Genomic DNA, 115,343 nt, shown 5'->3' on the forward strand with positions numbered 1-115,343 from the left:
GCTGGCGCAACGAAGGCGGCCCTCGGAACGCGCAGCTCGCGGTGGCGTCGAACGCCGATGGCAGGCTGGAGCTGTTCGCGTTGTCCGACAGCACGTTCGACCACATGTGGCAGACGGCACCGAACGCCGGGTGGTCCGGCTGGGAGAACTTCGGCGGCGGCGGATACCGAGTCGCGGCAGGCACCAACGCCGACGGCCGCATCGAAGTGATGGCGTCCAACAGCACCGGCGTGTTCCATCGCTGGCAGACCGCACCCAGCGGCGGCTGGGGCAACTGGGAGGGAACGTTCGGCGGACCGCCCAACTCGCGGCTGGCCATGGAGAACGCGCCCGACGGCCGGTTGGAGGTGTTCGCGTTGTCGGACACGACGTTCGAGCACCTGTGGCAGACCGGGGTGAACGGCGGCTGGTCGTCGTGGGAGAACTTCGGCGGCGGTGGGCACGACGTGGCCGCCAGCCACAACCAGGACGGCAGGCTGGAAGTGTTCGCGTCGAGTTCGAGCGGGGTGTTCCACAGGTACCAGACCAGCCCGACCACGTGGTCCGGCTGGGAGGGCACGGACGGGATCACCGACGCCGAACTGGCCACATCCCGGTCGGTCGACGGCCGGGTGGAGGTGTTCGCCATCAACGGCAGCACCGCGAGCCACATCTGGCAGACGCGGCCGAACGCGCCGTACTCGGCGTGGGAGACCTTCGGCACAGGCGGTTCGGAGATCGGCGCGAGCAACAACGCCGACGGCCGGATCGAGGTGTTCGGCACGAGCAGTGCGGGCGTCTACCACAAGTGGCAGACCGGGTTCTCCACTTGGTCGGAGTGGGCGTGGCTGAACGGTTCCGGCCCGGCGGTGACCTGATGCGTCTACTCACGACAGTCGCCCTCGCGGCGGCGACGTTGTGTGCCGTGGCCGTCCCGAGCCATGCCGCGCCGTCTGGGCAGGTCGGGGCGACGCCGTTCGTCCAGATCTACGACCCGAGCGTGGGGGAGACGAAACCGTGGTACATCAACGACCACACGTTCGTACAGGACGCGCAGGGGACATGGCACCTGTTCGGCATCACCCACACTGAACCCGCCGACGCGGAGGACGAGGACTCCTTCGCACACGCCACCGCGCCCAGCCTGACCGGGCCGTGGACGAAACGCCCGCCCGCGCTGACGGTCTCACCCGCGTACGGCGAGACTTACCTGTGGGCGCCGCACGTGATCCGGGACGGGTCGACGTACTACATGTTCTACGCCGGTGGCGGCGCGGACCCGGCCAAGAACGCGATCAACCTGGCCACGTCCACGGACCTGTACACGTGGACCCGGCTCCCCAGCGGGCCGCTGTTCCGTGACGGCGCCGTCGCCCGTGATCCGTACGTGGTACGCATCGGGGACAAGTGGGTCATGTACTACACCGCGACCAGCGACCCCAACGGCGGCAACCACGTGGTGGCCTACCGCACGAGTACGGACCTGGTGCACTGGAGTGACCGGTCGATCGCCTTCACCGACCCGACATCCGGGTTCGGCGCGGGCAACACCGAGTCGCCGTTCGTGGTGTACACCAATGGCGCGTGGCACCTGTTCATCGGACCACGCAGCGGATACGCCGGTACGGACGTGTTCCGCAGCGCCGATCCGTTCCGCTTCGCCACCGACCAGCTCGCCGGGCACGTGTTCAGCCACGCCGCCGAGGTGGTCCACACCGGCGGCCGGTGGTGGGTCAGCCATGCGGGATGGGGACAGCGCGGAGTGTGGCTGGCGACCTTGGACTTCGGCAGCGGCAGCCAGCAGTACGCGCCGGAGGCGAGCTCGGATCCGGGCGGCCGGGTGGTCGTCGTGTCCGGTGTGGACGGACGACAGGAGGTCTTCGCCGGTGGGAAGGACCAGGTGTGGGGGCGTTACCAGACCGTCCGCAACGGCACTTGGTCCGACTGGTACCCGTTGGGCGGGCCGAAATCGGCGTCCCTGACCGCCGCACGCAACGTGGACGGGCGATTGGAGCTGTTCGCGTCCGGTGACGGCCGGGTGGACCGCAGGGCGCAGTCGGCGCCGAACGTGTGGCAGGGCTGGGAGAACTTCGGCACTGCCGCGCACGATCTGACAGTGGCGCAGAACGCCGACGGGCGGCTGGAGGTCTTCGCCAGTGGCCCAGTGGGTGTCCACCACCGATGGCAGACCTCTCCAGGCGGATCGTGGGCCGGGTGGGAGGCCTTCGGTGGACCGGCCGACTCGGTGCTCGCCACCGGGCGGGAGGCGGACGGCCGCCTCGACGTGGTCGCCGCGGCCAACGGCACCGTGCACCGGCGCAGGCAGGGAGTGCCCAGCGGCGGGTGGTCCGGGTTCGAGACGTTCGGCACCGTCCCCGGCGTCACGCACGTGGCGCTCAACCGCCGGGAGAACGGCGCGCTCGAACTGGTCGCGGGCGGGGTGGCGGCAACGTCGAAGCGGGTCCAGGACGGCCCGTCGGGAACGTGGTCGCAGTGGACCGGGTTCGGCGGCCCACCGCGCTCCCGCGTCCACATCGGACGCAACGCCGACGGCCGGATGGAGGTGTTCGCCACCAACGGCACCACCACCGAGCACCGCTGGGAGAACGGCTCCGGCTGGTCCGCGTGGGAGACCTTCGGCGCGGGGACGTCCGGGGCCGGGTTCGGCGTGAACGCCGACGGCCGGATGGAGATCGTGGCGGGCGCGCCGAACGGCTCACTGGTCGGCCGCTACCAGCTGGCACCGAGCGGCGGGTGGTCACAGTGGACACCTGTGGGCGGCCCCGCACTGGGATAGGAGCACAGCACCGGCGTGGTCGCCTCGAAGGCGGGGCGACCACGCCGGTGCCGGTTCACGAAGCCATAACTCCTCCTCATAAATCTCGAACCACAAGGACATTTACTGTCCAACAAGGTGACGGTTATGCCCCGTCTGGCGGTGTCGACGTAGTGGTTGCGGTGCGTAACTTCGGGGTCTGTGCGAGTCATCCTGCCTGCCCCCAGTATCCGCTTCCGGCGGTTGCGGGCATTGCTTCTCGCCTTGAGCGCATTCGCCTCCCTGTATCTCACGGTATGCACCGGGGAACACGGAGCACATATCCTATATCCGGGATCGCACGCCACTTCTGCGAACACAACCCTCGATTCGGATTCGATCGGCGTCACCGCGGACAACGGCGGGTCGGGTGAATCGCTGGTACACAGCCCGGATGGCGTGGATGTCCTGCCCCGGGCCGAGAGCGGTTCCGGCATCGCCCTCCTCGCACTCCTGGGCCTGTTCCTGCTCCCGCACGGCGATCGCCTGCTCGGGGGCTGTCAGCGGCCGGCCTGGCGAAGGCGTCGCCCGCCGATGAGAGCGGAGCACGGACGCGCGTTCCTGTTGACGGTCTGCGTCGCGCGGACCTGAAAGCACCCCCACCCGCGGCCTTTCGAGCCGCTCCGGTGACGACGGCGCGTTTTCCTGCGTGATTCCCGCACGGCTTCCGTACGCACTGCCCATCCGGTTTCCAAGGGTGCCCGCGTTCGCGCGCACCCGGTACAGGCATGCCCACTCCACTGTGGAGTGGACGGGATTTCGTGGGCGCCAAGGCGAATTCCCGAGACTAGAAAGGTTGACAATCCCGTGAATTCCGGCCCTGCACTGCACATCCTCACCCGCAAAGACCTGCACGACCTCGAACTCGCACCGCAGGAGGCCATCACGATGGTCGAGGACGGCTACCTGGCTTTCGCGGCCGGGCGGTCTCAGAATCCCGCCAAACTGATGGTGCCGATGCCCGACCCCGCGCGCGACTCGGTCGCGTACTCCATGCTCGGCTACGACGGCTCGCTCGAGCAGGCGGCGTTCAAGACGAGCTACCGGCAAGGCAGCACCACCGCCGAGAAGTACTACACGACCATCACCCTGTACGACGACACCACCGGCGCGCCGTTCGCGCTCCTGGACTGCCATCGCGTCGGCGCCACGCGCACACCCGCCAGCACCGCGCTGCTGGCCCGGACTTGCGCCAGGCCGGGCGCACGCTCGGTGTTGATGGTCGGCACTGGCGCACAGGGGATCCGCACGTTGCCCTACTTGCTCACCGCGCTGCCGGGGCTGGAGCGTCTCCGGCTGTTCGGCACGCATCCCGACGGCATCCGCGACAGCATCGCGGCGCTGACCGACCAGTTCCCGGACCGTGAGGTGGAACTGGTCGACGACGTCGAGGCCGCGGCCGCCGAGTCGGACATCGTGGTCGCGGCGTCCGGCCGCGCGGCGCACCCGAAGATCCGCCTCGGCTGGCTGCCGCCGGGTGGGCTGCTGATCTCCGTGGCCAGCAAGGGTGTCCAGGAAGGAACCCTCGCACAGGCCGACTACACCGTGGCCACCAGCGCGGCGCAGGTCGAAGTCACCGGACGGCGGATGGCGGGCACGGACGGCGTGTTCCGCATCGACGCCGAACTGCCCGACATCCTCGCGGGCCGTGTCCCCGGCCGCCGCACGGCCGAGGACCGGGTGTTCGCCTTCAGCAGCGGTATGATCATCACCGACATCCCGGTGGCACACGCCCTCGCCACCCGCGCCATCGCGGCGGGCCGTGGACGCGAGGTGACCCTGTGGTCGTGACCACAACGCTGTCGACGCCGCTGCCCGCGCTCGAGCGTCCCTGGGCACCTCGGCTGCGTGGCACACCGATGCTGTGGGAGATCGCTCGCGCCGTCGGCGGTGGACCGTTCCATGTGATCCACCCGGCGACCTTCGCGGAGAACCTGGTCGGTATGGCCGACGCACTGGCCGCGGCGAACACCCCTGGTGTCGTGTACTACGGCAAGAAGGCCAACAAGGCGTCGGCGTGGCTGCGCGAGTGCACCCATCCCGGGACCGGGGTCGATGTGGCGAGTGTGCCCGAGTTGGTGCACGCCCTCGGCAACGGCGTACGGGGTGAGGCGATCGGGGTGACCGGCGCCGCGAAGTCCGACGGCCTGCTGTGGCTGGCGCTGCGACACCGCTCCCTGTTGGCGGTGGACGCGGCCGACGAACTGGAACGCGTGGTGGGCCAAGCCCGCCGCCTCGGTGTCGGGGCCGACGTGCTGTTGCGCGTCCGGCCGCCGACAGCGCCGACGAGCCGGTTCGGCTTCTCCCCCGACGAGTTGACCGCGGCGGTCAGCCGATGTGCCGAACTCCGCGACGCGATCGCGCTGCGCGGTTTTTCGTTCCACCTCGACGGATACGACCCGGTACCCCGTGCCGAGCTCGCCGCGCACCTGATCGAGCTGTGCCAGCAGGCCCGCGCTCTGGGCCACCCCGCGTCGAAGATCAACATCGGCGGTGGGATCGCCGTGTCCTATGTGGCCGACGAGGACTGGCGGCGCTTCAAGGACAATAAGGACGACACCTGGTTCCACAGTGGTCGCCATCCACAGCGGACGTATCCGTATCACCAGTCCCCTACCGGCGCCGCGATGGTGACCGCGATCCTGCGGCATGATGTCGGCGGCGCGCCATTGGCCAGCCGACTGCGCGACACCGGGATCGAGTTGTTGCTCGAACCAGGCAGGGCGCTGCTGGACGGCGCCGGGTTCTCGGTGTTCCCGGTCCAGGGCTGCAAGGACAGCGGGGACCACTTGATCACCACTGTCGCCGGGCTGAGCATGAGCCTGTCCGAACAGTGGAAGGGCAGCGAGTTCCTGCCCGACCCGGTTCTGGTGCGGCCGGGCGGACCGCGGGACGGCGACGGGCCGGTCCGGACCGCCGTCGCGGGGTCCAGTTGCCTGGAGTACGACGTGTTGACCTGGCGCACCGTGGAGCTGCCCGCCCGCCCCAGGCCGGGGGATCTGCTCGTCTACCCCAACACGGCGGGCTACCAGATGGACAAGAACGAGAGTGGTTTCCACCAGCTGCCGTTGCCGCCCAAAGTGGTGGTCGACGGCGATCGCTGGCACCTCGACGCCGACTACCTGATCCAGGAGATCCCATGACCATCGTCCAGCGCGCCTCGGACCTGATCGGGGACACTCCGCTGCTCGAACTCGCGCACACCGGGACCGGTACCCGCCTGTTGCTCAAGCTCGAGCAGATGAACCCGACCGGCTCATGCAAAGTGCGGATGGCCCGGCAGATGATCATCGAGGCTGAGCGCGACGGCAGGCTGAAGCCGGGTGGGCACATCGTGGAGCCCACGTCCGGCAACACCGGATGTGGCCTGGCGTTGGTCGCGTTGGAGCGCGGCTACCGGTTCACCGCCGTCGTCGACCGGCACGCGGCCCGTGAGAAGCTGCGCATGCTGTCGGCCATGGGCGTGCAACTCGTGTTCGTCGACTGCCCTTCCGACGGCGGCCCCAGTTCCGTGCGCAGACGCGAAGTCGCGGCCCGGCTCGCGGCCGAACTGGGCGCCTATCACCCCGACCAGCACAACAACCCCGGCAACGCGAACGGATACGACGACCTGGCGGCGGAACTGCTGCGGCAGTTGGACTCCGTCGACGTCCTCGTCGCGGCGATCGGCACGGGCGGCTCGCTCTGCGGCACGGTCCGCGGGTTGCGGGCGGCGGGCGCACGGACGCGCTCGGTGGCGGTCGAGCCGGTCGGGTCGATCATCTTCGGCGGACCGCCCGGCGTCTACCACCAGACCGGCGCGGGCAGCCCGGCCGGGTTCCCCATTGGCTCCAATGTGGACCGTGCGCTGGTCGACGACGCCCACCTGGTCTCGGACGCCGACGCGTTCGCGGGCGCCCGTGTCGTGGCGCGCCGGACCGGAATGCTGGTCGGCGGGACGACCGGCGGCGCGATCCACGTCGCGCTGCGCCGGTTGTTCGCGTACCCACCTGGAAGCACTGTCGTGGTGCTGTGCAACGACGCCGGGGAGAAATACCTGGACTCGGTGTACGACGACAGCTGGTTGCGCGACCGCGAAGTGCTCGACGAACTGGCCCAACGCCGGGTGGAGCGGTGGTTCAACACGTACGCCGCTTCGGTTCGGATCGCGGCCGACGCGAGGCGACCCGCGGCGGTGGGTGCGTGAGCCGGTCGACCGGTGGATACCCCGCGATCGTCGCGCTGGCCGCGCCGATCGCGGGGATCCAGCTCGCCCAGGTGGCACTGACCAGCGTCGACCTGGCCATGCTCGGGCTGCTGGGGGTGGCGGCGGTGGCGGCGGGAGGACTGGCGCTCCTGCTGTACAACCAGGTTCGCACCATGTGCGTCGGCATGGTCACCGGCGTCGGAAACCTGGTGGCCACAGCGGCGGGAGCAGGCGAACAGCGAACCGGCACAGACCAGCCCGACGACCAGGCGAGAGACGAGATCCGGGCGCTGGTGCGCTCGGCGCTCCTCGTGGCGACAGCGGCGGCGGCCGTGGGCGCGGCGGTCCTGTGTGGACTGGCGCTGGCCCTGCCGCTGCTGGGTCAACGGCCGCAGATAGCCGCGCTGTCGCGTGGGATGATGTTCGCGCTGGCGGGTGGGCTGTTCCCGATGGTGTGGCTCAACGTGCTCCGGCAGTTCGCGGTCGGGATGCGCCGCCCCGGCTCGCTGCTCGCGGTGACGTTGGTGTCGATCGCCGTGAACGCGGCCTGCAACGCCGCGTTCATCTACGGCTGGGCGGGTTTGCCGCAACTGGGTGTCGCAGGGGTGGGCTTGTCCACGACAGTGGTCCAGTTCTTCACGCTGGCGGCGTTCGCCTCCACCATCCGCCGGGATCCCCACTTGCGGCCCATGGTGTCGCTCGCCGCGTGGCGAGCCGACCCCGTGATAGTCCGGCGCATCGTGCGGCACGGCACACCGATCTGCTTCACCTACGGATCGGAGGCCGCGATCACGTCGATCGCGACCCTGCTGATGGGCGCGTTCGGACCGGCGATGCTCGCGGCCTCCAACGTGGCCAACCAGCTCGCGTACATCGTGTACCAGTGCAACATCGGCCTGTCACAGGGTTCGTCGATCCTGGTCAGCCGTGCGGTCGGCCGGTCGGAGCCCGAGTTGGCCTCGACCATCGCGCGACGGGCCCTGACGTTGTCGTGGACGTTCATGGCCGTGGTGAGCCTGGGCTACGTGTTCGCGCCCCTGGCGATGTTGTGGCCGTTCCTGCATGGCGAGACGGACGCGGTGGTGCTGGGGACCGCGTCGACGTTGCTGTTGTTCGCTGTCGCGCAGCAGTACAGCAAGGGTACTCAGAACATCCTGGTCGGGTTGTTGCGTGGACTCGGCGACACCGCCTCGGGCTTGCGGTGCACGCTGATCGGGTATTGGGCTGTTGGCGTTCCGACCATGGCGGTGTGCGCTTACGTGTTCGGTTGGGGTGGGTGGGGTGTGTGGACGGGGTTGTGCATGGGGTTCGCGTCAACCGCGGTCCTGCTCGCTCGCCGATTCCGGTCCAGACTGCGGATCCCGGCACCGTTGTCGGGACTCACCTTCGACCGAAAGGGTTGGGAATAACAATCTTTCCGCTACGAGATTCTTTCCATGCGAGCTGAGTATCTTCCGGCAAGCTGTAGGCGGCAGTGTTCCGAAGAACAGAAGCGAAACGACGAGGCTGCGAGCTATCGACAATGATACGTTCGAGCCGAGGAAGATCCCACAGCGGCGACAGATCCCTGATCTGGGTGAACGAAATGTCAACTTCCCGCAGGTTCGCAAGCCGGGCCAGCGCCGAGATATCGATCAGAGCAGTCCTGGACACGTTCAACATGACAAGCTTGGACAAACTCGCCAGGCCGTCAACACGTGTGACAGTCGTTCCTGAGAGATTGAGGCTGACCAGCCGCTTGAGGTCCGCCAGCGGCGCAGGATCGGAAACCGCGCAGTCGACCACGGCGACGTCGTACAACGTCCTCGCCCAAAGGCCGATGTGGTCGATGTTACGAAGGGAGGTGGTTTCGGCGATGTGCAGCGCTCGCAGCGACGGGGCAAAGGCTAGGGGAGCAAGCGACTCCAGTCCGTCCAATCGAGCGACTACCACTCGCTCAAGTGAGGCGCACGCTTGAATCGAGTAAATGTCGGCGGCCGTCACACCACGCCCTATGTTGAGCATTGTCAGATTGGGCAGACGATCGATCACGTTGAGATTTTCGGCGTTGGCCACGGACACATACAGTTGCGCAAGGTTTGCCAAGTGGCCAATGTGCCCGAAATCCACCGTACCCGGGGGCGCCGCATAGTCGTGCACCACGGACAACAGGCGGATAGAGTCGGGGAGGCCCCTCAGGTCGACGTCCGACTCCAGACTCCAGTTGACATACACAGATTTCAGACCGTCGAAACGACGGAGAGAGCTTATCCTTTCCTGGTCGTTCTCGATACTGACCGCATCGAGGCCAGACCCGTTCAGCACCTGCACTACATATTCTTCCTGATCGAACCCACGCCAGTTCCTGATCAGCTCCTTCCGCACCGCGCTCCGCGTATCCGTGCGGTACTTCGCGAGCAATGCAAGCGCCTCGGGCAAACCGGTCTCGGCGATGGCACGCAGCGTCGCGACTGTTTCCTTGGCCGTCCGGGGTTTGGCGTCCGCCAGGAGATCGAGGACGAACGGCCCGGCGGAAGCGAACTGCTTGGCAGCGGTCAGCGACTTCGGCGGAAGCAGCTTTCGTGCTCGCTCCTGGATGTCGGCGCGGAGCTCCACGTCGAGCTCCGGAGCTGTTTCCAGACTGGCCAGAGCAAGCAGCTCCAGCACGCTCTGATACTCGGGCTGGACGTCCGCACGCGCGAGGAGCCCCGAGAGCAACTCCTTGCGCTGCGGGCGGGAAGCACACCCCACCGACATCACGACGACTTCCTGCCACTGGTCCAGATGCGCGTTGGCAACAACAGTCCCCACGTCATCGGCGTCAGTCATGGCCGCCAGAGCGGCCAAGTACTCCTGGAATGTCCGGTGGATGAAGTCGACACGACCCTCGACCGGTTCCCGCAGAAGACCCGACCGTTCGAGCAAGTGGCTGTAGACCTCCGTCCTCGCCTGGACCTGGGGCATGTTCTCGAGACGTTTGGCGAGCAGGTCCTTGGCACGGGTCACCCCGACGTCACTCTTCCCGTTGCGGATCAGCCAGTACGCGAGGTCCCCGAGCAGCAGCGTCTTCTCCCGGCGGTTGAGACCGTCGTGCAGGTGCACCTTCCGCTCCGCGTCACGGCGGTCGAGAAGCATCTGCAGTGCCACGTCGTACAGCTCGATGCGGTTGCTGGGCATCGCCGAGCGGCGATCCTTGTACAGCGCGCAGAGCAGGGCGCAGAGAAGCGGGTAACCAGCCAGTTTCCGAAGGTGGTTGCGGGTGTTGAGCTGGTCTGTCAGGCCTTCCTGGTACGCGTCGATCTCGGCTTTGGCCTGGGTGTCCGCTGCGAGCGAGCGCATGGCGTCGTGCCAGCGTTCGATGAACACCCTGACGTCGCGCGGCGTCATGGGCTGCAGTTCCATCACCTTGAAGGCGTCCTCTTGCAGCCATGACGGCGGCGCGCCGCCAGGACGTGAGGTGATGACGAACTTCGCCCGGGGAAAGGAGCCGGTCAGATCGCGGAGCCACGATCGGACCGCGTCACGCTGAATCGCGTACACCTCGTCGACGCCGTCGATCAGGACGACCGCGGTACCGTCGCGCAGGCACGAGTGGACCCAGCCCTTGGGCATCTCGTCGGCGATGTGGCGGCCGATCTCGTCGAGGAACTGTTCGGGCGCGGGCAGGTTGCCGTGTGTATAACGGCGCAGGGGCAGGAAGAAGGGGACGGTTCCGTTCCACGCCGACAGCCGCTCGGGGAAGTCACAGAGCGCGCTGCGGACGGCGATCCAGTGCAGCAACGTCGTTTTGCCCAGACCGGCTTCACCACGGATGAACAACCGGTTGCTCATCGCGAGGAGGTCCTCGACGCGAAACTCCTCGAAGATCGAGTCCGTGCCTTCGGTGGCCGCCGTCAAACCGATGTAGGCCACCGACAGCGGGTACTTGCGGCTCGCGTCGGACAACGTGACCCCGTACATCTCGACCTGGTCGAGCTTCCGGGCCACCAGCTGGCGGTAGTCGTAGTCGAAGCCCGTCGAGCGGTCACGTTGTGGGAGACGAGCGAGGACTTCCTTGATGCCGTCGAGGATCTCCCTTTCACGGCGCAGGATCTCAGTCAAGGCGTCCGGTGAGAACCGCGGCAGGCTGCGGGCGATCTCGATGACGTAGCCGCAACATTCGCGCAGCAGGAGGTCGTAGAGATCACGGCCTTCCCGGGACAGGTGACGGGAGTCGCCGCTCAACGAACGAGCGAGGTGCCGGGCGTCCAGGTCCGCGGCGAAGAGATCGTCGCCCTTCAGTGGCGAATTCTCGAAAGCGGCCCGGACGGCGTCAAGCGCGGCCTCCTGCTCGTTCGACGGCAAACCGCGAAACTCGGTCGTCAGGATGGGTTCGACGCGGCTCGCGACCTCGTCGGCGAAGTTCGCCATCAGCCGTTCGAGTTTGCGCTTGTCGCGGTGGCTGACCAGGCGGTCGGAGATGACGTCGACCGCGCTCGCACTCACCTCCGCAGCGATCTTCTGATCACCGAGCCACAGTTTCGCCGCCGCACGAACCGCCGCCGTTCCCAGCCGGATGAGCGCAATTTCCACCCAGCTATCTAACCCTGGTGGTCAACGCAAGATGGGCGCGCACAACTCCACCAGGCTCACCAGCGGCCGTGATCCGAGGTGGGACAGGACCTCGGACGCCACGACCGACCCGAGCCTGCCGCAGGTCGGCAGGTCATGGCCTTGTGTGTGGCCGTACAGGAAACCCGCCGCGTACGCGTCGCCCGCGCCTGTGCTGTCCACGACCTGCGCCACCGGCTCCGCCGGGATTTCGTACTGGTCGTCACCGCGAGCGATGACCGAGCCCTTCTCCGAACGGGTCGCCACGACAACACCTTTGTGGCCTGAGATCGCCCTCAGCGCGTCCTCGAACGTGGTCATCCCTGTCAGCGCCGTCAGCTCGGCCTCGTTCGCGAACAGAATGTCAGCGTTGGCCACTGTTTCCCGGAACGCGGCAAGATGCCGACCGACACACTCCGAGTCGGACAGGGCGACCGCCACGCTCCTGCCCGCGGCGTGCGCGATGGACATCGCCTGGCGCACCGCGTCGAAGGCCGACGGGGAATCCCACAGGTATCCCTCGAAGAACACGACTTTGGCCCGTGAGACGAGTTCCTCGTCGACATCCACCGGACTCAGCCCGACACAGGCGCCCAGATAGGTGTTCATGGTGCGTTCGCCGTCCGGGGTCACCACGATCAGCGACCGGGCGGTACCCGGCCCGTCGACGGCAGGCACGGAACGGAACTCCACACCGGTGGAACGGATGTCGTCCATGAAGACCGTGCCGAGTTCGTCATCGCCGACCTTCCCGATGTAGGCGACGTTCCCACCCAACGAGGCCGCGCAGGCCACTGTGTTGGCGCACGAACCACCCGACACCGCGGTCGGCGCGGTCATGTTGGTGTGCAGGAAATGTGCGCGCTCGTGGTCGATCAGGGTCATGCCGCCCTTGGTCAGACTGTGCGCGGCGATGAAGGATTCGTCTTCCTTGGACAGTACGTCGACGATCGCGTTGCCGATTCCGAGAATGTCCAGTTCAACGGTCACACTGTTTTCCTTTTCCAGGCAACAAGATGACCTGCGCCATGCTAACAGGTCGGCGGTGTGCGGGCAGTTCGCGCGTTACTCAGGCGTATGCGAGTTTCTCGCTGCGGAAGTCGAAGGTGGTGATCGCCACTACCCCGATGGCAACGGTGATACCGGTGATGATTCCGGCGCACCGCAGCGTGACTGACCAGCTACCAGCGCCCACCGTGCTGTTCGTGAACGCCTCGATCGCCCAGTGGTGCGGTGTGAACGGCCCGAGCGCGCGGCTGACCGCGGGCAGGCGGTCCGGTGTGACGATGGTGCCACCCAGGCCACCCAATCCCAGCATCAGCAGGTACGTGATGCTTTGGAAAGCGGACACCGACGAGGTCACGGTGTACAGCAGGATCCCGATCATCGGACCGCAGCAGGCCAACGGGACCGCCACGACCAGCAGTTGGAACACGTCACCGTGCAACGGCAGCGGGTAGACCAGGAAGGTCAGCGCGGCGAAAACCACGAGCTGGACGATGCCCATGGCCAGGACGGGCACGAGTTTCCCGACCAGGAAGGCACTCCTGGGTGGTTTGTACACCGCTTGACGCAGCCACGTGTTGCCGAAGAACTCCCGGAACAGGGCAAGCCCCTGGTAGTTGATGGTCATGAAGCTGAACAGGACGGCGAACCCGATCACCGAACGCCCGGGGAACGCCGCCGGATCACCGGAAACGGCGGTGCCGAGCAGCAGGCTGAGCAAGGCGGGCACCGCGAACATGAAGATCACCGGTGTCCGCATGCGCCACAGCGTCCTGGCTTCGGTGGCCGCGAACGCCCGCACGACTGTCCGCCACTCGATCCGCTCACGCATCGTCGACCAATCCGGCCAACTCCGGATCCTCGGTCAGCAACCCGCGCAACGTCGCGGCGGTCACGCGTAAACCGGTGAGCTTCGCGGCGCCGTCGACACGAACGGCATCCGCGACGGCGCCGGACAACTCTTCCGCGTACTCCGGTAACGGGATCCGTACCTCCCGCGCGCCGCGCTCGTCGGACACGTCGACCACCAACTGCCGGGACAGCCCGGCGAGCAGTCGGGACAGCGTGGCGGAGCGGATCACTTCACCGCCCTTGATGATCAGCAGCCGCGAGCACATCTCCTCCAGGTCTTCGGGGTAGTGCGAGGTGACGACGCTGGCCACGCCTCGCCCCGACCAGGCACGAACCAGCTCGACCAACCGGCCCCTGGTTTCGAAGTCCAACGCGTTGGTCGGCTCGTCGAGGAAACGCAGCGGCGGGTCGTGCACGAAGCTCGCGGCGATGTGCACCAACCGCTGCCAGCCGCCTGACAACTCACCGACGACGCGGTTGACCACCAGCCCCAGACCGAACTCGTCGGCAGCGGCGTCCACCGCGGCCCGCACCCGCTTGCCCGGCAACGCCAGCCGGGCGGCGTGTGTCAGGTTTTCTTTGGTGGTGAGCAGTTGATAGAGCGCGGTCTGCTGCGTGGCATAACCGACCAGGTCGCCGACGGCGCCGGTGACCGGCGCCGACCGGTAGCTGACGACGCCTGTCCGATGTCCTCTGCGCGCGTCGAAAACCGCACTCAGCAACGTGCTTTTGCCGGAGCCGTTGGGCCCGAGGATTCCCAGTACCTCACCGGGTTCGACGGCGAAGCTGATCCCCCGGACCGTGGGCTCGGCCTGGCCGGGGTACCGGAACCGCAGATCGCGAACCGCCAGCAGCGGATTGTCCGACGCCGCCTCGGTCATCACACGATCCTAGTGGTCATCTGGTCGGTGCTCGTAGGAAATCGGCCGGTTCGACCGGCTGGAAACGCTACCTGCCGAGCCTTGCGCGGGCCGCGTCGGTGACCGGCGTGAAGAAGTTGACCAGGTTGCCGTCCGGGTCTCGCAGCAGCATCGACCGGTTCCCCCACGGCATCGTGGTCGGTTCCTGCACGATCTCGAGCGCCTCGGGCAGGGCGGTCAGGCGAACGTGCTCCTTGTCGACGTCGTCGACGAGGAACTCCAGGATCGCGGTCCGGTTCGACTCGGGCACGGCCGCGCCCACGCTGAACAGCGCCATCGTCTCGACGCTGCCGATGGCCAACGTGCAGGACGCGCCGACGAGCTCGGCGAACTGCGGGGCGGGCCGCCTCGCCTCGATACCGGTCGCCTGCTCGTAGAAACTCGCCAGGCGGGCGACGTCGTTGCTGATGATGCGGACGGACAGAAACTGCATGACGGATCCTTCTGCTGCGGAGGAACGAACACCGACCACGCTATTCGCGATACTGGACAGGATCCGCCCGGTATTGGGACGATCTTTCCCATGACCCGGCCGATCGCCCGCGTGCTGGCCCTGCTGGAGATCCTGCAGAGCGGCGGCACGCGGACGCTCACCGAGCTCGCCGGGCGGCTCGATGTGGACGAACGAACGGTCCGCCGGTACGTCGAACACCTCGTCGACCTGGACATCCCGGTCCGTTCGGTGCGTGGGCGGTATGGCGGGTACCGGCTGGAGCCCGGCTACCGGATGCCCCCGTTGATGCTCACCGACGAGGAAGCCCTCGCGGTCCTGCTCGGCCTGGTCGCGGGTCGCCGCGCCGGACTGGTGACCACATCGGTGGCCGCCGCCGAGAGCGCGGTGGCGAAAGTCCGGCGCGTGCTGCCCGCGCAACTCGCCCAACGGCTCGACGCACTGCTGGACGTCGCCGACTTCACCGCGCCCCCACGACCAGCGCTCACAGCGGAGGCCGACGTGCTGCTGACCGTCGCGGAGGCGGCGCGCGATCGTCGCCCGGTCAAGCTGGCGTACACGGCGAGCCACGGCGGCGTGAGTGAACGCGTCGTCGACCCGTACGGGGTCGTGGCGCACTCAGGGCGGTGGTACCTGACCGGTTTCGACTCCACCAGCGAGCAGGTGCGCACGTTCCGCGCCGACCGGATCACCGATGTCGCGGTCCAGCCGGGAACCTTCGACGTACCACCGGGTTTCGATCCCGCGCAACAAGTACTCGCCGCCATCGCCGAGGCTCCGCACCGGCACGAGGTGTCCGTGCGGATCCGGTCGTCGCACGACCGGATCCGCTCGGTCTTCCCGCCCGCGATCGCCACCCTCGACGAGGATCCCGGCTCTCCCTGGGTCCGGATGCGGATCCGCGCACAGCGGCTCGACTGGATCCCGCCCCTGCTGGCGGCGCTGGACAGCCCGTTCGTCGTCGAGCAGCCGGACAGTCTCCGCGAACTGGTGAAGGCACTGGCCGCCAGGCTGGCCGAGTACTCTGCCGACCATGGCTGAGATCGCGGACTTCGCACGGCTTGTGGCCGGTGAGCACGGCCTGGCGGTCGTGTCGACGCAGCGCGCGGACGGGACTGTGCAGTCGACGGTGGTCAACGCGGGAGTTCTCGATCACCCTGTGACGGGCGAGCCCCGAGTGGGGTTCGTGGTGCGCGGGTCAACTCGCAAGCTCGTGAACCTCCGCGCGCGGCCACGTACGACGGTTGTCGTGCGGGTCGGCTGGGAATGGGCCGCCGCTGAGGGGGCCACAGAGCTGATCGGACCGGATGATCCCGCTGACGGTGTGGACGTACGGCTGCTGCTGCGTGCGGTGTTCACGGCCGCCGGGGGCACTCATGACGATTGGGAAACCTACGACAAGGTGATGGCCGACGAGCGCCGGACAGCTGTCCTGGTGACTCCGGAACGCGTCTACTCGAACGCACCCCGGTAACGGGGCGTCACGAGTCCGATTCGGTCAGCCGGTCGGTGGTGAACTCGAACAGGCCGTCGAGATCGCGGCACTGGGCCACGGCGTGACGGCGCCCGGCTGGATCCGCGCGACGGCGATGACCGGCGCAAGATCGCGTACGCCAACGCCGAAGCGCTCTACCGGCTACCCAGTTCTCACGGCGAACTCGCTGAACCAGGAATGATTGCCCCGGCTCGCCGTGGCCGAGCCGAACTGTGAGGATTCGACCATGCAGGCAATCACTGTCCGGGACCAGAAGGCGGGCGTCGGCGGGCTCACGCTGACCGACATGCCTTACCCCCATGCCGCGGAGAACGACGTCATCGTGCGTGTGCACGCAGCGGGATTCACCCCCGGCGAGCTCGACTGGCCGGGAACGTGGACAGACCGCGCGGGCCGTGACCGCACGCCCAGCATCCCCGGTCACGAGCTGTCCGGTGTCGTGGCCGAACTCGGCTACGGAACCACCGGCCTCACCGTGGGGCAGCGGGTGTTCGGGCTGGCCGACTGGACCCGCGACGGATCACTGGCCGAGTACACCGCTGTCGAGGCACGCAACCTCGCACCACTCGCGGCCGACATCGACCACACCGTGGCCGCCGCGCTGCCCATCTCCGGCCTGACCGCGTGGCAGGGGCTGTTCGACCACGCCCGCCTCACGACCGGCCAGACCGTCCTGATCCACGGCGCCGCAGGCGGTGTCGGGTCGATCGCCGTCCAACTCGCCCGGGAGGCGGGCGCACGCGTGATCGGTACCGGCCGGGCCAGCGACCGGGAGGTCGTACTCGGCCTCGGCGCGCACACGTTCCTCAACCTGGACGCCGACGACTGGCTGCGGGCAGGCGAGGTGGACGTGGTGTTCGACGTCATCGGCGGTGACATCCTGCGGCAGTCGGCCGAAATGGTGCGCGCGGGCGGCACCCTCGTCACCATCGCCATGCCGCCGACGGTGCGGCCCAAGGATGGTCAGGCCATCTTCTTCGTCGTCGAACCCGACCGCGCCCAACTGGCCGACCTCGCCGAACGCGTCCGGTCCGGACGACTCAAGCCCATCGTCGGCGACGTGCGGCCGTTGGCCGAAACGGCGGCCGCGTTCGCCCGCCACCGCCGCACGCCCGGAAAGACGATCATCCGGGTCACCGCGGGCTGACTCGACCGTGCCGATCCAGGGCGAACCTGGTCAAGGGTCGCCCGCGTTGTCCAGCATGACGAGCATCCGCCGTGACGCGATCTCCGTGCGGAACCGGGCCGCGCGAAGCGGGATTTCGTGCCGGTAGGCAACAACGCGGTCAACAGCACGGCAAGCGCGTCAATGGACGGCATGGCTCGCCCGGTTTGTAGCCGCACAGATCCAGGTACAGCTTCCCGTCCGAGAACTGGTCCCTGACCCGATGGCCCCAGTGCACGGCGGTGCCGCACCGGCTCGTCATGAGCCGGTGCGGCACTGGACGAGGTCGAGGATCCGGCTGGTGATGATGTGGGGCATGCGCATGCTGAACGAGTGGGTGCCCTTCGGCACGATTTCCGTGCGGATGTTGGGGTTGAGCGCTGTGACGCGATGGGCGACCTCGTCGGAGCGGTGGGCGACGCTGCGTTCGCCGAGGATCAGGTAGGTGGGCACGTCGATCGCGCGTAGTTCTTCGTCGGTGAACACGTGCTGCGGGGGTACGTGCTGCTTGTACTTGAGGCTACTGAACAACAGCGGCCGAAAGGCATGGCGCACAGTGGGATCGCCGGTCGCGACCCGGCGCAGGATCGGCATCGGCAGCAGCCACTGGAACATCTCGCGCAGGCTCCAGAGGATGAACCGCGCGCCGAGGATCGAGAATCCCGCCGGTTCGAAGGCGATCACACTCGCGAGCCGGTCGGAGGAGCGGCATGCGAGGTTCATGCCGGATCCCGGCACACCTCGACCCGCGACTGGAGGCCGACGCGCTCGTGACCATGGCCTCCGGTCTGTTGAACGGCATACTGGTCGACGTCTACACCGCGCAAAGCGCGACCGAGCTCGTCGACTACCGGCTGAACCAGCTGTTCACCGACATCTGAGCGTGCGATCTCAGCCGGTGTGCAGGACGCGGAAGCGATCGAGTTGCACCGGATCCCTGTCGACGACCTGGATCGGCGGCCACGCCCACTGCCACACGCTGATGTCGGCGGTGCGGGAGAACCGGATCTGACCGCGGGTGCCTTCGACCGCGACACGCGGCCAGTATTCGGCGATGCGCGCCCGGTCCGTGCCCTGTGACCGCAGAACCGCGGCGAGGGTCGTGATCGTGTCGTAGCCCTCGAACGCGACGAACGACGGCGCCTCGCCGAGCCGCTCGCGCAGGGTCGTCTCGACTCGTGCGCCGAGCGGGCTGAAGTGCTCGGGCAGGTAGCGCAGGAACGGGATCACGGCGCCGTCGTCGCCCAGCAACGCCGCCCATTCGGCGAACTCCGGCTGCCCGGCCGGAGCACCCATCAGGATCCCGGCAAGACGCTGGTCGCCACGCACGGCCTTGACGATCGGGACCGCCGGATCCGGTTGGCTGACAAGGAGAAGCAGAGCTGTCGCCTTGTTCTCGACGAGTTCGTCGCACACGGCCGTGGGGTCGAGGGTGCTCATGTCGAGTTCGATGACGCGACCGCCGTGTGCCGCGAGGTGTTCCCGCAGAATCCGGGTTCCCGACGTCCAGTAGACACTCGGCTGAGCCGCGACCGCGATTCGGGTGTGGCCCGCGTTGAGGAGGAAGTCCGCGTAGATCCGCCAGCCTCGGGACTGCGCCGGTGCGATCCGCGCGACCCAATTCGTCGGCTGGTCGGTGAGTGCGTCGAGAACCGCCGACGAGCACAGGAACGGCACGCCAAGGGCGTCGGCCGTGGCAGCGGCAGCACGCGCGACGACACTGTGGTACTCCCCCACCACCGCGGCCACGCCCAGGTCTGCCAGTTCGCTGACGGCCGCCTCGGCGTTCCGCGGATCGGCCGCGGTGTCCCTGACCAGCAGCTCAAGCGGCCGACCGCCGATCCCGCCGATGTCGTTGACCTCGCGAACGGCCAGTTCAAGCCCGGCGAGCAGGTGCCTGCCCGCCCCGACCCAGCCCGGCCGCGTCAGCGGGACGAGAGCACCGATCGGGACTGCGGACATCGGGACTGCGGATGGCGTACTCATGCGTTGCTGTCTCCCGACGATCCGATTGCCGTACACCCGGATCGTAGATCGACATGGCGAACGGGTGAAGGGCGCCAGGAGCAGCCCCCGAAGCCGCTCCTGACGCCCAGGTCCTCACTTCGTCGGCGTCGGCCTCGACGGCGACGACGGTGATGATGGTGGTGGTGCCGAAGATGTGACCGAAGGCGTGGGCGAAGGCGCTGAAGGCGTGGTGGACACCGGCGGGGAGGACGACGTGGTCGACTTGGGGATCGCCGCGCTGAACGGCACCCCTGCGGTCTCGCGGCACACCGTCTCGTACGTGGTGTAGGCGCCCGGCGCGTCGGATGACGGCTGCTGGGTCATCTCGATCCTGGGACGCGGGAACCGGTTGTCCTCACCGGACTTGGTCTCGCCGCCGTTCGGAGTGCGACAGCCGTAGCGGGGCAGCGTGATCGGCTCGCCCTTCTCGTCGTAGAGGTAGATGTCCGTCAGCGGTTTGCCTTCCGCGTCGAACGCGTAGATGTTCTCCACCCCGCTGCCGCGGTATCGCAACTCGCCGTTGCCGTACTGACCCGACGTCGGGGAGTTGGACGACGCGGTCGCGTACGGCGTCCTGTCGCCGATCAGGTCGACCGTGGCACCGAAACCGCCGAACAACCCGCCGACCACGAAGGCCGACACCGGCGCGACCATCCACACCAGACGCCGGTCACCGCGCACCCGCTGCCCGGCCCACACGGCTGCGAGACCGATGGCGATCAGGAACGGGAGCAGCAGCACGGCTTGGCGGTGCCGTGCCATCAGCAGCAATCCGAAGGCGGCGAGCGCCACCGCGCACACGACCCACCACGCGGGTTTGAGCGTCCCGAGGAACCGCATCGTCTTCGCCGCGCTTTCCTGCTCCCGCGCCCGGTCCAGAGTCGCCACCAGCCACTTCACCTCGGGCAGGGCCCTGACCCGCGCCACACCGACGTGCAACACCAGCACGATGCTGACCAGAAACACCGGAGCGGCGAACAACAGAATCAGCAGCACGTCCGGGTTCAGCATGTGCCCGGCGACGAAGGCCACTCCCCCGGCCCAGATCGTGCAGAGCACCAGTCCCCACAACGCGATCCGTGGTTGCGCGCGACCCGGCGCCGACTTCGTCACCGTTGTCGAGGCCGCCACGACAGTCTCCGCGACCGGCGGGTAGCCACCGGACGCGCGGAGTTCCGCGGCGTAGCTCTCCGGCGTGCCCAGCCGCTCGATCAGGGCATCCACGCGGGCACCCGGCCCCATCTCGGCCTCGATCTCGGCCAGGTGCGGCCGAACGTCGTCGAGGATCTCCTCGACCTCGGTCGGCGGCAGGTCGGCGAGCGAGGTCCGGACACGCGCCAGATATACCCGCACCGCGGTCGGCTTGTCACTCATGCTGCCTCTCCCAGAAGCGAATTCATCGTCGAAGCGAAGCTCAGCCACGTCTTGCCGGACTCCGCCAGCCGCAGCCTGCCCGGCTCGTTGAGGCTGTAGTACTTGCGATGCGGCCCCTCTTCGCTGGGCACCACGTACGACGTGAGCAAGCCGGCTTTGTACAACCGCCGCAGCGTCCCGTACACCGAGGCGTCCCCCACCTCGTCCAGGCCCGCCGTCCTGAGTCTCCGCAGGACGTCGTAGCCGTAGCCGTCCTCTTCCCGCAGCACCGCGAGCACGGCGAGATCGAGCACGCCCTTGAGCAGTTGACTGATCTCCACTCCACCCTCCAGTCGTACGCCATGAACACTACCACGCATAGCGCAGTAGTGCGCACAGCGGAGGGTGCCGTCGTGGACAGTCGTCGTCATCCCTGCACGATGTACCGCAGGTACGCGGCCGGGTTGTTCATGTACCGGCGCCAGTGATCGACCAGAGCCAGGTCGTCCCAGGTGGTACGCCGGAAGCCGTGGTCACCGACCTCGATGATGTCGGCGTCCGGCGTCGCGGCGAGGATCGGCGAGTGGGTCGCGCAGACGACCTGCGCACCCGACTTGCCGAGCCGGTACATCAGGTCCACCAGTTGCAGGCACGACTGGAAGGACAGCGCGGCCTCGGGCTCGTCCATCACGTAGAACCCGGGCTCACGGAACATCGCGGCGAACACCGTGAGGAAGCCTTCCCCGTGGCTCATCTCACTGATGTCCTCGTCCCAGTACCCGGCTTTGCCGTTCACCGCCTCCATGAAGCCGAAAGCCGTTTCGGCGCGCAGGAAGTAGCCCTTGCGCCGCTGCCTCGATCCCCCGCGCTGCCAGGCGCCCGCGGACGTGGACTCCAACCGCAGCACCTCACCGAGTGGCGTCTTCGGCCGATCGTTGCCGTACTTGCGGCCCGCTCGTCCGCCGCGGGCGTCCAGGCCCCACGCCTCTGCGAACGCCTCGACAAGAGTCGACTTGCCGGACCCGTTCTCGCCGACGAGCATGGTCACCGGCCGCTCGAACGTCATGTCCTCAGTGGCCAGTTGAGCCACGCAGGGGACGTTGAGCGGCCATGGCCAGTCCTCCGGCGGGCCGTCCGGCAGCAGTTCGTCGTGGATGCGCGCGCGACGGACGAGCATGCGGCTCAGTGCTCGCGGCCGAGCAGCATCTGCGGGTAGCCGCGGTCGACCTGGTCGCCGAGCCCGACGTCCAGTCCCGCGATGAACTCGTCGAGCCGGGCGGTGGCGTCCTCGACCGTGTCGGCCTCGCCCTTGAACTCGAACTGGACGAAGTCCCCGGCGTGCAGCACCTGGTCGACCACGACCGCTACCTCGACGGTCGGCAGCGTCCAGACCTCCCGCGTCTTGTCGACCGTGACCAGCGGGAGGAAGTCGAGCATCTGCAACAGCCGCCGGATGGCCTCGACGTCGTCGACCACCGATTCGAACTCGTCGGCGTGGGTCTTGTCGATCGCGTCGACCGGCAGCCACCGCTTGTAGTTGATCGAGCTGCCGTGTTCGTCGGTACGGACCCGCAGCCACTCGGAGATGGCCTCGGGGGCGAGGAAGTCACGGTGCGGGGCGTTGAAGTACGCGTCGACCTGGTGCGTCGGCTCGCCCTGTGTGCCGCCGAGCTTGCGCAGCCTGGCTTTCAGCGCCTCGACGTCAGGCACGGCGTACTTCTTCTCGACCTCGATGTGCTGCACGATCAGACCTCCGGGGGGTGTGTGCTGTCTCCATCATCCCGTCAACCGTTCCTGATCAGTGTCCAGGAGTGACATCCGCTGCCAGCTCCCGGGACTGGTGAATCGAGTCGACAAGTCGAGCCGGATGTGACGAGACTGCGTTCGTGATCCCCGTTCTGTGGCTGTACGGACCACCTGGTGTCGGCAAGACGTCCGTTGCCTGGCAGATCCGCGCCCAGTTGCGCGCCAGCGGTGTCGCAGCCGCCTATGTGGACATCGACCAGCTCGGCATGTGTTACCCGGAACGGGACCACGATCCGGGACGGCACCGCCTGCAGCTGCGCAACCTCGCGTCCGTGGTGGCGAACTTCGCCGCCCACGGCGCGGAATGTGTTGTGGTGTCCGGGGTTCTGGATCCTGCCTACCGTGCCGCGTTGCCCGGCGTGGCTTTGACGTTGTGCAGGCTGCGGGCCAACCGCGACGAGTTGGCCCAGCGGTTCGTGGGGCGTTCGGGCGACGAGGCGTCTGTCGCGGCTGTGCTGGCCGAGGCCGACAAGCTGGACGCCAGTACGATCGCGGACCTGTGCGTGGACACCAGCGGCCTGACTGTGCCTGAGGTGGTAGCGGCCGTGACGGCTGCCGCGGGCGACTGGCACACGGCGGCAGGCGAGCCGCCGCCGTTGCCTGATCTCGCGCCGGCGGACGGACCGGTCTTGTGGGTGAGCGGTGTTCCGGGGGTCGGTACGTCGATGGTCGGTTTCACGATCTACCAGCGTGTCCTGAGCGCTGGTCACACAGCGGGTTACCTGGATCTGCGGCAGGTCGGGTTCGGTGCCGACGGTGAGGTGGATCATCGGCTTCGGGCGGCGAACGTGGCCGCGGTGTGGCGGGCGTACCGGGACATGGAAGCGGACGGGTTGGTGATCGTCGGTGAGATCGGCGCCGATGACGGGGACGTGCCGTACGTGAAGGCGTTGCCCGCCGCGACGTTGGCCGTCTACCGGCTGCACGCCGAGCAGGCAGATCTGGCTGAACGCATGCTGCCGCGCGGCGGACAGAGCAGTTGGCCGCAGCCCGGGGACCCGTATCTGGGGCAAACGGCTGACCAGTTGCGGCAGGCCGTGGCACGGTCGGTCGCGGACAGCCTCGCGCTGGAACGCGCCGAGATCGGTGTGCGGGTGGACAGCAGCGGTCGCGGTGTCGCCGAGACAGCCGATGCCATCCTGTGGCCGCTTCTGAAGGGGTGACCGAGCGCATTGCCGCCGTGCGGCGTGCTTTTCGTACACCGGCACCGCGCCGTGTTCGCCAGCTAGCAGCTGTAGCTGCGCAGGAATGCCCGGACGCCGGACACGACGATCTCGGTGATCTCGTCCTGGGCCATGGGGACGGCGCCGTAGAACGTCTGGTGGTTGACGGCGGTGACGGTCAGCAGCGTCAGGTGTGCGGCTGCCCGCTCCGCGTCGTCGATCCGCAGGAGGCCGCGGTCGGCGATCCGGCGCAGGTAGGGCGCCAGCCGCACGTGCCCGGTTTGCGGGCCTGAGTCGATCCACGCCTTCAGGATCTGCGGCGGGATGCGCACCACTTCGGCCTCGATCGTCCTGACCAGCGCGAAGTGGTCGGGGAAGGTGGTGACCGCGGCGACGCGGTCCATCGAGAAGTCGATCAGGTCCTGCTCCAGGTCGACGATCTTGCGCAGGTGCCGGTCCATGGTGTGCGCGATGACGGCGGTGACCTCGTCGGCGCCTTCCAGTGTCACGGTCAGGAACAGCTGTTCCTTGTCGGCGAAGTGGTTGTAGATCGTCCTCTTGGAGACGCCTGCCTCGGCCGCGATCATGTCGACGCCCGCGCGGCTGTAGCCCTCGCGGCCGAACACCTTGCGCGCGGCCTGCGTGATCGCCCGGCGCTTCTCCGGCCTGCCCTCGGCCATCGACGTCCCTCCCCTGCCGGAAACTGGTCGGTGCAGTTTACGGCCGTGTCTTCAACGCGAGCGCGATGAGCAGGTCGCGGAGCAGGTCAGCGGAATGGGCGTCGGTCAGGACGCCGTCGCCGGTGATCCGAGTGTCGCACTGGAACACCGTGACCTCGGCAAGGCCGCGACCGGGGCGGGCGGCGTCTCGGTGTCCAGGTCCTGGTCGTACAGGGGCAGCCGGGCGAGGTCCGGCTCGATCTCGATGGCGAGCCCGCCGGGATTCAGCTTGCGGGCGGCGTCATCCCCGCACTGGCGCACGACCTCGGCATCACCGCCGCCGACGCGACCTGGGCCGCCACGGCGTTCGGGTGGGGTTCGCGCCGCACCTGCTCGTGTTGCTCGCCGGGCGCGTGGCTCAGGCCGTCGGCGGCAGCGGCCTGGTCATCGTGGCCATCAGCGTCGCGGGCACCACGCGGCGAACCGGCGCTGTCACCGCCGGGGTCGGTCTGGTCGGCGCGTTCGGACCGCAGGCGTCCAGACGGATTCGTCCCGCGGCCGGTGGTGCGGTCACGGGCGTTCGTCGTGCTGGCGGTCGCGATCTGCGCTCTGTCGACGTCCTACGCTGGAATCCCAGCTGATCACCTCGTCACTCAACGCCTACGCGGCCGCCACCGGGCTCGCAGTGTTCGCGGCAACGGCCGGAATGGCCTGGTACGCGACGAAAGTCGGCAACGAGGTGCCCAGCACGCATCGCGGAGCCGCGGTCAACCTGTTCACCCTGTCCTACCAACTCGGCGGCGCGTTCGGACCGGCGCTTGTCACAGTCATGATGTGACGACCATGGCACGATTTGTGGGGTACGCGTCGTTGACGCCACGTGGCAGGCGCGGGACGGTGGTCGTATGCGCCGCGTCGTGTTCGTGCTCTTCGATGGCTTCGAGTTGCTTGACCTCGCCGGGCCCAGTTCCGTGATCGCGCACACCGGCCGGTACGTCTCGCACGTGGTGGCCTCGGCCGCCGGTCCGGTCCGGTCGTCCAGTGGTGTGAGCGTCAACGCCGATTTCGGGGTCGGTGACCTGGCGCCAGGGGGAATCGACACCATGGTGGTCGTCGGTGGCGGCGGGGTCGACGCGGCATGTCACGACACCGGGTTGATCGCGTGGATCGCGGCGGCCGGGGCGTCCGCGCGGCGGATCACGTCGGTGTGCAGCGGGGTTTTTCTCTTGGCAGCGGCTGGTTTGCTGACCGGGCGGCGCGTGACCACGCATTGGGGACGGGAGCAGCAGCTGCGGCGGCAACACCCGGATCTGGCGGTGGACTGCGACCCGATCTTCATCCGCGACGGTCGCGTGTGGACATCGGCGGGTGTCACGGCGGGGATGGACTTGGCGCTCGCGTTGGTGGAGGCCGACCACGGCAGGGCGATCGCGCACGCGGTCGCCCGCGAGTTGGTGCTCTTCTTGCGGCGACCGGGCAGCCAGTCCCAGTTCAGCGTCCCGCTGTGGTCGGCTCAGCCGTCGAGCGACTCGATCCGCGCGGTGGTGGACGGCGTGCACGCCGATCCCGGGGCACCGCACAGCATCGCCGACCTCGCCGCCCGCGGTGGCGTGAGCCCACGGCACTTGCACCGCCTGTTCATGGCCGAACTCGGTGTGCCGCCCGCGACCTACGTCGAACGAGTGCGGATCGAAGCGGCACGGCGAGCGTTGGCCGAGGGCGACGAGCCTGTCGAGACGGTGGCACGCCGGTGCGGGTTCGGCTCGGCGGAGACCTTGCGGCGCGGCTTCCACCGCCGCGTCGGAGTGTCCCCATCGGACTATCGGGACCGCTTCCGTACGACCAAGGAGTACACATGACAACGTATGGCCTGCTGATCTTCGACGACGCCGAGGAACTCGACTTCGTCGGACCATGGGAGGTGTTCACCGCGTCCGGGATGGTGCGGGACGGCGCCGACACCGCCGTCCTGATCGCTGAGCGGAGCGAACCGGTGCGGTGCAACAAGGGGATGCGAGTGCTGCCCGACCACACGTTCGACGACCACCCGCCGCTGGATGTGCTGCTGGTGCCCGGTGGGCGTGGGGCACGGGTGACCGAGATCGAGAATCCGGTCCTGCTCGGCTGGATCGCCAAGACCGCGGCACAGGCCCGCTGGGTCACCAGCGTCTGCACGGGGTCGTTCCTGCTGCACGAGGCGGGTCCAGCCAAGGGACGCCGCGTGGCCACCCACTGGTCGTCCGAACAGAACCTCGCCGACCGGGGCGACGTCACGGTCGTCCGCGATGCGCGGTATGTGGCAGACGGGAACCTGGTCACCAGCCAGGGCGTGTCCGCCGGGATCGACATGGCGTTGTGGCTGGTCGGCCAGTTGCACGGCCGTGAGCACGCTCGTGCTGTGCGGCAGTACATCCAGTACGAGCCCGCGCCGCCGTACCTCGCCGACGTCCCAGGCTGAGCGTGCGACCACCCTCCTGCACCTAGCAGCACAACCGTTGCGTGACCCAGGATCGGCGTATGGCTACTGGTTACGTGTACCACGAGATGTACGAGTGGCACGACACCGGAACACATGCGAGCCTCCTGCCCGCCGACCCGCGCAAGGGGCTGCAACCTTTCCGGCACTTCGAGAACGCCGATCCCAAACGCCGGGCGCACGCCTTGGTCGTGGCCAGCGGTCTGATCAACCGGCTGACCCGTCTCGCCCCGCGCCCGGCCACCGACGAGGAAATCTTGCTCGTGCACACGCCCGAGCACCTCCAGCGGCTGACCAAGGCCAACGACACGGGCGGGGACGGCGGCGACGGCGGCACCCCGTTCGGTCGGGGGTCCTTCGACATCGCACGGCTCGCGCTCGGCGGTGTGATCGACGCCGTGAAAGCCGTGATGGACCGGTACGTGGACAACGCGTACGCACTGGTTCGCCCGCCGGGCCACCACGCGGTGCCCAATTCCGGCATGGGGTTCTGCATGCTGGCCAACATCGCCGTCGCGGTGCGGGCCATCCGGCGGTCGCACGGTGTCGGGCGCATCGCGGTCGTCGACTTCGACGTGCACCACGGCAACGGCACCCAGACGGTGTTCTGGGAAGACCCCGCGGTGCTGGCCCTGTCACTCCACCAGGACCAGGCGTTCCCGAAGAACTCCGGGTTCCACACCGAACGCGGCGGCGGCAAGGGCTTCGGCTACACGCTGAACCTGCCGCTGCCGCCCGGCACCGGCAACGGCGGGTACTTGGAAGCCATGCGGCAGGTCGTGCTCCCGGCGCTGCGCCGGTTCCACCCCGACCTGATCATGGTCGCCGCCGGGTTCGACGGGAGCGCCCTCGATCCCTTGGGCCGCATGATGCTCACTCCCACGGGTTTCCGTCAGATCGCCACCATGCTCGTCGAGGCGGCGGACGAGTTGAGCGGCGGGCGGATCGTGTGCTCCCACGAAGGCGGCTACGACGAGGCGTACGCGCCGTTCTGCACGCACGCCGTGATCGAGGCGCTCGCCCGTGTCGAGACACCCTTCCCGGATCCGTTCCGGTTCGACACCCTGGGCCAGCAGGATCTCCAACCGCACCAGAAGAGCGCCATCCTGGCCGCGGCGAAGCTCGTCGGCGACATCCACTGATCCCGCGTTCCACTGTGGATGAAATCGCCGCGAGTTTCCCCGTCTGGCGCCCGGGGTATCTGGTCGTGTCGACACCGGGAGGGATGAGTCATGGGTCGCAGAAGCGGCAGCCGCTAGATGGCGGAGGACCAAGCCAGGCAAGGCCATCACGACCTGATCGGCCGGCCCCACGACGACCAGCGGGAGGGGCCGGTGGCCGAAGCCGAGGCCACCGCCGCGCGGATCAGCGAACCGGGCAAACCGCTTGGCCCCACCGGCAGGCGGTTCGACCGGCGGTCACCCTTCCTGATCGGGATGGCCGCCGCCGCGGGCGTGGCGGTGACCTACGGCCTGGTCATGGTGATCGCCGGGCTCGGTGAGATCCTGATCCTCATCGGACTGGCGTTGTTCATCGCCATCGGGCTCGAGCCAGTGGTGTCGTGGCTGGTGAACCACCGCTTTCCCCGCTGGCTCGCGGTGACCGCGGTGTTCGTGGCGGCGCTGGCCGCAGTGGGCGGGTTCCTCGCCGCGGCGATCCCGGTCCTGGTCGACCAGGCCGGGCAACTGGTCGCGAACGCGCCGGAATACCTGCGCCAGGCCCAGGACGGCAACTCGTGGATCGGCTGGCTCAACGAGAAGTTCCACATCCAGCAGGGCATCCTGGACGCCATCGGGGGCGGCGGCGGCCTGCTGGACGCGGGCGTCGTGGTCTTCGGCGCGGTCACCGACCTGCTGATCCTCATCGTGCTCACGGTCTACTTCGTCGCCGACCTGCCGCGTGTCCGGGCCGCGCTCTACCGGCTGGTCCCGCACTCACGGCGGCCACGCGCGATCCTGATCGGCGACGAGATCTCCGCGAAGGTCGGCGGGTACGTGCTGGGCAACGTGGTGATCTCGGTGATCGCCGGTGTGCTGACACTGGTCTGGCTGCTGATCTTCGGCGTGCCCTACGCCGTGCTGCTGGCGATCACCGTCGCCGTGCTCGACCTGATCCCCGTCCTGGGGTGGATCGTCGCCGGGACCCTGGTCGGCGCGGTCTCGTTCACCGTGTCGGTGCCGGTCGGCATCGCCACGGTCGGTTTCGTGCTGGTCTACCGGTTCGTGGAGGACTACCTGCTCGTCCCGCGCATCATCGGCTCCGCGGTGAAAGTGCCCGGGATCGTGACGGTCGTCGCCGTCCTGCTCGGCGGCGCACTGCTCGGCGTCGTCGGCGCGTTGGTCGCGATCCCGATCGCGGCGGCGCTTCTCCTGCTGGCGGAAGAGGTGCTGTACCCGCGCCTCGACCGGGCTTGATGCTGTCGGCTGCGCAGCCGCAGTGAGTGTCGCGCGCCCGGCGGTCTCGCAGCACCTGACCAAGCTCCGGCTGACGGGACTGGTGACTACCCATCGTGATGACCGTCGGGCGCCCTACCGGGCTCGCGGCGGACACGTCCGGCGACTGCTCACCGAAGCGCTCGCTGCGGCCCCGCACCACGTCACCGGCCTACCTGACCACGACTAATCGCCTCACCAAGGCCAGAGCGACCTGCTGGCAACTGCCCACGTGGTGCTGTTGCAACGTCGTCGCGTGCGTACTTGAGCACGTATAGTGGCGCCGCAACCGTTACAGGGGGTAATCAGATGGATGTTCTGGCCAACCGGGGCTACCGCCACCTGTTCCTGGCGCAACTGGTCGCGTTGCTGGGAACGGGACTGGCCACAATCGCGCTGGGCCTGCTGGCGTACGACCTCGCAGGAGCGGACGCCGGGTTCGTGCTCGGTGCCGCTCTCGCGCTGAAGATGGTGGCGTACGTACTGGTCGCGCCCCTCGTGACAGCGTTGGCGGACCGGCTGCCACGACGCGAGTTCCTCGTGGGCATGGACGTGCTCCGCTGCGGAGTCGCGCTCATGCTGCCGTTCGTCACCGAGGTGTGGCAGGTGTACGTGCTGATTCTGGTGCTACAGGCCGCGTCAGCAGCTTTCACTCCCACCTACCAGGCCACGATCCCGACGCTGCTGCCCCAGGAGGAGGACTACACACGGGCTCTGTCGTTGTCCCGCCTGACCTACGACCTGGAAAGCCTCATCAGCCCCGTTCTCGCAGCGGCGTTGCTGACGCTGGTCGACTACCACTGGCTGTTCACCGGGACCTCCGTGGGTTTCGCGGCGTCGGCATTCCTCGTACTCACGGTTGTTCTGCCCAAGCCGCAAGCAATCGAGAGACACGGCGGCGCCACCCGAGGCATCCGGATCTATCTCGCCACGCCACGCCTGCGGGCGCTGCTCTGGCTGAACCTCGCCGCGGCGGCAGCGGGTTCCATGGTCCTGGTCAACACAGTGGTGCTGGTCCGTGACGTGTTCGGCCGGGCAGACATCGCGGTGGCGATCACGTTCGGCGTCTTCGGGTTGGGGTCCATGGCCGCCGCCCTGACGCTGCCCCGGTTGCTGGCGAACGTACCCGACCGCAAGGTCATGCTCACCGCGTGCGGCGCGTTGGCAGGAATGCTCGTGCTCACCGCGGCGCTGCTGTCGCTGGGCTGGCTCATGGTCCTCGTGTCGTGGCTGCTGTTGGGCTTCGGCTATTCGCTGGCGCTGACGCCGGTCGGGCGGCTGATCCGGCGTTCGGCAGGCCCCGCCGATCTGCCCACCCTCTTCGCCGCGCAGTTCGCGATCTCCCACGCGGGCTGGCTGATCACGTACCTGGTGGCGGGGTCTCTCGGATCGGTCGCGGGAATGCCGGTGACCATGTTGATCCTCGGCGCGATCACGCTCGGCGGCGTACTCCAGGCGCGACGGGCGTGGCCCGCGGACGACCGCGAAACGCTTGAGCACGTCCACGACGACCTGGACGACGAGCACCCGCACCTGCACGATGCCATCCCCCACCAGCAAGGCTGGCGCCACGAACACGCCTACGTCATCGACCGCATTCACCCGCGTTGGCCCGCGAACCACGGATAGCCCTGTATACGCTGACGCCTCGTGTCGATCCTTTACGGCCTGTTGACGATCCTCGCGCTGACCGCCGCGACGGGGTACTTCGTCGCCCAGGAGTTCGCCTACCTCGCCGTGGACCGCGGCAGACTGCGTGCCAAAGCCGACGAAGGCGACACAACCGCCGCACGCGCCTACCGCGTCACCGAACGCCTGTCGTTCATGCTGTCCGGCGCGCAGTTCGGCATCACCGTCACCGCGCTGCTCGCCGGGTACGTCGCCGAACCGCTGCTCGGGTCCGGCCTCGCGGAGCTCATCGGTCTTGCCGGGGTGCCCGCGGCCGTCTCACTGTCGATCTCCGTGGCGGTGGCGCTGCTGATCGCCACGATCGTGCAGATGGTCTTCGGCGAGCTGTTCCCCAAGAACCTGGCGATCGCCAAGCCGGAGGCGCTGGCCAAGGCGCTGAGCCGGTCGACCCTGGTGTACCTCAAGGTCGCCGGGCCGGTGATCAGGTTCTTCGACGCCACCGCGAACCGGCTGCTGCGGGCGGTCAGCATCGAACCCGTCGAGGAGCTCCCGCAGGGCGCGACCGCCGATGACCTGCAGCGGATCATCGACGACTCCGAAGCGGGCGGGCACCTGGACCCCGAGCTGTCACTGCTGCTCGACCGCGGTCTGGACTTCCGGGGGCTCACCGCGGGGCAGGCCATGACCCCGCGCGTCGACGTCCACACGCTCAACGCGACCGACCCCGTGTCGGCCGTGGTCGAACGCCTGGACACCGGCCGATCCCGCTTCCCCGTTCTCGGCGACGGCGTCGACGACCTGAAAGGCGTCGTGGGGCTCGCCGAGGTGCTGACCGTGCCGATCGACCGACGCACGAGCACACCGGCCGCGACCGTGGTCTCCCCGCCGGTGCTCGTCCCCGAGTCGCTGCCCCTCCCGGCCGTGCTGGAACGCCTGCGCACCGAACGCCGCCAGCTCGCCTGCGTCCTCGACGAGTTCGGCGGCTTCGCGGGCGTGATCACCCTGGAGGACCTCGCCGAGGAACTGGTCGGCGACATCCTCGACGAGGACGACCTGGCCGAGACCACGCCGGAGCGGCAGACCGAGGGCGTCTGGGTCGTGCCCGCCCGGCTGCGGATCGACGAGCTGGCCGACCAGACCGGCATCCAACTGCCCGAGGACGACGCCTACGAGACGGTCTCGGGCTTGATCCTGCAACGACTCGGCCGCATTCCCCGCGCGGGCGACCAGGTCACCGTCGAGCTCGCACAGGAGTCGATCGAGGACGACCCGCCACCGCCGCTGACCGCGCGTCTGGACGTGCTGGACGTGTCCCGGCACGTGCCGCAGACCGTGCGGGTCACGACCGAGGAGCAGAACCGATGAACCCGGCGTGGGCCCTGATCATCTCCGTGCTGCTGCTGGTCGGCAACGCGTTCTTCGTCGCGGCGGAGTTCGCCCTCACCGCGGCGAAGCGCTACCGCCTCGAAGAGGCCGCGGCATCCGGGAGCCGCGCCGCACGCGCGGCCGTCAAAGGCATCGACGAGCTGTCGCTGATGCTCGCCGGTGCGCAACTCGGCATCACCCTCTGCACGCTCGGTCTCGGCGCGCTGGCCGAACCGGCCGTGGCGCACCTGATCGACCCGCTGCTGCACGCCACCGGCATGCCGAGCCAACTCAGCTACGCCATCGCGTTCGTGATCAGCCTGGTGCTGGTCGTGTTCCTGCACATGGTCATCGGCGAGATGGCGCCGAAGTCCTGGGCGCTGGTGCACCCCGAACGCTCCGCGCTGCTGCTCGCCCTGCCGTTCCGATGGTTCACCACGATGGTCCGCTGGGTGCTGTCTGTCCTCAACGGCTTCACCAACTGGCTGCTCCGACTGGTCGGAGTGGACCCGAAGGACACCGCCGACAAGATCTACCTCGCGGAGGACCTCAAGATCCTCGTGCACGAATCCGGCAGGCACGGCACCCTGCCGCAAGGGCAGCAACGCCTGCTGACCAGGATGCTCGCCCTGCAGAACACGACGCTGGGCAAGGTGATGATCCCCCGCGACCAGACGGTCACCGTACCCGACAGCGCCACCGCGGCCGACATCGAGGACCGCAGCCGCTCCTGCGGGCGTTCCCGCTTCCCCGTGCTCGACGCCAAGGACGACGTCGTCGGCCTGGTCCACATCCGCGAAGCCGTCCGCGCCACCGCAGCCGGGCGTGACACCACCGCACACGACCTGATGACCGTCCCCTTGCGACTCCCGGTCGACCAACCCATCGCCACCACCGTCACCACTATGCGCCAGGCCCGCGCCCAACTCGCCCTCGTTGTCGACGGCACGGGCGCGTACCTCGGTATCGCGACGATGGAGGACGTGCTGGAGGAACTCATCGACGAGTTCGACGACGAGACCGATCCGGTGAGTCCGTAGCGGCCTTCGTGGCACGGCCGGGGCGATCACCGCACTGATGTCCGGCACCAACACGTCACACCTGGTATAGTTCCGACCGTTGCGCCGCTACCAGCGGTCGTCATGGTCGCGCATCGCGCGATCGATTCTGCCAGCCCGTCCCTTATGCCGCTTCCGCGCTTGAGCGAAACGGTTGTGACGGTGGTCACGGCAGATCCTCATTCGTCCTGAAGGGACACCTATCACTACCTCGACCACGTCAGGACCTGCCCCCGTGCAGGGACTGTTCAGCCACCCCTACACCTACGAGCCCCACGAGACGGGCACCGTCGTGGTCGGCGCCGACCACCGCCTCTCGCGGGAAGGCCTGTTCCGCGATCCGTTCGACGAGACCACGGCGCACGTGATCGCCCAGCCGCGAAGGGGCCGCTGAACACAGCGGTTTCCGCTCCGAGCGGCGGCGACACTGTACCGTCGTGTGCATGTCGGAGGATTCCGCCGGTCCCGTCCTGGCTCCCACCCTGGCCGAGTGGCTCAAGGCCCGCGAGGAGACCAGGCAGCACCTCGCCGGAAAGCCGCCGTTCGACGTGGCGTGGGTGCAGCGACTGGCCGACCTGCTGGCGACCGAACGGTCTTGGCAGGACCAGTACACCAATCTCATCGCGTTGGGCAGCCGCGGCGGCCAGTTCCCCTCGTCCAACCGCTGACTCCCGCTCGAGCCACCGGCAGGATCACCCAAAAGGTGCACGGGAGTCGCAGGCGTACAGTCGGTACACCGAGGGCACGTCGAGCACGGCATTCGAGTCGGGCCGCCTTGGGATCACCATGACCCGGCCGACGAGACTCGGCCAGAGGCCGGAGCGCCGAGATGAACTCGGACCTGCCCACCATCGACCAGTACCCGGCCCCGCGGCGCGCGGAACGTGAACTGCGGTTGAAGATAAAACCGATCACCGCCGCTCGCAGCGGTGTGGACGGGGCCTGGTGGCCGTGGTCGACCGCCCCCGCGGCAGAGTTCCCCGCACTGATCATGGCGTTGAGCTCGTGGGTCGGCCCGGTCCGCCGTCTGGCCTACCGGCCCGGCGACTGGCAGCCCACCGAGCCGACAATGACCGTGGAGGGCTGGCTGGTGCGGCTGGAAGCCCCGCACACCGTGGCGGCCAACACCGTCGTGCTCGTCGGCCAGGATCTCAGGGAACTCTGCTTGGTGGTCGTCCCATCGAGCACACCTGGCGGCGCGGCCCGTGCCGCACTGCACTCGGCGTCCAGTTCGGACACGGTCGCCACGGCCACGGACATCCTTTTCAGCAACGGGGTCGTGCTTGACGGCCAGTCGGACACCGCGTGTCGCCGATGACAGATCAGTCCACAAGGACGAAATGCCCTGCTCCGCGTGCCCACATCCCTGGCACAGTCACGACCGCATCGGCGTCCGCTACTGCAACGTCACCAAAGCCGGTGGCCACGACCGAGGTTGTGTCCGCACCCGGCGAACAGCGCGCCACACCACGATGACCGGCACGTTGGGGTCAGGTGATGTAGCGTGCCAGTCCCCTGGCCAGGAACGCACGGTTCGACGGGGCGGAAGCGGTCGACGACCGGGCTCCGGCAAGGCGGTGGTCGATGGCGTCGGCGACGAACCGCGCCACGGTTTCGGGCCGGGGCAGCGGGTCATCGCCGAGGCGTGCGATGGTGATCGGCGCCTCGTCCGGATCGGTTTCCACCGACACAGCCCACCCTGCCCGTTCGCTCCACACAAGCATCAGATCCCGGCCCGGCCGGGCGGGCCAGCGGCGGGCCAGTGCGAGATATGCGGTCGCCGTGTCACTGATCTCGAAGGTGGTGCCCTCATCGGGGACGCCGACCGCCACGGCTACCGCGCGCAGGTAACCCGCGAGTCCCAAGGACATCTCCCAGGTGCGGTCTTCGACTGGCCAGAGGTCCGTCATGTTGCCGTCCGTTCATCACCGCGAATGGGATTGCCCACGTCATCACCGCGCGTGGACAACCCCATCGACAGGTGTCTTGGGCACGTGTGCCGAGCCGATCGACTATTCATCCGTTTCGCACCAACGGTTTCGCCCGCAAGGGACGGAAACCGCGACTGCTCGGCGGCTGATGCGGCCGACGGGGTGGGTAGTGCCTGCGAGCGGGCCGACGTCGTCATGCCTGCGCTCCTGCCACCGGCCCACACGTCCGGCCGGATGTCCGAGGCCCGCCGGTCCCAACACCGGGTGGAGAGCACCGTGACGCCGCCGACTGTACCGCACATTGTCCGTCCTGCGGATTCGATCATCCGCAGTCGGGCGTGTCCCGCCCTCGATGCCGTATCGTCGGCGTCACGATGACCACTTCGCAGTACGACCGCAAACGCCTGTCCGAAGTACGCGCTGCCCAGGCGCACAAGGAAGAGATCCAACAGGCCATGGCAATCCGCACCGTCGACGACCATGCCACGGACTCGAAGGACCGGGCGACGCTGATCGCGATGCTCGGACTGGACACCCAGGGACCGCTCGTCCAGGCATCGCACGTGGGAACGCTCGACTGAGCGCAGCCGCTTGGATCCCCAGAGGGTGTTCACGCTCACGTCGCTCAGGAGTTCTTCGGTTCGGGCAGTACGACGGTCTGCGCACCGTCCACTGTGATCGTCGCGCCGGACACGAACCCGGCCTGCTCGCTGAGCAGGAACGTGATCATCGCGGCGATCTCGTCCGGCTGGGCCAGCCTGCCGAGCGGCTGGGCGTCGATCAGCGCGTCACGCCTTTCGGCATTCTGCCAACGATGCGCGTTACGCGGAACCGCGACGAAACCAGGCCGCACCACGTTGCACCGCAACCTGCGCGGGCCGAGTTCCACCGCGGCAGCGCGTCCTAGCGCCTCCAGTGCGGCCTTGGCCATCGCGTACGGCGCCTGCCCCGCCCACGCGAATGCCGCATGCACCGAGCTGACCAGCACGGCGGCGCAGGGGCGTCCATCGGCTCGAGCAAGCAGTTGCTGCAATGGTTCCACAGCGGACACCGCGCCGACGTCCAGCACCTTGCGCACCGCGTCCGGACTCTGCTCGGCCAGTGCCGCCCGGTGCTCGCTCAGCAGGCAGTGCACCAGTCCGGTCACGGGCCCTTCGCCGGCCAGCCGGTCGAACGCGGCACCGACCACGGCCGGGTCGGTCGCGTCGCCGGTGATCCACATCGGACTGTCGGCCGGGTCGGACGGCGCCGCGGTGTCCACCACGGCGACCCGGCGCCCCTGTTCCCGCAGCGCACGCACCACCGCTGAGCCGATGCCTCCCGCGCCACCGAGCACCACCACACCGCTCACGACCACGTCCTTGTCCCGAGTTCGGAATCCCACGCCGCGCCAGCCAGTGTCAGACCGATCCCGGTCGCCCCGGGCGCACGCCAATATCCGCCATGCACGGACTCCCTGGGGACGACACTGCCCTCGCGGTCGCCGGCCTCACCGACCATGATCTCCAGCACCCCCGTGCCCAGCGCGCCGAGCACCTGTCCGCTGGTCGCGGTGGCCACCGGCCCGGTCGGGTTGTGCAGCGCCACCGCGCAGCCCATGTCCCACACCCTTCTGGCCAGGTCGAGGGTGCGTCGCGCGCCGCCCGCGTGCTTCACATCGGGCATCACCACGTCGAGCGCGCCCGCGACGACCGCGGCCCGCACGTCGGCGAGGTCGCCGATGTGCTCACCGCCCGCCAGCGGGCAGTCGAGCGCGGATTTGATCGCCAGCAGGTCCCCGACCTCGTCGAGCGGGGCGACGTCCTCCACCCAGGTCGGTGCCAGGTCACGCAGCTCCGGCGCGATCCGCAGCAGTTCATCGCGGCGCAGCACGTGGTGCACGTCGACCATGACGCCCACATCGGCGCCGACCGCCGCGCGCACCGCCTGCACGCGAACCAGGCCTTGCTCAGCGCGATCGCTGCCTTCGAGTCCGTCGAACGGGGCGAGTTTCACCGCGCGATAACCAGCGGCCACCGCAGACCGCGCGTGGGTGGCGAACCCGTCCGAGGTGCGCACGGTGGTGCCGCGGTTGATGTTGGCGTACGTCGGAACGTCCGGCACCGCGCCGCCGCCCAGCCACGTCGACAGTGACTGGCCCGCGCGTCTCGCGTTCAGGTCCTCCCATGCCGCGGCCAGACCGCTGGCGATGGTGCGTGACGGCAGATCACCACCGGCAGCGACCGCCCAGCGCCAGGCTTGGTCGGGACTGGGCACGCCACCGGCGACCAGGCGGCCCAGGAGCGTCGCGGCGGTTTCCGCGTCACAGGCGTCCGAGCATTCGCCGTAGCCCGCCAGCCCATCGCCGCCGGTGAGTTCGACGACCAGCCACTCCGACCTCCTGTTGAGCCGCAGGCGGTGCAGCGTCGCTGTCGGCGTCACGACGCCCCCAACTGCCCTGTGCTGAAGAAGCTGCGCACGACGATCCCGGCGGCCGCGGTGATCAACGCGTTGCCTGCCGGTCTTGGCCGGACGAGCGCATGCGGGGGCGTGGCCTCGACGCGATCACGCACCACATCCAGCCACCGGTCCGACGGCGCACCGCTGCCGCCGATGATGATCATGTCCGGCCGCATCAGATCGTGCAGCGTGTCGACCACCCGCGCGACCTGGGTGCTGCGGGCTTGCAACAGCTCGATCGCGGTCGGGTCCTCGTGGTGGTCGGCGAGCCGGATCAGGCCGGTCAGCGAGGTTGCCGCGAGACCGGCGGACCGCGCCGCGGCGAGCAGCGCCAGATCTGTCCCGCACTCGCCGAAGGGGGCGTGGCCGCCGGTCAGATCCGGAACCACGAGACGTCCGATGCTGCCCTGGACGATGCCGTGCGGGTCCGTCACCGCGGGGCGGCTGACAAACCCCATCTCCGCGACGTTGCCGATGAACAGGTACAGCACGCTCTGGGCACGCAGCCCGGACCCGAAGGCCAGTTCGGCGCCCAGTTGGGCACGCACGTTGCTGTCCACGACGACGTCGAAACCCGTCTGCTCGCGCAGGCGGTCGGCGACGTCGACACCGGCCCAACCGAGCGCGTCGTTGCGCACGATCCGTCCGGTCACGTGGTCCACCTCGCCTCCCGCGGCCACCCCGATCCCCAGCACCGGGCTGGTGGCGAAGGACGCCGTCTCGGCTGCCATCTCCCCGGCCCGCCGCAAGGTCGTGGTGACGTCGGACGGGTCGCGCTCCTCGGCGTACGCGGTGAGGCAGTGACCGGCCAGGTCGGTCAGCCCGACCGTGGTGCGCGCCACGCCGAGGTGCACGCCGACCGCGTACCGGCTGGACGGGTCGAGCTCCACCGGCACCCGCGGCCTGCCGATCCGGCTGTACTGGCCGGTGAGCTCCCTGACCAGCCCGGCGGCCAGCAGCGGCTCGACGATCCGGCTGACGCTGCCGTGGTTGAGCGACAGGGCTTCGGCGATGTCACCACGTGCCAACGGGCCGCTTTGGGCCAGCAGGTACAGCACGGTGGCCGTGTTGGTCTGCCGGGCCTGGCGTGGCTGGGTTCCGCTGAGGCGGGAGCTGTTCGATGCTGTCATGCTTTCGCGGGCTTTCCGGACTCGACGCTGTTGGCTTCCTCGAGTTCTACACCGGTGGTGGCCAGGAACGGCGACGCCGCCACGATCACCGCGCACACCACGAACACACTGGCGTACCACGCGATGACCACGATGCCGTGATCTTGCGCCAGCGTGGGCACGAGGAACACGTTGAGCGCGATCGCCAGCCGGGTCGCGCACTGGGCGATGCCGGAACCTATGCCGCGCAACGCGGTCGGGAACGCCTCGATGCTCCACACCCAGGACAGCACACCCGGGCCGAGCCACGTCAGCGTGGCGTACACCGCCCAGAAGATCACCAGAGCGACACCGGACTCCTTGCCCGTCAACGCGATCCCCACCCCGGCGGCGAACACGCCGAGGCACGTCCACACGCCAAGCCAGCGGCGGTTGACCCGGTCGATGATCAACGCGCCGATCGACACGGCGATCAGCCCCATCACGAACCCCAGCAGCGAGAAGTACAGCGTGTTGGACACGCCGATGCCGATGCTGTTGATGATCAACGGCCCCGCGACGGTGGCCACCGCGCCGCCGAAGGCCTGCAACGCGAAGAACGCCGTCACCACCAGCAACCGCCGCCAGGACCCGCCCGACAGCAGTGCCCTGTAGTCCCGTTTCTCGACGATCTCCTGCTTCGGCGGTTCGAGGCCGAGCGCGTCGTAGACCTTCTGCGCCTCCTCCACACGCCCCTGCGCGCGCAGCCAGCGCGGCGATTCCGGGAGGAACTGCCTGGCCACCAGGACGGCGGCGGCGGGCAGTGCGGCCAGGCCGAACAGCCACCGCCACGCCTCGTCGCCGAACACCGGCTTGAGCGCGAGGGCGAGCAGCACGGAGACGATGGCACCGCTCAGCCACATCAAGTTGGGCAGGCTGCCCGCGACACGGCCCCGGCGGGTCCTTGGCGAGATCTCGGCGAGGAACGCGTGCGACGTCGGGATGTCCATGCCCACCGCGACACCGAGGACGAACCGGGCAGCCACCAGCTGCCACACGTCCTGGACGAACGCCGCCGCGATCGACGCCACCACGAAGAACGCCAGGTTGAACATGAAGATCACCCGGCGGCCGAACCGGTCGGACAGATCGCCGAAGACCAGCAGGCCGATGGCGGTCCCCACGAACGCCGCCGCGGTGACCAGCCCCACCTGGACCGCGGTGAGGTGGAAGGACGGCTTGAGGAACAACATCGCGGCACCGATGACCAGCAGGTCGTAGCCGTCGATGAACTCGCCGAACGCGACGAGCCTGCTGGTCCAGGTGCGGACGAACCTCACCCGCCCCGGTGAGAGCGAGTGGTCCACGGCCACCTGCGCCATCGGCGATCCCTTCCTCGTGTCCCGAGTGAACGCTTTTATGTGCGACGAACACCAAATTACTCACGCGTGCCCCTCTCACAACGGGCGCGGCAAATTCTCGCCTGTCATCGGCGATTGCCGTGCCGCGCAGGGGGCACGCGCTGCCGCCGCGCGACGAGTGAACGATGATCCAGCTGTGGAGATAGCAGCGGAACTGGTGGGGCTGGTCGTCACCGTTCTCATCGTGATGACGGTCGCCCGGCGACTCGACTGGTCGGCGCCTCTGTGCCTGGTCGTGGTAGGCGTCGCGGCATCGTACATTCCGGGCATCCCGGACTACGATCTCGACCCCGAGGTGGTGCTCGTCGGTCTGCTGCCGCCGCTGCTGTACTCGGCCTCGGTGCAGACGTCGCTGGTCGCGTTCCGCAAGCTGCGCGGGCCGATCATGCTCCTCTCGGTGGGGTTGGTCGTGTTCACGGCGTTCGGTGTCGGCGTGGTGGCGTGGGCCGTCATCCCGGGGCTGCCGTTGGCGGCCGGGATCGCGCTCGGTGCCGTGGTCGCCCCGCCGGACGCCGTGGCCGCGAGCGCCGTCGCACGGCGTGTGGGGATGCCGCGCAAGCTCGTGCGGCTGTTGGAAGGCGAGAGCCTGTTCAACGACGCCGCCGCGCTGGTCGCGTTGCGCACTGCCATCGCCGCGATCGCCGGGTCGATCAGCCTGTGGCAGGTGGGGCTGGACTTCCTGCAGGCCGCCGTGGTCGGGGTGCTCGCCGGGTTCGTCATCGGAACCGTCGTCTCGTTCGTACGCAACAAGTTCGACGAACCGGTCATCGACACCGCCCTGTCGTTCACCGTGCCGTTCGCGGCCTACATCCTGGCCGAGGCCGCGCACGGGTCGGGTGTCCTGGCGGTGGTGGTGGCCGGGTTGATCCTCGGCCACACGGCGCCGCGCGTGCAGTCCGGATCAGCGCGCCTCGCCAGCCGCCTCAACTGGCACACAGTGCAGTTCCTGCTGGAGAACATCGTCTTCCTGCTGATCGGCCTGCAGTTGCGGCGGATCATCGCCGAGGTCGCCCAGACCGGGCTGTCGTTCTGGGAGCTCACCGGGATCTGTGCCGCCGTGCTGGCCGCGACGATCGGCACGCGCGGCGTGTGGCTGGTCGGAATCGGCACGATGAAGCGCGTGGCGCACATCCTCCACATCGACCGCCGGACGAAGGTGTGGCCATGGCGCTACTCCGCCGTGATCGCGTGGGCGGGGATGCGCGGCGTGGTCACGCTCGCCGCCGCTTTCGTCCTGCCTCCCGAAACTCCCCAGCGTTCCGTGCTGGTCCTGGCGGCGTTCGTCGTGGTGGCGGGCACTCTCGCACTGCACGGCACGACACTGCCCTTGCTGATCCGGCGGCTGCGGCTGCCCCGGCCCGACCCAGCCGAGGACGCGCTGCAAGAGGCGGCCGTGCTCAACGACATGACCCGGGTGGCGCTGGCGAAACTCGAGGAGGTGCGGACCGACGACGACCCACCGGAGGTCATCCAACGGCTGCGTGACCGCCTACAGGAACGCTCCGACTCCGCGTGGGAGCAACTGGGCAGGCAGGGCACGCTCGCCGAAACCCCCAGCGACGCCTACCGCAGGCTGCGCCTGCGACTGCTGGACGCCGAACGCGAGGAGTTCCTCAAAGCACGCGACAACAGCACCGCCGACGACGACGTCCTCCGGCGGGTGCTCGCACGCCTGGACATGGAGGAGTCGATGCTCGACCGCGACGAGGAGATCGACAGCTCCGAGGCGCGCGAACTCAGCACTCCCGCCGCCACATCCGGGTCGTGCAAGCACCTCAAGCACGAGTGGAAGGAACCGGAGGCCAGCTCGGGCGACGTGTGCCAGGCGTGTGTCGACGAGGGCTCGACGTGGGTGCACCTGCGCTTGTGCCTCAAGTGCGGCAACGTCGCCTGCTGTGACTCCTCACCGCGCAAGCACGCCACACAGCACTTCCACGACTCGCGCCACCCGGTGATGCGCAGCTTCGAACCGGGAGAGTCGTGGCGGTGGTGCTTCGTGGATCACCAGCTCGGCTGACCCGTCCCCACCGGTCAGGCTGCCAGCTCCGCCACAGCGGTGGGCACGGAGTCACGCAGTTCGAACAACGCGGCCAACCCGCTGATCTCCAGCACGTGCAACACCGCCGGGCTGGTGGCCACCACTCGGAGCCCCATCTGGCGCGAGTTGGCCTGCTCCCGCGTCTGGAGCAGCACACGCAACCCGGAGGACCCGCAGAACCGGACCTCGCGCATGTCGATCACCACACCACGGGGCCGCGCGGCCAGCTCCGCGCCCACGGCCGCGTCGAGAGCCTCGATCGACGACATGTCCAGCTCCCCTGCCACGTGCACCACCGTGATGTCCTCGGTGTGGCTGGTGGACACGGAAACCAGTGCGGAATCGGTGCTCATCGGGTGCTCCTCACACGGGATGCGACCACGAAGGTCATGCGCCCAGGGCAACACCGGCCCAGATCACACAAAGTCCGCAGAAGCGGGAAGCTCGGTACAGCTGTCGACTCAACAGTACCGGCCAGAATCACTGCCCACGCCAACCGTACGGCGGTTCGGCGAATCACACAACGCGAAACACGAGCAGAGCGATGTCGTCCTCCTTGTTCCGGCCGTACGTGTGCAGCAACCTGTCGCAGAGAGCCTCGATGTCCTCGTCGTGGGTCATCGACGCGCGCAGTCGCTCCATGTCGTCACCCAGTGGCACGCCTCGGCGTTCGACGAGCCCGTCGGTCATCAGCATCACGGTGGTGCCCGCGGGCAAGGACATCTCGACGGCGGCAGGCCGGTCGACCCCGATCCCGAGCAGCGGCCCGTGGGATTCGACGTACCGCGCTCCGTCCTGGTCGATCAGCATCGGCGGGATGTGACCGGCGTTGGCCATCGTCACCGTTCGCGCCACCGGGTCGACCAGCAGCAGGCACAACGTCGTGTAACCGGCGGGGTGGAAACGGCGCAGCATCGCGTCGAGCCGTTCGATGATCTCGGCGGGTCCGTGGCCTTCGATCGCGTAGGCGCGCAGGGCGTGGCGCACCTCCCCCATGATCGCCGCCGCTTCGATCGAGTGCCCGTTGACGTCGCCGATCGCGACCAGCAGCTTTCCGTCGAGGTTCGTGACCTCGTAGAAGTCGCCGCCGATCTCCGCGGTCATCGAGGCGGGCAGGTAGCGGACCGCGACCGGCAACCGCGGGTGGTGCGGGACATCCCCGGGCAGCAGGCTGCGTTGCAGGGTGAGCGCCAGGCTGTGTTCCTCTGTGTACGCCCGCAGGCCGTCCGCGGCGAGGGCGCTGGCCTGGCCGAGTTGCAGCAGCAGGTTGCGATCTTCCTTGGAGGCGACGGCTGTCGTCGGCACCGCGACGCAGATGGGCGGGTTGTCGGGTTTGGTCCGCGTCATGATCACGGTCATGTCGTCGGGCCAGTCCTCGGACCGCGTCATGGTGGTGATCGACGAGCCCACCCGGTTGCCGAGGCGCGCGGCGGCGAGGTGGTCGAGCAGCGCGGCCGGCTCGGTCCGGATGGCGACCGGCTGGCCGGGCTCGGTGATGACCGCTCGGCGTATCTCCCGTTCCGACGCGGCGATCAGGACCGTGGCCGCGCTGTCGAACATCGTCGACGCGCCGCCTGCGACCGCCTTGATCAGCATCGGGAAGCTCTGAGCCTGGTAGATGGTCAGGCTGGCCTCGGTCAACTGGTTGAGCCGGTGGGCCAGCCGCTCGGCCGCGACGCGGGCCCGGTAGTAGCGCAACGCCGATTCGACGGTGGCCAGCAACACGTTCGGGTCGACCGGCTCGGTCAGGTAGCCGTCGGCGCCCTGAGTGAGCCCGTGTGCGCGGTCGTCGGGCTCGACGAACGTCGCGGAGATGTGGATGACCGGCAGCGCGGCCGTGGCCGGGTCCGCCTTGATCCGCCCGCAGACCTCGAAGCCGCTGATGTCCGGCAGCCGCACGTCGAGCAGGACGAGGTCGAACGGCTGGTGGCGCAGGACCGACAGGGCACGCGCGCCGGTGTCGACCTCCGTCACCTCGTGACCGCTGCGGCGCAGCCACCTGGCGGTGATGTAACGGCTGGCCTCGCTGTCGTCGACCACCAGGATGCGTGCGGGCACGGCAGGCTCGTGCACGAACTCCAGTCCGCTCATGCTCCTCCTCGTCCCCGGGCATGTCGCAGACCGTCGAGGACAGCGTCGACGGACAGCCGTGATTTGTGCAGCAACGCAACACCCGTGCCCAGCGCGGCGTGGTCGATTTCCTCGGAGTCGAGCGAGGTCACCACGATGACCGGGACACGGCCAAGCACGGGGTCGGGGCGCATCGCGGCGAGGCAGTCGTACCCGTTGAGCTTGGGCATGGTCAGGTCGAGGAAGATCACGTCCGGCGGGTCCGACGCCGCGACGAGCAACGCCGTCTCGCCATCCGTCACCTCACGGACATCGGTCGCCACGTCGGCGATCATGCGCCGGAACACCGCGCGGAACGCGTCGTCGTCGTCGACCAGCAGCACTCGGCCCAGGTGCGCGGGTTTGTCGTGGACCGGCAGCACGAGCACGACTTCGGTGCCCTCGCCCGGTGCGCTGTGCAGCCGCAGGTCGCCGCCGAGCAGTTCGGCGAGTCTCCGCGCGTAGGGCAGCCCGAGACCCGTACCGCTGACCCTGGTCTGCATCGGGTTGGGAACCTGGTGGAACTCCTCGAACACGAGCTTGTGTTCCTCGGGCGGGATGCCGATCCCGGTGTCGGTCACGCGGAACTCCCACTGCCCGTCCTCGCCGACGTGCGCGGCGAGTCGCACTTCACCGTGCTGGGTGAACTTCACGCCGTTGGACAAGAGGTTGCGCAGGATGCGGATGAGCATGGTCTCGTCGGTGACCAGTACCGAGTCCGCGGGTGGGTCCTCGATCACGAGTTCGACGTCACCGGCGGGCACGATCGGCCTGAGCGTGCCGCGCAGCTGCGCGAACACCGCGCGGACGTCCACGGTTCCCAGCTGTGGGCGCAGTCTGCCGGATTCCGCCTTCGCCGAGTCCAGCAGCTCGTTGACCAGGGCAAGCAGGGTCTCGCCCGAATCACTGACCATCCTGGTCTGCTGGCGCTGCTCCGGCGTCAACGGGTCGGCGGCCGGGTCCAGCAGGAGACGGGCGAGCCCGATCACCGAGTTGATCGGGGTCCGCAGCTCGTGACTGACGTTGGCCCAGAACCGCGTTCGCGCCTCGATGGCGTCCTTGAGCTGCCTGCTCTTGTCGTCCAGTTCGGCGTACAGGGCGACCACACCTCGGTTGGTCTCCTCCAGCTCCTCGGTGATCTCGCCGTACAGGGCCATCACGCCGTGGTTGGTCTCCTCGAGCTCCTCGTTGAGCCGGACGAGTTCGTTCTGCTTGGCCTCAAGGCTTTCCAGCGCCGAGAGGAGTTCCTCGTTCTGCGCGCGCAGCTCGTCCAGCGCGCTGGACGGGGTCGATTCGGCGAGTGTGGTGCGCGCCAGCGCGAGCGTGGAACGGCTGGGCACCCTGACCGCCGACGGCAGGCGCTTCACCAGCACGATGACCCGATCCGCCTCAGTGTGCTCGGCTTTCACCTCGGTCATCAGACGAGTCGCCGACGCCCAACCGACCTGTCCACGGGGGACGTCACGACCGCCGTGCCAGGCGAACTGGATCCGCAGCACCGGGGACGGCCGGGTGATCACGTCGAACGACACCGACACCCAGTTCTCACCGTCGAGGACGTCACGCGCCAAGTCGCTCAACGCGGTGGCGACCCGGGTCTGGTCCTGGGTCTCCATGCCGATCACCCGAGCGACTTCCCTGCCCCGTTGACGCAGCAGGAACACGTCCGACTCGCTGCGCACGCTCACCTTGAGCAGGTTCTCGATCGACATGTCAGCCGCCGGGCAGTTTCGCGACCAGCACCGAGGCGTCGTCCCTCCGTGTGCCCGCGTCGCGCAGCAGCGTCATCGCGATAGGCAGCGGACGGCCGGCGAACAGGCGTTCCCTGCCCTGTGCCGTCCACCGCTCGGTCAGTCCGTCGGAGTGCATGACGACCGCCGCGTCGGCGGGCACGGGGTAGTCGAACGACCGGATTTTGCGGGCCTGGTGCCCGGCGATCCCCGGCAGGCAGACCATGCCGCGTTTCTGCCCCGCGGCCACCACGGCGCCGGAGATGTTGCCGATCCCGGTGAACCGGACCTGGCCGGCTCCCTCGTCCAGCTGCGCCACCGCGACCGCGCCTCCTCGGGTACCCGCGAGCGCACGGTGGATCTGCCCGACGAGGACTTCCGAATCGCTCGACTCGGATTCGCAGAACACCCTCACCGCGAGCTGCGACGCCGATGCTGCCAGCGGCCCATGCCCGGCGCCATCGCAGAGCATCAGCAACGTGCGGCCGTCGACACGGCGTACGGCATAGGAGTCGCCGCAGATCTCCTCACCGTTGATCGGCCGTGTCACACCGGCGGAGACGTCACCAGTGGTGTCGATGCGCGTGCGACGCGGGTGGAAACGCACGGCGAGCACGGTCCCGGCGGACAGTTCGGAGTACACCTCGTGCGAATCGGCCAGCCGCAACACGGCGCCCAGCCCGATGCCGAGCGTCCCGCTCGTGGAGTGACCGTCGCGGAACACCTTGTCCATGTCACCGATGCCAGGGCCGCGATCGACCGCGACGACCTCCACCACCGCTTCGTCGACGGTGCGGACCGAGCGCACCACCATGACGCCCTCGGTGGCGTGTTTGACCAGGTTGGTGCCCAGTTCGGTGACCGCGACCTCGATCTCGGCGACCCGTGTCGGCGAGCAGCCCAGCTTGTCGGCCAACACGCCCGCGACTCGTCTGGCGGCGCCGACCGACGACGTCTCCTCGACCCGGATCCACGCCACGTCCTGGGTCGCTGCCCGGCAGAGGGCGGCTTGGCTCACCGCGTCCATCTACTCACCGGCCCCACTTCGTCACGGTCACCGTGGTGCCCCGGCCGACTTCCGTGGTCAGGTTGAACTCGTCCACCAGGCGGCGAGCACCGCTGAGGCCGAGACCCAGTCCTTTGCCGCTCGTCCAGCCGTCGGTGAACGCCAGCTCGACATCGGCGATACCCGGCCCCTCGTCGATGAAACTCGCCCGCACGCCTCGCCTGCGCGTGTCGGCGACAATCTCGACGTCCGCGACGCCACCACCGCCGTAGGTGAGGGTGTTGCGGGCCAGTTCGCTCGTAGCGGTGACCAGTTTCGTCTGGTCGACCAACGACAACTTGGCCTGCTGGGCGTAGGACCGCACGAGCTGCCGGACACGCACGACGTCGTCGTCACGCCGGATCGGTAGTTCCTTGCGCTCTCCGGCCGGTGACGTCACGAGAAAGCCTGGACGGGTTCGTCGTCTTCGTCGACCTCGATCCGCACTTCCCGGTCGGCGCCGAGCCGCCGCAGAACGGCGAGGCCCTTCTCCAGGTCGAGCGCGGTGCGGACCTCGCCGAGCGTCAGCCCCAGCTCGACGAGCGTGATCGCGACCGCGGGGCGCATCCCGACCACGACCGTGTCGGCGTCGAACAGCCGCGAGATCGACGCGATGGTGGCGAACATCCGGCCGATGAACGAGTCGACGATCTCGACCGCCGAGATGTCGATGACCACGCCGTGCGCACCGGTCGAGCTGATCCGCTCGGCCAGGTCCTCCTGCAACGCCACCACCGACTGGTCCTCGAGGTCGACCTGGATCGACACCAGCAGGACGTCCCCGATCTTGAGAATCGGTACGCGCTCCATCAGACAGCCTGGTTTCTGCGCCGCACGACGTCGACACCGGCTCGTCGCAACGCGTGCAACAACGCGTCGGCCAGAGACGCCTTCGTGGTGATGTCACCGAACTCGATGCCCAGCCCCACGATGGTCTGCGCGATCTGCGGCCGGATGCCGGAGATGGTGCACTCCGCGCCCATCAACCGGGCAGCCATGACCGTTTTGAGCAGGTGCTGGGCCACCTGGGTGTCCACCGCGAGCACGCCGGTGATGTCGATGATCGCCTGCTCCGCGCCGGACTCGACCAGCGCTTCCAGCAGCTTCTCCATCACGACCTGGGTGCGCGCGGAGTCCAAGGTGCCCACCAGCGGCACCGCGAGCACGCCGTCCCACAGCTTGACCACCGGGGTCGTCAGTTCGAGCAGTTGCTCGGACTGCTCGGTGATGATTTCTTCCCTCGTGCGGGAGTAGAACTCGAACGTCCACAGCCCCAAGTCGTCGAGCAACGACGACAGGGCGATGACCTCACGGAAGCCGTCGTTGCCGCGCCGCTCGATCAGCTCGAACACCGCGCGCTTGAGCGCGAAGACGCCGACTGCGGTCTCCGACGGCGAGAAACCCAGCCTCGCGCGGGTCCGGGACAGCTCTTCCAGCAGGACTCGCGCGTCGGCGTACGCGTCGTCCTTGATGTCCCGGCTGCCGGTGCTCAGCGCGTCGACCAGGACCGCGAAGAACTCGCGCAGCTCGCGGTCCAGCTCGGCCTCGGTCATCCGGCCACGCAGCGACGACGCCGCCAGACCGACCCACCGGCGGATGAGCTCGTCGGCGTCGCCGCGCAACAAGTCCGCCAGCTGATCGCCTTGTGTCGGGTTCGTCACCCGTGCCTCCTCGCCACTACCTCTGTCAAACCTCGCGGTAGCTTAATGGTTGCGATCGGAACCACTTAGCCGCCACCCGAATGGCCGTTGCCCGCGTCCACTTCACTGCCGCCGCACGTCCCAACCCAACAGCACTGTCGTCCCGTTCTCGGTGTGACGCAGCTCGAAGTGGTCGGCCAGTACCCGCATCATGGCCACCCCGCGACCCCGCAGCCCGGCGTCCGCCGGTGGCGGACGCCACGTCCCCTCGTCGGCGACCACGACGTAAACCCTCGATCCCGCTCGGCCAGCGAACACAGTCACCGTGTCCGATCCTGCGGCCGACACCTGGTACGCGTGTTCGACCGCGTTCGCCATGGCCTCGTCGACTGCCAGCACCATGTCGTCGGCCAGCCGCGACTCGAGCTGGACAGCTCGTGACCAGCGACGCAGCGCGGTACGTACGGTCGGCAACTGCTGGGCCGACGCGGGCGGGGTGAGGAAGACAGCGGGAGCGGTCGAGTCGACTTCGGCCATCGCCGCGCCGACGACGTCGGGTAACGTCCGCGCCCAGTCGCTCCAAGGAAGCCGGGCACCCGAAGTGGCACTGTCGATCTCGTCGCGCATCAAGTCACTCGCCCTCTCCGCGCACCGGCACCTTCCATGCGCACCCGACCTGCCGAAGGTGTACCCGGCATTCGCGCGAGCAACTCCCGGACCTCACCTGAATCGCACCGGCCAGCCGTCGCGCCCGCGAGCGCCCGAACGAGTGGAGCCGATCAGCCGACCCAGGGTGATCACACCCGACGGGGCAGGGGGCCAGCCAACTCGTCCACTGTGTACAGGGATCCGTTCTCGGCAGGCTGTTCGACGCCTCCGTGCCGGTAGGACATGCGCCTGCTCATCAGGCGATATAACGCGACAACGCCCAAGTGAGGCGCGCTCGGCTCGTCTTGATGACAGTGGGTGGCCGCGCGCCGAATCGGCGTTCGGTCAGGGCGTGCGTGACGAACCGCGCCACGGTGTCCGGGGTGGGTAGCGGGTCGTCGCCGATGCGGGCGATGGTGATCGGCGCTTCGTCGGGGTCGGTCTCCACGGAAACGGCCCACCCGGTCCGTTCGCTCCACACGAGCATCAGGTCGCGTCCCGGCCGGGCGGGCCACCGCCTGGCCAGCGCGACGTAGGCGGTGGCCGTGTCGCTGATCTCGAAGGTCGTGCCCTCGTCGGGAACGCCGACTGCCTCGGCGACGGCGTGCAGGTAACCGGCCAGCCCCAGTGACATCTCCCAGTTGCGGTCCTGCCCCGGCCAGTGGTCCGTCATGTCGCCTTCCGTTCATCACCGCGGATGGGGTTGTTCACGCCGCACCGGTCCGCGCATGTGTTCGTTGGCGCCCACAGCTTTCGTCCACAAGGGAGATACGGTCGGGACCGCCCGGCGACGTCACGCCTGCCGCCGATGACTGTACCCCACATCTTTCACCGAACGGTGGTTCGATCGTTCGCCGTCACCCATGCCCCGCCCTGATGCCGTATGGTCGGTGTCACGAGGGCGCTGCCGGTCGCTGGCGGTACCGCCCGAATCCTTCCACGGCGCGTCGCGCTGACCTGGCGGAGGCCCAGCCAGGGACTTTCCCGCAGCGGTCGACCATGCCCACAGCCGTGGCCATCGATCCATCGAGACGAGTATTGTTTGTGACCACAACCGCCCCTCCCCGCACACCTCCGAAACCGTTGCTGTCCGACCGTGCGTCCCGCACGGAACTCATCACCATCAGGGCATTCCTGATCATCCCGTTCGCGGTGCTGCTCGCAACGGTGCCGTTGGTCTGGGGCTGGGGAATCACGTGGGTGGACCTCACTGTAGCCGCTGTCTTCTACGTGGTGTCCGCGTTGGGCATCACGGTCGGATACCACCGTTACTTCACGCATGGATCATTCAAGGCGAACCGTCCACTGAGGATCGCACTGGCCATCGCGGGCAGCTTCGCCGCACAGGGCCCGGTGATCACCTGGGTCGCCGACCACCGCCGTCACCACGCCTTCTCCGACCGGGAAGGCGACCCGCACTCGCCATGGCTGTTCGGCACGTCGCCGCGCGCACTGGCCAAGGGCTTCTGGCACGCACACATGGGCTGGCTGTTCGGCCGTGACCGCACGAACATCGACAGGTTCGCGCCCGACCTGGCCGCGGATCCGTGGATCCGGTTCGTCGACCGGCTTTTCCCCCTGTGGGTGACGCTGAGCGTGGTGCTCCCCGCGGTACTCGGCGGCGTGATGACGATGTCCTGGTGGGGTGCGCTGACCGGCTTCCTCTGGGCCGGTCTGGCCCGGGTCGCGTTCCTGCACCATGTCACGTGGTCGGTCAACTCCGTCTGCCACATGATCGGCGACCGCCCGTTCAGCAGCCGGGACAAGTCGGCCAACTTCTGGCCGCTGGCCATCCTGTCGATGGGCGAGTCATGGCACAACACCCACCACGCCGACCCGACGTCCGCACGGCACGGCGTCCTGCGTGGACAGATCGACATCTCGGCGCGGCTGATCTGGCTCTTCGAGAAGCTGGACTGGGCCCACAGCGTCCGCTGGCCCACGCCGCAGCGACTGGCCAGGCTGGCCCGGCCGACGACGCAGCAGGCCGGAGGGATTCGATGACCCGCCCATTGACCGACCGCGATCGTGAGCGCTTCGCGGAAGAACGCGCCGACCAGCAAGTGAGGGCGCTGCACGTGGTCGACGGCCACGCCACCGACGACCAGGACCGGGCGATGCTGGTCGACATGCTCGGGCTGGACACGCGTGCACCACGCAGCCGCGCCCCGCACCTCGGGCCGCTGAACTGACGACGCACCACCAGTTGCCTATACCCGGTGCACGTTCGCCGCGTCCTACGCCTGGGTTCTGCGGCACCTGCACGCGGTCGGCGCGCCGTTGCGCTCCCCCGCCCGCTGGTCAGCCAGTCGTTTCATGACGGCCTGACCAAATACTGGTTGCGACCCCCGTAGTAGTGCGTTGTACCTAAGTGTGGGCAGGCACCGAACGGGGTACTTGGCTACTGTCCGTGCTGGTCCTCGGGCCCAGCGGCAGAAGAGGACAGGAATCCACCACAACCAGGAGACCTCGAAGTGACCGACGTACAGCCGCAACCGACCACAACCGACAGTGGTATCCCGGTCGAGAGCGACGAGCATTCGCTCACGATCGGCGCTGACGGTCCGATCGTGCTGCAGGACCACTACCTCATCGAGCAGATGGCCCAGTTCAACCGGGAGCGGATCCCGGAACGGCAGCCGCACGCGAAGGGCAGTGGCGCGTTCGGCCGGTTCAAGGTCACCGCCGACGTCAGCCGGTACACGAAAGCCGCGGTGTTCCAGCCGGGAACCGACACGGAACTGGTCGCCCGGTTCTCCACCGTCGCCGGGGAGCGGGGCAGCCCCGACACGTGGCGCGACCCGCGTGGGTTCGCGGTGAAGTTCTACACCACAGAGGGTGTGTACGACATGGTCGGCAACAACACCCCTGTGTTCTTCGTGAAGGACCCGATGAAGTTCCAGCACTTCATCCGGTCGCAGAAACGACGCGCGGACAACAACCTGCGCGACCACGACATGCAGTGGGACTTCTGGACGCTGTCACCCGAATCGGCCCACCAGGTGACGTGGCTGATGGGTGACCGCGGCATTCCCCGCACGTGGCGGCACATGAACGGCTACAGCTCGCACACGTACATGTGGGTCAACGCCTCCGGTGAACGCTTCTGGGTGAATACCACTTCAAGACCGACCAGGGCATCGAGTTCTTCACCCAGGACGAAGCCGACCAGATGGCCGCTGTGGACACCGACTACCACACCAGGGACCTGTTCGAGGCGATCGACCGCGGCGACCATCCCAGTTGGACGCTGCACGTCCAGGTGATGCCGTTCGACGACGCCAAGACGTACCGGTTCAACCCGTTCGACCTGACCAAGGTCTGGCCGCACGGCGACTACCCGCTGATCGAGGTCGGCCGGATGACGCTGGACCGCAACCCGACCGACCACCACACCGAGATCGAGCAGGCCGCGTTCGAGCCGAACAACCTCGTCCCCGGCATCGGGCCGAGCCCGGACCGGATGCTGCTCGGCAGGCTGTTCGCGTACGCCGACGCCCACCGCTACAGGATCGGCGCGAACTACAAGCAGTTGCCCGTCAACGCGTCGACGTCACCGGTGCACAGCTACAGCAAAGACGGTGCCATGCGGTACACCAAGGTGTCCGACCCGGTGTACGCACCGAACTCCAAGGGCGGTCCCCGCGCCGACACCGAACGCTACGGCTCACCGGCGGGCTGGCACACCGACGGCGAGATCACCCGTACCGCGTACACCCAGCGAGCGGACGACGACGACTGGGGCCAGCCGGGCACCATGGTCCGCGAGGTCCTCGACGACGAGGCCCGTGAGCGCTTGGTGCAGAACATCGTGGGCCACCTGCTCAACGCGGTGTCCGAACCGGTGCTGCGGCGCGCGTTCGAGTACTGGCGCAACGTGGACAAGGACCTCGGCGACGCCATCGAATCCGGCGTGCGCGCCAAGCAGGACGAGAAGGACCCCAAAGCCGAACAGCAGAGCAACCCGGCCCGGACGAGCATGCAGCGCAAGGCCTGACCACCCGCCCGGCGCACAACACCACACCTGACTATCGGCGGGTCAACGCACGGCGCCGGTTCCGCTAACGTGGGAACCGGCGCGACCGTGTTCCGTTCCCGTCTGGAGTCACGCATGCGCCGTTTCCTGCTCGCAGCCCTGCTCGTCCTGCCGTTCGTGGCGGCCCCGGCGACCGCCGACCCCGCACCGCTGATCGTGGGCGGCCGCAACGCCACCGAGACCTACTCGTGGATGGTGTCGCTGCAGAGTTCGCCGGGAAGGCACTTCTGCACCGGCACTCTGGTCAGCCCGCGCTGGGTGGTCACCGCGAACCACTGCCTGCGCGGCCACTTCCAGGTGCGGGTCGGCAGCAACAGCCTCACCACCGGCGGGCAGACCGCCGGGATGACGACGGTGGCCGTCGGCCCGGACGACGTGGGCCTGGTGCAACTCGACCGCGCGATCACGCTGGCGCCTGCGAAGATCCCGACGACGCCGGTGGCCGTGGGAACTCCGTTGCGGATTCTCGGCTGGGGAGTGACCTGCGACCCGGGATGCCAGCCGCCGCAGACCAATCAGGAACTGGACACATCCCTGGTCGCCGACAGCTCGTGCAGCGGGATCACAGCCGCTGGCGAGCTGTGCATGAACAACCCGAACAAAACCGGTCCCTGCTATGGCGACTCGGGCGGCCCGGCCGTGCAGAAGATCAACGGTGAGTGGATGGTTGTCGGCGCCACCAGCCGTGCCGGTGGGCCGGGCCGGTGCGGCCAAAGCCCGTCCGTGTACGGAGATCTGGTCGCACACCGCACGTTCATCACCACTTACGCCAACAACTGAGCACGGTGTGCCGTGGAGCCCATGACCGTCGGGGGGGTCATGGGCTCCACGGCTTTCACCTCCCTGCGTGGGTCATTGGACGGTGAGCGTGTATTCGGTGGTTCCGGTCTTGCCCGCGCTGTCCGTGGCGGTGACAGTGATCTTGTGTGTGCCGCGCTGGAACGGCGCCGCCATCGACATCCGCGAGGTTCCTCCTGGGTTCACGGTCGACGGCATGAACATCGGCGTGAACGCGAGTCCGTCGGCGCGGAGGTTGATCGTGCCCGTTCCGCCGGTGACGGTGATCGTGGTGTTGGCGAAACCACCCGGTGCCACGGTGCCTGAGTTCGGTGTGGCTGACGGCTTCGGGCCTTCGGTGGATCCGCCGTCGCCGACTGTCAGTGTGTAGTCGGCGGTCTTGGCGCCGGACGCGCCCTTGGCGGTGACAGTGACCTTGTAGGTCCCTTTCGGCGTGCTCGACGCGGTCTCGACGGTCAGTTTGGCGACGTCCCCGGACGTGATCGAGGTGGGCTGGAACGTCGCGGTCGCATCGCTGGGCAGGCCTGACGCGGCGAGGTCCAGCTTCTCCTGGCCCTGCTCGCCTGCCTTCGTGGTCACGCTCGTCGAGATGTACTTGCCAGGCTCCACTTTGCCGGACGACGGCGAGAGGGCCACCGTGAACTTGCCGTCGCCGGGTTGCCCGCCGCCGATCTCGCCGCGTGCCCAGTCGCCCATCTCGTTGGTCAGCCGACCCATGATGCTGTAGCGGTCACACCCGCTGGCGCCCCACGACACGACGCCGACCACCGTTCCGTCCACGATGTACGGGCCGCCGCTGTCGCCGCTGCAGGTGGCGACGCGGCCGTTGTCGTACCCGATGCACACCATCACGTCCGGGTTCACGCGGACGTTGAACACCTGGCAGTTGTTGGCGTCGTTCACCGGCATCGTGGCCTTGTAGAGCACGCCTGACCCGCCGCTCGCGGATGTCCGGCCGTAGCCGAAAGCGGTACCGGACTTGCCCGGCTGGGTGAGCGCGCTGTCGCCGGAGCCAGCCACCTTCGCCCACTGGTTCTCCGGCACGGGCAGGTCGTCCGCGGTGGTGATCACCGCGACGTCGTAACCGTTCTGCCAGGAATTCGGGCCTGTGTAGCGCGGGTGGACCTTGTAGGAGGCGACGTTGGTACGGAAGGTCTCGTCGCCTGCGGTGTTGAGGTCGTCGTCACCGTAGATGTAGCTCTTGGCGCCGCCGACGTCGATCATGCAGTGCGCCGCGGTGAGGATCTTGCGCTTGCCGACGACCGCGGCGGTGCAGGACTGCCCCTGCGGCCCGCCGCCACCCGCGCGCAAACCCGCGATGACGAACGGGTTCTCCTTGACCGTCGTGCGCTGGCCGTTGACGACACGGGTTCCGGCGCCGCCGGGCTGGAGTTGGTCGGTCGGAGTGGCCGCGGTGCTGACCTTGCCGGGCGGTTCGGCGGCCGCGGCAGGCAGCGCCAGCGCCGACAGCGCCACGCACAGCGCTGTGATCAGTCGTGCTGTTCTCATCTTGCTCCTTCAACGCAGGGTAATGTCCACATCAGAACGTGATCGACCAACCGGTCAGGGTGCCGGTGTCGAACCGGTAGACATCGCGGACCGCCAGCCGCCACGTGCCGTTGGCGTCCTCGCGTGACGCGTCGACCGTGAAGGTCTGGTGGATGCCGCCGGGCTCGCCGACGCCGCCCGCCCGCTTGAGCGGGTAGGCCGTGCCGCTCGGGCCGACCAGGTCGACGGCGAGGTCACCGGTGTAGCTGTGGTCGATGTCCACCTTCACCGGGAGCGCTGCGGATGCCTTGCCGTCACAGGAATCCTGCGTGACGCTCGTACCGACGGCCGACCCGGCGTCCGGGATGGACGCGTCCTCGTCGTTGGCCTTGGTCCCGCAGCGGGACGGGACGCCGCCGATGAAGCCGGTGTAGAGCAGCTTGTTCGGCGAACCCGCCCCGGGGCTGGTCACCAGGTTCGGGGTCGCGTTGTCCACCAACGCGTCCCGCACCTGCTGCGGCGTCGCACCCGGGTTCGCACCCAGGTACAGCGCCGACGCGCCCGCGCCGTGCGGGGAGGCCATGGACGTGCCGCTGCCGGTGCGGTAGCCGCCGGTGTGATCGGTCGAGTAGATGTTGCCGCCGGGCGCGAACAGGTCCACGCAGGTGCCGTAGTTGCCGCTGCGACTGCCGCCCTGGTTGATCCAGCCGACGGTGAGTGCCTCCGGCGTACGGCCCGGACTGGCCGTGCACGCGTCCTGGCCGTTGTTCCCCGCGGCGACGGCCACAACGAAGCCCTTGGCGACCAGGGCTTTGACCTGTTCGTCGCCGACGCCGACGGTGTCCATCACCAGGCTGAGGTTCACCACGCCCGGTTTGGCGCCGTTCTTGGCCACCCACTCCAGTCCGCTGACCGTGGCCGAGTCGGGCCCGGATCCGCCGCAGCCCAGCGACCGGACGGCGACGACCTTGGCCTTCTTCGCGACGCCGACGGTCTTGCCCGCGATGGTGCCTGCCACGTGCGTGCCGTGCCAGAAACAGTCACTCGCGTCGCTGTCGTTGTCGATGAAGTCGTACCCGTGCCGCGCGCGGCCCTCGAACTCGGAGTGCTGGATGTGCACACCGGAGTCGACGACGTAGGCGGTCACGTTGTCCGCCGTGTTCGGGTAGGTGTACTTCTTGTCGAGGCTGGTGGTGCGCTGGTCGATCTGGTCGAGCCCCCATGACGGCGGGTTCGGCTGCTCGTCGGCGACCGCCCTGGAGGTTCCGTCCTCGTGGACGGACTTGACCGACGGGTCGGCGGCCAGCCGACCCGCTTGCCGCTCGGACATCTCCCGGACCGTGAAGCCGTTCAGCGTCGCCGAGTAGGTGTCGGCCACCGCGCCGCCGTAACGCTGAGTCAGCGTGGTCGCTTGTCCGTCGGCCGCTGCGCGGGCACCGTCCTCGAGAACCACGATGTAGCGCCCGGCGACGTGTTCGCGGGCCTGTACGACGGCTGCCTCGGGCTGTGCCGTCGCGATGCCCGCGGCCGTGGTCACCAAGACCGCTGCCGCGACCGACAGGCCCGCTATCCCTCGCGTCCTGTGCATCGTTTCCTCCGTCTCACGCTGGGCGGCCGTCGGGCAGGGTGGAGACAACGGCCGCTGAGGCACCACCTTTCGGCGTCCGGCGAGGGGGAACAACCGTGGTAAATACCCGTAGCGCTACGGGTTTCGAACTCACGGGCGCGCATCGCCCGGATTCGGGGCTACGCTCTCGACCTGTGACGATGGGTGATGCCTCCGCCCACATCGGTCCGCCGCCGCTGATCGGCCGGGACGCGGAGCTGGCGGCCTTGCGCGCCGCGGTGGCCCGTCCGCCGATGGTGGCCTTTGTGGAGGGTGAAGCGGGGATCGGCAAGACCCGGCTCGTGACCGAACTCGATCACGTGGTCCTGGCCACCTGCCAGCCGCTGCCCGATCCGTTCCCCTACGGCGCGTTGCTGGACTGCCTGAGCCAGTGCGGCAACCGGCTGCGCGACCCGGGGCCGGTGACCGGCGCGCTGCGCGATCACCTCCCCGAACTCGCCGACCACCTGCCCGCGGCGCCACGGCCGCTGGGCGATCCCGAAGCCGAACGGCACCGGATGTTCCGTGCCATCCGGGAACTGCTCGGTTCGCTGGGACCGGCGGTGCTGGTGGTCGACGACCTGCACTGGGCGGACGCGCAGACCTGTCAGGTGCTTCGCTTCGTCATCGCCAATCCCCTCCCCGAGCTGTCGATCGTGGCCACGTACCGACCCGAGGAGCTGGCCGAGCAGGGCCCGCTCGGTCGTACCGTCCGCGTCCCACCCGGCGTGACGAGGATGGACCTCGCCCTGCGCCCGTTCGACAGCGACGGCGTGCGTTCGATGGTCAACGCGATGGTGGGCACCACCCTGACGTCCGACGAGTTCGCCGGGGCCCTGCTTCACGAGACGGCCGGGATCCCGTACCTGGTCGAGGAAACGGTGCGCGCGTTGCGCGATCCGAAGCGGGAGGTCCGCGCGGGCACCGCGACCGCGCGGCGTGTCCTGGCCGAGGTCGGCATCCCCGTTCTGGTCCGGGAGACGGCCCAGGAACGGATGCGGAGCCTGCCCGCCGCCGCGCGGTCGATCGCCGAGGCGGCGGCGGTGCTCGGTGTGGCGGAGTCGATCGACACCCTGGGCGCGGTCGCCGGCGGCGCGGACCTGGACCAGATGATCACGCTCGTCAGGTCGTCGGTCCTGGTCGAGCACGCGGCGAACCACTACGCGTTCCGCCATCCCCTGGCGGCCCGCGCGGTGCGTGAGTCGCTGCCCGGTCCGTGGCGGAACGAACTGCACGTCCGCGCCATCCGGGTGTTGTCCGAACTCGACCGCACACCCCATGCCCGGGTGGCTGCCCACGCCAAAGCGGTCGGCATGACGGACGAATGGCTGCGGTACAGCGAAATGACGGCTGACGCCGCGGCCGAGGCCCACGACGTCCCCACCGCGATCGACCTGCTGTGCGAGCTGATCGCCGACCGGAACGTGCGCCCCCGGGATGTGAACCGGCTGGCGTCCAAGCTGTGCGGCAACGCACTGACCGGGCTGCACAACCCGGCGGTGCTGAGCCGCGTCGAGGACCTGCTCTCCGACCCGCGACTGGCATCGGACGTCCGGGGTGACGTGCACCTGTGGTTCGGGCTGTTGCTCCTGCGTGAGACCGGCGAGTCCGACCGTGCCAGAGCGGAGATCACGCACGCCATGGACCTGTTGGGCGACCAGCCGGAGCGGATCGCGCGCGGGATGGCGGTTCTCGCCGTGCCGTACCTCTGCACCGCGCCCATCGCCGAGCACCAGGCGTGGCTCGACCGGGTGGAGGACCTCCTGGATCACCTGCCCACCCGTGCCCTTCGCACCGCCGTGCTGGCGACCACGCTCGGCGGCAGGTTGGTCATAGGCGACCCGAGCACGTGGCAACGCACCACGCGGTTGCCGTCCCCGGCTGAGACGACCGAACCGGACGAGATCTGCCACCTGGCCCGCGCGCACTGCAACCTGGCGGACGCCTGCGCGTGGATCGGCCACTACCAGCGCGCCCGGACCTATCTGCGCACCGGGCTGACGCTCGCCGCCAGGGTCGGCGCGCCGTACGTCATCGGGACCGCCGAAGCCACCGCGGTCCGGCTCGACTGGCTCACCGGGGACTGGCCGGGACTCGACGAACGGATCGCCGAACTGGTCAAGACCTACGCGCACCTGCCGCCGCTGATCACCGAGTTGAACCTGGCGGCGGCGTGGCTCGCGACCGCGCGAGGCGACTGGGCACAGGCCGAGCGGGGTTTCCGAACAGCATTGGACTCGCACGCGACCATCCCCGTGCAGGTCGCCGCGGCCGGTGGCATGGCGGGCCTGTTGCTCGGCCGGGGCGAGACGGCCGCTGCCGAGCGGCACGCCGAGCGCGGGGTGGCGATGATCCGCAGCAAGGAGGCCTGGGTGTGGGCGGGCGATGTCGTGCCCCAGGCGGTCGATTGCCACCTGGCTCGTGGCCGGGTCGACGCCGCTGATGACCTTGTCGCCGAAATGGCTGACGGGCTGTCAGGCACCGACGCCCCTCACGCCCAGGCAGCGCTGGCGGCCTGCCACGCTCGCCTGGCCCCCGCAGACGACGGAACGCTCTACCGGACGGCGATCGACCTGCATCGAGGGCTCGGGCTGACGTACCGCGCCACCCAGCTCACCGAACAGGCGGCACACACGGCATCGCCCGACACAGCAGTGCTCGCGTCCCTCGCCGAGGCCTACGACGGTCTCGGCGCCACTGTCGACGCTGCCCGCTGCCGTCACATCATCCGCAGCGTCGGCGTACCGACACCCTCACACAGGGGACGACGCGGCTACGGCGACCAACTGTCCCCACGGGAACAGGACATCGCTCGCCTCGTGGTCAGCGGTCACACCAATCGCGAGATAGCCCAAGCCCTTTTCATCTCACGGCGAACGGTGGAGGAGTACGTCGCCAAGGTGTGCCGCAAGCTCAACGCCGCCAGCCGCAACGACATCCGCATCCCCTGACGCCGCGTTTCACGACCAGGCCGCGCATGTCGTGACCTCGAACCCCCGGCTGGGGAAGACGGCGTCCATGAAGAAGTCGTGTATCGCGGGATCGCTGTCGGCGCAACCGTCTCGCAGCACGGTCACGTGATAGCCACGGTCCGACGCGTCGTAGCACGTCGCGGCCACCATCGCACTGGTCGCGACCCCGGCGATCGCCAGGCTGCCGATGCCACGGGCACGCAGCACGAGGTCGAGATCCGTGCCCGCGAACGCACTCGCGCGGCGCTTGAGCACCACGACATCCTCGTCGGCGACCGGCAGATCGATCTCGGTTCCCGCCGATCCCTCGTGGAACGCCTCCCCCACGTCGTAGAACGACTTGTACAGCTCGTTGCCCGGCGGCAAGTCGGCCCCGTTGCCACGGAACGCGAAATGCACGAAGACAACGAGCGCACCCGCCGCCCGCGCCCGCGGCAGCAAGTCGGTGACCGGCGGGATGACCTGCTTGACGAACGGATAGCCGCCCGTGATCCCCCGTTGGAGATCACCGATGATCAGTGCGGTTGTCAAGACAAGCTCCCATCGACGAGATCAGCACCGCGCTCAGCGGCGTCATGCACGTGGTTTCGCGGACCCTAATGTGACCTTAACCGGTGTGCCGAGCACGGGATCACGCGAAGAAGCACCACGAAAAAGTCACCATGGCACGAACGAACCGGGTCACGGCCGCAGTGCTCGGCGCGGCCGCGGTCGTACTGGGCATCTTCACCGCACCGTCCTCGGGGGCGGCTGACGAGGACAACTGCACGGTCTCCGTCGACTGGGAAGACCCGACGGTCACCTGTTTCGCCACGTTCACCGAGGCCGTCCGGGTCGCCACCGGCGGCTCCATCACCGACGCCCCGGCGACCGTCGCCGAAGCCGTCCGGGACGACGCGTTGATGCGCCGGATGGGCGTCAACCTCGAGAAGACCGCGACACTACCCGTGCTGATACCCGCAGCGACCTGCCGGTGATGCCGGTCGTCAGCGGCGTCAGCATGAACAACCGCACCAGGTCGATCAGGTGGAGCTGACACTTTAAGACGGCCTTAACCGTGGTGAGCACCCTGCCGGACGACATCACAGGCAGGTGGAAATCCACGAAAGGGATCCGAAGATGACGCGACCACTACGGGGAGGGTGGCCGGTGCGCGCCGGGCTGGCGGCGGTGCTGGTGACCGCGCTCGCCTGCCCGGCGAACGCGGACCCGCTGCAGCCCCTCACCCGCGCCGAGGCCACCAGTCCGGCTCCACTGGCACAGATCAGCCACACGGCTTCGTGCCCGGCAGGCACCCGCCTGACCGGCATCGGTGGCGTGATCAACCAGTCGACCGGCAAGGAGGCGCTGACCGCACTCGAACCCGACTCCGGTTTGACGAAGGGCACGGTCAGCGCCACTGGCCCCGCGGGCAACTGGACGGTGACTGCGAACGTGGTGTGTTCCGAAGTGGCCGGACTCAAACTGGTCCGGCAACCAGGGCCAGTCGGGTTCCCCGTCGTAACTGCCGACTGCGGCCCGGGACACCAGGTGCTCGGTGCGGGCGGGCGGGTCCCCGGCGCGCAAGGCAACAAGCTACTCGCGATCGAACCGAACGATGCGTTGACATCCGTCACCGTCATCGGTCAGCTCGGTGCGGGCAGATGGGCGGTGACCGCCTACGCGATCTGCGTGCCCACCGCCTGACTGGGGGTCGTGGAGCCGGAGAACGGCGCCGGCTCCACGTCTATCTCCCGCATCCGAACCACATAGGTGCGATAACGGCGCCGGGCCTCACCGTGGTTGCCCGCCGCGACCAAGGCCCGGATCAGCGCGAGGTGCGCGGTTTCGTCATAGCAGTCACGTTCCAGGATCCGCAGGCAGTAACGGCTCGCCGCGAGCAGGTCACCGGTCTGGCCCGCGTACTCGGCCAGCACGGCGGCCACCTGCAGATAGGTCAACCGGGCGTCCTCACGCAGCTCCGTCGCCCAGTCCGCGTACGGGTCTTCTTCCAGGAAGTCCCCTGCGAACGCCGCCTCCGCCGTGGCCAGCAGGCTGACCGCGGCTGAACGTTGCTGTTGCCACGCCGCTAGACCGGCTTTCGCGTCGGCCAGAAACACCAGCACGTCGACTGAAGCCAGGGTGGGATCCAGCCGCACAGCACCATTTGTCACGACGATGCCGTGCTCGTCGCCGCCGTCGGGGGCGAGAACCTGGCGCGCCGTGGACAACGCGACCGACAGCCGGTTGGTCAGCCGCTCCGGCGCCTCGTCCGGCCACAGGTGCGCCATCAGCGCTTCCCTGGTCATCGAACGCCCACGCCGGGCCACCAGGATCTTGACCAGATCACGGGCCTTCCTGGACTGCCAGGCCGTGACCGGGACCGGCACACCGTGCCGCAGCACACGAAAACCGCCGAGCGTCTGGATCTCCACCGGGGGCCGCGCCGACGACTGACACGCCTCGGCCACCGCGGCCGCCCGGGTGGCCAGTTCCCGTGCGCCCAGGCGTTTGGCCAACTGCGCGGCGCCGTCGGCCATCACCGCGCCGTCCGCACCGCCGGTGATCTTCGCCGTGACGACCGTGACGCCGATTTCGCCGAGCGGGTTGCCGATCTCACTCCACAGCACCGCTGCCTGGTCCAACAAGGACAGTGCGTTGTCCCGGTCGGGTTGCGCTTGGGCCGTGAGCTCAAGGGCTTCCGCGACGGCGGCACGGTCGCCACGGGCAGCGGCCACCCGCTGGGCTTCGGCGCACCGGTCGGCCACCTCGTCGACCCGGCCACGCACCAGGGCCAGCCTGGCCGCGGCCAGCAACGCGTGGGGATAGCCGAACCCGGTGCCGCACGCCAACGCCCGGCGTACCAGGCCTTCAGCCGTCGCCGGTTCGTCCTCGACGAGCAACCGCGCAAGACCGATCAGCGCTGGCACGAGTTGCGGCAGCGCGTTGTTGTCCTCGGCCAGCCGGATCGCGTCGCTGAACGCGGCACGAGCCAACACGCGGTCACCGCGCAGCCGGTAGATCTCGCCGAGCGACTCCAGCGACAGCGCCGCCAACCGAGACCCGGCCTTGTCGTAGACAGCCCGCGCCGCGTGCACGTCGGCCGCGGCCTCGTCGAGCTGACCAAGCCCGAGCCGGGCGGCACCACGGTTGTTCAGTGCCAGCGCACGGTAGGTGGTGAAGCCCGTCAGGTCGGCCAGCCGCAGCGCGACTTCCAGTTCGGCGAGGGCAGCGCGGTGATCGCCTTCGTGCACATGGTGTGCGGCCCGGTTGACCCTGATCCGGATCTCGCCGAGCACGTCACCGGCGACTTGCGCGTGCCCCAACGCCCGTTGGTAGTGGCCGGCGATCTCGCCGCGGTCCCCCTCGGCGTTCGCGATCATGGCCAGCGTGGTGTACGCGGCGGCCAGTGCCGCGTCGTCGCCGCACTGCTGGGCGGAGGCGAGTGCCTTGGCCGCGGTGGCGCGGCTGGCTTCGAGGTCACCGTGCGCCCAGTGCGCACTGGCCGCGACACTCAGCAGTCTCGACTCGGCGGCCGGGTCCTCCCCTGTCAGCCGGCATTGGTCGAACACCGCGAGGGCTTCGCCCGGTGAGCTGCTGAAGTAGTGCATGGACGCGATCCGCATCGCCAGCACCGGCGGCGTCTGCCCGTCGACCTGCCTGACGGCGCGTTGCAGGCAGGCCATCGACGCGCCCCACTCGCCGCGGATCTCGTGGGCGAAACCGATGATCTGCCATGTGGCCGACGTGCGCCGCGCGGCCGGGATCCGGCTGACGACGTCGATGACCGTCTCCGCGTCCCCCTCCTGGAACAAGTCAGCGGCATGCTCGGCCACCAGGTGTTCGGTCCGCTCGTGGTCACCCAACTCGGCGAGCACACGGGCCGCCTCGGCCCAGTGCCCCCGGCCGGTGAACCACGCGACCGCCGCGGTCCGCAGCTCGCGCCGGGTGGCCTCGTCGACCGGGAACCGGTCCGCGACGAACATCCTGGCCAGCGGGAGCACCCCGAACCACCCGGGTGAGCCCATCAGCCGTTCGACGAACACACCGCGGCCGACCAGACCGGCGAGCACGGTCGCGGCGTCCGGGAAACCCAAGCCGCCCAGCAGGTCCGCGCTGACCCTGTCGAACACGGCGGACACCCGGACCAGCTCACGGGCCACTTCGGGTTCGTTGCCGAAGAACTCGCGGGCGAGGTAGTCGAACAGCTCACGGCTGCGCGCCAACGGCCGCAGCGCGCCACGCAGATCGAGCCAGGTCGTGTGCCGCAACGCGTCCGCCACCATCCGCACCGCGACCGGCCAGCCACCGGTGGCCTGGTGGACGGCCGCCGACAGGTCAGGCGCGCCGGTCAGCTCGCCGATCTCGCTCTCGGTGAAAGCCAGCTGCGCGGCCGTGATCTCCAGCAGGCCCCCGTCGCGGCGCAGCCGCCGAACCGCGAACGGCACCGGGTCCCGGCTCGACACCACGATCCGCAGACAAGGCGGGGCTTGACGGCACAACGCTTCCAGCAAACCGATCGCCGAATCGCCCACCCCGATGAGATGGACGTCGTCCAGCACCAGCAGGACAGGACCCGCCGCGGCATCCGAAACGGCGTCGCACAGCAGCGCCGCCAACGCGTGCGCCTGGTTGGCCAATCCCGCATCGCCCGCGAACTCGTTGTCGGCCAGCACATCGGGCATCTGGAACCGCAACGACGGCAGGACAGCGCGCAACTCCTCGGCGAGCCCGCGGAGCAACGGCTGCGTTTCCCGGTCGGCAACGGTCACCCGGTGCCAGGCGACCGGCACCTGCCCGGCCCACTCGGCCAACAGGGACGTCTTGCCGTACCCGGCAGGCGCGATCACCGTGGTCAGCCTGCTCGCGCGGGCCGCTGTCAGCAGGTGTTCGAGCCGCGGCCTCGACAGTTTCGCGGTAGTGGTCATCGTTCGCCCCCATGGCACCGGCCCCAGCACCAGTGCTATCGGTGCGACCACCCGAATCATCACGGATCGGGTCGGCTCACTCCGGAGATCGGAGGTCTTCGCTGCCGGACGCCGCGCTTGATCGAGGTCGGCAGAGGCTACTCGGCCAGGAAGGCAGACTCGTTCCAGTAGCCCGGATCGCGCCCGTAGTTGGGCGTGGTGAACGCCCGGTCCCATGAGGCGTCGGGGGCTATGAGCTCGCGCCATGGAGCGACCTCGGTGTACAGGACTCGCATGGAGTTGAGGGCAGCATGGTGCAAGTCGGGGCCATCGGTGGACACAGCGTCCTGCGGCACGGCCACTTCGAAGTTGCGGGACAGTCCTGATCGAACGGTCGCTTCGACGCAGACGTTGGTCTGCAGTCCGGCGACGATGAGCCGCCGCACATCCAGGTTGCGCAGCAGCGGGTCCAGTTCCGTGTAGTCGAAGAAGCTCGCCCGGGTCTTGTCCAGTACGAGATCGTCGGCCAGCGGGGCGACCGCGTCGATGATCTGGTTCTTCCACTGCTGGTGTTCCGCGGAGACGGGGGGCATCCGCTGGGATCGGTCTCGCATGAGCCGGGCGAAGCGCGGGCTCATGCCGTGGTTTCCTGTCGACCCGCGAGTCGACCGTGAGTAGATCACCTGCATCCGCTGTGCGCGCGCGGCCGTGAGCAAGGACGCGCACTCCTCGACGGTCTCGTCCAAGCGCCAGATGGGCGGCCAGCCAAGGCCTTCACGGACCCCGTCCTGTGACAGGTAGGTGTTCTGCATGTCGATCATGAGCAGCGCCGTGCCAGACATCGAGTTCCCGCTCTCCGTGAGGTGCCGCGTCCGCCACCATCTTGACCTGCCCGGGCGCTCGACCGCGAAGGAGGCTCTTTCCCGCTGATCGCGAGAAAGAGCCTCGCAACTGCGCAAACGGGTCGGGTACGGCCTGCTCGAAACGCTTACTGCCGCTGCTGGTCGCCCTGTTCCCCGGCTTCCCGCGGTTGGTCGTCGTTGCCGAGGAACTCCCTGGCCTTGTCGGTCGTGCGGTCCACCTGCTCGTCGGACGCGCCGAACTTGTCCTTCGCGACATCGCCTGCCTTGGACATTCCCTTGTCGACCTGGTCCTTGTGCTCACCAGCGAAGTCCTTCGCCTTCTTCGCCATGTCACCGACGTTCATCGCATGATCCTTCCGGTCTGGAATGGCTTCTCGAACCGGTTTCCCCCGGGCGGCGCACCCACGCCGGATGTCACCGGCTCGAGTGACCCCGGATCGTGTGCGCTCGCGAAAATCGTTCAGGTCTTGTGCGGAATCACGAAGATGTGGCTCGTGGTGGCGTTGTGCTTTGTGGTGGATCCGCGTGATTCGGCCAGGTCCTCCGCTGTGCCCTGCACCGCGCCGTCCAGCCCGCCTGTCCACCGCACCAGGACGTAGGCGCTGAACCGCTGGTCGCAGTCGGCGCGGACGGCAAAGGCGGGCAAGTGCAACGGTACGTAATGGTGGTGCACCGCAAAGGACATGTCGCGGATTTCTCCGGTAGCCCGGTTCTTCTGACAGACCTCGTCGCCCTTCCACTGGGTGACGTACAGCGTGAAGGCGGCCGTCGACGCGGTCGAGGCGGACGTGTCGCAGTGCTTGTCCTTCTGCGGATAGCAGGACTGGTACTGGGTGTCGGCGAAGACGCTGAGGTGGGTGAAGCCCGGCGCGAGGCTGAAGGACGGGAGCTCCGGCTCCCGAGCGATCACGTTGGGTTCCGGTCCCACGCGCACGAGGCGACGTGACACCGCACGCTGTGCGGGCACGCCCGTTGTCGTGTTGTCCACGGACGTGGCAGCGAACTCGATCCACCCGCTGTCCAGCCGGAACTGCGCGTCGAGGTCTTCCCTCAGTGTGGCGGCGCGGACGTACGCGGTGCAGGTGACCTTGGTGGCCACCCCGGGATGCACCAGAAAACGTGTGGTCAGCTGGACGTTCTCCTTCTCCCGCTCCGGCGACGTACCGGGTTGCAGGATGTTCTGTCCGGTCACGAAGTTCCGCTCGCCGCCTGGCCATCTGCACCGCACCTCGTTGCCGAACAGCGAGCGGTCGGTCGCCGAGCTCGCGCGCATCACCGACACCACGTACGCGGTCTGCGTCGCCGACATGGCGAGCTCGACGCTGCCCAGCGGCACGACGTCATGATCAGATTTCCAGGATCCGCCCGGCGCTGCCGTGGGCATCCGCGGCGCACGTATGGCACGTGGGGTGAAGTCATGTCGGGCGGTGTTGGCAGGCGCGGCGGCGGCCTCGGCGGGCACCGTGGCGAAACGTCGTGCATCGTTGGCCGCCGTGCTCGACGGGATCGCGATCGCCATGAGTGCCACAGCGGCGGCCGCGAGTGGTCGTGAGCGCCGATGACCGGACCGGCTGACCGAGGTCGATGATTCTCCGACGGCGGTCGAACCCGTTGTGACGGGCGTACTGCTCTCTCCATGTTGCGGAACAGCGGCCGCCATTGCCGCTGCCGCGTCCCGCAGCCGCAGCAATGGCTCTGGATCACATCCGCATGCTTTCGCTATGTGAGTCACTGCCGTGACTGGTGGCAGCGTTTCCCCTTTGATGTAACGCCACACAGTGGCGCGGCTGTAGGGGATTCGCTGCGAGCTGGGTGAAGCTCAGGCCCGCGTCGAGTTTGGCCTGCTGCAACGCGGCGGTCAGACGCTGTGCGGGATCCGCATCGTCATCCGGGGATGGATGCGGCTGTTTGTCTGCGTGCTCGCCGAGCGTCATATCGACGGATCTCCTGTGCCTCTCGGCCTCGATGCCATGAGTGCCTGTATTCAGTTGGGCACTACATCGTTCCAGATGATGGCCAGGCGACGAATGGGCATCAGCCGACACGTACCTGAACGGGGCAACGCCGGGCTGAGCCCCACTGATCGTTTCAGACGCGTTTCAGGAACGCGTCTGAAACGATGGCACCTTTCGCGACCGGCACATGAACCAGCAGGCTCGACCACGGTCCCGATGCGCTGATTCCGAAGATGTGCCGTGCCTCGCTCCGAGGGGGAACGAGGAACGACAGGACCATAAGGCACCAAACGAGAAAGGTAGCCTCCATGCGTAATCTCAAAAGCCTCTGCGCCGCGCTGGGAATGGCAGCATCACTCGCCGCTGTGACACCTGCCGCAGCGCAGGCCACGCCATCCAGGGCCGACAGCACAACAGTCAACGTCACACTTTCACCCACAACCGCGGTCTCCGAGCCGTGTGCAGCCGGGTGGCTGTGCCTCTACCGAAACACCGGCTACATCAACAAGAAGTTTGAGACTCAGCGACAGAACGCATGCTGGCTCCTGGCGGACTACGGCCTTCAGAACGCCGTCTTCTCGTACGACAACAACTTGCCCGTGTACGGTCATTTCTACAATTCAGCCAAAGCGAATGTCTGGAACATTCGCAACGGTGGACACAGTTCGGACAGTTCATCGTTCTCGGGTGAACACTGGTTCTGCACCGGCTCGGCAAGGCCGTAGCAACTCCGATCGGCGACACGCTGGGCAGAGAGAGCGTTGCAGATGGGTATGGCCGGACGTAGGCCATACCCATCTCCATGCGGAGCGTCGACGATCGACCCCTGGTTCAGGCATACCGAGGGCCGAACTGGATTCGGCTCACAGTCCGGCTTCGAGTTCCGCGATCCGCCGGAGGTCGTCGGCCAGTTCCGGTCCGTGAACCTCGACGGCCTTGGCGCGGGCCAGCATTTCCCTGGCCAGGGTCGGTTCACCTTGACGGGCCGCCGCCTCGGCTCGGAGTACGAGCAGCTTCACGAGCTGGACCGTGGTCGGCTCCTCGTCGGTCCGATGCAGAGCCCGGTCCAGGACTTCGACCGCCAGCTCCAGGTCCTGCTTGGCGTCCACGAACAGCGAGCCCACGTGGATGGCGCGGTCGAACGTCGCCTTCGGCAACGGCCGGTGCCGCTGGTTCTCGCTGATCGGCTGGGCGATCTGGATCGTGTTCCCCCCGGGGTCGGTCACCAGGAACTGTCGCGAGCCGTAGCTCATGTCCTTCAACGCACCCAACCGAGGAAGTCCCTGGGTGGGCACCGACCCGAAGGCCGCCCGCAGCCCTTCGGTGAAGGCCGCGTACAGGTAGTCGACATCATCGGTGTCGACCAGGCAGCCATGCGCGGAGGACGTCGGATCGAACTTCCTGTCTCCGTAGAAGTTCAGCTCGATGCCCCCGCGCTTCACACTCAGAAACTGGTAGGGCGCCGTCTGCCGGAACGTGATCTCGAACCCCAGTGCGGTGTAGAAGTCGGCCACCGACTCGATCGACTGGGCCATCAGCCTGGGAATCGTCTTCTCCGTCATGGTCCCGAATGTAGAGATCACCCTCGCCCCCCGCACATGAAAGTGACACCTCCAACCTTCCCTGGTCAGCGGCGGTGGGAGTGCTATCTGCGAGTCAGTCGAACCACGACGAAGTTGATCTTGAAACGGGTTGGTCCAGACCCCTCAGCACAGGTTTCGGGCGTTGTGACGAGCGCGGGCTTCAGCGGACCACCCCTCGTGCCCGCATCGGCCCGAATGGAGGTAGTGATCGAGCAAGCGGGTCTGGGCCGTGTTCCGGACAGCCTCGGTGTCCTGGGTGTCGGTCAGGTGCGCGGCGTACGCACGGAGCAGGTCGTGGAAGTGGTACCGGTCGAGGCTGGTTTGCTGAAGCAGATGGACGTCGAGGAGTGCCTCCAGCGAGCGGCGGGCATCGGCGAGGTCGACATCGGCGAGGGCGGCAGCGACACACGCGTCGAACTCGCGGCCCGGGTACAAGCCCAACAACCGGAACAACCGCTGCACCGGTGGGGTGAGGTTGTTGTAGGACAGGGCGAACGCGGCCGACACGCAACGGTCCCCCGCGGCCAGTTCGACGAGTCGCCGCCCCTGCGGGCGAAGGCGCTCCAACAGGTGCGCGACGGTCCAAGTTGGACGAGTCCGCAGTCGGGCGGCGGTGTTCCGAACGGCGAGGGGTAAGTGGCCGCACAACCGGATCACCTCCGCGACGGCCTCGGGTGCCGCCCGCCGGTGGTTGGCGGCGATTCGAGTGAAGAGGGTGACCGCGTCGGCATGCGGCAGGACGTCCAGGGACAGGACGCGGGCGCCGTCCAGGCCCGGGAGCTGCCGTCTGCTGGTGATCAGGGTGAGACAGCGCGGGCCGCCAGGCATCAGCGGCCGGATCTGGGCAACGCCCGCGGCGTCGTCCAGAACGAGCAGGACTGCGCGATCAGCCAGTTCACTGCGCCACCGGGCAGCCCGCGCGTCCAGTCCACTGGGGATGTCGACGTCGGGAACGCCGATGGCGCGCAACAAGGTGTCCAGTGCGGCCATCGGGTCGACGGCTTGCTGGTTGTCGCTGTGGCCGTGCAGGTCGACGAACAACACGGCGTCGGGGAACCGCTGAACCAGTCGATGGGCGGCGTGAATGGCGAGGGTGGTCTTCCCCACGCCTGCCATCCCGTTGATCACCGCCACGGGTGCCGCGGGGAACGAGGCCAGCAGTCGCCCGAGTTCGTCCCCGCGCCCGGTGAAGTCGGCGACGTCCCCCGGTAGGTCGTTGCGTCCCGAGGGGTTACTCGGGTTCCACAGTTCGACCTGTTCGGTGTCACCGCGCAGGACGTGTCCGTGGCATTGGCGCAACTCCGGACCAGGCTGGACGCCCAGTTCCACGGACAAACGCCGTGATGTGTCGTGGAAGACACGCAGGGCCTCCGCTTGGCGGCCCGCACGGCAGAGGGCGAGCATGAGCTGGCTGGCCAGGCGTTCATCCAACGGGTGGTCATGGACCTGCGTGAGGAGTCCGGGCAGCAGCCACGCGTGCTCACCACCGCGCAGACGCAGATCATTGCGGTCCAACTCGGCGGCGTACCGTTCCCGGTTCAGAGTGTCCCGGACACCCGCCAACCAAAGGGTGTCCAGATGAGCGAAAGCCTCCCCGCGCCACAACGCCTGGGCCTGATCCAACAACGCCAGCGCGCGCTCGTCGTCCACATCGCGAGCCTGGCCGACCAGTTGACGGAAGCGGTGCAGATCCGTCGCTTCGGGCGCGACGGTCAGCACATAGCCCTCAGGCCGCCAGGTCAGGCCGATCTCGTCGCCGGCAGGTGCCAGGACGTGACGCAGGCGGGTGAGGTACCCGGACAGCGTGCTCCGTGCCCGCGGCGGTGGTTGTTCTCCCCAGACGCGGTCCACCAACTGCTCGACCGAAACGGCCCGGTTGGCATCGACCAGCAACGCCAGCAACACGCACATCTGGCGCGCGTGCCCGACATCGACCGGGTGACCATCGATACGGACCTCGACATCCCCCAGCACAAGGAGCTCGACGGTCACGTGTGCGTACGCTTCGCCGGAAGACGCGTTCGGCGCGGAACACCAGTGGCGCCCTGGACCGGGAGACGAACCGTTTCCAGCGCGTCATGGCCAGCCGAGTCGATCTTGTACGGGGCTTGGTCGGCATCGGCCGGGTGGTGCCAGGCCTGGTGGATGTCGAGTGCCTGGTCCCAGGTGCAGGCGAGGTCACCGGTCGCCCCGGCGAGCTGCCGAGCCTGGTCCAGGTGGTCCAACGCGTCGCCATGCCTGCCCAGCCGTGCCAGGGCAGCACCCACGTGCAGATGGGAGCGAGCGACCAAAGTGGACTCGTCAAGGCGGACAGCGGCGGTGAGAGCGGCTTGCCAGGCCACCAGCCGATCGGGCAGGTGCCCCCTGTGCCGCTGGTAGGTGTCCAGCGTCCACGCCAACTGCCAGACCACGCCGTGCCAGTTCTCCTCGACGGCGAGTCTCTGGCAGGCAAGCAGATTGTGGTGTTCGGTATCCAGCCACCGCAGAGCCGCGGCCTGATCGCCGAACGGCCGGGGGTGGCAGTCGGCGATCGGCTCCCCGATGTGGACGCGAGGACGTCGCGGGTCGAGCAGCCGGTCGGCGGCGACAGCCAACTGCGAGTAGTGGCCGACGAGCCGGGCGAGTGCGGTGTGACGGTCCTCATCGGTGGCACTGGCGGTCTGACGCGCATAGTGGCGGAGCAGATCGTGGAAGCCGTACCGACCCGGTTGGGGTTGCTGGAGCAGGTGCGCGTCGACCAATCCTTCCACCAACTTCTCCGCGACGTCCACAGTGGCGCCTGTCAGGCAGGCGGCGGCGTGTGCGTCGAAGTCCGAGCCTGGGTGCAGTCCCAACAATCGGAACACGCGTTGTTGGTCTGAGGTGATGCGCCGGTAGGACAAGGTGAACGCGGCGGCGGCACCACGGTCTCCGGTGTCCAGTTCGGCCAGGCGTTGGTGCCGGTCGCCGAGTCGATCGACCAGGTGGCGCACGGTCCAAGCGGGACGGGTGCACAGTCGAGCGGCGGCGATCCGGACCGCCAACGGCAGATACCCGCACAGCCGCACGACCTCCCGCACGGCTTCCGGTTCGTTCACGGCGCGGTGTTCACCGAGGATTCGGGTGAACAACGCGACCGCTTCACGGGCAGGGAGAACATCCAGGGACAGGACATGCCCGGTGTCCAGGTCCACGAGGCGGTGCCGGCTGGTGATCAGCACCCGGCAGTGGGGACTGCCCGGCAGGAGCGGACGGACCTGGCTGGCGCTTGCGGCGTTGTCCAGCACCACGAGGACTTCGCGGTTGGCCAGTTCCGCGCGCCACAACGCGGCCCGCGCGTCCAGGCTGTCGGGGATCCGCTCTCCGGGCACACCTGCGGCTCGCAGCAGGACGTCCAATGCGGTCATCGGGTCGACGGCCGTTTCGTCGGTGGTGTGGCCATGCAGGTCGATGAACAACTGCCCGTCGGGGTACCGCTGGGCCAGTTTGTGAGCGATGTGCACAGCGAGGGCGGTTTTCCCGATGCCCGCCATGCCGTCGATCGCCGTGACCGCCACCGCCTGTGGCGCGAGGCCGTCCGCTGCGGTAGGTGGACAGGCGAGCAGTCGCGTGACTTCATCGACGCGGCCGGTGAAGTCCACGACATCACCGGGAAGGTCGTTGCGCCTCAGGACGTTGCCCGATCGGCGGGTCGAAGCGGCAGCGTGGTCGAAGTCCCCGCTCAGGATCCGATCGTGCAGTCGACGCAGGTCCGGGCCGGGATCGATGCCCAGCTTCTCCGACAGCAGCCGTTTGGTTTCCTGGAACGCTCGCAGGGCCTCGGATCGGCGGCCCGTGCGGTGCAGAGCGAGCACGAGCTGGCCGGCCAGGCGCTCGTCCAACGGGTGCTCGGCCGCGTGAGCGACCAGTTCCGGCAGCAGCCGGGCGTGTTCGCCCCGGCGCAGACACAGGTCATTGCGGTCCAGCAGCGCTGCGAACCGTTCCCGGTCCAGGGTTTCACGAATGTCAGCGAGCCACGGGGTGTCCAGGTGCGCGAAGGCTTTTCCCCGCCACAGCCCCAATGCCCGCTCCAACAGCGTCACCGCCCGGTCGTCGTCGACGCGCTGAGCCTGCCCGGTCAGGTGCCGGAACCGGTGCAGGTCAACCACATTGGGTTCGACAGCGAGGGCGTACCCACCGGATCGGCGTGCGATGTGCACCTCCTCGCCGCCGTCGGCCAGGACTTGACGCAGCCGGTTGAGGTAGGTCGCCACCGTGCCCCTGGCCCGGTGCGGCGGCCGATCACCCCACACCCGATCCAGGATCTGGTTCGTCGAGACAGTGCGGTTGGCGTCCACCAGCAGTGCCAGCAACACGCACAGTTGGCGTGAATGACCGGCGTTGACGAGGTGCTCGTCGATATGGACCTCGACGTCGCCAAGCACGCGGAACTCCACGGTCATCCCTGCCCACCTTCCCCCTGGCCCACCAGGGCCCCGCCTTCTGCTTACCGGTTTCGACCTGACCGTTCAAGACCCCTGTTGCCAGCCCGGCGACACGCCGGTTGAGCAGCGAGTTTGATGGATCCTCAAACTTTGCCCAGGTGAGGACAGCCATCGTGACTGATGTGAATGATCAGCCAGGCGTCTTGATGGGGGTGGATGAAGGGGCCAAATGGCCCATGGCTGACAGTGTTACTTACAACACAGTAAGTCCTCGGTGGGGCTCATGGCGCTTTCGCGCGCTCCTGTCCGGGACTGGGAACGACGAATGAGGAAACTGATGCGTAAGAGATCGACGGCCGCACCTGCCGCGGTGTTGGCCGCCTCGGCGGTGCTGCTGGCGGGGTTGGGGGCCGGCCCAGCGCTGGCTGCGCCGGCCGCGCCGCCACACGCTGCTTCGACGGCCGCGGCAGCGACGCAGACGACCTTGAAACAGAAGGTCGAAGCCGGGGCGGTGCTGGGTGTCCTGGTCGATGCCAAGCTGGCTGGGCTCGGCGACCGCGATTTCGTGTTCGCGTTGTGGCAGCGGGCCCTCAAGGACAAGCCTGAGATGAAGGAGGTGCGGGCGTCGGCCGAACTCGCGCTTCTCAACACCGACGCCGCGTGCACGCTGTGGATCACGACGGAGATCTTCCAGGCGAGGGACCGTGACCACGCCAACATCGTTCGTGATGAGAACGAGGCGCTGATCGCCCGGCAGCGCAAGCAGAAGGCCGCGGCGACCATCGGGATCGAGGCCCAGCCGGAAGAGCTGGTCGTGAACTACCAGAACTTCGTGTACTGGCTGGCCAATCACCCGAAGGCGGGCCCCAAGGTACGCGAAGGCGCGTTGAAGGCATGGGGCGGCACGGACGCCGACCGGATCACCTTCCTCGACAACGACCTGCTCAAGGCCCACCAGCTGGACCAGGACAACGAGAACGAAGCCAAGCGCGACCGCAACGCCAAGTCCAACGCCGCGGGCGTGTTGGCGATCGTGGCGACCGAGGGGCAGTTGAACCTGTCCTGGGCCAACTTCACCACGTTCATCTGGGATCAGGCAGGCAAGATCAAGAAGGACAGCGAGGTCACGATCGCGGCCGAGACCGCGGTTCGCAGCCTCGACGAGAACGCCCAGAAGGCCTTCGTCTACAAGGGCATCCACGAGGCCAACGCACGCGACCGGATCAAGGCCATCGAGAAGCAGGACGCGGAGAACCTGCAACGCCTCCGTGAGCTGAAGGTTCGCGTCGAGAACAGCCGCATGCAGCCGGCTTTGGCCGCCGCGGCGGCCAAAGCCCTGGCCGGCACACCGGACGACGTCCGCCAGTTCCTTCTTGTCGGCCAGTACGACGACGCGTTGCGGCGTCAGGCATTACAGGCCACGACCAACTGGGGGAAGGTGTGGTACGCCGCCAGTGAGGGTGGGGGCGCCACCATCATCGCCGGTGACCCCAATGGTGGTGTGCCGGGAACGCCGCTGCCCGGTACGACGTGGAAGATCCGGGAAGGACTGGCGGACGCGAACTGCTTCTCACTGGAGTCCGCCACCACCGCGGGCAGTTTCCTGCGGCAGAAGGAGCTGCGGGTGCAGCTGGCACCCAGCGACGGCAGTTCCGCGTTCAAGCTCGACGCCACCTGGTGCAGCCGGCCGCAGTCGGACGGCACGGGGGTGTCGTTGGAGTCCAAGTCGTCTCCAGGCCGGTTCATGCGCCACTTCAACGGCGAGATCTGGGCAGCGAACAACTCCGGTGGCGACAATCCGTTCGACGCCGCCGACCTGTTCGCCCAGGACACCACCTGGGCAGTGGTCGCTCCCGACCCGGTGGTCACCAAACCCGGGGGGAAGGCAGGCAAATCGGACTATGACGGTGATGGTCGCGATGACATCGCGGCGTTCTACGACTACGACGAAGCGAAAGCCAAGCTGTGGGTGTGGCGCGGCACCGAATCCGGTTTCGCGACAGGTCCCGAGAAGTGGACGAGCGCGCCCGGCGCGTGGAATTCGAACCAGGCACAGTACGTGCCTGGTGATTTCAACGGCGACGGCCGGGGAGACATCGCGGCGTTCCACGACTACGGCAACGCACACACCAAACTCTGGCTCTGGCGCGGCACCCCCACCGGCCTTGAACCCGGGCCGGAAGTATGGGACGGACAACCCTCCAACTGGGACACCAACCGCGCAAAGTACGTAGCCGGAGACTTCAACGGCGACGGCCGCGACGACATCGCAGCCTACTACGACTACGGCAACGCACACACCAAACTCTGGCTCTGGCGCGGCACCCCCACCGGCCTCGAATCCGGACCAGAGGTATGGGACGGACAACCCTCCAACTGGGACACCAACCGCGCAAAGTACGTAGCCGGAGACTTCAACGGCGACGGCCGCGACGACATCGCAGCCTACTACGACTACGGCAACGCACACACCAGATTGTGGCTCTGGCGCGGCACTGAATCCGGTTTCACCACAGGCCCAGAGGTGTGGGACGGACAACCCTCCAACTGGGACACCAACCGCGCGAAATACGTAGCCGGAGACTTCAACGGCGACGGCCGCGACGACATCGCAGCCTACTACGACTACGGCAACGGCACGACCAAGTTGTGGCTGTGGCGTGCCACTGAATCCGGTTTCACCACAGGCCCGGAGGTGTGGGGCAGTACCGGGTGGTGGATGGAGCGGGCCGACGTGGTTTGAGCGGAACTTCTCCTGATGGTTCTTCGGGTCCGGCGCGTTGCGCGCCGGGTCCGTTTCTTCTCGATTCTTGTTGGGGAGTGATGGTGTGATCGTGTCGCGGAGATTTGTGTGTGGGTTGATCGCGGTGGCGGCGTTCACCGGGGGTTCCGCGGTGGCGCCGGTGGCGGTGGCGGCGGAGTCGCAGCAGGTGGGCGTGGCGTCGTCGGTGACGGATTGGGTGCAGCGGTGGGCGATGTCGGATCCGCGTGCGTTGGTGCGGGCAGCGGCGTGGCGGGTGCTGCTGGCCGAGGACCCGGACGCGGCGAGTGCGGAGTTCTTCGCGTCGGGATACACCTACGCGAAGAATCTGGCTGCTTCGCACAAGGAGTTCTACGCGGATTTCTGCCAGCGTGTGCTGGACACCCACACCCGGGAGTACTCGCCTGAGGTGTACGCGGCAGCTCGGTTCGCGGTCAACAGCCCGGATGACGTGGCCCGGGAGCAGTTTGCCAATGGTGGGTTCGAGGCGGCCCAGCAGCGCGACAGTGCGGTGCGGGAGAAGAAGGGTGAGCAGGCCAAGGCGGTGGTGGAAACCGATCGGGCGGTGGTTCGCAATCTGGCGGTCAACGACCCGGGCGCGCAGGTGCGGGCCAGTGCCGCGTTCGCGGTGCGTGCGGGTGCGACTGACCGGGATCTGGTGGACTTCTTCGCGGATGGGTGGGCGTTCGGGAGCCGGTTGGATCTGGACCGGTTCCGCGAGCAGAGCGGGGACAACGAGGTCGAGTGGCGTGCGCCTTTGCCGCAGTTGACCGGTGACGCACAGGCCGCGGAGAAGACCGCCCGCGAGACCCCGGCGGGGCCTGGGCGGGAGTCGGCGAAGTCCGCGGCGGTGCGGGCGTGGCAGTCGGTGGCCGAGTACACCACCCAGGCCCGCGTGTACTGGGACGACGCGCACCGACGCGCCGGGGAGCAGACCGCCAACTGGGGCCGGGTGCATGCCACCGCGACCGCCACGGGCGGCCCGAACTGGAGCGCGATGATCACCCCGGCGCGGTCCGCGGAAACCGAGTGGCGCACGGAGACCGGGTTCGCCCAGGACCAGGGCACGTACTGGGCCGGCATCCGCCAGCAGGCCATCGACGGCGAACAACGAGTCCGCGCCCTCTGAACCAACGAATTCGGCGAGAACTGTCGATTCATAGATGGGGAGACGTATGAGAGCCTTGCGAAGTTCGCCCGTGTCCGCGGGCGGTGGAAACGCACGTCGGTGGTTGTGTGGGATCACCACGGCGATGACGTTGATGGCGGGGGTGGTGGTGCCCGCCGTGGTGGTGGCGCCAGTGGCACACGCCGCCGAGGCGGGACCGGAAGACCCGGACTGGTTGATGGATCAGATGCTGCGGGACCTGGTCGCCGACATCGCGGGTTCCGCCGAGGAGGACGAGGAAGTCCGTGCCGCGGCGCGGGTGGCGTTGGCTGACGGGACCCGGCCGGTGCTGCAGGAGTTCCTCGACAAGGGAAAACCAGCCGCGCAGGCACGTGCCGACCAGCGCAAGGCCGAGGTGGATGCCCGCAACCGGGCCACGATCGAGTCACTGGCCGGGACCGGCGGGCCCGCGTTCAACGCGGCGGTGGACCGGGCACTGAAGGGTGACGCCCACGAACGCGTGACGTTCCTGGCCTACGGGCGCGACATCGCCGACGAACAGGACCGCAAGGACAACGTCGCCGCCGAACAGCTCAGACAAGCCCAGCGGGCACGGTTGCAGTTGTTGATCGGTGCCGGTGCCACCGAAGTCGCCAAGGCCGCCAAAGCCGCTCTGGACGCGGGAGACGCGGCGATCGCGGAATTCTTCGCCACCGGTTACCTGGCAGCGCTCCAGCGGGACGCCGACCTCCGGGAAGCGCGCTTGCAGGAACTGGAGAAGAAGCGCCAGGAGGAAGAGGCCGTCTCCGATCTGGCCAAGCGAGCCGAGCGAGCGGCCAAGGCACGCGCCGAACTGCTGGTTGTGCACGCGGAAGCCGTACGGGCGTTGCAGGATGCCGCGAACGCGATGACCTCCACCGCGAACGCCTCCCGTGAGGCGGAGCGGGCGTTGGTCGCGGACAACGCAGGTGGCGGGTTCAGCGAAGAGATCTACCGGCGGGCCAGGGAAGAAGCCACTCGCCAGACCGGGTACACCAAGGACGCCGTGCGACGCGCCCAGTCCGCCGGCACCCGGGCCAAGGTGCAGGCCGACATCCTGGTGGAAACGGGTCTGCCCAACGGATCCCAGTGGGCCACAGTGGTGCGAGGTATCGCCACCTCCGCCGAAGCCGCGGCGCAGGCCTCCGAAACCGCTGGGCACGCCATCGACGCGGTGACCGCCGAAGCCGCGGCGAAAGACGCTGCCGCCAAGGCGAAAGCCCACGAGGAAAAAGCCAAGCAGTGGAGGGCCAACGCACAATCCCACGCGGCGGCGGCGGAGCGGATCGCTCAGGCCGCGCAGGAACAGGCCGTCGCGGCGGCTCAGGCTGCCGAGCAGGCCAAGAACTCCCGCGCCGCGGCCGAGGAAGCGTTGCGCCAAGCCCAGGTGCACGCGGCCAAGGTCAAGGAACACCGCAGCAAAGCCGAGGAATACCGGGATGTCGCCGCTCGGCAACGGCAGATCGCCGAGGCGGAACGCGCCAAGGCCGCTCAGCAGCGCAAGATCGCTGAACAGCAGAAAGCCGTCGCCGTCGCGGCTCGCAACAGGGCGGTCAACGAGCGCAACAAGGCCGCTGCTTTGCGCCGGGAGGCCGAGAACCAGCAAGGCGCCGCTGCCGCGGCCCGGGGCGAGGCCCAGACGCAGGAACAGGCCGCGGCCAACGCCAGCGCCAACGCTGTCGCGGAGGAAGGCAAGGCCACCCAAGCCGCCAACGACGCGCGAAACGCGGACGCCACCGCCTCTCAGGCGGCGGAGCAGTACCACCGCGCGAAATGGAACCACATCAACGCCGAGGGCGAGCTACGCAAGCGAGAAGCCGAGGAAGCCGCCGCGGTCGGTGAGGAAGCCAAAGCAAGGGCGCGTGAAGCAACCAACAAGGCCCGTGGTCACGCCAACGAGGCTGGCGTCGCCGCCGGTAACGCGCAAGGCGCTGCCAGCTCGGCAAGTGACGCCGCCGCGCGGTCACGTTCCGCTGCCGCTGGGGCCAGTGCCGCGGCCGGCAGGGCACGCGCCGCCGCATCCCAGGCCGTAGCCGCCGCCGCCAAAGCCCGAGCCGCCGCCAGGGCGGCCGAGGCCGCCGCGGAACGCGCCAGGGCCGCCGCCAACGCCGCACACGCCGCCGCGGAGAAAGCCAACGAGGAAGCCAACGCGGCCGAAGCCGAAGCCGCCGAGGTGCACAGGCTGACCATGGAGGCGGACGCCAACGCCGCCGACGCCACCGCCGCAGAGGCGCAAGCGGCCGAGAACGCCCGCAACGCCGCCGATCTGGCCCTCCAAGCCAGGGACGAGTTCGCCAAGGCGTTGTTCGCCGCGCAACGCACCAAAGATGAAGCCGACGCCGCGGCCAGGGAAGCGGCGACCGCCGCACTGCAAGCCGGGATCGCCACCCGCTCCGCCGGAGCGGCGACCCAGTCCGCGGCGGGCGTGGCCGACTCGGCCAACACCGCCATCAGCACCGCGATGCCGTTCGCCAAAACCGACCTGGACGCCGACTTCGCCATCCAGGTCGCCCAGCGAGCCCAGGACCTCAGCGACCAGCAGGCCGCCTTGGCCCGGCAGGCAGCCGCCGAAGCCAGGAAGGCCGAACAGGAAGCCAAAACCGCTGCCGAGCACGCGGCTGAGGAGGTGGCGCCCGCGTTCAAGGCAGCGGCCGAAGCCGCGGCCTCTGTCGTCAAAGCCGCGGAAGCTGCCGCTGCTGCCCAGGCGTCGGCGGCACAAGCCGCGATCCACGGGGCAGCCGCGCGCGAGGCCGCGGCCCAGGCCCACGTGGTCGATGCCCAGGCACAGGCAGACGCCAAAGCCGCTCGGGCCGCCGCCAACCAGGCATCGGCTGACGCGGCACTGGCCGGACTGGCCGCCAGCCAGGCAGCGGCCCACGCCCGCGCCGCCCGCAAGGCCGCCAACGACGCGACACGCGCGGCCAGCCAGGCCGTCGCAGCGGCCAACCAGGCCAAGGCGGAGGCAGCCGCCGCCCAAGCAGCGGCCGCCCAGGCGACCAAGGACGCCGAAGCGGCCCAAGGCTCCGCCGACCGCGCCGCGGGGCACGCCAAGGACGCCAGCGCCGCCGCCGACCGGGCCAACGAGCGAGCCAACGAAGCCGAAGCCTACGCCAAACACGCCCGCGAAAAAGCAGACGAACTGATCAAGGCCGTCGGTGACGACAAGCGCATTCTGGAACAACTGGCTCAGTTGGAACGGGATCGCAACTGGGCCACTTTGGAGAACGAAACCGAGCTCGCCGACAAGATAGACAAAATCTTGGACACCATCCCCAACCCGCCGCCTCCGAACGGGTGTGGAACCAAGGACAACGCATGGATCATCCCGGACTCCGACTTCATCCTCGCGAGCTTCACGGAATCGTGCAACAGGCACGATCTCTGTTACTCGAAGGGAAGCATGGTGTCCCGAAAGCTGTGCGATGTGAAGCTCGGTGCGGACATGACGGAAGCTTGCGACGTGACATATCCAGGGGTTCTCAATATCGGCCTCAGGACTTCGTGTAAATCAAGGCCGGTGATTTACTACGCCGCTCTTCGGGCCGGAGGTCGAGATGCGTACGAGGGATCAGGTGATCCCAGCTAGGCCGACTCCGCGGTGATCCGGATGCCGACGGGCTGACCCCACCGCTGCAGCCCGTCGGCATCCGGTATCCACGGCAGGACACTGGGCTCGTCCTTGACTGATGTGGACGGCCCGCATGTCCGATCAACGTCAGTTGACAGTGAGTAGGTTAAGCTCAGCCCATCCACCCCTGTCAACAGGTGTGGGTACGATTGGGCAAAGATTCACATCAGTCATCGGTGGGGTGCGATGAGCGACGAGACTGGGGTCCCCGCTCGGCAGGAGCGGAGCTTGGCCGAGAAACTCGAATACCTGTTCCACACCGTCAAGGAACCGGGGCGGCGTGAGTACAGCAACGAGGATGTCGCAGCGGCGATCGCGCGAGATCAGGGCGAGAGCATTTCCGCGTCCTACATCTGGTACCTGCGCACGGGGCAGCGCGACAATCCGACGCTCAAGCACCTCACCGCGTTGGCCACGTTCTTCGGTGTGCCGCCCGCCTACTTCTTCGACGAGAAGGTCCGCGAGGAGGTGAAGGCTGAGCTCGCGCTGGTCACCGCGTTGAAGGACGCCGGCATTCGTGATGTCGCTCTGCGGGCGGCCGGGTTGTCCGCCGAGAGCCTCGGCACGATCGGTGAGGTGATCAACCGGGTACGTCAGCTGGAAGGGCTGCCGTCGCGCGAGGACTGAAGACGCGCGCGACCCGGACAAGCCGGTGGATCTCCTCGGTCACGTCGAGGTCCGGGGTCTCACGTGGCCCTTGCCCGGTGGGCTGGCCCCGTCTGCGGGCGTCCAGGGCAGCGGCGAGTGCGGCCGCTTCGACTTTCGCCTCCAGGTCGTCGCCTGTCACACCGTCCGCGATCGCCTGTCGGCGTGCGGTTCGCGCGACTTCGTCGTCCCAGTAGGCGCGCAGTGCCAGCCTGCCGTCGAGGATCTCGATGACACACCGGTAGAGGCGCACGTCGATCGGGACGCCGCGGGCATCCGGCGGCACCAGCACCAAGTCGGGCATCACGGTGTAGAACTCGCGCCACAGGGGCAAGAGCGCGCGGTAGGTCCGGCGCTGGCGCCAGCGGTGACGAACCTCGCTGATCTTCGAACCCCAGCTGTACGCGGTCAGCCCGGCGACGAGGAACACGAGCGTCAGACCGGAAAGAGCGGTCGAAACCGGGCCTTCCTGCCATGGCGGCGTCGAGCCGAGTCGCGTCGCCAGCGCGAAACCGGCTTTGTGCACGGCGAAGGCGAAGCCCATGAAGCTCGCCGTCGCCCACAGCCGCAGGCCGAGTCGCAGCGGTTTCTCGGCGGCACCCGAGAAACGCAAGCTCAGGCCGGAGATGTCCGCCAGCGCCACGGCGATACAACCGAGAAACGTCAACAGGTACTCGGTGACGAACGGCCAGGACGCGTACGCCCGCACGAAATCCTCGGCGTCGTCACCCGGCGCCGCGTAGATGAACAGACCGACCATGGTGACGAGGAAGACCGCCGCGATCACCGCCCGCGACCAGACCTTGCCCCTGGTTCGGCCGGTCAGGTCCACCACCAGCATCTGGACGCAGAAGACCGCGAGCACGACCGTGCTGTGTTGCACCAGCCTGACCAGGCTCGGCTCCGCGGCGAACACGGGGATCCGCTGGTAGAGCGGTGGCAGGCCCACCGTCAGCGCTGTCGCGAAGAACACCAGCGCGAGACCGAGTGAGATCTGGCCGAAGGTGCGGCGCATCCGGCTGAGCTTGTAGACCACGCCGATCCACGCGAACGCGATGACAACCAGGTGGAAGATCCTAACCAATCTCGTCACCGCCCAGGACGGCCTTCAGCTTCGCCAGCACGCCATGGGGATCGTCGACCTCCGGCGCGGCCGTCCGCACCACCTGGTAGTCGGTGCGCACCAGGACGAGTGTGGCGAAGAGTTCCGCTTCCTGCTCGAGTTCGTCGTCGTACTTCCCACGGCACAGCAACTTCCGGACGACGGAGGGGTCGAGATTCGGGGCGAGCAGCCGCGCGGTCAGATCGTCGAGCTGGGCGACTCCGCTGTGTCCGAACAACAGGTGGCCCAATTCGTGCAGGATGATGTGCTCACGGTGCGCCGTGCCGGCGGATTCCTCGTAGAAGATGTAGTCGGCGCTCTTCGCCGACACCCACAACCCCGAGGGGTTGGACGGCCGCGAGGACAGCGGGAGCAGGTGGATCGGCCGGTTCCGCTGCTCGGCGAGCTCACGGCACACCTCGGCGACGTCCAGCGGTGCCTGGATTCGCAAACGCCTGATCTGTTCCTCACACCGAGCGCGCAGTCGCGCGAGTTCCATCGTCCCCTCCTGGATGCCGCGCAACCTTACCGCCGGGTTCCCGGCTCAGTGACGCCCGTGCTCTGAAGGGCCCAAAGGGTGCTCAAGGCCTTCCGAGAAGTGGTGTGCACTAGCGCATTTCGGTTCCGGCACGATGTCGATCGCGGCGCCGCGCGATCGACGTACGGGTGAGAGTGGCTCCGCACGGGGCCGTCCGTACACGAGGAGATCAGGTATGGCGAAGTCCGTACTGTACATGTCGATGTCGCTTGACGGGTTCATCACCGGCGCGGATGACGGCCCAGGCAACGGGCTGGGGACTGGTGGCAGCCGGTTGCACGAGTGGCTCGGCGAGCCCGTCGCGGGGTATCCGCATTTCGCCCCGCCGGGGCTGAGCGGGCAGGTGTTCGCGGAGCTGATGGCGACCGGTGCGGTCGTCGTCGGCCGCAAGACATTCGACTACGCCGGTCACTGGGGTGGCGACCACCATGGCGTGCCGATCTTCGTGCCCACGCGCCGCACCGCGCCGCAGCCGCAGAGTGACTGGGTCCACTACGTGCCTGACGTGGTGACCGCGATGCGCGAGGCCAAGGCCGCCGCCGGTGACCAGGACGTGTTGGTGCACGGCGCCGGCCTCGCGCAGTCGCTGTTGCGCGAGGGGCTACTCGACGAGCTGGAGATCCACTTGATCCCGGTCGTGCTCGGCGAAGGACGGCGGTTGTTCGACGCAGACCGCATCGAGCTTGAGTTGACGCGCGTGCTCAACGCGCCCGGCGTCGCACACCTGCGCTACCGGGTGGTCTCATGAGACATCGGCCCATGGTCCGGGTTCGCCGCGATCACCGCGCGGGCGGTGGCACTGCTGGCCTGCGAGCAACACGCACCAGCACCCCGCTCACCGCGACGCACTACCCGAAGGACTACGAGAACTGCGCTTCGCCAGATCCGGCGGGCGGAGCCTGCTCGGCCCAGAACGAGGTCAGGGCTCGCGCACCGCTGACCGGGTCCTGCACCATCCACCAGTGGCCCAGCCCTTCGAGGGTCGCGACCTGGGCTCCGGCCCGGGCCGCGGACCGGCGGCGCATCTCGTCCGAGCCGACGATGTGGTCGTCGGTGGCGATGATGGCGAGGCCGGGGCGTGCCGCGGCGGCGGGGAGGTCACGGCCGAGGTCGGCCATGACCGGTTGGACGGCCGCGCGGTAGTAGGTGAGGATCGCTCGGCCCATCTCCGGGCCCTGGGCCGCAGCGACCTTCACGGCGACCTCTCTGTCGATACCCCTGGCAACCATGCGCTCGGCGCGTTCGTCGAGCGTGCCGCCGAGCCTCTCGTTGACCGACTTCTCGCCGATCCCCGGCGTCTGCCACTCCTGGGCGAGTTCGTGCCAGACGTAGTCGGGATCGAACGCGCCGAGCGTGTCGCTGACCCAGGTGCGCAGCAGGTCCGGTCTGGTCATGGCGACGGTGAGGACCATGGACCCGCCCAGGTCGTGGCCGACGAGGTCGACCGGTTCGCCCAGTGCCTCCAGTTCCGCCACGAGCCAGGCGCGGTAGCCGGGCACAGTGCAGTCGAATCCGTCCGGGATGGGAGCGCCGAAGCCGGGCGGGGACAGCCGCAGGACGTCGGCGATGTCCAGCTCGGCGCACAGCGGGTCCCAGATCGCGGCGCTCTCGGGGTTGCCGTTCACGAACACGGTGGTCATGGCTGTTCCGCCTCCTCGAAATTTCGACGCTTGGTCACCTTGGGCTGGCACCGTTCAGTTCGGTGCGTACCGGTGACGCTCCTGAAGGTCGGTGAGGACTCCACCCTCACATACTTGCTATTCGACACGCAAGTTACCTGATAACCTGTGGCCATGACCCGCCACGAACGCCGCACACAGGAACAGCGCCGCAACACCACGCGAGCCGCGTTGCTCGAGGCAGCGGCAGAACTGGTGGTGGAGCTGGGAATGCGCGCGGTGACACTCGCCCGCGTCGGCGAACGGGCCGGGTACAGCCGGGGCATCGTCACCCACAACTTCGGCTCGAAACAGGCATTGCTCGACGCGCTCGCGAAGGCGAGCCAGAGCGGGTTCGTTCCTGGCGTCGGCGACATGCCGCCCGGCCTCGAACGCCTGACGGCCCTGATCGAGGGCTACGTCAACGAACTCGGCCGCGACAAGGTCACGGGCCGGGCGTTCCTGGTGCTGTGGGCCGAGGCCGCCACCACCACCTCCGAGCTCTCCAAAGTGTTCCGGGAACGCGACGAGGCATTCCGGGCGGATCTGCGCGACGACGTCGCCGCAGGTATCGCGGACGGCACGATCCACGCGGACACCGACCCGTCGGACGTCGCGGTGGCGATTTTGGGACAGTTGCGGGGTATCGGAATGCAACGCCTGCTCGACCCGGGCGCCTTCGACCCCCACCGCCTCGGCCGCGCTGTCGCACAGCAGTGGCGGCGCGCGCTGTCGGCGTGAGTCACGGTCCGAAGTGGATGTAGGAGGCCCATCTGGCCGGATTGCGGCGGAAGGAGTCGCGCAGGGCGCGGGTGGCGCGGTGCAGGAGACGGGCAGTGCGGTCGAGACGCATGCCCGCAGGCCCCAGCAGCCCGGTGTACATCGTCGTCATGACTTCGACCGCGGTGTGGTCGGTGATCGTCCAGAGGGTCGCGACCACGTGCCGGTAGCCCGCGAGTTGGAGTGCCGCGGCGAGGTGGATGGCTTCGTCGGGCAGTGCGGTGCCACCGATGGCAGTGCTGCAGGCGGACAAGTAGGCGAGTTCGGCTTGGGTGAGGTCCAGTTCGGCGACATCCAGCACAGTCAACGCATGGTCGCGGAGGTACAACGCGCCGGTTGACGGCTGCCGCAGATTCTGCCCGCCGTGGCAGGCGAAGTGTGCGTAGGCGTGGACCCGCAGGTCCGCGGTGACGGCCTCGCGTGTGGCGCCGTCGGCGATGCGCAGCGTGTGCTTGAGGGGCAGCGCCTGCGCGAAGAACTCGGCTTCCGCGCGCGCCCCGGGCAGCGGGGACAGGGCGGGGAACTCTTGCGTGGGTGGGGTTTCCGGCATGCTGACCACGAGGACCCGGCCTTCCGCCGGGTCGATCGCGGGTGCCGTGTTCGCTCTCGTGAGCGCTCGCAGCGTCGGCGTGTAGGACGACACCGCGCGGTCGATGACCGTACGCCCGGCCGGAGTGTCAGCGGCGTCGTGGTAACCGGCGGCGTGCAATGGCAGCAGGGCCAACGATCCTGTCGGACACCACCACAACCGCGGCAGCGGCTCGACGTTCCCGGTGTATTCCAACTGGGACAGCACCGGACTGGCGACGGTGTCCCACAACCATTCCAGTGTCGCGTGCAACGTCTGCCTGGCACTGGTCGTGGCGAGACCCCCTGGCCCGTCCGGACTGTCCAAGACCCGCAGCGCCCGTAGGTACTCCCCTGCCCGTTCGGTGGCCTCGTGTTGTGACAGGCCCGGCAACGGGACGTGCACGACGTCCTGATCCCGGCGCACGATCAACGCGTCGCACCTGGTCGCGTCCACATTGAGCAGGACGACGGGGCCATCGGGCAACCCGGTGCGCAACGCGGCCAGTGGCGGGATCCGCAGCAGGTACTCCAAACCAGGCAGGGCGCGTGCTTCGGCGAGCAACCGGTCCCAGTCCCCGGCGAGCTTGATCCGGTCGTGCTGGTCGTCGCGCGAGCGGTTGTTCCACGGGTCGACCGTGGGCGACGGATCCGGCAGATCCGAGGCGGACCCCTCAGCCAGCTTCGCCGCGACGGCACGCAGCAGGTCGTGCAGCGCGGGGTCACGGTCGCGCAGCGCCGAAAGGTCGTCCCTGGTTTGCAGTGCCTGCGACCACAGCACCGACCGGCCTTGTTCGAGCAACTCCACCGCGCGGTTCGGGTCACCGGCCGACAGCGCCGCGGCAGCGGCTTCCCTGGCCAAGCCGTCCCACATCTCCAGCCTGCGCTCGCGTGCGGTGCGTTCGACGCCATGCCACGCCACTTGGGGCAACAGTGCGACAGTGACGCCGAACGCGTCCGTGGCGCCGACCCAGTCGCGACGCCGAACGGACAACTCGGCCCACATCCGCGCGGCGGCGGCCCGGATCATCGGTGCCGCGGCAGGAGATTCGGCGGCGGACCGGTAGGCGCGAACCGCGGTGTCGAGGTCTGACTGGCCCTCGTGCCCGGCATGCCTGCGTTCGTGCACCTGTCCCAGCGTCAACCAGGCCATCGCCGCCTTGGGATCACCCGCCGCGGCGAAGGAGCTGATCGCCCGTTCGGCCAGCTCGATCGACTCGGCCGCGTCCGTTTCGGGTCCACCGCTGCTGTACCTTGTGCGCAACGCGGTCGACAGGTTCAAGGCGCACAACGGGAACATCGGGTGCGTCCGGTCGGTGCCCGCGATCGCCGCACGACCGAGCGCGACAGCCCGGTCCAGGTCGCCCGCGTTCCGGTCACGACGGGCCCGCAGCAGCCCGGCCAGGTTCAGCAGCAGCTCTGTCCGGTTCGGACTGTCCTCGGCACTGCGCTCGACGGCGTCGCTCACGGCCGCGATGGCCGCGTCGAGGTCCGCGGCGTCGCTGTTCTCCAAGGATCGGACGAGAAGCGCGGTCCCCAGGTTCATCAGGCACACCAACTCCGACGGATGGCCCGCTGGTGCGGCGGCGACGGCCGACCGCCCGGTTTCCACAGCGGCGTCGAGGTCCGCCAACGAACCGAGCAACCCCGCGCGGGCCCGCAACGCGTTGCTCAGGTTGGTGAGCATGGCGGGTCGCGTCATGTGCCCGGGGGTGGCGGACGCCGACGCCTGGTACAGCGCGTCGATCGCGGCGTTCAGGTCGTCCACGGCCCCTGTCCGGTCATACCTGACCCACAGCGCGAGCCCCAGCGTCATCAAGTTGACCGCGTTGGCGACGTGCCAGTTCGGGATCCGCACCGCCTCGCCTGCCAGGTCGATCGCGGTGTTCAGGTCCTGCGGATCACCGGTCCGCATCGACCTGGCCAGCAGGCCCGTGGCCAGCGCCATGATGCCCGCGCCCCGCTCGGTCGGGCTCACGTCCGGCAGGGCCACCGCGCGCTCGGCGACCGCGATCGCCTCGTCCAGGTCCCCGCTGCCGGGCCTGCGCCCGTGCCGCGCGGACAGCGCGTTGGCCAACTCGGGCAGGGCGGCTCCCACCACTGTCCTGTTGGTGCCCGCGGCGTCGACCGCACCACGCAGTGCGTCGATCGCCTCCGTCAGGTCGGCGATGTCACCGGTCCTTTCGAAGCGCAACACCTGCAGCAGGCCCAGCAGCATCAGCGCCGACGACGCGTTGACGTGGCTGTCCGGTGTGCTGCCGATGAGGTCCCTGGCGATCTCGATCGCCTCGGCGAGCAGTGGCATCTCGCCGGAGTCGACGAAACGCAGCCGCAGCGCGCCCGCCAGGAACATGCCGGCCGAGCCCTGGGCGGTGTGCGTAGCGGGTAGTTCGGCGCGCGCGGCGCGGAGCAACTCGGTCGCCTCGGCGAGATCAGCCGGGTCGTTCGACCACTGCCCGCGCTGCGACAGCACAACGCCCAGCGTCGCGCCGAACAGCAGACGCATGTCGCCTGTCTTGGCGGCAGCGATGGCCGACCGCAGCACCACGCTCGCCTCGTCGAGGTCCTCGGGTTGCGCTGTGGTCTGGAAGCGGACTCGCAACGCGTTGCCGAGGTAGTACTGGAACGTCGGCAGGATGCGGTTGGCGGCGTCGGTCCGGCTGATCACCGACCTCAGGGTGTCGACGGCTTGGGCGATGTCGGCCGGGTCGCGGACGAGTTCGTAGTAGTCGGTGCGCAGGGCGGCGACATTCGCGGCGAGCACCAGCGAGTCGGGACTGGCGGCTGGGAACTCCCGCAGTGCGGCTTCGCCCGCCGCGATCCCCTCGGTCAGGTCGGTGAGATCGCCTTGCTGCTGGAACCGGTGGCGCAGCACCAGCACGAGGGTGTTGACCACTGGGCTACGCGCGGGCCCGGCGGCGTGCACCAGTGCGTCCTGGAGTGTGCGGGCCGCCGCGTCCAGGTCAGCCCGGTTCCCACCGGACTCGTAACGGGCCATGAGCGCGGTGCCGAGCGTGAGGCTGACGAACACGCTCGGAACGGAGTCCGGTGGTGTGGCGGCACGGCAGGTCTCGATGGCCTCGGTCAGCTTCCCGACATCTCCGGCGGCAACGCCCGCGGCGCTGGCGGCGGCGCCGAGAACACCCAGCATCCGATGGTGGTCGGGGTGATCGGGCCCGGCCGTGCCGAGCGCCGAACGGATCAGCTCGGTCGCCTTCGCGATGTCGGCGAGGCCGCCCGTGGTCTCGGCACGTTGCAGCAGACACAGCGCGGCGTCCGACTGGAAGCCGGGCAGTTGCGGGTCGTCCGCGGCAAGCGCGTCGATGGCGCCGTACCAGGCGGCGATGCACTCGTCCAGATCAGCGGATTCCCACGTCCGGCCGTATCGGAGGTGCAAGGCGACCGCGAGGGCGGACAAGCAGGCCGACCGGGCGGCGGCGTCGGGCGCCAGCGGCACCGTCGTCCGCAGCACGTCGATCCGGTCGTCGAGGTAGGAGTCGTGGTCTGTGCGGTGGAACCGCCACCACAGCAACTCCGCCAGCTGCCAGAACTGCTGGCCGCGGATCAGGGGTTCGACCGCGGGATCCTCCGCGACGATCCGGGTGGTCTCGATCGCTTCGTCGAAGTCGGCCTCGGCGACCACACCGTCGGCACCGGCCAGCTTGATCGTCTCGTAGAGCACCATCGACAACGCCGCCAGTGCGGGTGACCGGCCGAGCGGGCCGGTCGCGTCCGCCGCTCTCGCGGCCCGCATGACGGCCACGGCTTCCTTGAGGACGTCCTGGTCGCCGGTCTGCGCGTACTGGACGCGCAACGCGTCACCGAGAGAGAACAGCGCCGTACCACGCAGTGGACTGTCGGCGGGAAAATTCGCCAGCGTGGCCCTGGCTGCCTGCACCGCTCCCGCAGGGTCCGTGTTGTCAGCACGCAACACCGACGCCAGCACGGCGTCGACCTCCCACCGCAACGGGTGGGCCGCCGGAACGGCTCGGTCGGCCGCTTGGGCGAGGTCGACGGCCTCGGCCAGGTCCGCCGGGTCGGCAGTACCTGCCGGGCCGAACGCACGGGCGCGCGCGAACCGGGTGTGCAGCGCGCTGGCCAGGCTGACCAGCGCGGTCGCGTGCAGCTCGTCGTCCACCGGGATCATCTCGACCGCGGCCCGCCCGCACCGGACGCTCTCGGTGATGTCCGCGGCATCGGCGACGCGGATGTACCTGAACCGCAAGGCGTTGCATCGCTGGACGAGCGCGTTGCCGAGTACCGGATCGTCCTCGGCGCAGCCGTCCACGAAGTCCCTGGTCACCTCGGCGCACTCGTCGACGACGGCCAGCGGGGCGCCGAGACCGCAGTGCGCCAGCAGCGCACTGGCCAGCTGCGACAGGCAGATGGCCCGGTCCGGGGAGCCGGGCGGTAGCGCCGCCGCGGCCTCGCGCAGGAGGTCCGTTCCCTCGGACAGATCAGGGTGCCTGCCCCCGAACCCGAACCGGGCGACCAGGGCGAGCCCGAGGCGAAATCGCACCGCCAACGCGATCCGGTCGTCGGCGATGCCGGACAGCTCGCGGCCGAGTGCGACTGCTTCGTCGAGATCAGGCCCGCCGAACGCCAGTTCGTACCGCTGGTGCAGCAGGATCATCAGGTTGAACAGGTGCACCGGACGATCGGCCGCGGCGCAGACGCGGGCGGCGGCCCGGCACAAGTCGATTCCCAGATCGGTCAGCGCGGGATCGGCCGTGGCCAGGGCGGCCGTGGCCGCCACCGTCGCGTAGAACGGCCCGAGCTCCGCGAGAGTCATTCGTGGGCCGGGATTCTCGTCGAACCAGCTCCGCACGGGCGGCGGCAGCTCGACGGGCGAATCGGCGAGCGGACCGAACAGATTCAGGCAGATCGTGATGTCGGTGCCGTCGCTGTCCGGCAGGAGTGCGCAATGGCGCAGCCAGTGCAGCCACGCGACCTGGTACGAGACCTCGGGCGACAGGTCCGTGCCGACAGCAGGAAGGACCATGCGCGCGGCCTCCACGAGCGCGTCGACAGCCAGGACTTCGGTGGCGTCATCGGTCTCCAGGCAGCGGCGGATGCGTTCGACGATGGCGATGTCTATTCTCCTCTCCGACACTGGGAAGGCGGGGGCGTGACGGATTTCGACGAGGCAGACGCGCTCATTCTGTGGTGCACCATCCTGCCGGATCTGCGCAGGGAGGCCATGGCCGGCCGGTGGACCGACCGGCTGGAGCGGGCCGCGGTGCGCGTTCGCGAAGGAGGTTCGGCACTGGACGCGTGCCGTCAGTTCGACCTGATCGACACCGAAACGGAAAGCACGACCAGAAGCGGAGGCGAACCGGGCATCACCCATGTATATCCCATGTCGCGTAGTCCCCGTGCGCCGAGAACCGGTCGCGGCGACTATTCGTGCCCACACCGGTTGTGTGCCCGCCGCGACGAACGGGACGACGACGGGCACCCGCCGGTGTGCGCGTTGTTCGACAACGAGCCGATGCAACCGACCGGCACCACGCCATGAACCCGTTCCTGTCGTCGTTGGGCGGAAAGCTCGCCGAGCGATGGGTCACCACGCTTGTGCTGCCGGGGGCGTTGTTCGTCGTGGCGGTGGTGTGCGCGGTGCGCCTCGGCCACCAGGCAGCCTTCGACTTCACGTCGGTGGCCAATTGGATCGCGCGGGAAGGACCGCGCATGCCGATCGGGGCGGTGGCCATCGGCGTGCTGCTCGGTGCCACGGCGGCAGCCATGGCCGCGGTCGCCGTCGGTCGTCTGGCCGAGGCGGCATGGGTCAAACCGTGGCGTGGCCCCGCAGGGTGGCTCGCACGACCGCTGGTATCCGTGCGGCGCAAGCTGTTCGACCGCGCGGCCGCCAAAGCGGGGGTGAATCCGGTACGCGCATACCGGCCGCAACGACCGACCTGGGTCAGCGAGCAGTTCCGGCTGTTGGACTCCCGGATCGCCGCGCAGTACCACGGTCTGCGGCTCGGGCCGCTGTGGCCGCGCTTGTGGCTGCTGGTCCCCGAGGCGGTGCGCGTTCCGGTGCAGGCCGCCGAATCGCAGTTCCGGTCGGCCGTCACGCTCGTCGGCTGGGGCGTGCTGTACCTCGGCCTCGGGATCTGGTGGTACCCGGCGGCGATAGCCGGGTTCGGGGCCGCTTTGCTCGGGTGGAGCCGGACCCGGACCACCACCGCGGCGCTCACCACGTTGATCGAGGCGACCGTCGACACCCATCTGGACACGGTCACGACCGCGCTCGGCCACCCGATGCCCGCCACCGGGATCACCGCGGACCTGGCTCGCCGGATCAACGACCACCTGGGCAAAGGCGACTGACTCAGCCGGGCGCCCACGGGTCGATCGCAACGACGCCCGTGATGCGGCCGTTGTCGTCGAGCAGACAGCCCATCCGTTTCGCGGCGTGCAGCGTCACGGCGCGGTCGGTCAGCGCGACGCCGGGGAGGCGTTCGGCCAGTTCGGCTTCCAGGCGTTGGATGTCGCTGAGCGAACGCAGCCACAGGGTCATCACCAGGTTGTCCGATCCGGTGACGGCCGCGCAGAGCCGGACTTCCGGCAGTTCGGTGAGCAGTGCGGCCGTCCGGTCCAGTTCGTCCGGCGGCACCCGTGCCCAGAACGTCGCGGCGATCGGCCAACCGGTGATCGGCTGGGCGACTTCGCAGCGCAGGGCCAGCAGGCCGCCGGTGGTCATCTCGTTGAGCCAACGTCGAACGGTGGCACCGCTCCGCCCTGTGGCTGCCGCGATCTCGGCAGCGGGCCGCCTGCCGTCGCCGAGCGCGCGCAGCACTTCCCGGTGGCGGTCCTTCCACACGACCGGGGTGCCCGGGGGCTGGTGAGCGCGGTGTGCGGACCGGTGCGGCTCGAGGGCACCGAGCCGCCAGTGGTTGCCTTCGCCGTAGACGGTGGTGATCGCGTGTGTCCGTGTCCGGCGCAGGCCGGGAAGGTGTTGGAACTGCTGGAGAACGATGCGGGACAGGGTGGCGAGGTCCGGGGCGAGCACGGTCAGGAACAGGTCCCGCCCGCTGCTGATGATCGAGATCGACACGATCTGCGGGACCTTCGACAGCACCTGCACGGCGTGGGCGCGGGCGGTCGGTTCGATGTCCAGTTCGATGAACGCGTTGCAATGGTCCCGCGCCCATGAGCGGACCTCGGGATACGCCGTGACACGGGCGAATCCCGCGTCCACGAGTCCCTGCCACCGGCGGGCGGCCGTGACCGCGGGCACCGTGTCCAGCCGCTGACCGACCCGCTGGCAGGCAGCGAGGACTTCTCCCGTGTCCTGCAACGAGTTCCGGGCGCGTTCATCCTGTTGGGCGCCGGTGACGGCACCACCGACAACCACTCGCCGCTCGCGGTGTTCGACGACTCGGTCCTGGCCGACGGCGCCACTATACTCGCCGAACTCGCCCTGCGCGGAGGTGTCTCATGTGCGTCATCGTGCTGATCTTCGCTGTCGGCGCCGCCCTGCTGGCCGTCGGCATCGTCCAGGGGCAAACCGAGATCACGATCATCGGTGGCGTGCTGATCGTCTTTCTCTTCTGGGCCCTCCTGACCGACAACACGGGCAGCGGCGACGCGGATGACAGCGAAGCGTAGCGTCATCGACAGGCGGGCAGAATCGGCGCCGTCTGCGACATGACGTCCGCGAGGTCACCGGAAGCACACGGCCACTCGCGGCGGCTCGTTTCCAGATCGAGCTGGCACTGCATGGCCCGCAACGGAAGCGGGCGGCGCCTGGTGACCATCCACGTCGACGAGCACGACATCGGCACGAACGGGTAAACGGATGCCAAGTTGCCGATGCCGTCGCGGATCCGCGCCGCGCTCGCCGCGAGCATGTCGTCCGACGCGGCCGGTTTGATCACCAGGAAGTCGGACTCGCTGAGCCGAACGGCGCGATCGACCGGCCGCAGTTCGTCGCTGAGCACGGCGGCGACGTTCTGCCCGGTGTGGATCACGGCGCGGACCTCGTGGTGCCTCAGCACATCGCTCAGCGCGGCGATCCTGAGCACGATCAATCCGATCGGGATGGTGTCGGTCGACGGGCCGACCCATGACGTGAGGGCGGAGAGGGTGTGCAGGCCGGTGTCCGGGTCGCGGTCGATTCCCTGGTCGTGGTCGCTCGCCTCGGCAAGGCGAGCGGACTTCTCGGTTTGCCGTTCGATGGTGGTGACGAGCTTGCGCACCGCGGCCTCGGTGCACTGTTCGACCTCGACGGCCGCCGGTTCCTCGACAGCGGCAAGGGTCTCGTCGATCTTGAGCCGGACGACGGGAGGAAGCCGATCGCCGAGGGCGTCACGGAGCCGCACCACCTCGGCGTAGGCCTCGTCACGGCGAAGACCCCAGCGGCCGTGGAAAAGCCTCGCCGACTCGAGTGTCGTGCGGCGTGGGTCGACGTCCTCAAGGTCCTGCGCGATCACAGTGGCACCGAACCTCGGCGACAACACCACCACGGACCACTCGTGGGCAAGATCCTCATCCCTGCGCAGAAGAACAGGGGTGACCCCCGCGGGCAGATCGGGTCGCACCCGGTCGGCCAAGCCGACGACAGTGACCGACGCACGAGCCGCGATCCCCGCGTACACCTGGCTTTCCCTGTCGAAGTAGGGCAACCGTTGAAACAGGGCGATGACCACCATCGGCTCGGCGCCACGCTGCGCGAGGGCCGCCTGCTCCACCGCGTGCGACGCGATGACGAGCAGACGTTTGGTCAGCAAACCGGCCCTGGTGGCAGGCACGATCTCGTCCATCACACAACACCTCGCGCAGGTAGCGGACCCAGAGCCGGACGTCGCGAAAGATCGCGGCCACCGAAAGCCCAAGACCAGCACAACTTGCCACAGCCCCCTCGGACACGACTGAGTGAGGCGCTTGTTCCCCGAACGAGTGACCGAGGTGGAAACAGGGCGACACGCAGCTGTACGAACCTCTCCCAGCACCGTCACTATCGAGGGACAGCACCCTGCCGACGAGAACCATGGAGACGCGGGCGACGGCGACGCGTGGCGTCACCAGCATGGGCTCGGCGGCACTCGGACCCGCCGCAGCAACTCGGCTCGTGAGGTTGTCGGCGAGATGCTCGAAGGGTCACCTCGTTGCGAGAACTTCGCGGTCCGGTGGACCGCATAGGCATGTAGCGAGCCGTATAGCAACGGGCGACCCGAAGTCCGACCGACCGCAACGACGAGGGGCCACCCCGACACGGGTGGCCCCTCGTCTTGTGTCGTCACTCAACCGAGCCGCGTGACCGCATTAGTGCGCTTCTCAAGTCCTCCTGAGAAGGTGCGACCCGGACACACTCATAAACTCTCAGGACGCGCTCAGCGCCTGGGGCCAAGCACTTGCAGAGCGTTGTCATAGATCGACTTACGCTGGTCATAGTGATACGGCAGCACGCTACTGTTCGGATTTCCCACGTTGATCGCCCGGCTGACTCCGAGGAAGTCGCCCTGGTCGGCCAGATCGTTGAGGTTCGTTCCGGTCGCTTGTGTCCAATACCACGCGATGACCTTCGCCGCGACGTCCGGGTCACGCAGGATCAGATCGGGATCATCGACGAGATCTGGTCGACCGATGGCATTACCGGCCATTTCGTAGTTCGCCCGGTGGGTGAGCTGGATCAGGCCGCGCCCCTTGTACCGCTCACTCTCCCCCGCAGGCAAGCCGAATTCGATGTCCCGCTGCCGGAAGAACTCCGAGTCACCGAATTCGACCCTCGTTCCCAAGAAGGCCGACTCGACGGCCACCGTTGCCAGGAACGCTGCCTGACGCGCCGGCGTGTTGATTTCCGCCTCTGCCATGGCTTTGTTGATCTCAGGCAGCGAACGAACGACGTCTTCATACGAGGCCTGTGGAATGATCGCCTGCAACTGCTGGGTAGTGATCGACGATCTGTCCGCGCCGGGGCGGTAGGGAACCTGGCATTCCGTGTCGAGGCACGCTTGTGGTGCCTTGCCAGTGGGGTCAGTCAGCTTGACCGGGTTGTTGTGGGCGTAGGTGTGAGTGGCGAGGTTGCGGGGGTTGGTGATGCCGCCCGCGGCTTTGCTGCCGTCGATGAACTCAGGCAGGGCTGGGTCTGCGCTTGCCCAGAGTTGGGTTCTGGGGTTGTAGTAGCGGGCGCCGTGGTAGTACAGACCGGTTTCGGTGTCGAGTTCCTTGCCGGTGAACTTGTACGGCGTGCTGGATTGGCCCGCCTGCTCCTCGACCCAGGTCTCACCGAAAGGCATGTACTCGAGGTGTTCGGTGACGTTGCCCTGGTTGTCGGTGACGTATCCGGACGAGCCGAGATGGTCGGCATGGTAGTAGGACTGGGCGTTCTCGGCTCCGCTGGCGGCGACGGTCTTCGTGCTGAGGCGGTTGACGCCGACGAAGATGTGCTTGTAGCCGGTGCCGTCGCGTTCGCTGTAGCTACGGTTGGGGTACAGCGACAGACCGTCGCCAGCCTTGACCACGCGTTCACCGGCAGCGTCATAGGTGTACTTGACGGCGGCGTCAGCACAGCCTGCTGGAGTCTGAGCGACAGTCGTGGCGGTGTCGACGTTGCAGGCGAGCCGGTTCTCCTCGTCCCACACGTACTGGCGTCGTTTGCCACCGGCCGCCGTGTTCACCGTGTCGGTCAGGTTGCCGCTTGCGTCATAGGCCTGCGTGATCGGGCCGACCATGCTGGGAGCGTGTGGTTTGCCGCTGCCGTAGGTGTACGCGTAGTCGTAGGTCGTCTTGTCCTGGACCGAGGCTGGGTTAGTTGGGTCCTCGATCGGCTCGATGGGCCCTGCCTGCATCGGGCTGAACGACACCGGGCGCACTGAGCCGGGAGTCTGGGTGACCTCGTGGTGCTGGGTCTTCTTTGTAGTGTTGTGGATCGAGTCGTAGCCCAGGGTGAGGGTGTACCGGTTGGGCTTGTTGTCCTTGCCCAGGTATTCGCCGCTGGCCGAGGTGAGCCGGTACAGCTCGTCGTAGCCGTAGGTCTGTGCGCTCTTCGAGGCGGCCGTGTTGTTGGTCAGTTTGGTGATGTTGCCGATGTTGTCGTAGGTGTAGGCGAGGTTCTGGAACTCGGACTCCCCCGCTGACTTCAGGGTCGCCAACCTGCGGTCGGCCTGGTCGTAGGTGTAGGTCGTGCGCACCCCGTTCCCGGCTACCTGGAGGACTTTCTGTCCGAACTTGTCGTAGTCGAGGCGACCCAGGTAGGTGTAGTTGACGCCGTTCTTAATCCCGGTGGCACGGCTGACCTGGCCGCCGGTGTCGTAGTCGTAGGTGAGAACTTCGCTGTCGGGGTACGTCATCTGCAGGACGCGGTTGAACGCGTCGTACCGCCATGACGTGGTGTAGCTACGGGGTGACCCGCCTGCCGCGGTGATCGTGCGGGTTTCGCGGGTTGTCTCCCCTAGCGCCCCATAACCGCGGGTGACCGTTCCGGCTGCGTCGCGGATCTCGGTGATCCGTGACGCCGCGTTGTCCGCGGCTCCTGGTGCGCCATAGGTGTAGTTGACGTTGTTGGCTGGGAAAGTCGGGTACCGCACGGCCTTCAACCTGCGGTGCTCGTAGTCGTACTCGACGGTCTTCCCTGTGGCGGTGATTTTGGCGGTGACGTTGCCCGCTAGGTCATAGCGGGTCTCGGTGCGACCGGCGTCGGGACTGTCAAGGACGGTACGGCGGCCGAGATTGTCGTACTCAGTGCGGGTGGCGTTGTTCTTGTCGTCGGTGACGGTGGTGAGCTGGCCGAGTGGGTCGTGGTCGTAGCCGGTCCAGATCACCTCCGGGCCGTTGAAGTCCTTGACCGCGGTGGTCAACTCGCGCAGGTCGGTGTAGGTGCGGCGTTGTTTGCCGTTGCCGTCGGTCGCCGTGGTCTCGAACCGGACGCGACCGGCGCGGTCCGGCCCGAACCCGTAGGCCGTGGTACTCGTGACCTCGTCCGGCTGGATTGTCTTGACCGTCCGGTCCAGCACGTCGTAGGTGTGCCGGGTGGGCGCGACGGTGTCGAACGCTGTGTTGAACGCCGTGTTGCTGTCGTTCTTGGGTTCGGTGACGGGATGGTACTGGTCGACGGCACGGCCGAGGAAGTCGAACTTCGTGCGCCCGGACACGGTCATGACCTGCTGCGGTGTGGAACCAGCGGTGTCCGCGACCGACGCGTCCTTCTTGGTCTGCAGGACGCGTTTGAGGCCGTCGGTGAAGGTGACTGTGTCAATGGTGTCGTCACGGACACCGGCCGCCGACCGGTCCAGATGCCGGGTGGTCGCGTACGGAACAGCGGCTTCGGGGTGGTAGTCGAAGTCGATCGTGGCCTTGCCGGACCCGATCTCGTACGGCCCGGTGACTGTGTCGAGGCGCCCGACGGCGTCGTAGGACATCAACACCTGTTGGTTGTTCTGGTCGGTGTTGCGATCCGGTTGCCCGTACTTCAAGTTGTGGGTCGAGGACGACCGGTACCCGAAGCTGTCCGTGATGGACTCGACGTGGACGCCGACGACCGTGTCATAGCCGTACTCCAGCTTGTACCGCTGCCCTGCTTCGTTCGCCGGTCCGGTGACCGACTTCAGGTTCCCCTCGGGGTAGTAGTCCAGATCGGAGTTCGCCGACGCGTTGTCGGACAAATATTGCCTGACTTGTCGCACCGCACCGGTCGCGCAGTCGACGCTCGCCTCACGGTGTCGCGCCCCGGAGTTGGCCGCGGTCCCCCGTTGTCTGACCGAGGTGGCGGTACCGACGATGTTGCGGTCGCGGCATGCCTGGTCGGCCGCGGTATAGCCATAGGTGATTTCCGTGTCGTCGGCGGCGCCGTCATCGGCGGCGTCGAACGAGCGGACCAGGTTGCCGTAGTCGTCGTAGGACATCTCGGTGTGCGTGGACTTCGCCGGTGTCGCGGCGCCTTCGTAGAAGCGTTTGTCCACTCGGGACAGCGCCGCGAACACGCTGCCACCGGCGATGTCGCGCAACTGATACGTGTTGGCCGTCTCGGTGAACGGCTTTCCCGCGCCGTCGGTCAGCAAGGTCCGGGCCAGCAGGCCCTTCGTGTACGGGCTGTCGGTGCGGTACTCATCAGTCGTGCTGCGGTACAACGCATCCGCCGTACCGGGGTCGCGCGTCTCGGTGACGACCTTGCCGAACCCGACGAACTCGCGCTCGAACCGGTCGTACTTGCCTTGTTCGTACCGGAAGGTGGTGAGTTGGGTGTCGATGCCGTCACCGGGCTGCCCGTCGGACACCGCGGTGCGCGACAGAACCCAGCGGGACTCGGGCATGGCAGCGGTGTTGCCTACGCGGGTGTAGTCCAGGTCGATACGCGCACCGAGAGGACGGCCTACCGAACGGAGCAGGTTCGTGCGGCCGGACTTGTTCACCGCCACCTTGAGTTCGTTGTCCCGGGTGGACTTGACGTGGTCGGCGAGACCGTCGCCGTTGATGTCGCGCAGGCCGACTTCGGCACGGCCGATTCCGGCGGAGACATTGGCGCCGGGGTTGAACACGAACGTCCCGATCGGGGTGGGGACAGGGAAGGTGAAGTAGACCCCCGCACCGAGGGTGGCGTTCTTGTCCACGGCGATGTCGGAGAAACTGCCCCGCAACGGGGTGGGCGCGGTGAAGCCGGTGCCGGTGTTGAACGCCACCTTGATCGGGTTGGCGCCGTCGGTGAAGACGCGGTCGGTGAGGCCGTCACCGTTGACGTCGAGCATGCTGGCGTTGGTGAACGACGTGCCCAGCTCAGCCGACAGGCCACCGGCGAAGCCGTAGTTGTCGACGTTGAACCCGAGGTTGACACCGATGTTGCGGGTGGAGGCGTCGTTGATCGGCCCGGCCGACCAGGGCTCCCGCGCGGCGAAGCTGTAGCCGAGGTTGAGTTGCGCGTCGCCGTTGGCGAAGACCTTGTCCGGTAGACCGTCACCGTTGATGTCGATCAGGTCGACGCGGGTGTCGGACTCCCCACCACCGAGGCTGCCGCCGATCCCCAGCGCCGGTTGCACCGGGCCGTTGGTGGAGGTGTTGTTGCTGCTCCCGGCTTCGGGTGCGGCCAGGCCCAGCGCGCTGGCCAGCGTGGCGGCCTCGCTGCCCGCGGAGTACGACACGTTGCCCGACAGGTTGTCGGTTTCACGGACGTTGCCGCCGAGCGTGCCGCGCCGAGTGCCGAGCGCGCCGTTCATGTCGGTGAACTGGATCTCCTTGGCGCCGACGACGTCGGGGTATCGGTCACCGTTGAGGTCGACGTAGTCCACCGAACCGGCGGTGATGCCGCCGACGACGGTGCCACCGAACGGACCAGCCGACAGGGTGCCGGACACCTGGCCGGTGACGCCACGGCGCATCACCGTGCGGTCGCCCGCGACGTCGGCGTCGGTGACGATGTCAATGGTGTCCGCGCCGAGGCGGGAACTGGTCGCCATCGTGCCGGTGAACCACGAGGACTCGTCCTGTGCGGCCCAGCCGCCCTTGGCCGGGTTGGCGGCGAAGATCGCCAGCCGGGGCATGGCGACCCGGGGGTTCGCGGTGAACCCCGGGATGTCGGCTTCCTTGGGCTCCTGGGGAAGGGCGTCCTTGAAGCTCTGGTCGATCGCGAGCTCGGCCTGCTTGATGGGCTGGGTGGCGCGGTCGCGGTTGGCCTGGTATCCGATCACGCCCCAGCCGCGGTAGGGCTGCGGGAACGCGCCCTGCGAGGCGGAACCGTGCATCGCGCTCGGCGCCGGGGTGAACGACGGCCACGGCGACGTGAGGTCATAGGTGACCTGCGCGGACTGTTCGGCGACCATGCCGAGCAGGTTGGGATCCGTTGTGGAGTGGTCGAGGTACAGCTCGTCGCCTTCGGTGACCGGGACGGTCACGCCCAGGTCCTGTCCGGGCGAGCCGTACTGCCCGTTGACGACGTCGACGACCCGTTTGCCCAGCAACTGCCCGCCGCGTTTCTTCACCGTGAACGCGATCTTGGTCGTCCCGGTCAGGCTGCCGAAGGTGAACTTCACGCTCGGCCGCACCTTCACCTGGCCGGTCTTGGTCACCTTGTAGGTCTGCTGCGGCGCGGTGAGGGTGTCGGCCGGGTACATGTCCACGTCGAACGGCGGGCTGATCACCAGCGTCGGCTCGCCTTTGTCGTCGACCAGCGACTCCACGCCCGGTGCGGCCGTGTAGTGCGCCTTGGGCACCCAGGACACCGCGGAGACGTCGATCGGGGAGTCGGTCTTCACCTGCCACGACATCTTCTCGAACTGGCTGACCGGGATACTCACGTCGATCTTGGTGGTGCCGGTCGACGCGGCGGGCAGGACCTTGCGGAACACGTCCGCCGGGGTGTGGACCCCGTTGCCCTTCGTGATCACCACGGTCACGTCGTCGGAGGTCGTCTTGCTCTTGACCACGTCACCGGTCAGCCGCAGCGTGCCGTTGACCGGCACCACCACCTGCGACGAACGGCCGCCGAACGTGAAGTCCGTCGACGCACGGAACACGGTGTTCGCCAACCCGTTCACGTCCGCGCCCGCGGGAAGAGTGGTGTAGGTGATCGTCGGGTCCCACGCCACCGTGTCGTACTTCCCGTCCAAGATGGACTGTGTGCGGAAGTAGAGCGCGTCGCCCTTCTTCACCGCGACCGACCCGACGTTGGCCGGGGTGAACTCGGTGTGGTCGTCCGGGCCGATCCGCTGCGCCCACAGTTCGGTGTCCTTGGCCTGGATGGTGACCCGCACGCCGTCGGCCTTGGTGTAGGCGGCACGTGCGGGCGACGGGTCCTGGGTCAGTTGCACCCGGCCGTCGACGCGGACCGTGCCGTCGAACGGCGCCACCCAGCGGCGTACCGAGTCCAGCAACGGCGAGTTGTCCACCTGCTGGTTGAACTGCGCGGTCTGATCACCGACGATCTCCCCGGTCACCGCGCCACCCCCGACCGGTACCGGGGTGCGCGTGGAATCCGCGCTGTAGGCAGGTTGACCACTGGCGTCGAGATAGCCGAACAACACACCGCCGTTGTTGACCAAGTCGGTGATGCCGTCACCGTTGACGTCGCTGAAGAACCGGTCGGACGTGGTCGTGGTCCCCACGAAGTCCAACTGCGCGGCGACGGCCGCGACGAACGCCTCGACACCGATCGTGCCCGACAACGTGCGCTCGGTGGAAATACCCGGGAGATCGCGCAACTTGATCGGGGTGTCACCGAACTTCGGCGCGCCACCCGGCGCGGCCAGGTTGGGCCGGAAGTACACGTCGTTGTTCTTGCGGAACACCTTGTCCGGCAAGTTGTCGCCGTTCACGTCCATCAGCGTTGACAGCCCGTCGGACTGACCGGCGTTGAAGCCGACCTTCACCCCGACGCCGCCCTGCTTGACCGGCAGCCCCTGCACGTTGTACCCGGCGAACAAATGCGCGCCGAACCCGACGGAGGTGTTCGCCGAGATCGCGCTCGCCTCACCTTCGCGGATGTTCACACCCAGGTCGTCATCCGGGACAGACCACGCCGAAGCATCAGCGAACCCGTTGTAGTTGCCGTCCTTGTCACGCACCTCGTCGAAGTAGTCGAACGAATGCGTGTTGAACAGCTTGTTGTCCTCACCGAACTGCGACACCGAGGCCAGCAGGGTCTTCGCGTAGGCGCCGGTGCGGTAGTTGAGCTCGTAGGCCCGGATCAGGCTGTTGTCGAGTTTGACCTCGACCCGGCGCAGCAGGTCCGCCGTGACCCGCTTGAACCCGAACCGGGCGTCGATCTGCACGTCCCCGCGGCGGGGCTCGTTGCGCTCGCGGTCACGCAGGAACGTCACCGAATACCGGCCCTCGGCATCGCCGTGACCGGTGTAGGTGATCCGCTGCGGGTACAGGTTGCTGCCCGGCACCTTCGACTTGTCGGTCCCGCCGTCGTCCACCCGGGCGTACCGGTAGCGCATGACGTTGTCGTTGGTGTCGCGGACTTCGCGCACCGCCCAGGAACCCACGTTCCCGTTGGCGTCGGCCAACGCGGTGTTCTCGGCGCCGCCGTACACCATGCGGGTGCCGGACTTGTCGGTGACCTCCCACCAGTAGTTCGACGGCTTGTCCCCGTGCCGCACGATGCGGTCGAACCGGCCTTCCACCCGGGTGTGGAACACCTTCTCGGCTGTCCGCTTCTGCAATTCGCCCCGATGGGCAACGGGTGTCAACTGCTCGCCGTTGAGCAGGTAACTCTCTGTCTCCAGACCGGCGTCGTAGCGCGGAACACCCCACCGTGTGTCCACCGTCACCATCGGTGTGCTGACGTCCCACCCGACACCGAGCCAGCCGTTGGCGCCCGCCGAGGTGTAGGCCACCGCGAGCTTCGGCTCCACACCCGCCCGCCCCTTGGGCGCCTCCAGCGGATACGACAACCGCGCGTCACCCGCGTTGTTCGCTGTGGGAGCGCCGATCAGGTTCACCCCGGCGCCCGGGTCGGCCGCCTTGATGTCCTTGATCTGGTTGGGGTTGAACGACGTCCCCTCCGGGTGCTCCGGAGCTGTCACCGCCCCGTCCGCACCTGCCCCTTGCGCCGTCCCACGCACCGACACCGGCGGCGCCGAGCCCATCACCGTCGCCACCAACGCCACGATCAACACCACGGCCGCGCCTCTGCGGCGGTGGCGAACGGGACGACGAGTCCACACGAGGACGGACATGCCCTCGACCCCCTCCAGGTCAACGAGCCAGCGAAACGGTGTCGGTGCTGGCCACGGTGATCTGTGTAACTGCTGTGGATTGTTCAGTGCCGGGGCCTGGACGCTGAACGACGAGATCTGAACAATTCGGCGGGGGTGGTCAACTGGAGAGGGGCGGGCTGGTGGCGCGTGCGGAGCGTCCGTTGGATCCGGGGGACGGCCCGCTGCTGCGGTGGGCCGCCGATCTGCGGAAACTGCGGGAGAAGGCGGGCAGCCCCGGCTACCGGGAACTCGCCCGGCGCGCGCACTACTCAGCCGGTGCGCTGTCGGAGGCCGCGAGCGGGCGCAAGCTGCCCAGCCTGGCGGTGACCGTCGCCTACGTCCAAGCCTGCGGCGGTGACATCGCGGCGTGGGAGCGGCGCTGGCGGGACCTGTCGGCCGAACTCGCCGAACTGGTCGAAACCGCGCCGCAGGAGCGGAAGGCGCCCTACGTCGGGTTGAGCGCGTTCCAAACCCAGGACGCCGACCGGTTCTTCGGTCGCAGGGAGTTGGTCGAGCAGGTCCGCGCCCGGGTGTTCGACACCAGATTCGTCGCCGTGGTCGGCGCGTCGGGCGCGGGCAAGACGTCGTTGTTACGGGCCGGACTGCTGCCCACGATCACCACCCACGCAGTGGTGGTGATGACGCCCGGGGCTCGTCCGATCGAGGAGTGCGCGATCGCGTTGGCCAGCCTCACCGCGACGTCACCGACTCGGCTCGTCGAGGACCTCGCGGTCGAATCCCGGGCGCTGCACAGGTTCGTGCGCCATGCCCTGGCCGGGCACCCGGCCGAGGCCGATCTGGTGCTGGTGGTCGACCAGTTCGAGGAGATCTTCACCCAGTGCCCCGATCGCGGGGAGCGTGCGCGGTTCATCGACCTGCTCGCCACCGCCACCACCGCGGACAACAGCAGGCTGCGGGTGGTGGTGGGCGTGCGCGCCGACTTCTACAGCCACTGCAGCCGTTACCCGCACATGGTGGACGTGTTGCAGCAGGCACAAGTGCTGGTGGGTCCGATGACCACACCCGATCTGCGTGAGGTGATCACCCGTCCCGCGATCGGCGCGGGGTGTTCGGTCGAAAGCACCCTGCAGGCTACGTTGTGCGCCGAGGCCGACGGCCGGATCGGTGTGCTGCCGCTGTTGTCGCACGCCCTGCTGGAGACGTGGCGTCGCCGCCGTGGCAACGCACTCACCCTCGCTGGTTACCACGAGACCGGTGGCATCACCGGAGCCGTGGCCCGCACCGCCGAGACCGCCTACACCGCACTGACTGAGCCCCAGCAGCAGTGGGCGCGCCAACTGTTCCTCCGGCTGGTCGCGCTCGGCGAGGGCACCGAGGACGCCAGACGCCGCTTGGACCGCGCCGAACTGGACCTGGCGCACCCCGACGCCGATGTGGTGCTGGAGAACCTGGCCCAGGCTCGACTGGTGACGCTGGACCACGACGGCATCGAGATCGTCCACGAAGCCCTCATCCGGCACTGGCCCCGGCTCACCGAATGGCTCAACCACGATCGCGAAGGCCTGCGCGTGCACCGCCAGCTCACCGACGCCACCACCGTGTGGGAGGGCCTCGACCGCGACCCCGGTGCCCTCTACCGCGGCACACGCCTCGCCCTCGCCCGCGACTGGTCCGATACCGCGCAGACCCACCTCACCCCACGGGAACAAGCGTTCCTCGAAGCCAGCCTCGCGGCCGAAGCCGGTGAACGAGTCGCGGCCCAGCGCCGTACCCGTCGTCTGCGCCAACTCGTCGCCCTGCTCGCAGTGCTGTTCCTGCTCGCCACGACGGCCACGGTCTACGCCGTCCACACCCAGGCCGCGATCACCGAGCAACGCAACGCCGCCATCGCCCAGAACGTGGCCGTGGACGCCACCGAGCTGTTTCGCACCAAGCAGGACTTGGCCGTACAGCTCAGCGTGACCGCCCACCGGTTGGCCGCCACCACCGAAACCCGCAACAGCCTGATCAGCACCCTGTCCACCACACTGATCAACCAGCCACACGAGATCTACTCGGTCGACTTCAGCCGCGACGGGCGTGTCCTTGCCACCGCCAGCGGAGACCACACCGTGCGGCTGTGGGACGTCACCGGCGCACGCGTCCCCACCGAACTTGCCACTGTTCCCAACACAACCGGCACGGTGTTCGGGGTCGCGTTCAGCCCCGACGGCCATACCCTGGCCACAGCCAATCAGGACAACAACGTGCGGCTGTGGGACATCACCAACCCACGGCAGCTCACCGAACTCGCCGCCGTCCCCAACGCGCCCAACACGGTCTACGGAGTCGGGTTCAGCCCGGACGGCCACATCCTGGTGACGAGCGACTTCGTCGGTCACGTGCGGCTGTGGGACATCACGAACCGTCAGCGCCCCACCGAAATGGCGACGCTCACCGGACACTCCAGTGTGGTCTACTCGGTGACCTTCACTCCCGACGGCCACACCCTGGCGACCGCCGGCGAGGACAGCACCGCCCGGATCTGGGACATCACCAACCCACGCAACCCGAGCGAACTCGTCGCACTCAACGCTCACACCAGGAGCGCGGTGTACGGAGTGGACTTCAGTCCTGATGGCCGCACCCTGGCAACTGCGGGCAACGACAACACCGCGCGCCTATGGGACGTCACCACTCCGCGCACTCCCACCGAGCTCGCCACGCTCAACGGGCACACCAGCGGGCTCTTCGGCGTGGACTTCAGTCCCGACGGCCGGACCCTGGCGACCAGCGGCGGGACCACCGCACGCCTGTGGGACGTCACCAACCTCCGCAGTCCCACTGAACGGACCGTCCTCACTGGACACATCACCGGCGTGTGGTCCGTGGCCTTCAGACCTGACGGACGGGCACTGGCCACCAGCGGCTGGGACCGCACCGCTCGGGTCACGCCCACCGACACCGACGAACTCATCGCGCGCGCCTGCGACCACGTCCACAGCCGGATCACCCCTGCCGAATGGGACCAGTACCTCCCCGGCATCCCTTACGACCCACCGTGCCCATCCCGGTAACCCAGTTGCCGGTCGTGCAGCCGACGCCACACCAGCAGGGAAATGACCGCGCCGCACAGGCAAAGGAACATGTCCCACTGCGTGTCCCAGACGTCTCCCTGGGTGCCGAGGAAATCGTCCGCGCCCGCCCCGAGCAGGAGCGCGCTGAACCATTCCACGAACTCGAAACAGGCACTGATCGCCAGGCACACGCAGACGGCCAGGAACGCGACCCAGCCACCCGGACGCAGGGGCGTGCGGCGTAGCAGCACCTCACGCACGGCGATCGCGGGGACGAAACCCTGAATGAAGTGACCGAACCGGTCGTAGTTGTTGCGCTGGGTGTCCAGCAGGTCCTGTGCCCACTCCCCCACCGGGGTTTCGGCGTACGTGTACTGCCCGCCGTAGCACAGGACGATCGCGTGCACCACCAGCAGCCAGCACAGCAACCGGGTCAACGGGAAACGCTTCCGCAGCGCGATCACCAACGGCAGCCCGGCCACCACCCAGACGACTTCCAACAACCAGGTGCCCGGCGATCTGGCCTGTACCCCGGTCACCACGAGCGCCGCCACCACGACTCCGGCCAGCACCATTCCCTCAGCCCTGCCGACTCCCCGCACCATGCGAGGACCCTACAACGCAGTCGTGCTACCGGTCCGTGGCGAACTCGGACTCGAGCGTGGGCAGGTTGCTGCCCTGTTCGTCCAGCACGTCGACCTCACGCGGGGCCGGGAACACGAACAGGCTGTTGGTCGACGAATCCCGCAACCCGGCGCTGAGGTGGTTGACCGCCGCGACGATGTCCTTCTCCTGGTCGTGGTACGACTGGGCCGCTTTGCCGAGGATGCTCTTCATGCTCTTGTCGACGGAGGTGGCGCTGTCGTGACTCAGTACCTCGCTGACCTGCGCACTGGTTCGGATGTTGTTGAACGAGGCCACCACCGACGCGGCGTCCTTCGCCGAGATCGACGCGAACCCGCCCGCGGCGATCGCTCCCCTCCAGACGGTCCACACAGTCCCCGCGGCGATGGCCACGAGGAGGGTGGCCTGGAGGACGTCATCCGACTTCATCTGCCCAACCCTGTTGAACGCCTCGATCGACTTCCGGCCGATGTCCCACACGTCCTCGTTGAGCTTCTGCCGCAGACCCATGTGCATCGCCAGCGACGCCGCCGTCATGTCGATCGCCGCGACCTGGTTGGTGACCTTCTCGTCGAACTTGTTCAGGATCTTCTCCTGGAAGGCGTCCTTGGCGCTGCCGTGCCAGCCGTCGATCTTGTCGTCGATGGCCCGCGAGATCTGTGTGGGCGTGTCCCTTCCTGCCAGCTCGCCGATGCCGGAGTCGATGTTCGGCACCGGCACGTCACTGCCCTCGGGTTTCTGGACCGCGAACTTGTGGGTGAGGGCGAACGACGCGCGGCCGAGCCTGTCGAGGACCCGCTGCATCCCCGCCGGGTCCGGCGTCGCGAAGCTCGCGTACAACTCCGGATAGTGGGTGTAGAAACGGTCTCCAGGCAGGGGAAACGCGAAACCGTGCTGGCCCGCGCCTGACTTCGCGTTCTGGTTCGCCTGCTCACGCAGATAGGCGCCTTCCGCCGCGTTGGCGACGTCCTCGCCGAGTTTGCGCAGGTCCGCCTCGCTGTGAAACGCCATGATCGACTCCTGGTGATCTTTCGTGGTCCGGCGCTACGCGCTGGGTGTGTGGTTCAGTGACTCGGTGAGGCCGCGCATCGTGTCCGCGATCCGGGCGTCGGTGGCCGAATAGGTGTCGACCACGTGCTCCATCGCCTTCCCGACTTTGACGGCGTTTCCCGCGCACGTGTCCAGCATCGTCACGATGTCACCGCGCAGGCTCGCCCACGCCTTCGCGAAGGCCCCGCCGTCCGGGACCACCGGTGGGTCGGCGGCGACGTTGTCGTCGGCCAGATTGGCGTTGCGCATCTCGTTCGCCAGCACGGCGTACGTCCAGGAAAGCTCCCTGAGGTCCTTCCTGGCGACCTTGTTGAGCGATTCCAGGTTGGTCTGAAATGACATCCGTCCTCCTGCTCGGCATGGCAGATCACTGTTCGTCCGGTGGGGCGGGCACCACCGTCGCCACGAGTTCGCCGTTCTCGCCCAGCCGCCACACGACCTTTCCCCGCGGCGCCTCGTCTTCCGGCGGTGCGGCGGCGGGCTGCGGTTCGGCGGGTGTCGCACGGCTGGGCCGTTCGTCGTCCTCCGCGGCGACAGGCGGGTCGATGACGCCGGAGGCGGCAAGGGCATCCTGATCACCGGCCGAGAACGTGTCGCCGTCGGCGTTGACCTCGTAACGGCGCTGGTGCTCGGAGTCGTCGGCACCCTGCCCTCGTGCGGCGGCGGGCATCGTCATCGGCATGAACGGCCCACCGGCCTGCGCGACTTCGGCAGCGGCGGTGGCGGCCGGTCCACCGGCGGTCATCTCCTTCGGCGGCACCGCGAACGTGGCCCCGCCTGGGGCGAGCCGAGTCTCCGGCGTGCCACGGTTCGGCGCCGCACTCGTCTTCGGCGCCGCACTCGCCTTCGATACAGCACCCGTCTTGGCGGCCACGCCGCTCAGCGGGATCCCGCTGCCGGGGGACAGGTTCGTCCCCCTGTCCCCCGACGGCGTGCCTGCTGTCGTGCTCGATGTGCTCAGCGGGGACGCTGAGCTCGTAGCACCTGTCGTGTTGGTCGGGCGGGAAGCGGCCTGGTCCGTGTCACCGGCTGTGCTCGCGGTCGGATCGGCCAGGCCGGACGTCGCTCGATCGGCACCGGTCGACGGGGCGGTGCCGGTCGAGGCCGTCGGGTCGTCAGCACTGGTGGACTGACTGGGCTCGGCGGCTGTCTGCTCGCCGGACTCGGGGTTTGCCTGTGGTGTGGCATCCGCCGCCGACGAGTCGCTGTCGCCCTTGGCCAGTTTGCGCAGGAGTTGGGTCACCGTGTGCACGATGGTCAGCACGCTGTCGACCAGTTTCATCAGGTTCGTGGCGTTGGCCAGCAGGTTCGCCATGACATCGGCGATCTGCGCGCTGTACCCGTTGGCGATGGCCACGCACTTCGTGATCGCCTCCGTGACGCTTGTACCCATCGTCAGCGGGGCGCGGGCGATGCCGTCCGCCATCACCGGGATCATCTCGGCGACCGCCGCGTCGATCAGCTGCACGATCCGGGTGATCGCCTTGACCACCTCCTCCCCCGCACCGATGACCGCGCCGGAGACCGTCTTCGCCGCCTCGGCGATCACGGTGACACCCTCGGTGAACTGCGTGCCCGCGGCCTGGTACCGGTCCGCGGCCTCGCCGGTCCACCCGCTGGTCTCGGTGGTGCCGGCCTGGCGGTAGGTGTCGGCGAGCGCGCGGACGTCGACCGCCACGGCGGCCATGCCCTGCGCCAGGGCACTCACCACGCCCGAGTCGCCGCGGAACTGGTCGAGCGGCTTCGCCAGGAACGCCACGTGCGGCGTCAGCATGCCGACACCGGCGCTGCTCAACGCGTCCAGCGGGGTGGCCGACGAGGTGAGCGGGCCGAAGCCCGCCGGGGTCGGCAGCGCGGCCAGCGGACCGGTCGACCAGTCCGAGTCGAGCACCGCGTTGGACACTGTGGAGAGTTCGGCCAGCAGTCGCGTGGTCGTCCTGTCGGTGCTCACAGCTGGAGTTCCCGGGCGAGGTGGTCGGCCGAGTTCTCGTCGGTCCGCCGGTAGGAGTCCGCTGAGCGGCGGACGGCGACGCTCATCGAGTCCACTGTGGCGGACACGTCGCGGATCGCGGCCCTCGCCTGCTCGACCGCGCCGGACAGCCCGGCGGTGAGGAACTGGACGAAGGTGCCGAGCGCGCCGTCCGCCATGTGGTCCGGTGCCCGGTCGGCCACCCAGGACAGCTCGTCGGCTATGCGGGCGACCGTGTTGGCGTGCTCGCGCAACCGGTCAGCGTCGATGTCGTACCCGCTCATCAACCTCGCACCCTCGGCATCTCGAAGTAGTCGTCGTCATCCACGGCGTCCACGGCGGGACGGCGGGCGTTGGGCGGTTTGTGGTCCACCGCGACCGGCAAATGCGCCTTGACCAGGTCGAGCACCGCGCCCTGGCCGACGAAGTCGGTTGTCACCTGGATGATCTGCCCGGCCGCCGACCGCTGCGCCGCCTTGGCGGTCGCCACGATCAGGCCGGCCAGCGCGTCCGGTTCGAGCGCACGGGCTTGTGTGGTCAGCCGGAGCCGCTCCAGCACACCGTTCACGTCGACCCACGCCTCCACCTCACCGCGTGGCGCGACGGCGTGCCCGCCGACCTGACGCAGCCGGGCTTGCGTCCGGGCCGCGTCGTGCGCCGCGGCCACCGACTCCCGGCGGTAGTCGGCCAGCCACTGCTCTGCGCTCACCACGATCCCCCTCCTGCGCCCGCTCCCACGGCGACAAGCAGCCCGCCCCGGCTGTCCAATGAGGACAACATGGCTTGCCTCTCCGCCGGTTCGCCGGGCTTGTGGTGACCGACACTCGTCCGTCAGGGCAGTCGTCACCAGGCCACGAGACGGCCATTTATGTCCGGTGCCGTCTACCTGCGCAAACCCGGCAGGCGGATTCGCGCGGTTCCGCCCCCGCGGCGGCGTCCCGGTCACTACACTCCAGGCAGTCTTGGCCGAGGAGGACGGGAAATCGATGACTGGGGGCATTCTCGACCCAGACGCCGCGCGTGAGCGCGTGGCGGCCTGGAAAGGGCGGATCGACAAGTTGGCCGCGGACACGCAGGCCATGAGCGATCGGCTGCAGCAGGTCCGGGTGACCGCGTCGGACCCCGGCGGACTGGCCGAGGTGACTGTGGACTCCACCGGTGCGCTGGTCGATCTGCGGTTGACCGAACGCATCCAGCGGACCGCGCCGGACACCGTCGCCCAGGCGGTCATGTCCCTGCTGCAGCAGGCCCGCCGCGAGGTGGCCGACCAGTCACAGGAGGTCATCGCCGAGACGATGGGCCCGGACTCGGCCGCCGGGCAGGCCATCGCCGAGCGAGTCGGCAGGCACCTGCGGGGCACGCCACCGCAGGCGGCGGACGAGGACGAGGACTTCGACCCGCGATCCGACCTGTGGAAGCGGTGATCCATGCCCGACGGCTTCGTGGTCGACACCGACCAGATCCGCGCACACGCGGCCAACGTGGAGGCGGTGCTCGCCCGCTTCGACGCGGTCAAAGCGGCCAGCACCCACATCGCGCAGGACGACCAGGCCTACGGGCTGCTGTGCGGCTGGATCTCCGGAGTGCTGGAGGGCAAGCACACCCGGCAGGACGCGGTGATCGCCAAGGTCGCTGAGAACCTGCGGCTCGTCGCGGCCGAGCTGCGCACCAGCGCCGAGATGTACGACACGACCGAAGGCACCAACGCCTCGGCGCTCTCCTCGATCACCGGAGACGGCCGGTGACCGACGGCGGGCTGGTGGCGCCGGTCGAGTCCACCCGTGAGGCGTGGACCGGCTCCGGCCTCGCCGACAGCATCGAAGGCCTGGTCGACGCCGTGCGCTCCGAGGGCTGGGTGGACGACGCGCTGGCCGGGCTCGGCCTCGGCACCGAAGTCGCCGCCACAGTCATGGACCCGATCAGCGCGCTGCTGGCCAACGGCATCGGCTGGGCGATGGAGTACTTCGAGCCGCTGCGGGAGATCCTCGACGAGTTGACCGGCAAGCCGGACGTGGTCCGCTCGCACGCCGCCACCTGGAACAACATGGCGACCGAGCTGTACGCGATGAGCGACGAGCTGGGCAACCACCTCGACCAGGACACCCCGGACTGGCACGGCGCGTCCGCCGACGCCTACCGCGCGCTGATGGTCAACAACGTCGAAGCCCTCGGCGGGCTCGCCGCGATCTCCGCGGCGATGGCGGCGGCGACCGAAGGCGCGGGCGGGCTGGTCGAGCTGACCAGGGAGATCGTCCGTGACCTGATCGCGGACCTGGTGGCCAGGGTGATCGTGTGGGTGGCGGAGGCGATCTTCGTCGTCACCATCCCGATCATCGCGTCGCAGATCGCGGCGGCGGTCGTGAAGTGGGTCGGCCGGATCACCACCTACGTCCTCGGCCTGATCAACAGCCTCACCAATCTCAACAAGCTCCTCAACAGCTGAGGGCAGTCCCGCTAGGAGCACAGTGGACCTCGTCAAGCTGAACACCGACTCGCGCGCACTGCTGGAGTCGGTCGCCGACCGTCTCCCCCCGGACACCGTCGCGCAGTACCGCAGGCTGAGCACAGCAGGCGAATGGGCCGAACTGGTCGACGGGCTCGCCGCGTCCCTGGTGCGCCGCAAGGTGGTCGTCACCGAGGCCGAGTACCGGCAACTCGCCGACCTGCTCGGCCGCTTCCCCGCAGGCCAGGAGGGTTACACCTACCTGGGCGACCCGCAGAACGTGCTGGCGCGACTGGCAGTCGAACCGTCATGAACGCGCTGCACGTCCTGGCCCTGCTGCTGGTGGTGGTCAGGTTCCTGCTGCACAAACGCCCTCCGGGTGGAGGCGGAACCCCGCCCAAGAAGCCGAACAGCCCCGCGAACATGCCGAAGCGGCGCGGGACCGGCAACCCGAGCCAGGGCGTCGAGAGCGCGCTGGACACCACAGACGCAAGGGCAGACGCGGGCACCCCGCCCAGCGGCCGTTCGGGCACAGGGAACTCCCCCACCGAACGCCCCAACCAGTGGACGACCGTGGAGGGCTCCCCGCCTTCACCCCAGAACATCAACCTCAACCAAGGTCGCCGCACACACATCATGGACGGCGACGCCAACGGCGTGGGCGGCGGACACTTCCCGGGCACAGGCATCCCCGGCAAGACGGAGTTCCCCGAACGCTGGCTGCCCGACGAGAACGACCCGGCCGCGCCCGAACTCGACGCCACCATCGTCGGCCACATCGAGGACGTCGCCCGAAACCCCGACAGCCCACCACGCCAGCAGGACAACGGCCGCTGGGTCGTCAACGGCACCCGTGACGGCGTCGACATCGAGGTGATCGTCAACCCGGACGGCAGCATCTGGACCGCCTATCCCACCGGCGGCCGGGGCGTCACCCGCAACGACGAACACGGCAACCCCCAACCACTGGACGAGTAGCCAGCGCGGTTACCGCAGCCAGTGGTGGGCGACGAAACCCGTTTCGTAGGTGAACACGATGAATTGGGCACGGTTGCCGACAGGAGAGGCTCGCACCCAAGCGCGTATCCCCCTAAAACATTGATATGTCCCACTTCTCATGACCAGAGCGCTCCGCTGAAGCTAGCGAAACGGTGATGCGTAAGACAGTCGTGACAGTTGTTGGTGACCAACGGAGCTGAGCGCCTTCGGCTGCGCTGTCCGCTGTGTTCCGGCGGGGTGCTCGACATGACGTAGTCCGCATCGCCTGGGGGCGCGAATTTTTCGTTGCCTCAACGGGAATCGCCATTGCCTCGATGACCAGGCCATACGGGCGGTGAACCGCTTCGCTGAGGCCCGATCTGTTGAACAGTGTTCTACCCGATCGTCCGATTCGTGATTGATCGCCCGCAAGCCATGATCGGGCTGCACGGTCGGTCGACCGCGGTGCTGATCGATGGGGGATCGCTGGATGAACCGCAAGGACAGGCTGCGCTTCCGTGTGCTTGTCGGGAGTTACGCCGCGTCGACATTCGGCAGCTATCTGAACATGGTCGCGTTGAACCTCTTCGTCTTCGAGGCCACCGGCAGTGCCTTCGCCACAGGGCTGTTCATGGTTCTGCGAATGGTCTGCGGCTTCGTGGCCGGTCTGCTCGGCGGAGTGATCGCGGCGCGGTTGCCACGCAAGGCCGTGATGATCTCGTGCGACGTCGTACAGGCC

98 protein-coding genes and 3 pseudogenes (1 of these 101 running past the window's edge) are annotated in these 115,343 nt (G+C 68.3%); 50 read left to right on the top strand and 51 right to left on the bottom strand.

Features of this window, described 5'->3' with window-relative positions:
• The 6 genes and pseudogenes from ALI144C_RS18745 to ALI144C_RS18775 form a co-directional block, all read left to right on the top strand.
• Positions 1–857, top strand: a pseudogene (locus ALI144C_RS18745) (hypothetical protein); the annotation flags it as partial.
• A complete protein-coding gene (locus ALI144C_RS56770) occupies positions 824–2,776 on the top strand; it encodes a hypothetical protein (protein ID WP_237774218.1) in 1,953 nt (650 codons plus the stop codon). The pseudogene ALI144C_RS18745 and the gene ALI144C_RS56770, both read left to right, overlap by 34 nt.
• 825 nt (positions 2,777–3,601) lie before the next feature.
• Entirely contained in the window at positions 3,602–4,585 is a 984-nt protein-coding gene (locus ALI144C_RS18760) for an ornithine cyclodeaminase (protein WP_076988423.1), read from the top strand.
• Positions 4,582–5,937, top strand: coding sequence for an alanine racemase (locus ALI144C_RS18765; RefSeq protein WP_237774219.1), 1,356 nt, complete (start codon positions 4,582–4,584; stop codon positions 5,935–5,937). The genes ALI144C_RS18760 and ALI144C_RS18765 overlap by 4 nt, the downstream gene beginning before the upstream one ends.
• Positions 5,934–6,980, top strand: a complete 1,047-nt coding sequence (locus ALI144C_RS18770; protein WP_076988425.1) for a PLP-dependent cysteine synthase family protein — start codon at positions 5,934–5,936, stop codon at positions 6,978–6,980. Before ALI144C_RS18765 ends, ALI144C_RS18770 begins: the two co-directional genes overlap by 4 nt.
• On the top strand, positions 6,977–8,389 hold the full coding sequence (locus ALI144C_RS18775) for an MATE family efflux transporter (protein ID WP_076988426.1): 1,413 nt from the start codon (positions 6,977–6,979) through the stop codon (positions 8,387–8,389). The genes ALI144C_RS18770 and ALI144C_RS18775 overlap by 4 nt, the downstream gene beginning before the upstream one ends.
• Here the strand turns inward: ALI144C_RS18775 and ALI144C_RS18780 are convergent.
• The 5 genes from ALI144C_RS18780 to ALI144C_RS18800 form a co-directional block, all read right to left on the bottom strand.
• Positions 8,361–11,531 (bottom strand): NACHT domain-containing protein, encoded by a 3,171-nt coding sequence (locus ALI144C_RS18780; protein WP_076988427.1) that lies wholly within the window; start codon positions 11,529–11,531, stop codon positions 8,361–8,363. The genes ALI144C_RS18775 and ALI144C_RS18780 overlap by 29 nt on opposite strands.
• A 21-nt stretch (positions 11,532–11,552) precedes the next feature.
• The gene (locus ALI144C_RS18785) at positions 11,553–12,539 is read right to left on the bottom strand and encodes an adenosine kinase (protein ID WP_076988428.1); all 987 of its coding nucleotides are present in this window, start codon (positions 12,537–12,539) and stop codon (positions 11,553–11,555) included.
• Positions 12,540–12,618: 79 nt separating this feature from the next.
• Entirely contained in the window at positions 12,619–13,386 is a 768-nt protein-coding gene (locus tag ALI144C_RS18790; protein WP_076988429.1) for an ABC transporter permease, read from the bottom strand.
• Positions 13,379–14,287, bottom strand: a complete 909-nt coding sequence (locus ALI144C_RS18795) for an ATP-binding cassette domain-containing protein (protein WP_076988430.1) — start codon at positions 14,285–14,287, stop codon at positions 13,379–13,381. The genes ALI144C_RS18790 and ALI144C_RS18795 overlap by 8 nt, the downstream gene beginning before the upstream one ends.
• A gap of 67 nt (positions 14,288–14,354) precedes the next feature.
• Positions 14,355–14,759, bottom strand: a complete 405-nt coding sequence (locus ALI144C_RS18800) for a VOC family protein (RefSeq protein WP_076988431.1) — start codon at positions 14,757–14,759, stop codon at positions 14,355–14,357.
• 90 nt (positions 14,760–14,849) lie between these two features.
• Between ALI144C_RS18800 and ALI144C_RS18805 the strand changes: the two genes are divergently transcribed.
• From ALI144C_RS18805 to ALI144C_RS18815, 3 genes are all read left to right on the top strand, one after another.
• The gene (locus tag ALI144C_RS18805) at positions 14,850–15,818 is read left to right on the top strand and encodes a helix-turn-helix transcriptional regulator (protein ID WP_076988432.1); all 969 of its coding nucleotides are present in this window, start codon (positions 14,850–14,852) and stop codon (positions 15,816–15,818) included.
• Positions 15,811–16,251, top strand: coding sequence for a pyridoxamine 5'-phosphate oxidase (locus ALI144C_RS18810; protein ID WP_076988433.1), 441 nt, complete (start codon positions 15,811–15,813; stop codon positions 16,249–16,251). Before ALI144C_RS18805 ends, ALI144C_RS18810 begins: the two co-directional genes overlap by 8 nt.
• 247 nt (positions 16,252–16,498) lie before the next feature.
• Positions 16,499–17,419, top strand: a complete 921-nt coding sequence (locus ALI144C_RS18815; protein WP_076988711.1) for an NADP-dependent oxidoreductase — start codon at positions 16,499–16,501, stop codon at positions 17,417–17,419.
• Positions 17,420–17,695: 276 nt separating this feature from the next.
• On the opposite strand, the gene ALI144C_RS18820 is transcribed toward ALI144C_RS18815, so the two are convergent.
• Complete coding sequence (locus ALI144C_RS18820) at positions 17,696–18,160, bottom strand: alpha/beta fold hydrolase (RefSeq protein ID WP_143230721.1); 465 nt, start codon at positions 18,158–18,160, stop codon at positions 17,696–17,698.
• On the opposite strand from ALI144C_RS18820, the gene ALI144C_RS55545 reads away from it, so the two are divergent.
• A complete protein-coding gene (locus ALI144C_RS55545) occupies positions 18,148–18,318 on the top strand; it encodes a hypothetical protein (RefSeq protein ID WP_168211287.1) in 171 nt (56 codons plus the stop codon). The genes ALI144C_RS18820 and ALI144C_RS55545 overlap by 13 nt on opposite strands.
• 10 nt (positions 18,319–18,328) lie before the next feature.
• On the opposite strand, the gene ALI144C_RS18825 is transcribed toward ALI144C_RS55545, so the two are convergent.
• The 5 genes from ALI144C_RS18825 to cyaB form a co-directional block, all read right to left on the bottom strand.
• Positions 18,329–19,423 (bottom strand): ABC transporter substrate-binding protein, encoded by a 1,095-nt coding sequence (locus ALI144C_RS18825; RefSeq protein WP_076988712.1) that lies wholly within the window; start codon positions 19,421–19,423, stop codon positions 18,329–18,331.
• Between the two features lie 114 nt (positions 19,424–19,537).
• Positions 19,538–20,818, bottom strand: coding sequence for a DUF1700 domain-containing protein (locus ALI144C_RS18830; protein WP_076988435.1), 1,281 nt, complete (start codon positions 20,816–20,818; stop codon positions 19,538–19,540).
• Complete coding sequence (locus tag ALI144C_RS18835) at positions 20,815–21,138, bottom strand: PadR family transcriptional regulator (protein WP_076988436.1); 324 nt, start codon at positions 21,136–21,138, stop codon at positions 20,815–20,817. The genes ALI144C_RS18830 and ALI144C_RS18835 overlap by 4 nt, the downstream gene beginning before the upstream one ends.
• 86 nt (positions 21,139–21,224) lie before the next feature.
• Positions 21,225–21,974 (bottom strand): AAA family ATPase, encoded by a 750-nt coding sequence (locus ALI144C_RS18840; RefSeq protein WP_076988437.1) that lies wholly within the window; start codon positions 21,972–21,974, stop codon positions 21,225–21,227.
• 5 nt (positions 21,975–21,979) lie between these two features.
• On the bottom strand, positions 21,980–22,540 hold the full coding sequence (gene cyaB, locus ALI144C_RS18845; RefSeq protein WP_076988438.1) for a class IV adenylate cyclase: 561 nt from the start codon (positions 22,538–22,540) through the stop codon (positions 21,980–21,982).
• 143 nt (positions 22,541–22,683) lie between these two features.
• Here cyaB and ALI144C_RS18850 point away from each other — a divergent pair, with 143 nt between their 5' ends.
• Entirely contained in the window at positions 22,684–23,766 is a 1,083-nt protein-coding gene (locus tag ALI144C_RS18850) for an AAA family ATPase (protein WP_076988439.1), read from the top strand.
• A 62-nt stretch (positions 23,767–23,828) separates the two neighbouring features.
• Here ALI144C_RS18850 and ALI144C_RS18855 read toward each other — a convergent pair whose 3' ends face one another.
• Positions 23,829–24,446, bottom strand: a complete 618-nt coding sequence (locus ALI144C_RS18855; RefSeq protein WP_076988440.1) for a TetR/AcrR family transcriptional regulator — start codon at positions 24,444–24,446, stop codon at positions 23,829–23,831.
• A gap of 105 nt (positions 24,447–24,551) precedes the next feature.
• Entirely contained in the window at positions 24,552–24,746 is a 195-nt protein-coding gene (locus ALI144C_RS54450) for a hypothetical protein (RefSeq protein WP_143230722.1), read from the bottom strand.
• A gap of 50 nt (positions 24,747–24,796) precedes the next feature.
• Here ALI144C_RS54450 and ALI144C_RS18860 point away from each other — a divergent pair, with 50 nt between their 5' ends.
• The 12 genes from ALI144C_RS18860 (at position 24,797) to ALI144C_RS18910 (ending at position 34,703) form a co-directional block, all read left to right on the top strand.
• Entirely contained in the window at positions 24,797–25,066 is a 270-nt protein-coding gene (locus ALI144C_RS18860; RefSeq protein ID WP_076988441.1) for a hypothetical protein, read from the top strand.
• Between the two features lie 44 nt (positions 25,067–25,110).
• Entirely contained in the window at positions 25,111–25,263 is a 153-nt protein-coding gene (locus ALI144C_RS55550) for a hypothetical protein (RefSeq protein WP_168211288.1), read from the top strand.
• Positions 25,264–25,330: 67 nt separating this feature from the next.
• Positions 25,331–26,284 (top strand): GlxA family transcriptional regulator, encoded by a 954-nt coding sequence (locus tag ALI144C_RS18865; protein ID WP_076988442.1) that lies wholly within the window; start codon positions 25,331–25,333, stop codon positions 26,282–26,284.
• The gene (locus ALI144C_RS18870; protein ID WP_076988443.1) at positions 26,281–26,883 is read left to right on the top strand and encodes a DJ-1/PfpI family protein; all 603 of its coding nucleotides are present in this window, start codon (positions 26,281–26,283) and stop codon (positions 26,881–26,883) included. Before ALI144C_RS18865 ends, ALI144C_RS18870 begins: the two co-directional genes overlap by 4 nt.
• 59 nt (positions 26,884–26,942) lie before the next feature.
• Positions 26,943–28,043: a class II histone deacetylase gene (locus tag ALI144C_RS18875; protein WP_076988444.1), complete on the top strand. Its 1,101-nt coding sequence runs from the start codon at positions 26,943–26,945 to the stop codon at positions 28,041–28,043.
• Positions 28,044–28,160: 117 nt separating this feature from the next.
• Complete coding sequence (locus ALI144C_RS18880; protein ID WP_193441205.1) at positions 28,161–29,315, top strand: AI-2E family transporter; 1,155 nt, start codon at positions 28,161–28,163, stop codon at positions 29,313–29,315.
• Between the two features lie 327 nt (positions 29,316–29,642).
• Positions 29,643–30,962, top strand: a complete 1,320-nt coding sequence (locus ALI144C_RS18890; protein ID WP_076988445.1) for an MFS transporter — start codon at positions 29,643–29,645, stop codon at positions 30,960–30,962.
• Between the two features lie 21 nt (positions 30,963–30,983).
• Positions 30,984–32,327: a hemolysin family protein gene (locus tag ALI144C_RS18895; protein ID WP_076988446.1), complete on the top strand. Its 1,344-nt coding sequence runs from the start codon at positions 30,984–30,986 to the stop codon at positions 32,325–32,327.
• Positions 32,324–33,367, top strand: a complete 1,044-nt coding sequence (locus ALI144C_RS18900; protein WP_076988447.1) for a hemolysin family protein — start codon at positions 32,324–32,326, stop codon at positions 33,365–33,367. The genes ALI144C_RS18895 and ALI144C_RS18900 overlap by 4 nt, the downstream gene beginning before the upstream one ends.
• A 253-nt stretch (positions 33,368–33,620) precedes the next feature.
• Entirely contained in the window at positions 33,621–33,779 is a 159-nt protein-coding gene (locus ALI144C_RS55555) for a hypothetical protein (protein ID WP_168211289.1), read from the top strand.
• Positions 33,780–33,828: 49 nt separating this feature from the next.
• Positions 33,829–34,053, top strand: coding sequence for a hypothetical protein (locus tag ALI144C_RS18905; protein ID WP_076988448.1), 225 nt, complete (start codon positions 33,829–33,831; stop codon positions 34,051–34,053).
• A 161-nt stretch (positions 34,054–34,214) separates the two neighbouring features.
• A complete protein-coding gene (locus ALI144C_RS18910) occupies positions 34,215–34,703 on the top strand; it encodes a DUF5994 family protein (protein WP_076988449.1) in 489 nt (162 codons plus the stop codon).
• A gap of 172 nt (positions 34,704–34,875) precedes the next feature.
• Here ALI144C_RS18910 and ALI144C_RS55560 read toward each other — a convergent pair whose 3' ends face one another.
• Positions 34,876–35,295, bottom strand: a complete 420-nt coding sequence (locus tag ALI144C_RS55560) for a DUF6292 family protein (RefSeq protein WP_076988450.1) — start codon at positions 35,293–35,295, stop codon at positions 34,876–34,878.
• A gap of 395 nt (positions 35,296–35,690) precedes the next feature.
• On the opposite strand from ALI144C_RS55560, the gene ALI144C_RS18920 reads away from it, so the two are divergent.
• Complete coding sequence (locus tag ALI144C_RS18920; protein WP_076988451.1) at positions 35,691–35,897, top strand: hypothetical protein; 207 nt, start codon at positions 35,691–35,693, stop codon at positions 35,895–35,897.
• Between the two features lie 44 nt (positions 35,898–35,941).
• Here ALI144C_RS18920 and ALI144C_RS18925 read toward each other — a convergent pair whose 3' ends face one another.
• The 4 genes from ALI144C_RS18925 to ALI144C_RS18940 are packed head-to-tail and all read right to left on the bottom strand — an operon-like array spanning position 35,942 to position 40,225.
• Positions 35,942–36,667: an SDR family NAD(P)-dependent oxidoreductase gene (locus tag ALI144C_RS18925; protein ID WP_076988714.1), complete on the bottom strand. Its 726-nt coding sequence runs from the start codon at positions 36,665–36,667 to the stop codon at positions 35,942–35,944.
• Positions 36,664–37,737: an enolase C-terminal domain-like protein gene (locus ALI144C_RS18930; protein WP_076988452.1), complete on the bottom strand. Its 1,074-nt coding sequence runs from the start codon at positions 37,735–37,737 to the stop codon at positions 36,664–36,666. The genes ALI144C_RS18925 and ALI144C_RS18930 overlap by 4 nt, the downstream gene beginning before the upstream one ends.
• The gene (locus tag ALI144C_RS18935) at positions 37,734–38,885 is read right to left on the bottom strand and encodes an ROK family transcriptional regulator (RefSeq protein WP_076988453.1); all 1,152 of its coding nucleotides are present in this window, start codon (positions 38,883–38,885) and stop codon (positions 37,734–37,736) included. Before ALI144C_RS18935 ends, ALI144C_RS18930 begins: the two co-directional genes overlap by 4 nt.
• Positions 38,882–40,225 carry an MFS transporter gene (locus ALI144C_RS18940; protein WP_076988454.1) on the bottom strand — a complete coding sequence of 448 codons (1,344 nt, stop codon included), beginning with the start codon at positions 40,223–40,225 and terminating at the stop codon, positions 38,882–38,884. Before ALI144C_RS18940 ends, ALI144C_RS18935 begins: the two co-directional genes overlap by 4 nt.
• A 175-nt stretch (positions 40,226–40,400) precedes the next feature.
• Between ALI144C_RS18940 and ALI144C_RS18945 the strand changes: the two genes are divergently transcribed.
• The gene (locus ALI144C_RS18945; RefSeq protein WP_076988455.1) at positions 40,401–42,281 is read left to right on the top strand and encodes a Na+/H+ antiporter; all 1,881 of its coding nucleotides are present in this window, start codon (positions 40,401–40,403) and stop codon (positions 42,279–42,281) included.
• Between the two features lie 14 nt (positions 42,282–42,295).
• On the opposite strand, the gene ALI144C_RS18950 is transcribed toward ALI144C_RS18945, so the two are convergent.
• The 9 genes from ALI144C_RS18950 to ALI144C_RS18990 all read right to left on the bottom strand — a co-directional run bounded on the left by ALI144C_RS18950 (position 42,296) and on the right by ALI144C_RS18990 (position 50,147).
• Positions 42,296–42,655, bottom strand: a complete 360-nt coding sequence (locus tag ALI144C_RS18950) for an STAS domain-containing protein (RefSeq protein ID WP_076988456.1) — start codon at positions 42,653–42,655, stop codon at positions 42,296–42,298.
• A gap of 163 nt (positions 42,656–42,818) precedes the next feature.
• The gene (locus tag ALI144C_RS18955) at positions 42,819–44,393 is read right to left on the bottom strand and encodes a fused response regulator/phosphatase (protein WP_076988457.1); all 1,575 of its coding nucleotides are present in this window, start codon (positions 44,391–44,393) and stop codon (positions 42,819–42,821) included.
• On the bottom strand, positions 44,390–46,123 hold the full coding sequence (locus ALI144C_RS18960; RefSeq protein ID WP_076988458.1) for an ATP-binding protein: 1,734 nt from the start codon (positions 46,121–46,123) through the stop codon (positions 44,390–44,392). The genes ALI144C_RS18955 and ALI144C_RS18960 overlap by 4 nt, the downstream gene beginning before the upstream one ends.
• A 1-nt stretch (position 46,124) precedes the next feature.
• Positions 46,125–47,168, bottom strand: a complete 1,044-nt coding sequence (locus tag ALI144C_RS18965) for an ATP-binding protein (RefSeq protein ID WP_076988459.1) — start codon at positions 47,166–47,168, stop codon at positions 46,125–46,127.
• Positions 47,169–47,172: 4 nt separating this feature from the next.
• Positions 47,173–47,586: an ATP-binding protein gene (locus tag ALI144C_RS18970; protein ID WP_076988460.1), complete on the bottom strand. Its 414-nt coding sequence runs from the start codon at positions 47,584–47,586 to the stop codon at positions 47,173–47,175.
• Entirely contained in the window at positions 47,583–47,996 is a 414-nt protein-coding gene (locus tag ALI144C_RS18975; protein ID WP_076988461.1) for an STAS domain-containing protein, read from the bottom strand. The genes ALI144C_RS18970 and ALI144C_RS18975 overlap by 4 nt, the downstream gene beginning before the upstream one ends.
• Entirely contained in the window at positions 47,996–48,847 is an 852-nt protein-coding gene (locus ALI144C_RS18980; RefSeq protein ID WP_076988462.1) for an STAS domain-containing protein, read from the bottom strand. The genes ALI144C_RS18975 and ALI144C_RS18980 overlap by 1 nt, the downstream gene beginning before the upstream one ends.
• Positions 48,848–48,949: 102 nt before the next feature.
• A complete protein-coding gene (locus ALI144C_RS18985; RefSeq protein ID WP_083753178.1) occupies positions 48,950–49,453 on the bottom strand; it encodes an ATP-binding protein in 504 nt (167 codons plus the stop codon).
• Positions 49,454–49,730: 277 nt separating this feature from the next.
• Positions 49,731–50,147: a DUF6292 family protein gene (locus ALI144C_RS18990; protein WP_076988463.1), complete on the bottom strand. Its 417-nt coding sequence runs from the start codon at positions 50,145–50,147 to the stop codon at positions 49,731–49,733.
• Positions 50,148–50,518: 371 nt separating this feature from the next.
• On the opposite strand from ALI144C_RS18990, the gene ALI144C_RS18995 reads away from it, so the two are divergent.
• From ALI144C_RS18995 to ALI144C_RS19010, 4 genes and pseudogenes are all read left to right on the top strand, one after another.
• Complete coding sequence (locus ALI144C_RS18995) at positions 50,519–51,478, top strand: acyl-CoA desaturase (RefSeq protein ID WP_237774220.1); 960 nt, start codon at positions 50,519–50,521, stop codon at positions 51,476–51,478.
• On the top strand, positions 51,475–51,666 hold the full coding sequence (locus ALI144C_RS19000; RefSeq protein WP_076988465.1) for a hypothetical protein: 192 nt from the start codon (positions 51,475–51,477) through the stop codon (positions 51,664–51,666). Before ALI144C_RS18995 ends, ALI144C_RS19000 begins: the two co-directional genes overlap by 4 nt.
• A 282-nt stretch (positions 51,667–51,948) precedes the next feature.
• Positions 51,949–53,471 (top strand): annotated as a pseudogene (locus tag ALI144C_RS19005) (catalase).
• A gap of 114 nt (positions 53,472–53,585) precedes the next feature.
• Positions 53,586–54,290 carry a S1 family peptidase gene (locus ALI144C_RS19010; protein WP_076988716.1) on the top strand — a complete coding sequence of 235 codons (705 nt, stop codon included), beginning with the start codon at positions 53,586–53,588 and terminating at the stop codon, positions 54,288–54,290.
• Between the two features lie 72 nt (positions 54,291–54,362).
• Here ALI144C_RS19010 and ALI144C_RS19015 read toward each other — a convergent pair whose 3' ends face one another.
• Complete coding sequence (locus tag ALI144C_RS19015) at positions 54,363–55,817, bottom strand: S1 family serine peptidase (RefSeq protein ID WP_076988466.1); 1,455 nt, start codon at positions 55,815–55,817, stop codon at positions 54,363–54,365.
• Between the two features lie 31 nt (positions 55,818–55,848).
• Positions 55,849–57,384, bottom strand: coding sequence for a S8 family peptidase (locus ALI144C_RS19020; protein WP_076988467.1), 1,536 nt, complete (start codon positions 57,382–57,384; stop codon positions 55,849–55,851).
• 179 nt (positions 57,385–57,563) lie between these two features.
• On the opposite strand from ALI144C_RS19020, the gene ALI144C_RS19025 reads away from it, so the two are divergent.
• On the top strand, positions 57,564–60,353 hold the full coding sequence (locus tag ALI144C_RS19025) for a helix-turn-helix transcriptional regulator (RefSeq protein WP_076988717.1): 2,790 nt from the start codon (positions 57,564–57,566) through the stop codon (positions 60,351–60,353).
• 9 nt (positions 60,354–60,362) lie between these two features.
• Here the strand turns inward: ALI144C_RS19025 and ALI144C_RS19030 are convergent, their stop codons facing one another.
• Positions 60,363–60,905, bottom strand: a complete 543-nt coding sequence (locus ALI144C_RS19030) for a cysteine hydrolase family protein (protein WP_076988468.1) — start codon at positions 60,903–60,905, stop codon at positions 60,363–60,365.
• Between the two features lie 131 nt (positions 60,906–61,036).
• On the opposite strand from ALI144C_RS19030, the gene ALI144C_RS19035 reads away from it, so the two are divergent.
• Both ALI144C_RS19035 and ALI144C_RS19040 read left to right on the top strand, forming a co-directional pair.
• Complete coding sequence (locus tag ALI144C_RS19035) at positions 61,037–61,351, top strand: hypothetical protein (protein WP_076988469.1); 315 nt, start codon at positions 61,037–61,039, stop codon at positions 61,349–61,351.
• Positions 61,352–61,493: 142 nt separating this feature from the next.
• A complete protein-coding gene (locus ALI144C_RS19040) occupies positions 61,494–62,060 on the top strand; it encodes a hypothetical protein (RefSeq protein ID WP_143230726.1) in 567 nt (188 codons plus the stop codon).
• On the opposite strand, the gene ALI144C_RS19045 is transcribed toward ALI144C_RS19040, so the two are convergent.
• The 5 genes from ALI144C_RS19045 to ALI144C_RS54460 form a co-directional block, all read right to left on the bottom strand.
• Positions 62,033–65,281 (bottom strand): BTAD domain-containing putative transcriptional regulator, encoded by a 3,249-nt coding sequence (locus tag ALI144C_RS19045; RefSeq protein WP_076988471.1) that lies wholly within the window; start codon positions 65,279–65,281, stop codon positions 62,033–62,035. The genes ALI144C_RS19040 and ALI144C_RS19045 overlap by 28 nt on opposite strands.
• A gap of 137 nt (positions 65,282–65,418) precedes the next feature.
• Positions 65,419–66,102 carry a cysteine hydrolase family protein gene (locus ALI144C_RS19050; protein ID WP_076988472.1) on the bottom strand — a complete coding sequence of 228 codons (684 nt, stop codon included), beginning with the start codon at positions 66,100–66,102 and terminating at the stop codon, positions 65,419–65,421.
• A gap of 146 nt (positions 66,103–66,248) precedes the next feature.
• A complete protein-coding gene (locus ALI144C_RS19055; RefSeq protein ID WP_076988473.1) occupies positions 66,249–66,467 on the bottom strand; it encodes an antitoxin in 219 nt (72 codons plus the stop codon).
• Positions 66,468–66,583: 116 nt separating this feature from the next.
• Positions 66,584–67,642 carry a hypothetical protein gene (locus tag ALI144C_RS19060; protein ID WP_076988474.1) on the bottom strand — a complete coding sequence of 353 codons (1,059 nt, stop codon included), beginning with the start codon at positions 67,640–67,642 and terminating at the stop codon, positions 66,584–66,586.
• A gap of 181 nt (positions 67,643–67,823) precedes the next feature.
• Positions 67,824–68,057, bottom strand: a complete 234-nt coding sequence (locus ALI144C_RS54460; protein ID WP_143230728.1) for a hypothetical protein — start codon at positions 68,055–68,057, stop codon at positions 67,824–67,826.
• A gap of 329 nt (positions 68,058–68,386) precedes the next feature.
• On the opposite strand from ALI144C_RS54460, the gene ALI144C_RS19065 reads away from it, so the two are divergent.
• Positions 68,387–68,803 (top strand): peptidase inhibitor family I36 protein, encoded by a 417-nt coding sequence (locus tag ALI144C_RS19065; RefSeq protein WP_143230729.1) that lies wholly within the window; start codon positions 68,387–68,389, stop codon positions 68,801–68,803.
• A gap of 138 nt (positions 68,804–68,941) precedes the next feature.
• Here the strand turns inward: ALI144C_RS19065 and ALI144C_RS19070 are convergent, their stop codons facing one another.
• The 3 genes from ALI144C_RS19070 to ALI144C_RS19080 form a co-directional block, all read right to left on the bottom strand.
• The gene (locus ALI144C_RS19070) at positions 68,942–69,640 is read right to left on the bottom strand and encodes a VOC family protein (RefSeq protein ID WP_076988476.1); all 699 of its coding nucleotides are present in this window, start codon (positions 69,638–69,640) and stop codon (positions 68,942–68,944) included.
• Positions 69,641–69,784: 144 nt separating this feature from the next.
• A complete protein-coding gene (locus ALI144C_RS19075; RefSeq protein WP_076988477.1) occupies positions 69,785–71,653 on the bottom strand; it encodes an AfsR/SARP family transcriptional regulator in 1,869 nt (622 codons plus the stop codon).
• Positions 71,650–74,082, bottom strand: a complete 2,433-nt coding sequence (locus ALI144C_RS19080; RefSeq protein ID WP_076988478.1) for an AfsR/SARP family transcriptional regulator — start codon at positions 74,080–74,082, stop codon at positions 71,650–71,652. Before ALI144C_RS19080 ends, ALI144C_RS19075 begins: the two co-directional genes overlap by 4 nt.
• 319 nt (positions 74,083–74,401) lie before the next feature.
• Here ALI144C_RS19080 and ALI144C_RS19085 point away from each other — a divergent pair, with 319 nt between their 5' ends.
• From ALI144C_RS19085 to ALI144C_RS19100, 4 genes are all read left to right on the top strand, one after another.
• On the top strand, positions 74,402–76,807 hold the full coding sequence (locus tag ALI144C_RS19085) for an AbfB domain-containing protein (RefSeq protein WP_168211290.1): 2,406 nt from the start codon (positions 74,402–74,404) through the stop codon (positions 76,805–76,807).
• A 91-nt stretch (positions 76,808–76,898) separates the two neighbouring features.
• Positions 76,899–77,954 (top strand): hypothetical protein, encoded by a 1,056-nt coding sequence (locus tag ALI144C_RS19090; RefSeq protein ID WP_143230730.1) that lies wholly within the window; start codon positions 76,899–76,901, stop codon positions 77,952–77,954.
• A 124-nt stretch (positions 77,955–78,078) separates the two neighbouring features.
• Positions 78,079–81,558 carry a hypothetical protein gene (locus ALI144C_RS19095; protein WP_076988480.1) on the top strand — a complete coding sequence of 1,160 codons (3,480 nt, stop codon included), beginning with the start codon at positions 78,079–78,081 and terminating at the stop codon, positions 81,556–81,558.
• A gap of 228 nt (positions 81,559–81,786) precedes the next feature.
• Positions 81,787–82,227, top strand: coding sequence for a hypothetical protein (locus tag ALI144C_RS19100; RefSeq protein ID WP_076988481.1), 441 nt, complete (start codon positions 81,787–81,789; stop codon positions 82,225–82,227).
• Here the strand turns inward: ALI144C_RS19100 and ALI144C_RS19105 are convergent.
• A complete protein-coding gene (locus ALI144C_RS19105; RefSeq protein ID WP_143230733.1) occupies positions 82,181–83,338 on the bottom strand; it encodes an MAB_1171c family putative transporter in 1,158 nt (385 codons plus the stop codon). The two genes, ALI144C_RS19100 and ALI144C_RS19105, sit on opposite strands and share 47 nt — an antisense overlap.
• Entirely contained in the window at positions 83,322–83,846 is a 525-nt protein-coding gene (locus ALI144C_RS19110; protein WP_076988483.1) for an ImmA/IrrE family metallo-endopeptidase, read from the bottom strand. The genes ALI144C_RS19105 and ALI144C_RS19110 overlap by 17 nt, the downstream gene beginning before the upstream one ends.
• A 214-nt stretch (positions 83,847–84,060) precedes the next feature.
• On the opposite strand from ALI144C_RS19110, the gene ALI144C_RS19115 reads away from it, so the two are divergent.
• Positions 84,061–84,633 carry a dihydrofolate reductase family protein gene (locus ALI144C_RS19115; RefSeq protein WP_076988484.1) on the top strand — a complete coding sequence of 191 codons (573 nt, stop codon included), beginning with the start codon at positions 84,061–84,063 and terminating at the stop codon, positions 84,631–84,633.
• 112 nt (positions 84,634–84,745) lie between these two features.
• Here the strand turns inward: ALI144C_RS19115 and ALI144C_RS19120 are convergent, their stop codons facing one another.
• Entirely contained in the window at positions 84,746–85,525 is a 780-nt protein-coding gene (locus ALI144C_RS19120; RefSeq protein WP_076988485.1) for an alpha/beta fold hydrolase, read from the bottom strand.
• 153 nt (positions 85,526–85,678) lie between these two features.
• Between ALI144C_RS19120 and ALI144C_RS19125 the strand changes: the two genes are divergently transcribed.
• A complete protein-coding gene (locus ALI144C_RS19125; RefSeq protein WP_076988486.1) occupies positions 85,679–86,284 on the top strand; it encodes a TetR/AcrR family transcriptional regulator in 606 nt (201 codons plus the stop codon).
• A 1-nt stretch (position 86,285) separates the two neighbouring features.
• Here the strand turns inward: ALI144C_RS19125 and ALI144C_RS19130 are convergent, their stop codons facing one another.
• A complete protein-coding gene (locus ALI144C_RS19130; protein ID WP_076988487.1) occupies positions 86,286–92,003 on the bottom strand; it encodes a CHAT domain-containing protein in 5,718 nt (1,905 codons plus the stop codon).
• 15 nt (positions 92,004–92,018) lie between these two features.
• On the opposite strand from ALI144C_RS19130, the gene ALI144C_RS19135 reads away from it, so the two are divergent.
• Both ALI144C_RS19135 and ALI144C_RS19140 read left to right on the top strand, forming a co-directional pair.
• Positions 92,019–92,408, top strand: coding sequence for a hypothetical protein (locus tag ALI144C_RS19135; protein WP_076988488.1), 390 nt, complete (start codon positions 92,019–92,021; stop codon positions 92,406–92,408).
• A complete protein-coding gene (locus ALI144C_RS19140; protein ID WP_076988489.1) occupies positions 92,405–93,220 on the top strand; it encodes a hypothetical protein in 816 nt (271 codons plus the stop codon). Before ALI144C_RS19135 ends, ALI144C_RS19140 begins: the two co-directional genes overlap by 4 nt.
• 1 nt (position 93,221) lies before the next feature.
• Here the strand turns inward: ALI144C_RS19140 and ALI144C_RS19145 are convergent, their stop codons facing one another.
• Positions 93,222–94,190, bottom strand: coding sequence for an Lrp/AsnC ligand binding domain-containing protein (locus tag ALI144C_RS19145; protein WP_076988490.1), 969 nt, complete (start codon positions 94,188–94,190; stop codon positions 93,222–93,224).
• Here ALI144C_RS19145 and ALI144C_RS57575 point away from each other — a divergent pair.
• A pseudogene (locus tag ALI144C_RS57575) lies at positions 94,128–94,349 on the top strand (M20/M25/M40 family metallo-hydrolase); the annotation flags it as partial. The gene ALI144C_RS19145 and the pseudogene ALI144C_RS57575 overlap by 63 nt on opposite strands.
• Entirely contained in the window at positions 94,331–94,501 is a 171-nt protein-coding gene (locus tag ALI144C_RS55565; protein ID WP_168211291.1) for a hypothetical protein, read from the top strand. The pseudogene ALI144C_RS57575 and the gene ALI144C_RS55565, both read left to right, overlap by 19 nt.
• Positions 94,502–94,503: 2 nt before the next feature.
• On the opposite strand, the gene ALI144C_RS19155 is transcribed toward ALI144C_RS55565, so the two are convergent.
• Together ALI144C_RS19155 and ALI144C_RS19165 are read right to left on the bottom strand one after the other, a co-directional pair.
• Positions 94,504–95,655: a DICT sensory domain-containing protein gene (locus ALI144C_RS19155; protein WP_076988491.1), complete on the bottom strand. Its 1,152-nt coding sequence runs from the start codon at positions 95,653–95,655 to the stop codon at positions 94,504–94,506.
• Positions 95,656–96,225: 570 nt separating this feature from the next.
• Entirely contained in the window at positions 96,226–104,502 is an 8,277-nt protein-coding gene (locus ALI144C_RS19165; RefSeq protein WP_083753182.1) for a SpvB/TcaC N-terminal domain-containing protein, read from the bottom strand.
• Between the two features lie 161 nt (positions 104,503–104,663).
• On the opposite strand from ALI144C_RS19165, the gene ALI144C_RS19170 reads away from it, so the two are divergent.
• Positions 104,664–107,540: an nSTAND1 domain-containing NTPase gene (locus ALI144C_RS19170; protein WP_076988492.1), complete on the top strand. Its 2,877-nt coding sequence runs from the start codon at positions 104,664–104,666 to the stop codon at positions 107,538–107,540.
• Here the strand turns inward: ALI144C_RS19170 and ALI144C_RS19175 are convergent.
• From ALI144C_RS19175 to ALI144C_RS19200, 6 genes are read right to left on the bottom strand one after another with little or no spacing between them, the layout of a single operon-like run.
• Positions 107,513–108,145, bottom strand: a complete 633-nt coding sequence (locus ALI144C_RS19175) for a DUF2238 domain-containing protein (RefSeq protein WP_076988493.1) — start codon at positions 108,143–108,145, stop codon at positions 107,513–107,515. The two genes, ALI144C_RS19170 and ALI144C_RS19175, sit on opposite strands and share 28 nt — an antisense overlap.
• A gap of 25 nt (positions 108,146–108,170) precedes the next feature.
• Positions 108,171–109,175: a hypothetical protein gene (locus ALI144C_RS19180; protein ID WP_076988494.1), complete on the bottom strand. Its 1,005-nt coding sequence runs from the start codon at positions 109,173–109,175 to the stop codon at positions 108,171–108,173.
• A 33-nt stretch (positions 109,176–109,208) separates the two neighbouring features.
• Complete coding sequence (locus ALI144C_RS19185; protein WP_076988495.1) at positions 109,209–109,556, bottom strand: hypothetical protein; 348 nt, start codon at positions 109,554–109,556, stop codon at positions 109,209–109,211.
• Positions 109,557–109,581: 25 nt separating this feature from the next.
• Positions 109,582–111,165: a WXG100 family type VII secretion target gene (locus ALI144C_RS19190; RefSeq protein WP_076988496.1), complete on the bottom strand. Its 1,584-nt coding sequence runs from the start codon at positions 111,163–111,165 to the stop codon at positions 109,582–109,584.
• Positions 111,162–111,467, bottom strand: a complete 306-nt coding sequence (locus ALI144C_RS19195; protein WP_083753183.1) for a type VII secretion target — start codon at positions 111,465–111,467, stop codon at positions 111,162–111,164. The genes ALI144C_RS19190 and ALI144C_RS19195 overlap by 4 nt, the downstream gene beginning before the upstream one ends.
• Positions 111,467–111,895: a YbaB/EbfC family nucleoid-associated protein gene (locus ALI144C_RS19200; protein WP_076988498.1), complete on the bottom strand. Its 429-nt coding sequence runs from the start codon at positions 111,893–111,895 to the stop codon at positions 111,467–111,469. Before ALI144C_RS19200 ends, ALI144C_RS19195 begins: the two co-directional genes overlap by 1 nt.
• 274 nt (positions 111,896–112,169) lie before the next feature.
• Between ALI144C_RS19200 and ALI144C_RS19205 the strand changes: the two genes are divergently transcribed.
• The 6 genes from ALI144C_RS19205 to ALI144C_RS19230 all read left to right on the top strand — a co-directional run.
• On the top strand, positions 112,170–112,607 hold the full coding sequence (locus tag ALI144C_RS19205; RefSeq protein ID WP_076988499.1) for a YbaB/EbfC family nucleoid-associated protein: 438 nt from the start codon (positions 112,170–112,172) through the stop codon (positions 112,605–112,607).
• Between the two features lie 3 nt (positions 112,608–112,610).
• Positions 112,611–112,928 carry a type VII secretion target gene (locus ALI144C_RS19210; protein ID WP_076988500.1) on the top strand — a complete coding sequence of 106 codons (318 nt, stop codon included), beginning with the start codon at positions 112,611–112,613 and terminating at the stop codon, positions 112,926–112,928.
• A complete protein-coding gene (locus ALI144C_RS19215) occupies positions 112,925–113,626 on the top strand; it encodes a WXG100 family type VII secretion target (protein ID WP_076988501.1) in 702 nt (233 codons plus the stop codon). Before ALI144C_RS19210 ends, ALI144C_RS19215 begins: the two co-directional genes overlap by 4 nt.
• A 22-nt stretch (positions 113,627–113,648) precedes the next feature.
• On the top strand, positions 113,649–113,939 hold the full coding sequence (locus ALI144C_RS55570) for a hypothetical protein (protein ID WP_076988502.1): 291 nt from the start codon (positions 113,649–113,651) through the stop codon (positions 113,937–113,939).
• Positions 113,936–114,604 carry an EndoU domain-containing protein gene (locus ALI144C_RS19225; protein ID WP_076988503.1) on the top strand — a complete coding sequence of 223 codons (669 nt, stop codon included), beginning with the start codon at positions 113,936–113,938 and terminating at the stop codon, positions 114,602–114,604. Before ALI144C_RS55570 ends, ALI144C_RS19225 begins: the two co-directional genes overlap by 4 nt.
• Positions 114,605–115,094: 490 nt before the next feature.
• Positions 115,095–115,343, top strand: the 5' portion of a protein-coding gene (locus tag ALI144C_RS19230; protein ID WP_168211292.1) for an MFS transporter. It continues 981 nt past the right edge of the window; the window shows 249 of its 1,230 coding nt (coding positions 1–249); the start codon lies at positions 115,095–115,097; its stop codon lies off the right edge, out of view.

Origin of the sequence: Actinosynnema sp. ALI-1.44, assembly GCF_001984155.1 — a bacterium.
Classification (GTDB): Bacteria; Actinomycetota; Actinomycetes; order Mycobacteriales; family Pseudonocardiaceae; genus Kibdelosporangium.

Excerpts from the sequence above, each read along its gene's own strand:
- ALI144C_RS18770 (WP_076988425.1), top strand. The coding sequence starts at position 5,934 with ATGACCATCGTCCAGCGCGCCTCGGACCTGATCGGGGACACTCCGCTG.
- ALI144C_RS18790 (WP_076988429.1), bottom strand. The coding sequence starts at position 13,386 with ATGCGTGAGCGGATCGAGTGGCGGACAGTCGTGCGGGCGTTCGCGGCC.
- ALI144C_RS18795 (WP_076988430.1), bottom strand. The coding sequence starts at position 14,287 with ATGACCGAGGCGGCGTCGGACAATCCGCTGCTGGCGGTTCGCGATCTG.
- ALI144C_RS18800 (WP_076988431.1), bottom strand. The coding sequence starts at position 14,759 with ATGCAGTTTCTGTCCGTCCGCATCATCAGCAACGACGTCGCCCGCCTG.
- ALI144C_RS18805 (WP_076988432.1), top strand. The coding sequence starts at position 14,850 with ATGACCCGGCCGATCGCCCGCGTGCTGGCCCTGCTGGAGATCCTGCAG.
- ALI144C_RS18810 (WP_076988433.1), top strand. The coding sequence starts at position 15,811 with ATGGCTGAGATCGCGGACTTCGCACGGCTTGTGGCCGGTGAGCACGGC.
- ALI144C_RS18815 (WP_076988711.1), top strand. The coding sequence starts at position 16,499 with ATGCAGGCAATCACTGTCCGGGACCAGAAGGCGGGCGTCGGCGGGCTC.
- ALI144C_RS55545 (WP_168211287.1), top strand. The coding sequence starts at position 18,148 with ATGCGAGGTTCATGCCGGATCCCGGCACACCTCGACCCGCGACTGGAG.
- ALI144C_RS18820 (WP_143230721.1), bottom strand. The coding sequence starts at position 18,160 with ATGAACCTCGCATGCCGCTCCTCCGACCGGCTCGCGAGTGTGATCGCC.
- ALI144C_RS18825 (WP_076988712.1), bottom strand. The coding sequence starts at position 19,423 with ATGAGTACGCCATCCGCAGTCCCGATGTCCGCAGTCCCGATCGGTGCT.
- ALI144C_RS18830 (WP_076988435.1), bottom strand. The coding sequence starts at position 20,818 with ATGAGTGACAAGCCGACCGCGGTGCGGGTATATCTGGCGCGTGTCCGG.
- ALI144C_RS18840 (WP_076988437.1), bottom strand. The coding sequence starts at position 21,974 with ATGCTCGTCCGTCGCGCGCGCATCCACGACGAACTGCTGCCGGACGGC.
- ALI144C_RS18855 (WP_076988440.1), bottom strand. The coding sequence starts at position 24,446 with ATGGCCGAGGGCAGGCCGGAGAAGCGCCGGGCGATCACGCAGGCCGCG.
- ALI144C_RS18865 (WP_076988442.1), top strand. The coding sequence starts at position 25,331 with ATGCGCCGCGTCGTGTTCGTGCTCTTCGATGGCTTCGAGTTGCTTGAC.
- ALI144C_RS18870 (WP_076988443.1), top strand. The coding sequence starts at position 26,281 with ATGACAACGTATGGCCTGCTGATCTTCGACGACGCCGAGGAACTCGAC.
- ALI144C_RS18875 (WP_076988444.1), top strand. The coding sequence starts at position 26,943 with ATGGCTACTGGTTACGTGTACCACGAGATGTACGAGTGGCACGACACC.
- ALI144C_RS18880 (WP_193441205.1), top strand. The coding sequence starts at position 28,161 with ATGGCGGAGGACCAAGCCAGGCAAGGCCATCACGACCTGATCGGCCGG.
- ALI144C_RS18890 (WP_076988445.1), top strand. The coding sequence starts at position 29,643 with ATGGATGTTCTGGCCAACCGGGGCTACCGCCACCTGTTCCTGGCGCAA.
- ALI144C_RS18900 (WP_076988447.1), top strand. The coding sequence starts at position 32,324 with ATGAACCCGGCGTGGGCCCTGATCATCTCCGTGCTGCTGCTGGTCGGC.
- ALI144C_RS18905 (WP_076988448.1), top strand. The coding sequence starts at position 33,829 with ATGTCGGAGGATTCCGCCGGTCCCGTCCTGGCTCCCACCCTGGCCGAG.
- ALI144C_RS18910 (WP_076988449.1), top strand. The coding sequence starts at position 34,215 with ATGAACTCGGACCTGCCCACCATCGACCAGTACCCGGCCCCGCGGCGC.
- ALI144C_RS55560 (WP_076988450.1), bottom strand. The coding sequence starts at position 35,295 with ATGACGGACCTCTGGCCAGTCGAAGACCGCACCTGGGAGATGTCCTTG.
- ALI144C_RS18920 (WP_076988451.1), top strand. The coding sequence starts at position 35,691 with ATGACCACTTCGCAGTACGACCGCAAACGCCTGTCCGAAGTACGCGCT.
- ALI144C_RS18935 (WP_076988453.1), bottom strand. The coding sequence starts at position 38,885 with ATGACAGCATCGAACAGCTCCCGCCTCAGCGGAACCCAGCCACGCCAG.
- ALI144C_RS18940 (WP_076988454.1), bottom strand. The coding sequence starts at position 40,225 with ATGGCGCAGGTGGCCGTGGACCACTCGCTCTCACCGGGGCGGGTGAGG.
- ALI144C_RS18950 (WP_076988456.1), bottom strand. The coding sequence starts at position 42,655 with ATGAGCACCGATTCCGCACTGGTTTCCGTGTCCACCAGCCACACCGAG.
- ALI144C_RS18955 (WP_076988457.1), bottom strand. The coding sequence starts at position 44,393 with ATGAGCGGACTGGAGTTCGTGCACGAGCCTGCCGTGCCCGCACGCATC.
- ALI144C_RS18960 (WP_076988458.1), bottom strand. The coding sequence starts at position 46,123 with ATGTCGATCGAGAACCTGCTCAAGGTGAGCGTGCGCAGCGAGTCGGAC.
- ALI144C_RS18965 (WP_076988459.1), bottom strand. The coding sequence starts at position 47,168 with ATGGACGCGGTGAGCCAAGCCGCCCTCTGCCGGGCAGCGACCCAGGAC.
- ALI144C_RS18975 (WP_076988461.1), bottom strand. The coding sequence starts at position 47,996 with ATGGAGCGCGTACCGATTCTCAAGATCGGGGACGTCCTGCTGGTGTCG.
- ALI144C_RS18985 (WP_083753178.1), bottom strand. The coding sequence starts at position 49,453 with ATGCGCGACGAGATCGACAGTGCCACTTCGGGTGCCCGGCTTCCTTGG.
- ALI144C_RS18990 (WP_076988463.1), bottom strand. The coding sequence starts at position 50,147 with ATGACGGACCACTGGCCGGGGCAGGACCGCAACTGGGAGATGTCACTG.
- ALI144C_RS19000 (WP_076988465.1), top strand. The coding sequence starts at position 51,475 with ATGACCCGCCCATTGACCGACCGCGATCGTGAGCGCTTCGCGGAAGAA.
- ALI144C_RS19010 (WP_076988716.1), top strand. The coding sequence starts at position 53,586 with ATGCGCCGTTTCCTGCTCGCAGCCCTGCTCGTCCTGCCGTTCGTGGCG.
- ALI144C_RS19015 (WP_076988466.1), bottom strand. The coding sequence starts at position 55,817 with ATGAGAACAGCACGACTGATCACAGCGCTGTGCGTGGCGCTGTCGGCG.
- ALI144C_RS19020 (WP_076988467.1), bottom strand. The coding sequence starts at position 57,384 with ATGCACAGGACGCGAGGGATAGCGGGCCTGTCGGTCGCGGCAGCGGTC.
- ALI144C_RS19025 (WP_076988717.1), top strand. The coding sequence starts at position 57,564 with ATGGGTGATGCCTCCGCCCACATCGGTCCGCCGCCGCTGATCGGCCGG.
- ALI144C_RS19035 (WP_076988469.1), top strand. The coding sequence starts at position 61,037 with ATGGCACGAACGAACCGGGTCACGGCCGCAGTGCTCGGCGCGGCCGCG.
- ALI144C_RS19040 (WP_143230726.1), top strand. The coding sequence starts at position 61,494 with ATGACGCGACCACTACGGGGAGGGTGGCCGGTGCGCGCCGGGCTGGCG.
- ALI144C_RS19045 (WP_076988471.1), bottom strand. The coding sequence starts at position 65,281 with ATGACCACTACCGCGAAACTGTCGAGGCCGCGGCTCGAACACCTGCTG.
- ALI144C_RS19050 (WP_076988472.1), bottom strand. The coding sequence starts at position 66,102 with ATGTCTGGCACGGCGCTGCTCATGATCGACATGCAGAACACCTACCTG.
- ALI144C_RS19055 (WP_076988473.1), bottom strand. The coding sequence starts at position 66,467 with ATGAACGTCGGTGACATGGCGAAGAAGGCGAAGGACTTCGCTGGTGAG.
- ALI144C_RS19060 (WP_076988474.1), bottom strand. The coding sequence starts at position 67,642 with ATGGCGATCGCGATCCCGTCGAGCACGGCGGCCAACGATGCACGACGT.
- ALI144C_RS54460 (WP_143230728.1), bottom strand. The coding sequence starts at position 68,057 with ATGACGCTCGGCGAGCACGCAGACAAACAGCCGCATCCATCCCCGGAT.
- ALI144C_RS19065 (WP_143230729.1), top strand. The coding sequence starts at position 68,387 with ATGCGTAATCTCAAAAGCCTCTGCGCCGCGCTGGGAATGGCAGCATCA.
- ALI144C_RS19070 (WP_076988476.1), bottom strand. The coding sequence starts at position 69,640 with ATGACGGAGAAGACGATTCCCAGGCTGATGGCCCAGTCGATCGAGTCG.
- ALI144C_RS19080 (WP_076988478.1), bottom strand. The coding sequence starts at position 74,082 with ATGACCGTGGAGTTCCGCGTGCTTGGCGACGTCGAGGTCCATATCGAC.
- ALI144C_RS19085 (WP_168211290.1), top strand. The coding sequence starts at position 74,402 with ATGCGTAAGAGATCGACGGCCGCACCTGCCGCGGTGTTGGCCGCCTCG.
- ALI144C_RS19095 (WP_076988480.1), top strand. The coding sequence starts at position 78,079 with ATGACGTTGATGGCGGGGGTGGTGGTGCCCGCCGTGGTGGTGGCGCCA.
- ALI144C_RS19100 (WP_076988481.1), top strand. The coding sequence starts at position 81,787 with ATGAGCGACGAGACTGGGGTCCCCGCTCGGCAGGAGCGGAGCTTGGCC.
- ALI144C_RS19110 (WP_076988483.1), bottom strand. The coding sequence starts at position 83,846 with ATGGAACTCGCGCGACTGCGCGCTCGGTGTGAGGAACAGATCAGGCGT.
- ALI144C_RS19115 (WP_076988484.1), top strand. The coding sequence starts at position 84,061 with ATGGCGAAGTCCGTACTGTACATGTCGATGTCGCTTGACGGGTTCATC.
- ALI144C_RS19120 (WP_076988485.1), bottom strand. The coding sequence starts at position 85,525 with ATGACCACCGTGTTCGTGAACGGCAACCCCGAGAGCGCCGCGATCTGG.
- ALI144C_RS19125 (WP_076988486.1), top strand. The coding sequence starts at position 85,679 with ATGACCCGCCACGAACGCCGCACACAGGAACAGCGCCGCAACACCACG.
- ALI144C_RS19140 (WP_076988489.1), top strand. The coding sequence starts at position 92,405 with ATGAACCCGTTCCTGTCGTCGTTGGGCGGAAAGCTCGCCGAGCGATGG.
- ALI144C_RS55565 (WP_168211291.1), top strand. The coding sequence starts at position 94,331 with ATGTGCGTCATCGTGCTGATCTTCGCTGTCGGCGCCGCCCTGCTGGCC.
- ALI144C_RS19155 (WP_076988491.1), bottom strand. The coding sequence starts at position 95,655 with ATGGACGAGATCGTGCCTGCCACCAGGGCCGGTTTGCTGACCAAACGT.
- ALI144C_RS19165 (WP_083753182.1), bottom strand. The coding sequence starts at position 104,502 with ATGTCCGTCCTCGTGTGGACTCGTCGTCCCGTTCGCCACCGCCGCAGA.
- ALI144C_RS19175 (WP_076988493.1), bottom strand. The coding sequence starts at position 108,145 with ATGGTGCGGGGAGTCGGCAGGGCTGAGGGAATGGTGCTGGCCGGAGTC.
- ALI144C_RS19180 (WP_076988494.1), bottom strand. The coding sequence starts at position 109,175 with ATGGCGTTTCACAGCGAGGCGGACCTGCGCAAACTCGGCGAGGACGTC.
- ALI144C_RS19185 (WP_076988495.1), bottom strand. The coding sequence starts at position 109,556 with ATGTCATTTCAGACCAACCTGGAATCGCTCAACAAGGTCGCCAGGAAG.
- ALI144C_RS19195 (WP_083753183.1), bottom strand. The coding sequence starts at position 111,467 with ATGAGCGGGTACGACATCGACGCTGACCGGTTGCGCGAGCACGCCAAC.
- ALI144C_RS19205 (WP_076988499.1), top strand. The coding sequence starts at position 112,170 with ATGACTGGGGGCATTCTCGACCCAGACGCCGCGCGTGAGCGCGTGGCG.
- ALI144C_RS19210 (WP_076988500.1), top strand. The coding sequence starts at position 112,611 with ATGCCCGACGGCTTCGTGGTCGACACCGACCAGATCCGCGCACACGCG.
- ALI144C_RS19225 (WP_076988503.1), top strand. The coding sequence starts at position 113,936 with ATGAACGCGCTGCACGTCCTGGCCCTGCTGCTGGTGGTGGTCAGGTTC.